Source organism: Cellulosimicrobium sp. GQ32 (genome assembly GCF_059758455.1).
In genome coordinates, this window is the sequence record NZ_JCAXEP010000013.1 from 1 (window position 1) to 115343 (window position 115343).

Genomic DNA, 115343 nt, shown 5'->3' on the forward strand with positions numbered 1-115343 from the left:
CAGGGTGTAGACGGGCATCCGGAGTACCTCCTGGTACGGACCACGGGAGAGCGTCCCGCGGCCGCTGTGCGGTGAACTGGCGGTGTCTCAGGCCCTCAGGCGGGCGCGGTTACCCGCACCCGGGTGCCGAGACGACGATGACCCGCGACCTGTCCGCCTCGATGAGGGGACTGGTCGCGGGTCATCGTCCTACTGTGCAGGAACCTCAGGGTCGACGCTCGTCGGCGCCCTTCTCCGGCTCGACGAGATCGCGCCCACCACCGACGGTGGCGGCACCGGCCTCGATCTGCTCGTGGCTCTCGCCCTCGAGTGCGTCGTGCTCGCCGTGCGAGTGCGCGGCCGCGAGCTCGGCGGGCGTCACGGGCTCGATCCGGTCCTCGTAGAAGAACCGCGACAGGCGCTGCAGGCGCTTGTCCTTCTTGTAGCCCTTGCGGCGCACGCCGCGCGAGTCCGTCGCCGGCTCGATCTCGAGCGGCTCGTGGGCCTGGTAGTTCACCCGGAGCCAGCGCTCCTGCTCGTCGAGCGGGCGGTGGACCTCGATGTACTCGCCGTGCGCGAACCGCACGATCCGGCCCGTCTCGTGACCATGGAGCACGAGCTCGCGGTCCTTGCGCTGGAGGCCGAGGCAGATGCGCTTGGTGATCCAGAACGCGAACCACGGACCGACGAAGAACAGGACCCGGAACGCCCACGTGATCGTGTTGATCGACATGTGGAAGTGCGTCGCGATGAGGTCGTTCGACCCGGCGAGCGCCAGGATGATGAACGCCGTGAGGAAGGCGACGCCCAGACCGGTGCGGACCGGGACGTTGCGCGGGCGGTCGAGCACGTGGTGCTCACGCTTGTCCTTCGTCACCGCAGCCTCGAGGAACGGGTAGACGAACAGGAACGTGAAGAGCAGGCCGGGTACCACCACGGCGGGGATCAGGACGTTGAGGGGCACGGTGTAGTCGCCCCACGTCACGAACTCCGCCTGGCCCGGCATGAGTCGTAGCGAGCCTTCGAGGAACAGCATGTACCAGTCGGGCTGCGCTCCCGCGGACACCGGTGACGGGTCGAACGGACCATAGTTCCACACGTTGTTGATCGCCATCGTGCCGCCCATGAGGGCGAGGATGCCGAACACGACGAAGAAGAAGCCGCCGGCCTTGGCCACGTACACGGGGAACAGCGGGTAGCCGACCACGTTCGTGTCCGTGCGGCCGCCACCGGGGTACTGCGTGTGCTTGTGCAGCACGACGAAGAACAGGTGGAGCGCGACGAGCGCGAGGATCAGGCCCGGCACGAGCAGGATGTGCACCGTGAAGAGCCTGGGGATGATGTGCTCGCCCGGGAACTCGCCGCCGAAGATGAAGTAGGAGAGGTACGACCCGATGAGCGGGATCGACTTCACGACACCGTCGGTGATGCGCAGGCCGTTGCCGGACAGGACGTCGTCCGGCAGGGAGTAGCCGGAGAAGCCGGCGGCGAGGCCCATGATCATGAGCAGCATGCCCACGAGCCAGTTGATCTCGCGCGGCTTGCGGAAGGCGCCGGTGAAGAACACGCGCATCATGTGCGTGACGATCGCCGCGAGGAAGATCAGCGCCGCCCAGTGGTGGATCTGCCGCATGAGCAGACCACCGCGCACCTCGAACGACATGTGCAGCGTCGACGCGAACGCGTCGGACATGAGCACGCCGTTCATCGACGCGGGCTCGCCGTGGTAGGTGACCAGCGACATGCTCGGCACGAAGAACATCGTCAGGAAGATCCCCGTGAGGATCAGGACGACGAACGAGTACAGGGCGATCTCGCCCAGGAGGAACGACCAGTGGTCGGGGAAGACCTTGCGCGCGAACTCCTTGACGGCGACGCCGATGCCGGTGCGCTGGTCCAGGTAGTCCGCGGCCTTGCCGGCGGGGGTCGTCGGCGCGGCTGACTTCGGTGCGGCCGCCTTCGGTGCGGCGGTTCCGGTGCTGGTGGTCACTTCAGACGCTCCCAGAAGCTCGGGCCGATGGGCTCGTGGAAGTCGCTCTGGGCGACCAGGTAGCCCTCGTCATCAACGGTGATCGGCAGCTGCGGCAGGGGCCGCTTCGCGGGCCCGAAGACCACCTTCGCGCTGTCGGCCACGTCGAAGGTCGACTGGTGGCACGGGCACAGCAGGTGGTGCGTCTGCTGCTCGTAGAGCGCCACGGGGCAGCCGACGTGCGTGCAGATCTTGGAGAACGCGACGATGCCGTCGTACGACCAGGTCTCGCCCTGCGGGGACTGGTCGGACACGATGTCGCGCGGGTCGAGACGGACCAGCAGGACGACGGCCTTGGCCTTCTCCGTGATCCACTCGTGGGACTGCATCTCCTCCTGGGAGGCCTCGGGGATGACGTGCACGACCGAGCCGATCGTGACGTCCGCGGCCTTGATGGGCCGTCCGGACGGGTCGATCGCGAGGCGCGTGCCGGTCTTCCAGAGGGTGTGCTTGAACTTCGAGACGTTCCAGTCGCCACCGACGCTGCCGACGAGCGGGACGGCGATGGTGAGGGGGAACAGCGCGAGCGCGGAGATGACCGCGCCCTTGAGGACGCCGCGGCGGGCGATGCCCGAGTCCTTGGCGCCGGCCTCGAGCTCGGCGATCGCATCGACGCGCGTCTCGGCGTCGCTCGCGATGGGGTGCCGCTCGTCGACCTTCTCGTGGTCGGACATGAGGACCTTCGCCCAGTGCACGGCGCCGAGGCCGATGCCGAGCAGCGCGAAGGCGATGGCCACGCCGAGCGAGAGCGTCGACAGGCGCACGCCTGCCGTGGTCCCGTCCGGCGGGATGACGAAGTAGACGACGAGCGCGGCGATCGTGCCGATCACCGAGATGCCGAAGAGGGTCGCGACCTGGCGCTCGGCGCGCTTCGACGCCTTCGGGTCGCGGTCCGCCATGCGGCTCTTGTGCTCGGGCAGCCCCGGGTCCGGGAAGGTGTCGAGGGTTCCGTGCTCCTCGCGGTGCCCGACCTCGCGGTGCGAGGACTCGGGCGACCGGGGGTTCTGGTAGTCGCTCACGAGGACTTCGCTCCGATCCACACTGCGGCCCCGATGAGGAGGCCCATTCCGACGATCCAGGCCCACAGGCCCTCGCTGACCGGGCCGAGCGAGCCGAGCGACAGGCCACCTGCCGAGCCCTCGCGCTGGAACTCGAGGAACGCGATGACGTCGCGCTTCTCCTCGGGCGTGATGGTCGCGTCGTTGAAGACCGGCATCGACTGCGGGCCGGTGAGCATCGCCTGGTAGATGTTGCGCTCCGACGTCTCCCACAGCGGGGGCGCGAACTTGCCCTCGGAGAGCGCGCCGCCCGCCCCGACGGCGTTGTGGCACATCGCGCAGTTGGTGCGGAAGATCGCGGCACCGTTGGCGACGTCGCCGAGCGAGGCGTCGACCTGCTCGTCCGTCGGGATCGCCGGGCCGGCACCGAGCGAGGCGACGTAGGCGGCGAGCTGCGCCGTCTGCTCCTCGTCGAACTGGCGAGGCTTCTGGATGGCCTGCGGACCGTCCATCTGCATGGGCATGCGGCCGGTGGACACCTGGAAGTCGACCGACGCGGCGCCGACACCGACGAGCGACGGAGCCGTGTCCGTGCCCTCGGCGTTCGGGCCGTGGCACGTGGCGCAGTTGGCCTGGAACAGCTTCTGGCCGGTCTCGATGTCCTCGGTGCTGGCGGTCTCGGCGTTGGCCGGAGTCGGTGCAAAGGCGGCGTAGACGCCACCGGTGACCAGCAGCGCCAGCAGCAGCAGCACGACCGGCGCGAGGCGGTGGTGTCTGCGGGCGGCGAGTGCCTTCACGAAATGATCCTCGTCTCGCAGGTGGGGGAGCAGGGGGCGGGTGGGCGTGCCGGGGCGGGCCCCGGGAGCGTCGTCAGCGCAGGATGTAGATCACGAAGAACAGCGCGATCCACACGACGTCGACGAAGTGCCAGTAGTAGGACGTCACGATGGCCGTCGTGGCCTCGTGGTGCCCGAAGTTCTTGGCCGAGAACGAGCGGCCGAGAAGGAACAGGAAGGCGATCAGCCCGCCGACGACGTGGAGGCCGTGGAAGCCGGTCGTGATGTAGAAGACGGAGCCGTAGGGCGTCGAGGAGATCGAGACGCCGTGCTCGACGAGCTCGGCGTACTCGAAGATCTGACCGCCGATGAAGAACGCGCCCATGAGGAACGTGAGGGTCATCCACTCGTTCATCCCCCAGCGGTTCACCTGGAAGATCGATCCGGTGCGCACGGGCTGGAAGCGCTCGGCGGCCCACACGCCCATCTGGCACGTCACCGACGACAGCACCAGGACGGTCGTGTTGATCGCCGCGAAGGTCAGGTTGAGCTTGTCCGCTTGCAGGGCCCACTCGTCGGCGGGCATCACGGCGCGGACCGTGAAGTACATGGCGAAGAGGCCGGCGAAGAACATGAGCTCGCTGGCCAGCCACACGATCGTCCCGACCGAGACGGGGTTCGGTCGGTTGACGCTCACGTGCTGATGGGCGTGGGGGGCAGCCGTTGCGGTCGACACAGGAGCCATTATGGCCGACGAACGGCCCCTTCGCGGCACGCAGACGGCCGCCCTGAGGCGGTGAATCTCACAATGTCTCCAGATCTTCCCACGGAGACCTGCACTTGGTGACGGATCGCTGCTAACTGCCATGAAACTGGCGCGCTCGCAGGCCCGGCCAGGGCCCTTGGTCCCGGGTCCCTCGCCGGTCGGCGCCGACACCGTGCGAGGGGGTGCTGCGAGCCGCTCCGACGTGCCAAGATGCCAGTCGGGACGCGCGCGCCTCAGGTGCTGGAGCGCACCGTCCCGGACCACCCGAGGAACCACGAAGGCGACGGTGACGACGATGACGACGACCGTGACGACGACGCACGGGGACACGAGCGTGACCCCGCGCGCGCCGCGCATCCTCCTCTACAGCGACGACGTGACGGTGCGCGAGCAGGTGCGCCTCGCCGTCGGGCGTCGGCTGGGTGCGGGTCAGCCAGACATCGAGTGGCTCGAGGTCGCGACCCCGGCCGCGGTCGTGACGTCCGCCGACGCGGGCGGGTGGGACCTGCTCGTCCTCGACGGGGAGGCGGACAAGGCCGGCGGCATGGGTCTGTGCCGGCAGCTCAAGAACGAGGTCTACCGCTGCCCGCCCGTCCTGGTCCTCACCGGCAGGCCGCAGGACGGTTGGCTAGCATCGTGGTCGCTCGCCGACGACGCGGTGCCCCGACCGTTCGACGCGGTCGCCCTCCAGCGCGCCGTCGCCGACCTGCTGCGTGCCGCCGGCACGCGGTAGCCGACAGGAGACCGACCAGCCGAAGGGCCACCCGTGACCGCCACCCCGCACCCCGCCGCCTCGACCACGAGCGACTCGACGGGCACGGGGCTCACGTGGCCCGGCCTGTTGACCGAGCTCGTCGCGGGGCACAACCTCGACGCCGACTCCACCGCCTGGGCGATGGACCAGGTGATGTCCGGTGAGGTGTCGCCCGTGCGGCTCGCGAGCTTCCTCGTGGCGCTGCGCGCCAAGGGTGAGACCGTCGCCGAGCTGACGGGCCTCGCGGACGCGATGCTGGCCCACGCCAGCCGGTTCACCGTGGACGGGCCGGCGGTCGACATCGTCGGCACGGGCGGGGACCGCGCGCACACGGTCAACATCTCGACGATGGCCTCGCTCGTCATCGCGGGCGCGGGCGTGCGGGTCGTCAAGCACGGCAACCGCGCCGCGACCTCGTCGTCGGGCGCGGCGGACGTGCTCGAGGAGCTGGGCATCCGGCTCGACCACGGGCCCGAGCGCGTGGCACGCATCGTGCAGGAGGCGGGCATCACGTTCTGCTTCGCCATGGTCTTCCACCCGTCCATGCGCCACGCGGGCGTCGCGCGCAAGGAGCTCGGCATCCCGACGGCGTTCAACGTCCTCGGCCCGCTGACGAACCCCGCCCAGCCGCGTGCGGCCGCCATCGGTGTCGCGGACGCGCGCATGGCGCCGCTCATCGCCGGGGTGCTCGCCGGGCGCGGGACCTCGGCGCTCGTGTTCCGCGGCGACGACGGGCTCGACGAGCTCGCCGCGACGGGCGGCGCGACGGTCTGGGAGGTGCGCGACGGCGTCGTGGCCGAGCAGCGGCTCGACCCGGTCGCCGACCTGGGCCTCGCGCCGGTGACGATCGCCGACCTGCGGGGCGGCGAGGCGGCGCACAACGCCGACGTGGCGCGCCGGTTCCTCGCGGGCGAGACCGGCCCGGTGCGCGAGACGGTGCTGCTCAACGCGGCGGCCGGGCTCGTCGCGGACGGCACGCTGCCCGGGACCTCGGAGGGTGCGCTCGCCGCGCGCCTCCGCGCCGCCTACGAGATCGCGGCGCGCAGCGTGGACACGGGCGCGGCCCGCGACGTCCTCGCGCGCTGGGCCGAGGCCGCGGCGCGGGACTGACCCTGCAGGGCGAGGCGGTCGGCGCTCGCCGGCCGCCTCGTCAGTCGTCGAGGCCGAGCGCGAACGCCTGCTCGAGGTCGACGTTGGAGTAGGCGCGGAACGCGATGAACGTCTCGGTGCGCACGACTCCCGGGACCTTGCTGATGCGGTCCGCGATGACGTCGGCGAGCTGGTCGTGCTCCTGCACCCGGACCATGGCGACCAGGTCCGCCTTGCCCGTGACCGAGTAGACCTCGCTGACGCCCTTGAGGTCCGCGACCTCGGACGCGACCTCGGGGATGCGGGCGGGGTCGGTGTCGATCAGGACGATGGCGGTCAGCATGGTTCCTCCGGGGTCGGGTCGTCGACTGGCGACCACTCTACGGTCACGCCGGGCGCCGCGTGCGTCAGGTCGGGTCGGCCACCCGGGCCGGCGTGGCGCGCGACGTCCCGGGCCGTGGCGGCGAGGTCCACGTGCGACCCCGCGGACCGGACCGGGCACGCCCACGGACCGCTGGCCTCGACGATCCGCACGCCCGGCTCCTGGAGCCACGACAGCAGGATCTCGGCCTCGTGGGGATGGCTCGCCGGGGCGGGCGGTACGGGCGGGGCCACGGTCTCCGCCGTCGCGACGAGCGCGTGCACGAGGGGCCACGGGTCCGCGCCGGGGTCGCTCACTCCGGTCGCGGCCAGGCGCGCGTGGCGCACCACGACGACCTCCCACCCACCGGCGTCCGTCGGGCGGGCGGCGACGAGCTCGGCGCACGCGGCGAGCGGCGCGAGCCGCTGGGCTCGCGCCGCGCCCGTGAGGAACGCCCGCAGGCGGTGCGTGAGCTCGCCCGCCTGCTCGAACCGCTCGTCGCGCGAGAGCGCGACGATCCGGCGGCCGAGCTCCGCGACGACGTGCGACGGGTCGCCCTCGAACGCCTCCCGCACGCCCGTGGCGACGGCCGCGTACCCGGTGTCGCGTGCGACGGTCGTGCACGGCGCCGAGCACCGCCCCATCTCGGCGAGGACGCACGCCGTCGCCCCGGGCGAGGCGACGACCGGGAGCCGGCGCGTGCACTGGCGCAGCGGGAACGCGTCGTGGAGCGCGTCGACCGCGGCCTGGGCCTGGTGCTTGGACGCGAACGGCCCGATGTGCGCCGCCGGGGCACGGACGTCCCGCACGACGGACAGGCGAGGGTAGGCCTCGTCCGTGAGCCGGACCCAGGTCATGCGCTCGGGGTGGCGCGACCGCCGGTTGTAGCGCGGCGCGTGCTCCGCGATGAGGCGCAGCTCGCGCACCTGCGCCTCGAGCGGCGTCGCGCAGACGACCGGGGTGACGGCGTGCGCGATGCGCACCATCTCGGTGATCCGGCTGCGCTTCTCGGAGCGCGTGAAGTAGGACCGGACGCGGCGCCGGATGGACGTCGACGTGCCGACGTAGAGGACCTCCTCCCCGGGCCCGCGGAAGAGGTAGACGCCGGGCGCGTCGGGCAGCCCGTCGGCGAGGTGCCGCTTGCGCCGCACGTCCTGGGGCACGGGGTCCGTCGCACCGGCGAGGTCCTCGAGATGGGTGACGCCCAGCGGCCCGAGCCGCGCCAGGAGCGCGTGCAGCACGTCCACCGTGGCGCGCGCGTCGGCGAGCGCGCGGTGCTCGGGCGTCACCGTGGCCCGGAACAGCGCGGCGAGGGTCGCGAGCTTGTGGTTGGGAGCCTCGTCGCGGGTGACGACGCGGCGTGCGAGCGGGACGGTGTCGAGCACCTGGTTCCCGGGCCACTCGTAGTCGGCGGCCCGGCACGCGGCCTTGAGGAACGAGATGTCGAACGGTGCGTTGTGCGCGACGAGCACGGCGCCGCGCGCGAACTCCAGGAAGCTCGGCAGCACGGCCTCGATCCGCGGGGCCGTCGCGACCATAGACGAGGTGATCCCCGTCAGCCGGGCCACGAAGGCCGGGACCGGGACTCCGGGGTCCACGAGCGTCTGGAACTCCCCGAGCACCTCGCCGCCGCGCACCTTGACGGCGCCGATCTCCGTGATCCCGGCACCCGCGGGCGACCCGCCCGTGGTCTCCAGGTCGACGACGACGAACGTCACGTCGCGCAGCGGTGTCCCGAGGTCGTCGAGCGTGGCCTGGACGGGCACGCCCCGTGGCGCGGACCCCTCGCGCGACGAGGCGAGGAGGGGTCCGGACGACATGGCGGCGAGGCTAGCGACGGCCACCGACACGGCCGAGGCGGGACACGGCGGGGTCCTCGTCCGGGCACGGGCACGACATAGGGTGGTGCCCTGGGGAATCGGGACGATCAGGGACGAAATGTCCGGTGGCACTCCCGATGGCGGACACGCAGGAGGCGCAGCGGATGGTGGCCGAGAGCTCGGACGAGGAGGGGCCCGCGGGCGGCGTCCCGCCCGCGGTGCGCACCCTGCTCGTCGAGGCGGCGGCGGACGTGCTCGGCACGCTCGACCCGGTCCTCGTCCCCGTCGCCCTGCAACGGGTCAAGGCCTTTGCACCCCGCCGGCGCGCGTCGGCCGGTGCGGCGCCGTTGTGGCGCGCCCTGGTGGACGACGCCGGGTTCCGTCATGCCGTCGCCGCCGTCTGGTCACGCGAGCACGGGACCGCGACGGGTGCGCCGTCGGACCGCTCGGTCCCGGACGACGCGGGACTGCCCGACGACCCCACGCCGACACCGCAGGCCGACACGACGGTGGAACCGGGCGGCGAGGGCCCCACCGCGCCCGCCCTCGTCCGCGAGCGAGCCGCCGGTGCCTTCCTCCTGCGCCCGGACGGCTGGGAGTCGGCCGTGGAGCGTGCCCGCGCTCTCGACACGACGCTGCGCACCGAACGCTCGGAGCGCAGCGAGGTCGCCCGGTTGCGCCGCGACCGCGACCGGCTGGCCGCGCAGGTCGAGGAGCTGAGGGCGCAGGCGCGCGACGCCGCCGCGCGCGCGGACGCCGCGACGGCGGAGCTCGCCGGCGCTCGACGCGCGGAGCGGCGGCTGCGGGCGGACGCCGACCGGGCACGGGCGCAGGCCCGTGCCGCCCTCGAGGCGGCGGCGGCCCAGCGGGCGGAGGCGGACGGGGCGCTGCGCGACGCGCGCGAGGAGCGCCGCGCCGCGGGCGTCGAGCTCGCCCGGGCGCGCGCGGAGCGGGACGAGGCGCGGCGCGCGCGGACGTCGGCGGCCGACGTCGCGACCGCACGCGCGCGGCTCCTGCTCGACACGGTGGTCGACGCGGCCACCGGCCTGCGGCGCGAGCTCGCGCTCGGGCCCGCCACGACGACCCCGGCCGAGGACGTCGCCGCGGCGCTGCCGGACGCCGTCGCGCGACCGCGGCCCGGGTCGCGCGGACGCGCGGCGGACGATCCCGCGCTGCTCGGCGACCTCCTCTCCGTCCCGCGCACCCACCTCGTCGTCGACGGCTACAACGTGACCAAGACCGGCTTCGGCGACCTCACGCTCGCCGAGCAGCGTGACCGGCTCCTCAACGGACTCCTGCGCGTCGCGGCGGGAGGCACCGAGGTCACGGTGTGCTTCGACGGCGCCGACGGAGCCGCCCGGCCGGTGCACGCCCCGCGCGGCGTGCGCGTGCTCTTCTCGTCGGGGGAGATCGCCGACGACCTCATCCGTCGCCTGGTCGCCGCCGAGCCCGCGGGCCGGCCGGTCGTCGTGGTGACGAGCGACCGCGCGGTGTCGGACGACGTGCAGGCGATGGGCGCGGTGTGCGTCCCGGCGCAGGCGCTGCTCGCGCGGCTCGCGCGCCGCTGAACGCCGACGGCCCTCCCCGGCGGGGTGCCGGGGAGGGCCGTGCGGGCGTCGTCGAACGACCGTCGAGCGTCAGCGGACCGGGGCGGGTCCGTCGACGTAGATCGCCTCCACGTCGGCCGCGAAGTCCTTGAGCACCTCGCTGCGCTTCACCTTGAGCGACGGCGTGAGGTAGCCGTTCTCGACCGTGAAGTCGGTGGTGAGCACGGTGAACTTGCGGATGGACTCGGCCCGCGACACGGCCTGGTTGGCGCGCGTCACGGCGGCGTCGAGGGCGGCGAGGACGTCGGGGTCCTTGGCCGCGTCCTCGATCGACATCGGCTCCTTGCCGTGCATGCTCGCCCAGCCCGGCAGCCCCTCGGGGTCGAGCGTGACGAGCGCGCCGATGAACGGCTTCTGGTCGCCGACGACGACGCACTGGGAGACCAGAGCGTGGGCGCGGATGCGGTCCTCGAGGACGGCGGGGGCGACGTTCTTGCCGCCCGCGGTCACGATGATCTCCTTCTTGCGGCCGGTGATGCGCAGGAACCCGTCCTCGTCGAGCGAGCCGAGGTCGCCCGTGCGGAACCAGCCGTCGACGAACGCGTCGGCCGTGGCCTGCTCGTTGTTGTGGTAGCCGCGGAAGATGTGGTCGCCCTGGAGCAGGATCTCGCCGTCCTCGGCGATGCGCGCGGCGCAGCCCGGGAGCTGCTCGCCGACGGTCCCGATCTTCGTGGTCGCGGGGCGGTTGACGCTCGTCGGTGCCGTCGACTCGGTGAGCCCGTAGCCCTCGAGGATGCGCACGCCGATGCCACGGTAGAAGTGCCCCAGCCGCTCGCCGAGCGGCGCGCCACCGGAGACCGCGTACTTGGCGCGGCCGCCGAGGGCGTGGCGGAGCTTCTTGAACACGAGCGCGTCGGCGACCTTGTGCTGGAGGCGCAGCCCGAGGCCGGGGCCGGACGGCTCGTCGAGCGCGCGCGAGTACGCGATCGCCGTCGCGGCGGCCCAGTGGAAGATCTTCAGCTTGCCGCCCGCCGCAGCCTTCTGCTCGGACGAGTTGTAGACCTTCTCGAACACGCGCGGCACCGAGAGGATGTACGTCGGCTTGAAGGTGCCGAGGTCGTCGAGCAGCGTCTTCGTGTCGGGCGTGTGCCCCAGCACCGTCCCGCCGGCGACGACGAGCACGCCGATGAACCGCGCGAACACGTGCGCGAGCGGCATGAACAGCAGCGTGCGCCCGCCCGGCTCGCCGAACACCTCGGGCACCGCCTTCACGGCGTTGACCGTGAGCGAGTAGAAGTTCTGGTGCGTGAGCTCCGCGCCCTTGGGGCGCCCGGTCGTGCCTGACGTGTAGATGATCGTGGCGACGTCGGCGAGGTTCGCCAGGCCGCGCCGCCGCTCGATCTCGGCGTCCTCCACCGCGGCACCGTCGGCCGTCAGGGTCGCGATCGCGCCGGAGTCGATGGCGAGGACGTCGCCGAGCGCGGGCACCTGGTCGCGCACCTCACCGACGGTGGCCGCGTGCGCCTCGGTCTCGACGACGAGCAGCCGGACGTCGGCGTCCGAGAGGATCCACTGCACCTGCTCGGCGCTCGACGTCTCGTAGAGCGGCACCGGCACGGCGCCGGCCGCCCACGTGGCCCAGTCGAGGAGCGTCCACTCGTAGCGTGTGCGCGACATGATGCCGACGTGGTCGCCCGGCTGGATCCCGCGCGCGACGAGCCCCTTCGCCACGGCGACGACCTCGGCGTCGAACCCGCGGGCGCTGAGGGCCTGCCACGCACCGTCGGTGCCGGCGCGGCGCTCGACCATCGGCGCCGCCGGGTCGGCCGCGACGCGGCTCGCGAGCAGGTCGTTGAGGTTCTTCGAGGGATCGACTTCGACGATCCGTGGGGCGCTGATCTCGTCCATTCTGGCTCCAGTGGCAGTAGTCGACGGTGGGAGAACCCTACCCAGTGGCGGTGTGTGCCCGGGACCTGTCGATGTCGGTAGGCTTCAGGTGCTGTGCGCTGCTTGCGCAACGTTTCGCGCGGGCGCGGAGTTCCGGCAGGACGACCCGGGCGCGGGGTCGCGAGCCGTCGTCGTGCGTGGCCCGTGCGTGGGCAGCACCCGCAGCGTGAGGCTTCCAGCCAGCGGTTAGTCAGCGGTTACCGAGCGAGTGAGGACGGGACATGCACGCCATCGGTGTGGACATCGGCGGGACGAAGATCGCGGCCGGGGTCGTCGACGAGAAGGGCGAGATCCTCGTCCAGACGCGCCGCGACACCGAGCCCGACGACGTCGCCAGCATCGACCGCGCCATCGCCGACGTGTATGCCGAGCTGACCGCCGAGCAGGAGGTGGGCGCGATGGGCCTGGCAGCGGCCGGCTTCGTCAGCCCCGACCGCACCTCGGTGCTCTTCGCGCCGAACATCGCCTGGCGCGAGTACCCGCTCGCGAGGAACGTGCGCGAGCTCATCGGGGACACCGAGGTGTCGATCGTCGTCGAGAACGACGCGAACGCGGCGGGGTGGGCGGAGTTCCAGTTCGGCGTCGGCCGCGACGCGACCGACATGCTGATGCTGACGGTCGGGACGGGACTGGGTGGCGCGATCGTCGTCGACCGCGAGCTCGTGCGCGGCAAGTGGGGCGTCGCGGCCGAGGTGGGCCACATGCGCGTCGTGCCGGGCGGGCACTACTGCGGGTGCGGCCACGAGGGCTGCTGGGAGCAGTACGCGTCCGGGCGCGCCCTGGTGCGCGACGGGCAGAACGCGCTCATCGCCCAGCCGGACCGCGCGACGCGTCTCCTGGAGATCTGCGGCGGCGACCCGGACAAGCTCAACGGCCCGCAGATCACGCAGGCGGCGCAGGAGGGCGACGACCTCGCGGTCGAGCTGCTCGCGACCCTCGGCCGCTGGATCGGCGAGGGCGCGGCCTCGGTGACCGCGCTGCTCGACCCCGAGCTCATCGTCATCGGCGGCGGCGTCGGCGCGGCCGGCGACCTGCTGCTCCAGCCGGTGCGCCGCGCCTTCGCGGACCAGCTCTCCGCGCGCGGGCACCGTCCCGAGGCGCGCATCGAGCTCGCCGAGCACGGCAACGAGGCCGGGATCGTCGGCGCGGCGGACCTCGCGCGCCGCTGACCGCCGACGACCGGCCGACGGGAGGGCGCGACCAGGTGCAGGTGAGGCCCGGGCGTCAGACGACGGCGCCCGGGCCCTCGTCGTCGTCGTCCCGGCGGTGGGGCATGCGCCACAGCAGGATCGCGAGCCCGGCGAGGAATGCCCCGCCGCCCACCTGCGCGACGATCACCGGGTACGGGCGCACGACGACGAGCACGACCAGCAGGAGGATCGGCACGCCGACGACCAGGGCCCACGCCATGGTGAGGAGCGGGTCGCGGCCGAGCACGAGCGGCGGGTCCGGCGGCACGAAGTGGCTCTCGGCCTCCTCGAGGTCCTCGACCTCCGGCGTCGTCGGCCAGTCGCGGGGGCCGCTGGTGCGGACCCACGGCGCGACCGGCACGGACCCGAGCACGTCGCGGCCTTCGCGTGGCGTGGGGGAGGGCCCCTCGGTGCCGCCCGGAGCAGCCTCCGGGTCGCGCGCAGCGTCCCGGTCGAGGTCGGACAGGTCGGAGAGCTCGGCCACGATGCCGGCCCACTGCGCGTCGAGGTCGAGCGCCGGCTGGCCCGGCGCGTCGTCCGGCCGGGCGTCCTCGTCGTCGGGGTCGGCGGGGTGCTCGGGGCCCCGCGACGCGTCGTCGGGCGTGGGGTCGGGTGCGTCGTCGGGCTGCGGGGAGTCCGGCTGGGCGTTCGGTGCGGCCATAGGAATCACTCTAGAGTCGGATGCACGTCCCGCGCCGGGACCCCGCGAGGAGGAACGTTGTTCTACTGGTTCATGAAGCAGGTGATGGTCGGCCCGATCCTGCGGGTCCTGTACCGTCCCTGGACGCGGGGCGTCGAGCACGTGCCGGACGAGGGGGGTGCGATCCTCGCGAGCAACCACCTCGCGGTCATCGACTCCTTCATCCTTCCGCTCGTCCTCGACCGCAAGGTCCAGTTCCTCGGCAAGTCCGACTACTTCACGGGCACGGGGGTCAAAGGACGCCTGACGGCCGGGTTCATGCGCGGCGTCGGCACGATCCCCGTCGACCGGGCCGGCGGCAAGGCGAGCGAGGCCGCGCTCGAGACCGGCCTGCGCGTCCTGCGCGAGGGTGACCTGTTCGGCATCTATCCCGAGGGCACGCGCAGCCCGGACGGTCGGCTGTACCGCGGCAAGACGGGAGTCGCGCGCCTCGCGCTCGAGTCGGGCGCGCCGGTGGTGCCGGTCGCGATGGTGGGCACGAACATCGCCCAGCCGATCGGCAAGGTCATCCCGAAGCCCATGCGCATCGGGGTCGTCGTCGGCGAGCCGCTCGACTTCTCGCGCTACCGCGGCATGGAGAACGACCGCTTCATCCTGCGCGCCGTCGCGGACGAGATCCAGTACGCGATCATGCGGCTGTCCGGCCAGGAGTACGTCGACATCTACGCCGCGACGGCCAAGGCGCGCCTCGCCGCGGGGCACACCGGGTCGGAGGAGGCGGGCGGGGCGCCCGGCGGACGTCCGGCCCCCGACGTCCAGGTCCCGGAACCGCCGCCGGAGCCCCGCGCGACGTCAGTAGACTGAGCGACGGCCGGTCGCGCAGTGCTCATGGTGCCCTTCGCGGGGCACGTGCCCGCCGCCGTCGCCGCCACCCCCGCCGGACCGCGTCCGTCCGGCCAGGATCCGTCCTACGAGAGGTTCTGAGTTCACATGTCGGTTCGTCGCGTCGCCCTCCTCACCGCGGGCGGTTTCGCCCCGTGCCTGTCCTCCGCCGTCGGGGGTCTCATCGAGCGGTACACGGAGCTCGACCCGGAGATCGAGATCATCGCCTACCAGTACGGCTACCACGGCCTGCTGACCGGCACGAAGATCGTGGTGGACGAGGAGGGCCGCAAGCAGGCCGGCATCCTGCACCGGTTCGGCGGATCGCCGATCGGCAACTCCCGCGTCAAGCTGACGAACGCGGCCGACTGCGTCAAGCGCGGACTCGTCCAGGAGGGCCAGGACCCGCTCCAGGTCGCCGCGGAGCAGCTCAAGGCGGACGGCGTCGACGTGCTGCACACGATCGGCGGCGACGACACGAACACGACCGCGGCCGACCTCGCCGCGTACCTCCACGAGAACGGCTACGAGCTCACGGTCGTGGGCCTGCCGAAGACGATCGACAACGACGTGATCCCGATCCGTCAGTCGCTCGGTGCGTGGACCGCCGCCGAGGAGGCCGCGGGCTTCGCCGCCAACGTCATCGGCGAGCACCGCTCGGGCCCGCGCATGCTCATCGTGCACGAGGTCATGGGGCGGCACTGTGGCTGGCTCACCGCCGCGTCCGCGGCCGAGTACCGCAAGTGGCTCGACGCGCAGGAGTGGGCCCCGGCCCTCGGTCTGACGCGCGAGCGCTGGGACGTCCACGCGGTCTTCCTGCCGGAGCTCGCGCTCGACATCGACGCCGAGGCCGAGCGCCTCAAGGCGATCATGGACGAGCAGGGCAACGTCAACATCTTCCTGTCCGAGGGCGCCGGCATGCACGAGATCGTCGCGCAGCTCGAGGCGGCCGGCGAGGAGGTCCAGCGCGACCCGTTCGGCCACGTGAAGCTCGACACCGTCAACCCGGGCCAGTGGTTCGCCAAGCAGTTCGCCGACAAGCTGGGCGCCGAGAAGGTCATGGTGCAGAAGTCCGGCTACTTCTCGCGTGCCGCGGCCGCGAACGCCGAGGACCTGCGCCTCATCAAGTCGATGACCGACCTCGCGGTCGAGTGCGCGCTGCGCGGCGAGTCCGGCGTCATCGGGCACGACGAGGAGAACGGCGACCGCCTGCGCGCGATCGAGTTCCCGCGCATCGCCGGCGGCAAGGCGTTCGACGTCACGCAGCAGTGGTTCGGCGAGCTCCTCGAGGGCATCGGTCAGCCGCTCGTCGCCGCGGCACCCGCCGCGCACTGATCCGGGCAGCGGGATGACCACCACGAGCGAGCCGGGGACCGACGCCGGGCTCGACCACTTCCGCACGCTCGTCGCGCTCCAGCAGCCGACGTGGCCGGACGAGGCGGCGCTCGACGCCGTCCGGGACCGGCTCGCGGCCTCCGCGCCGCTCGTGGTGCCCGCCGCGGCCGACACGCTGCGCTCCCGCCTGGCCGCGGCCGGGCGGGGCGAGGCGTTCCTCCTCCAAGGGGGAGACTGCGCCGAGACGTTCGCCGAGGCGAACGCCGACCGCATCCGCAACAAGATCCGCACGATCCTCCAGATGGCGGTCATCCTCACGCACGGGGCGAGCATGCCCGTCGTGAAGATGGGCCGCATGGCCGGGCAGTACGCGAAACCGCGCAGCTCCGACTCGGAGACGCGCGACGGCGTGACGCTGCCCGCGTACCGCGGCGACATGATCAACGGCCACGCGTTCACCCCCGAGGCGCGTGTGCCCGACCCGGAGCGCCTCGTGCAGGCGTACCAGATCTCGTCGGCCACGTGGAACGTCGTGCGGGCCTTCACGACCGGCGGGTTCGCCGACCTGCGCCAGGTCCACGAGTGGAACCGCGGGTTCATGCGCAACCCCGCCTACGCGCGCTACGAGCAGACGGCGTCGGAAATCGACCGCGCGATCCGCTTCATGGACGCGTGCGGCGCCGACTTCGACGCCCTGCGCACGGTCGAGTTCTTCGTGAGCCACGAGGCCCTCGTCCTGGACTACGAGCGCGCGCTCACGCGCCGCGACACGCGCACGGGTGACGCCTACGACACGTCGGCGCACTTCCTCTGGATCGGGGAGCGCACGCGCCAGCTCGACGGCGCGCACGTCGACTTCCTGTCGCGCGTCGCGAACCCGATCGGCGTCAAGCTCGGGCCGACCACGACGCCCGACGTCGCGCTCGAGCTCGCGCACCGGCTCAACCCGGACGACGTCGAGGGTCGCCTGACGTTCGTCACGCGCATGGGCGCGGGCAACGTGCGCGACGCGCTGCCGCCGCTCGTCGAGGCGGTGTCCCGGGCCGGCGTGCCCGTCACGTGGGTCACCGACCCGATGCACGGCAACACGATCACGTCCGCGAGCGGCTACAAGACGCGCCGCTTCGACGACGTGCTGGACGAGGTCCGCGGGTTCTTCGAGGTGCACCGCGCCGCGGGCACCGTCCCCGGCGGGCTGCACGTCGAGCTCACGGGCGACGACGTCACCGAGGTGCTCGGCGGCAGCGAGGAGATCGACGACGCGGGCCTGGCCCTGCGTTACGAGACGCTCGTCGACCCGCGGCTCAACCACCAGCAGTCGCTGGAGATGGCCTTCCAGGTCGCGGAGATGCTGCGCCGCTGAGGACTGCCGCTGAGGACCGCAGCTGAGGACGCCGCTGCCGGTCGCCGTCGCGTCAGAAGACGTTGATGACGATCGTCGAGCCCTTCGGGGCCGTGCGGCCGTCCCCGCCCGGAGGGTCCTGGGCGTAGACGATGTTGAGCGGGCTGATGCCCTGCGGGTGGCGGACCTCGACCTCGAAGCCCGCGTCACGCAGGGCCTTCTCGGCCGCCTTGACGTTGGTGCCGTAGGTGTCGGGCACCTCGACGAGCGGGGGGCCGAGCGACACGACGACGTTCACCGTGTCCGTCCGGTGCGCGTCGCTGCCCTGCTCGGGGTCCTGGCGGATCACGAGGCCCGCGGCGACGGACTCGGAGTACTCCTCGGTGACCGCGGGCACGAGGCCCTGGTCCTTCAGGGCCTTGACCGCGGCGTCCTTCTGGGAGCCGGTGACCTGCGGGACGACGACCGGTGCCGGTCCGGACGAGACGGTGAGCACGACGGGGACGTCGTGCCGGATCGTGGCGCCCTCCTCGATCGCGTTGCCGTCGGCGTCGGTCACGGCCATGACCTGGCCCGCCGGGACCTCGTCGTGCGCCTTCGCGACGGGTTCGCCGACCGTCAGGTCCGCGCCCTCGAGCGCGGACGTGGCGTCCACCTGCGTGGCGCCCACGAGGCCGGTCGGCACCGTGAGCATCCGCACGCCCTTCGAGACGACGAGCTGGACGCTCCCGTCCTTGCGCACCGGCTCGCCTGACGGAGGGTCGGTCTCGACGACGGCGCCCTCGGGCACGGTGTCGTCGTAGCGTTCCTCGACGGTGTGGTCGAGGTTCGCGCCGTCGAGGATCGTGGCGGCCTCGGTCCGGGACACCTCGACGAGTCCGTCGGGGACCTGCGTGAACGCGCCCGGCCCGGACGAGAACCACCAGGCCGCGCCGCCACCGACGCCCGCCAGGACGAGCAGCACGACCAGCGACCACACGACGGCACGGCCCCGGCCGCGACGTCGGGCCGTCGCCGGGGGAGCCGGAGGCGGCGGGGGGCCCGGCCGCGTGGTCGGGGCGACGACGTGCCCCACGGCGAGCGGCTCCGTGAGGCCGGCGGCCTCACGGTCCTGGAGGCTGAGCGCGGCGAGGGGCGTGGTCGCCGCCGCACGGTGCTCCGCCGTCGGGCCGGGCTCCGCGCCCTGGGCGGAGCCGACGACGCTCGCGGCCGCGGGTGGGTCGACGCGCCGCTCGAGGTCGGCCGGGTCGAGCTCCGCGCGGACCGCGCGGACGAGCGCGAGGGCGGCGCCGGCGTCGGCCGGGCGGTCGGCCGGATCGCGCGCGGCGAGCGCGCACAGCAGGTCGTCGACCTCCGGCGGGATCCACGGGGCGACGTCCGAGGGCGGCGGCACGTCGTTGTTGACGTGCTGGAACGCGACCTGGATCGGGGTCGTGCCGGTGTGCGGGACCGTGCCCAGCAGCATCTCGTAGGCGAGGATCCCCACGGCGTAGACGTCGGTACGCGCGTCGCACGCGCCCGTCGCGATGAGCTCGGGGGAGAGGTAGGCGACGGTCCCGAGGATGGTGCCGGTCGTCGTCGCCGTGACCTCGTTGACCGCGCGCGCGAGCCCGAAGTCGGTGACCTTGAGCCGGCCCTCGGTGTCGACGAGCACGTTCTCCGGCTTGATGTCGCGGTGCACGAGCCCGGCGCGGTGGGCGGCGGCGAGCGCGTCGAGGACGTCCTCGAGCACGTCGAGCGTGCGGCCGAGCGGGAGCGTGCGCTCCGTGAGCATGGCGCGGCGCAGGTTCGAGCCCGCCACGTACTCCATCGTGAGGTAGCTCGTGTCGCCGTCGAGCCCCTGGTCGTACACGGCGACGAGGCCGGGGTGCGTGAGCCGGGCCGCCGCGCGCGCCTCACGGCGGAAGCGCGAGACGAAGTCGGCGCCCGACGCGCCCTCGGCGAGGTGGGCGTGCATGACCTTGAGCGCGACCTCGCGCTCGAGCCGCCGGTCGACGGCCAGGTAGACCGTCGCCATGCCGCCTCGCGCGATGCGCGAGACGACCTCGTACCGCCCGTCGACCAGGCGGCCGACGAGGGGATCGGTCGTCACGGTGGCCACGGGGAGAGTCTAGGTGGCCGGGCGTCGCGATCCGGTGAGCGCGGGCGCGCACGGCGTGGGTGTCGTGTGGAGGCACGCCGTAGGCTTGCCCGGTGACCGACCGTGACCCCAGCCCCCGCCCGACCCTCGACGACCTGGTCGGCGAGTGGCTGACCCTCCCCGACGTCGCCGAGGCGCTCGGTACCGACGTCGGCAAGGTGCGCCGGATCGTCCAGGAGCGCCGCGTCGTCGGCGTCAAGCGCGGCGAGCGGACGACGTTCCAGATCCCGGCGCGGTTCCTCGTGCCGCTGCACCTGGTCGACCCGGCGAACGCCGGGCGCCCGGACGAGAGCGGGCGCGTGGGCGTCCTGTCGAGCCTCCAGGGCACGATCGTCGTGCTCACCGACGCCGGCTTCGACGACGCCGAGATCCTCGAGTGGCTGTTCAGCCCGAACGACGAGCTGGGGGAGCCGCCGTTCGACACGCTCCTGAGCGGCCACAAGGCGCGCGTGCGGCGCGTCGCGCAGTCCGAGCTCTGACCTGCTCGACCGACGCGCTCGTCCGACCTGACCGACCCCGCGTCAGGCGGTGCGCTCGACGGCGGCCCGCGCGAGCAGCCCGAGCATCGCGGCCCCCGGCTCGTCGAGCCCCGCACCGGAGAGGGCCGACGACGCCCGGTCGGTGAGCTCGGCGATGAGCGACTCCACGGCGTCGCGCGCGCCGGTCTCGACGAGCACGGCGCGCAGCTCCTCGACCGTGCGCGCGTCGAGGTCCGGGTCGCCCAGGTGCGTGAGCAGGAGGTCGCGCTGCGCGGGCGTCGCCGCGGCGAGCGCACGCACGACGAGCACCGTGCGCTTGCCCTCGCGCAGGTCGTCGCCCGCGGGCTTGCCCGTGACGCGCGCGTCCCCGAACACGCCGAGCACGTCGTCGCGGAGCTGGAACGCCTCGCCCACGGGCAGCCCGAACGCGCTCGTCGCGGCGACGGCGGCGTCGTCGGCCCCGGCGAGCGCCGCTCCGAGCGCGATGGGGTGCTCGACGCTGTAGCGCGCCGACTTCGACCGGATCACGGCCCGCGCGCGCTCCTCGTCGGCCGCGGGGTCGTCGCCCCACGGCAGCACCTGCGCCTGCACGTCGAGGTACTGCCCCACGATCACCTCGGTCTGCATGCGCCCGAACACGACGCGCGACCGCGTCGCGACGTCGGTGGGGAGGGCGTCGAGCGCGTCGCCCAGCTCGCGGTGGCTCGCGATGAGCGCGAGGTCGCCGAGCAGGATCGCCGTGTTCTCGCCGTACCGGTCGGCGTCGCCCGACCAGCCGAGCGCGCGGTGCCGCGCCCCGAAGGCGCGGTGCGCGGTCGGGTGCCCGCGCCGCGTGTCGGAGGCGTCCATGACGTCGTCGTGGAAGAGCGCCGCGGCCTGGAACAGCTCGAGCGCCGCCCCCGCGCGGAGCACGACGTCGCGGTGCGGGCCGTCCGGGTCGCCGCCGTGCGCGCGCCAGGACCAGTAGCAGAAGGCGGCGCGCAGGCGCTTGCCCCCGGCGACCAGCAAGTCCGTCGCGTCGGCGAGCGGGTCCGCGTCGGGGTGCGCGGAGACGAGCTCGTCGCGCAGCGCGGCGGTCGCGACGTGCAGGGCTTCGTCGACCCCGGCGCGCACGCCCTCCCGGTCGACGAGCGCGCTCGGGCTCGGGTCGGTGGAGCTCGGGGCGACCTCCGGGTCGAGGGGCGCGGGCGAGGGCGAGGTCGGCAGCGACGGGTTCGGCACGGGGGCAGCCTATGCGGTGCGGTCGCCTCGGGGCGTCGTACCACGGTCGGAGCTCTCAGCCGGCCGCGACCTGCCCGCTGATCGTCACCAGGCGCTCGGTCTCGTCGTCGAACACGCCGACGGCGAGCGACTCGGTGGGGGACTCGGGGGCCGGTGTCCGGACGAACGTGGTGAGGGACGTGAGCGCGCTCGGGACGCTCGAGGGCGACACCTCGAAACCGGCGGCGCCGAGCGCGTCGGTGTAGTAGGCGGTGAGGGCGTCGACGGGCTCGTCCGAGCGCAGGTTGAGGGTGACGTCGACGAGCGTGCCGTCCTCCGTGGTCCGGGCCGAGCTCGCGAGCACCTGGGCGCCCGGAGGGACCGTGACGAGCTGCGCCGGGAAGCCCTCCACGAGGTCGCCGACCGCCGACGCGGCGTCGTAGTCGGGCAGCGGCGTGCCCGGGACGCCGGCCGCCTCCGCCGCGGGGGACTCTTGCGTGCCGCGGGGCCCGGCGGCCCCCTGGATGTCGTCCGGGTCGGCCCGGCAGCCCGCGAGCGTCGTGCCGAGCAGCGCCACGACGAGGACGACGGCGGCGGCACGAGCGGTCGGCTCCGCTCGCCGTGCGCGGGCTCGGGTTCGTGGTGGCACGCGCACACCGTAGTCACCCGGGCGGCCGCGAGCCACCACCGGCCCTGGGGCTGGACCACAGGACGCGTCCCGGACCCTCGCGGGACGACGGGCGTCCACAGCCGTCCGCGCGCTCTCCCCGCGCGGCCCCGGGACGGGCTGGGATGGGCTCATGACCACCCTGATCCGGGCCCAGGGCCCGCGCGAGCTTCTCGCCTACGTCCCCTACCGGCTCGGCTACCGGCCGCAGGACAGCGTCGTCCTCGTCGGCCTGCGTCCGCCGCGCGGTCGGATCGGCCTCGTCGTCCGGGTCGACGTGGCCGACGTCGCCGACCTCGAGCACGGCCCCCAGCTCGCGCGGTCCGTCGTCGGGCACCTCGCCGCGGACGGCGCGGAACGGGTCGTCCTCGTCGTCTACACGGACGCCCCGCTGCGGTCCGCCGGCGTCGAGGCCGCCGTCGCGAGGGCCGCCGTCGAGCACTGCCGAGAGGCCGTCGAGCCGCACCACGGCCCGGTGGACGTCTGGGTCGTGGCACCGAGCGGCTGGTACGCGCTCGACTGCACCGAGGACGAGTGCTGCCCGCCGGGCGGGCGCCCGCTGCGCGAGCTCGAGTCGAGCGAGGTGGGCGCGCACATGGTCCTCGCCGGGGCGGCGCTCGCGGACTCGCGGGAGGAGGCGCTGCGGATCCCGCGCGCGGGCGCCGACGAGCGGCGGCGTGCTGCGCGTGCCGCGCGACGGGTACGAGACCGCGCCCGTGGGGGCGGCCCGAGCGACGCCTGGGCCGACCCGCACGCCGACGCCGTCGCCCGCCGGGTCGCGAGCCTGGCGGAGTGGCGGGCGGCGGTCGCCCGCGCGGCGCAGCACGAGCGGGACCGCGCGGGGGGCCAGGCACCCGACGTACGGGCCGGGGCGGGACTGCCTCCGGCCACGGTCCTGGGCCGGCTCGCGGCCGGGCTCGGGGCCGTCCCGGTGCGCGACGCCGTGCTCGTCTCGCTCGTGCCCTCGACGGGCGACCTCGCGGACCGCACGGTGCGCGGCGGCGACGTCGACGCCGGGACGGCACGCGCGATCGCGTCGATCGTCGACCCGGCAGCGGGTCTGGCGCCCGACCCGGCCGTCACGGGACCGGCCCGCGCCGTGCTGGAGGCAGTCGTGGCGCACGCCCCGCGCGGGAGCACCGCGCCGGCGCTCACGCTCCTCGCGCTGATCGCCTGGTGGCACGGGGACGGCGGCCGGGCGGGACGCCGGCTCGATGAGGCGCTCACGGAGGACCCGACGTACCGGCTCGCCCTCCTGCTGTCGAGCGCGCTCGACGCCGGTGTGCCGCCGGGCTGGATCCGCGCCGACGTGTGAGCCGCGGCGCGCGGGTTCGGGTAGGTTCGACCGCAACACGACCTGCGGTCGCCGCCCGCGGCCGACCGCGCCCACGAGCCGTTCCGGAGGACACATGAGCGTCGTCGTCGCGCACCTGAGCACGCCCGAGGGTCGCGAGGCTCTCGACAGCGCGGCCACCGAGGCGGTCCGGCGCGGCACCGAGCTCGTGGTCGTGGTCACGGAGGGCTCGACGTCGACGCCCGAGCTCGCCGCCGCGCACGAGGACGACCTGCGCCGGGTCGAGGAGCGGCTCGAGGGGACCGGGACGACGCTGCGGCGCGAGCAGGGGACGTCCGACCTCGCGGACGACCTCGTGAGCGCGGCCGAGCGCGCCTCCGCGGACCTCATCGTCATCGGCCTGCGCCGCCGCAGCCCGGTCGGCAAGCTCATCCTCGGGTCGAACGCGCAGCGCATCCTGCTCGACGCGCCCTGCCCGGTGCTGGCCGTCAAGCCCGAGCGCGCCGCGGGGGCCTGAGCAGGGAATCTTCGCGGGTGCCCGGCCGTTGTACAGGCCAGGACCCGGGTGACGGACGTCGCCGAGACGTGGTGTGCGGGACCGCCGAGCGGCGGTCAGGTCCGAACTCACCCCGTGTCGCGGCGTCCGGTGCACGGATCGCCGGTACAATATAGGTATCCGCTAGAGCCCGACGACTCACCGTGAGAGTCCACGAGAAGCCCGCACTTCACGGTTCACGTCCCCGCTCCGGCGGCCCTACCGCCCCCCATGATTGCCGAAAGGTCGGTTTGTGGCGCCCTCAACCCCGATTTCCGCACTCCCGCGAGAGTTCGAGCACCCCGCCCTGCAGGAGCTCCTGCGGCGCGGCAGCGCGAACGGTCGCGTCGACGCCGAGAGCTTCCGCACCGCGTGCGAGCAGGCCGCCGTCAACGACGCCAAGCGGCTGAAGGCGGTCTTCCGCGCGCTCGCGGGCGCCGGCGTCGAGGTCGACATCCCGACCACGACGAAGGTCGCCGCGGCGGCGTCGCCGCGCAGCACGACGACGGCGCGCACCAAGCCCGCCGCCGCGAAGTCGACGTCGTCGACGACGCGCCGCGCGACGACCGCAGCCAAGGCCGCCCCGGCGGCCGAGGGCGACGCCGCCGAGGCCGCGCCGTCCACCGGACCCGCGAAGCCCGCCGCCCGCAAGACCGCGGCGAAGGCCCCGGCCAAGGCGAAGGCGACGCCCGCGCGCGCCAAGAAGAAGGACGACGACGAGGACGACGCCGAGGTCGAGATCGAGGACCTCGAGATCGACGTGACCGAGGACGAGGAGGACGCGGCCGCGGACTCGGGCGCGAAGAAGCCCGCCGCCGGTGCCGCGGCCGAGGAGCCCGAGGAGACGGGCTTCGTCGTGTCGGACGCCGACGAGGACGACGCGCCGGTCCAGCAGGTCGTCACCGCCGGTGCCACGGCCGACCCGGTCAAGGACTACCTCAAGCAGATCGGCAAGGTCGCGCTGCTGAACGCGGAGCAGGAGGTCGAGCTCGCGAAGCGGATCGAGGCCGGCCTGTTCGCGGAAGAGAAGCTCGCGGCCGAGGGCGACGACCTGGACCGCAAGCTCAAGCGCGAGCTGCAGTGGATCGCGCACGACGGCAAGCGCGCGAAGAACCACCTGCTCGAGGCGAACCTGCGTCTGGTGGTGTCGCTGGCCAAGCGGTACACGGGTCGCGGCATGCTGTTCCTGGACCTGATCCAGGAGGGCAACCTCGGTCTGATCCGTGCGGTCGAGAAGTTCGACTACACCAAGGGCTACAAGTTCTCGACGTACGCGACCTGGTGGATCCGCCAGGCGATCACGCGCGCGATGGCGGACCAGGCGCGCACGATCCGTATCCCGGTGCACATGGTCGAGGTCATCAACAAGCTCGCGCGCGTCCAGCGGCAGATGCTCCAGGACCTGGGTCGTGAGCCCACGCCCGAGGAGCTCGCCAAGGAGCTCGACATGACCCCGGAGAAGGTCGTCGAGGTCCAGAAGTACGGTCGCGAGCCCATCTCGCTGCACACGCCCCTCGGCGAGGATGGTGACAGCGAGTTCGGCGACCTCATCGAGGACTCCGAGGCGATCGTCCCGGCCGACGCGGTGAGCTTCACGCTCCTCCAGGAGCAGCTCCACCAGGTGCTCGACACCCTCAGCGAGCGCGAGGCGGGCGTCGTCTCGATGCGGTTCGGTCTGTCCGACGGGCAGCCCAAGACGCTCGACGAGATCGGCAAGGTCTACGGCGTGACGCGCGAGCGCATCCGACAGATCGAGTCGAAGACCATGTCGAAGCTGCGCCACCCGAGCCGCTCGCAGGTCCTGCGCGACTACCTCGACTGACGTCCCGCCCTCGGGCGGCCCGCCCCAGCGGCCCGGCCGTCCCTGGCGGGAGACGTCGAGACGCACGAAGGCCCCGAGGAGATCTCCTCGGGGCCTTCGTCGTGTCGTCGGGCTGTCGGCCGCCGGACCGGGCGGTGGAGCCGGTCCTCGTGGCCCCGTGATCGCCCCCGCTCGCGGCGAGGGGGCGGGGCCCGGCGGTGCGAGCGGTGCGTCAGCGCGCGCCGTGCTCCGCGAGCAGCTTGTCGGTCTCGTCCTGGATGGACGTCGCGAGGTCGGTGTAGGCGTCGGCGTGCGCCCGCGCGTGGTGGCCGCAGAACAGCAGCTCACCGCTCGGCAGGACCACGCGGACGTACGCCTGGGCCCCGCAGCGGTCGCAGCGGTCGGCCGCGGTCAGCGGTTCGGTGGTGGTCGTCGTAGCAGTCACGTGAACATCAAACCATCCGCCCCTGAGGATTCGTCCCCTACGAGCACCCGGTTCGCTACCCGCGAAGCGCCTCGGCTCCGTGCACGGCCCGTGCCGGGTCCGTGCCGCATCCCGAGGCGAGCCGAGCCGGAGCCAGAGCCGCGGCCCCGCGGCGGGGGAGCGCAAGGGTGTGGGCGCGCTCGTCTAGGCTTGCGGCCGTGACGACCACCTCCGCTGAGTCCAGCTACACCGCTCGGCACCTGTCCGTGCTCGAGGGCCTCGAGGCCGTGCGCAAGCGCCCCGGCATGTACATCGGGACCACCGACTCGCGCGGCCTCATGCACTGCCTGTGGGAGATCATCGACAACTCGGTCGACGAGGCGCTCGCGGGCAACTGCTCGAAGATCCGGGTGGTGCTCCATGCCGACACCTCGGTGACGGTCGAGGACGACGGCCGCGGCATCCCCGTGGACATCGAGCCCAAGACCGGCCTGTCCGGCGTCGAGGTCGTCTTCACCAAGCTGCACGCAGGCGGCAAGTTCGGCGGAGGTTCGTACACCGCGTCGGGCGGCCTCCACGGTGTCGGCGCGTCCGTCGTCAATGCGCTCTCCTCGCGTCTCGACGTCGAGGTGGACCGCGGCGGCAAGACGCACCGCATGACGTTCCACCGCGGCGAACCGGGCATCTTCACGGACCCGAAGGCGGGCCCGACGCCGGACGCCCCGTTCGAGCCGTTCGTGTCGGGTTCCGAGCTCGCGGTCGTGGGCAAGACGAAGCGCGGCGTCACCGGCACGCGCGTGCGCTACTGGGCGGACCGCCAGATCTTCCTCAAGACCGCCGTCTTCTCCTACGACGAGCTCGTCACGCGCGTGCGCCAGACGACGTTCCTCGTCCCCGGCCTCGAGATCACCGTGCGCGACGAGCGCGGCGTGCCCGGCACGCCGGGGGAGTCCGGGCCGCACGAGGAGACGTTCGTGCACACGGGCGGGTCGGTCGACTTCGTCGACTTCCTCGCGCCGGACACGCCCGTCACCGCGACGTGGCACCTCACGGGTTCGGGGTCGTTCACGGAGACCGTGCCGGTGCTCGACGACCGCGGCCACATGACGCCGCAGGCCGTGCAGCGCGACTGCGAGGTCGACGTCGCGCTGCGCTGGGGCACGGGCTACGAGACCGAGGTCCGCAGCTTCGTCAACATCATCGCCACGCCCAAGGGAGGCTCCCACCTCGGCGGGTTCGAGCAGGGCCTGCTCAAGGTGCTGCGCAAGTCCGTCGAGACGAACGCGCGCCGCCTCAAGGTCTCGACCAAGGACGCCTCCGAGCGCATCGAGAAGGACGACGTCCTGGCGGGCCTGACCGCCGTCGTGACCGTCCGCCTCGCGGAGCCGCAGTTCGAGGGCCAGACCAAGGAGGTTCTCGGCACTGCGCCCGTGCGCGGCATCGTGTCGCGTGTGGTGGAGAAGGAGCTGAACGCGCTCCTCACGTCGACCAAGCGCGACGAGAAGACGCAGGCCGCGCTGCTGCTCGACAAGGTCGTGGCGGAGATGCGGGCGCGCATCACCGCGCGCAAGCAGAAGGAGATCTCGCGCCGCAAGAACGCGCTCGAGACGTCGTCCCTGCCGGCCAAGCTCGTCGACTGCCGCAGCGACGACGTCGAGCGCAGCGAGCTGTTCATCGTCGAGGGCGACAGCGCGCTCGGCACCGCGCGCCTCGCGCGCAGCTCGGACTTCCAGGCGCTCCTGCCCATCCGCGGCAAGATCCTCAACGTGCAGAAGGCGTCCGTGAGCGACATGCTCCGCAACGCCGAGTGCACCGCGATCATCCAGGTGCTCGGCGCCGGTTCCGGGCGGTCGTTCGACCTGGAGGCCGCGCGCTACGGCAAGATCGTGCTCATGACGGACGCCGACGTCGACGGCGCCCACATCCGTACGCTGCTGCTCACGCTCTTCTACCGGTACATGAAGCCGCTCGTCGAGGCGGGTCGCGTGTTCGCGGCGGTGCCGCCGCTGCACCGCATCGAGGTCATCGGCGCCGGGCGCCGCAAGAACGAGTACATCTACACGTACTCCGAGGCCGAGCTCGCCGCGACCCTCAAGAAGCTCGACAAGGCCGGGCGCCGCTACAAGGACGACATCCAGCGGTACAAGGGCCTGGGGGAGATGGATGCGGACCAGCTCGCCGAGACGACGATGGACCCGCGCCACCGCACGCTGCGCCGCGTGACCGCAGAGCACGCCGAGGCGGCGGAGCGCGTGTTCGAGCTGCTCATGGGCAGCGACGTCGCGCCGCGCAAGGAGTTCATCGTCGCGGGGGCAGCCGAGCTGGACCACGCTCGCATCGACGTCTGACGGTGGCCACCGGCCAGGACGCGCGCCGGCCCGACGCGGCCGACGTCGCGCGCCGTCTGCGTCGTGTCGTCCTGGTCGTCGCCGCGCTCAACCTGGCGTACTTCGTCGTCGAGCTGTCCGTAGCGCTCGCGGCGGGGTCGGTGTCGCTGCTCGCCGACAGCGTGGACTTCCTCGAGGACACGGCGATCAACCTGCTCATCGCCGTCGCGCTGGGCTTCCCCCTCGCGCGGCGCGCCGTGCTGGGCAAGGTCATGGCGCTGTTCATCCTCGGACCCGCCCTCTTCGCGGCCTGGGAGGCCGTGCAGCGCTTCGGCGACCCGTCGGCGCCCCAGGTCGGGCCGCTCGTCCTCGCCTCGCTCGGGGCGATCGTCGTCAACGGCGTGTGCGCGTGGCTCCTGGTGCGTGTGCGGCACCACGGCGGGTCGCTCAGCCGGGCCGCGTTCCTCTCGGCGCGCAACGACGTCCTCGTGAACGTCGCCGTCATCGCCATGGGCCTCGTGACCGCCTGGACGGGGTCGGGCTGGCCGGACCTCGTGCTCGGGTGCGGGATCATCCTCCTCGCCTTCCACTCCGCCTACGAGGTCTGGGAGGTCAGCGAGGAGGAGCGTCTCGCCGCCAAGGCCGTCGCGGGGGAGGAGATCGGGTGACGGCGCGTCGTCCGACAGGCGGGCGCCCGGGCGCGCCCCGCCGGGCGCTCCGTACGCTGGCGTCGTGACCCTCCGAACCTTCCGCGACACCCCTGCACGCCCGCTCACCGCACTGACCGCCGTCCTGCTCACCGCGGGCCTGCTGGCCGGGTGCTCGTCGACCGACGAGCCCGCGACCGACGCCACGACGTCGACCGCGAGCGAGGAGACGAGCGCGCCCGCCGACGACGCGACGGACGACGCGACGGACGAGGCGTCCGACGACGAGTCCGGCGACACCGACGACGCTCCGGAGCTCTCCTACGAGGGCCGCGCCGGCGCGACCGCGCTCGACCTGCTGCTCGAGGCGGACCCGTCCGCCCAGGTGACCGGCGAGGGCGAGAACGCGTTCGTCACGGCGATCGACGGCGTCGCGGCCGATCCGGACAGCGAGTTCTGGGCGCTGTACGTCAACGGCGAGATGGCTACCGTGGGAGCAGGATCCCTCGAGACGACGGACGGGGACGAGATCACGTGGAAGCTCGAGACGTTCACCTCGTGACGCGCTCGTCGAGCGTGGCACTGCGCTGGTGGCGCCCGGCGCTGGTCGTGGCGCTGGCGGCACTTGCTGTCGTGTGGCGGCTCGTGCGCGCCGACCTCGGCGCGCCGCCGAACCTCGAGCTCGTCACTGCGGCGACCTTCGCGGCCACGATCCTGCTGCGCTCGCGGTGGGCGTTCGTCGTGCCGCTCGCGGTGACCGTCGTGTCCGACGTCGTGCTCGGCAACACCGCGATCGCGCTGTTCACGTGGAGCGCGTGGCTCGTCGTCGGGCTGGGCTCGCTGCTCGCGCGGAACACGACCGGCTGGCGGCGCGTGGGCGCGGGCGCGGCGTTCGGCATCGCGGGCTCGCTGTGGTTCTTCGCCTGGACCAACTTCGGCGTCTGGCTCCAGGGTCGCGGCGTCTGGTACCCGGCCGGCGTCGACGGGCTCGTCGCGAGCTACGTCGCGGGCCTGCCGTTCCTGCGCACCATGCTGCTGGGCAACCTCGTGCTCGTGCCGCTGGTCGCGGCGGGCACGCTGCTCGTGGACCGGCTCGAGGCGTCGCACGGGATGGTCGCAGCCCGACCCGCCTGACCCCGCGGTAGCGTGGTCCGTGCCGGACGGCCGTTCGGGCTGTGCCGGCGACGGGCTCGGGCGGGCAGGAGGAGGACACCCATGGCGGGACACCGGATCTTCGGGATGAGCTTCGCGAGCATCTACCCGCTCTACGTGACCAAGGTGGAGCGCAAGGGGCGCACGACGGACGAGCTCGACCAGGTCATCGGCTGGCTCACCGGCTACGACGACGCCGGCCTGGCGCAGGCGGTCGCGGACGAGATCACGCTCGAGGAGTTCTTCGACCGGGCGCCCGCGTGGAACCCGAACGCCGCGCTCATCACCGGGGTGATCTGCGGCGTCCGCGTGGAGGACATCGAGGACCCGCTCATGCAGAAGATCCGCTACCTCGACAAACTCGTCGACGAGGTCGCGCGCGGAAAGAAGATGACGTCGATCCTGCGCGGGGAGACCGCCCCCGCCTCGTAGTTGCCGGGTAGTCAGCCGAGCTGCTGCGCTATCCCGACGATGACGCCACCCGGCCCGCGCAGGTAGCAGAGCCGGTAGACGTCCTCGTACTGGACGATCTCTCCCATCACCTCCCCGCCGTGCGGCCCGAGGCGCCGCACCGTGTCGTCGATGTCGTCGACGGCGAACATCACCCGGTGCAGGCCCAGCACGTTGGGCGGTGCCGTGCCCAGGCCGAGGTCGAGCGGCGCGGGCGCGTGGTATCGCGTGAGCTCGAGGCGCCCATGGCCGTCGGGGACGCGCATCATCGCGATCTCCGAGCGCAGGCCGTCGAGCCCCACGACGCGCTCGGCCCACCTCCCCTCGATCGTCATCCGGTCCTCGAGCTCCATGCCGAGCTCGGCGAAGAACGCGATGGCCGCGTCGAGGTCGTCGACGACGACGGCCACGTTGTCGAGCCGCTGGATCGTCATGCGGTTGCCTCCTCGTCTCGTGCGGCGGTGCGGTCCGGTCCCAGGGTCACGCGTCGCGGTCGACGCCGCGCCCCGGCTCGCTCATGTCGCCCGTCCCGGGCGTCCCGTCGGCGAAACCGTAGCGCAGCAGGACGGTGCCCGTCGGGCTCGGCGCGGGCGGTTCGAGGAGGGTGAGGTTGGTGGGGACGGCGCCGCCGTCGAACACGGTCTTGCCTGTCCCGAGCACGATGGGGTGCACCCACAGGTCGAGGCGGTCGAACAGCTTCTCGTGCAGCAGTGTCTGCACCAGGTCGAGGCTGCCGACGACCTTGACGTGCTCGTGTCGGTCGCGCACCTCGCGCACCGCCGCAGGCAGGTCCGGGCCGAGCAGCGTCGACCCGGCCCACGACAGGTCCGGCGTGCCGCGCGACGCCACGTACTTGGGGATGCGGTTGAACAGCGCCGCGAAGTCGTCGTCCTGCCCGCCCTCCTGGAACGGCCAGTACGACGCGAAGATGTCGTACGTGCGCCGCCCGAGCAGCAGCGCGTCCGTGCCCTCGTACGCCGCGGCGATCTGCTCGCCCGCGACGTCGTCGAGCAACGGTGCCTGCCACCCGCCGAACGCGAACCCGCCCTCCGGGTCCTCCTCCGGCCCGCCGGGCGCCTGCCCGACGAGGTCGAGGGTCGTGAACAGCTCGATCTCGATGGATCCCATGGTCGTCTCCAGGTCGCTCGCCGTCTCGGTCCAGGGGTAGACCGCGGGGTTCCGGGGAACTCATCGAGCAACGGGAGGGAACCGACCACCTCGGCCACGACGACGAATGAGGTGCGCTCGACGACCCGACGTGCCGCCGCGCGCGGCCCGACCGTGTCGACGTGGCGCACCCCACAGCGCACGGTTGGAACGGCGGGCACCCGCCGAGCGTCCTACGCTCAAGGACGCGGGAGCGGGCGGCACCGGCCGTCGCCTCTGCCCGGCGCGGTCGCACCGGCGGTCACGTCCCCCGGTCGTCTCGTCGCTGAGCCGGGCGCTCGCGCGTCCGGCCGTCTGGAGCTCGTGTGTCAGGTAACGCCACCGTCAGGTTCACCAACGTCGCGCTGCTCTCCGTCACCAGTCGGCTTCCCGTCGGCGTGCGGACGTCTGCCGAGGTGCAGGAGCGTCTCGCTCCGGCCCTGCGACGGCTGCGCCTGCCGTCCACGCTGCTGCAACGCGTGGCGGGCGTGCACGAGCGGCGCGCCTGGACCGCGCAGGAGGACGTCGACGCCGCGACGGTCGCCGCGGGGCAGGAGGCGCTGCACGCCGCAGGGGTCGATCCGAGCGACGTCGGGCTCCTGATCAACACGTCGGTCACGCGCAAGCACCTCGAGCCGTCGGTCGCTGTGCGGCTGCACCACGGGCTCGACCTGCCGTCGTCCGCCACGAACTTCGACGTCGCCAACGCGTGCCTCGGCTTCATCAACGGCATGAGCCTCGCCGCGGGCATGATCGAGTCCGGCCAGGTCCGCTACGCGGTCGTCGTGGACGGCGAGGACGCCGACGTCATCCACGACCGCACGATCGCGCGGCTGCTGGACGAGGGCCGCGACCGCGACGACTTCATGCAGGAGTTCGCCTCGCTCACGCTCGGCTCCGGCTCGGCCGCCGCCGTGCTGGGCCGCGCGGACGAGCACCCGAGCGCCCACCGCGTGCTCGGCGGCGTCACTCGTGCTGCCACGCGGTTCCACGACCTGTGCGTCGGCAGCACGGAGGGCATGTTCACCGACGCCAAGGCGCTGCTTGAGGGCGGCCTCGAGCTCGTCGTGGACGCCTGGAAGGACGCCGTGGCCGACTGGGACTGGTCGTCCATGGACCGGTACATCACGCACCAGGTCTCGCGCGTGCACACCGACGCGATCGTCGAGGCGGTGGGCCTGCACCCCTCCCGCGTGCCCGTCACCTACGACCGGCTCGGCAACGTGGGGCCGGCGTCCGTGCCGATCACGCTCGTCGAGGAGCAGGACACGCTCAGGGCCGGCGACCGCGTGCTGCTCATGGGCGTGGGCTCGGGCATCAACACGGCGATGCTGGAGCTGGCCTGGTGAGCGGGCCCGCCCTCACCCCCGCGACCGATCCCCTCCTGCGCCCCGCATGCACCGCCCCGCACGGGCTGCCGGGCCTGGACCCGCGGCACAGCCACGTGCTGCGTGACGCTCGGGGCGCGACCTGGCACTACCTCGACACCGGTCCTGAGCTCGAGCGGCACGGCATCGTGCCCGTCGGCACGGTGCTGGCCGTGCACGGCAACCCCACGTGGTCCTACCTGTGGCGCGGTCTCGTCACCGACTCCGTCGCCGCCGCCCGGGGTGGCGGTGCGGCGTGGCGCGTCGTCGCCGTCGACCAGCTCGAGATGGGGTTCTCCGCCCGCACGGGAGAGCACCGCCCGCTCGCCCGCCGCGTCGCCGACCTGGGCGCCTTCACCGACGCCCTCGGTCTCGCCGGGCCTGTCGTCACCCTCGGCCACGACTGGGGCGGCGTCGTCTCCCTCGGCTGGGCCGTCGACCACCCCGACCTCCTCGCCGGCGTCGCGCTGCTCAACACCGCCGTGCACCAGCCCGACGGCGCCCCGGTGCCCGCGCCGCTGCGGCTCGCGCTCGCCGGGCCCGTGCACCGGCTCGGCACCCGCACGACGCCCGCCTTCCTCGACACGACGCTCGCCCTGGCGCGCCCGCGCCTGCCTGCTGACGTCGCCAGCGCCTACCGGCTGCCCTACCGCACCGCGCACGACCGCGACGGGATCGAGGGCTTCGTCGCCGACATCCCCGTGGACGCCGCGCACCCCAGCGCTCCCGAGCTCGACCGCATCGCCGCCGGCGTCACGCGGCTCCGCGTGCCCGCCGTGCTGCTCTGGGGACCGCACGACCCGGTGTTCTCCGACCGCTACCTCGACGACCTCGCACGGCGACTGCCGCACGCGCACGTGCATCGCTTCGCGGACGCCGGCCATCTCGTCGCCGAGGACGCCGATTGGACGCCTGCCGTTCTCGGGTGGCTCGGGGACGACGTGCTGTCCGGTGTCGTTACCGACGGTGCTGAGCGGGGTGCCGCCGCGCCGTTCGTGCCGCTGTGGGCGGGGCTCGACGCGCGCGCGGGGGACGACGCGCCCGCGGTGCTGGACATGGCGGCGACCGATGCCGACGGGTCTGTCCGCGTCGTGAGCTGGCAGGCGCTGGACCGGCAGGTGCGACGGGTGGCGGCGGGGCTGCACGCGATCGGGGTGCGCCGGGGCGACCGGGTGTCGCTGCTGGTGGAACCCGGTCCCACGCTGACCGCGCTCGTCTACGCGTGCCTGCGGATCGGGGCCGTCGTGGTGGTCGCCGACGCCGGGCTGGGGGTGCGCGGGCTCACCCGCGCCCAGCGCGGGGCCTGGCCGCGGTTCGTCGTCGCGCAGACCAAGGGACTGGCCGCAGCGCGCGCGCTCGGCTGGCCCGGGGTGCGGATCTCGGCCGACCCGCTCGCGCCCGCGGTCCGTCGTGTGCTGGGCGTGGCGCACGAGCTCGTCGACGTCGCGCGCGCCGGGGAGGGCGCGACGCTGCCGCCCGAGCCCGGCCCCGACGACGAGGCCGCCGTGCTGTTCACGTCCGGGTCCACGGGCCCGGCGAAGGGCGTCGTGTACTCCCACGCCCGCCTCTCCGCGCTGCGGGACACGCTCGCCGAGCACTTCGACGTCGGCCCCGACACCGGGCTCGTCACGGGCTTCGCCCCGTTCGCGCTGCTCGGGCCCGCGCTCGGCACCCGGTCGGTGACGCCGCGCATGGACGTCTCCTCCCCGCGTACGCTCACCGCCCGGGCCGTCGCCGACGCCGTGCGCGCGTCGGACGCGCGAATCGTCTTCCTCTCTCCCGCCGCGATCCTCAACGTGGTCGCGACCGCCGACGCGCTCGATGCCGCCGACCGCACCGCCCTCGCGAGCGTGCGCACGTTCCTCTCCACGGGCGCGCCGATCTCGGCCGAGCTGCTCGGCTCGGCCGCCGGGCTCATGCCCGCCGCCACCGCGCACACCCCGTACGGGATGACGGAGTGCCTGCTCGTCACGGACGTCACGCTCGACGGCATCCGCGACGCCGCCGCGGCCCCCGACGCGGGCGTGTGCGTGGGCCGCCCCGTGCCCGGGGCGGAGGTGCTCGTCAGCGCGCTCGACGACGACGGCGCCGCGACCGGCATGCCGTCGGCCGCGCCCGGCGTGCTCGGGGAGGTCCTCGTGCAGGCCGGGCACCTCAAGGAGCGCTACGACCGGCTGTGGCTCACCGACCTGGCCGCCGAGCACGACACCCCGCCCGGACGGTGGCACCGCACCGGCGACATCGGGCACCTCGACGCGCAGGGCCGCCTGTGGATCGAGGGGCGGCTCGGGCACGTGCTCCGCACCGCCGACGGCCCGCTGGCACCCGTGGGTCCGGAGCAGCACGTGGAGCGGGTCGCGCAGGTGCGGCGGGCCGCCGTCGTCGGCGTCGGACCCGCGGGCTTGCAGCAGGCGGCTGCGGTGGTCGAGACCGAGCCGGGCGTGCGGCGCCCCGGGCTGGCGCCCGAGGCGCTGACCGCCGCCGTCCGCGCCGCGTCGCCCGTGGCGCTCGCGGCCGTGCTCGTCGTGCCGCGCATGCCCACCGACGTGCGGCACAACTCCAAGATCGACCGGACGCGCCTCGCCGCCTGGGCGGACGGCGTCCTCGCCGGCGGGCGGGTGGGACAGCCGTGACCGTGCTCGTGACCGGGGCGTCCGGGCTGCTCGGAGGCGCCGTCGCCCGTGCGCTCGTGGCACGCGGCAACGAGGTCCGCACGCTCCAGCGTCGCGCCTCTGGCGTGCCGGGCGCGAAGGACGTCCAAGGGTCCGTGACCGACCCGGCCGCCGTCGCGCGCGCCGTCGAGGGCGTCGACGCGGTCGTGCACCTCGCGGCGAAGGTGTCGCTCGCGGGCGAGCCCGCGGAGTTCCGCGCCGTGAACGTCGAGGGTACGGGCGCGCTCCTCGACGCGGCCGAGCGCGCGGGAGTCGAGCGGTTCGTGCAGGTGTCCTCGCCGTCGGTGGCCCACCTGGGCTCGTCCCTGGTGGGGGCGGGCACGACGCCGGCCGACCCCGAGCACGCGCGCGGCGAGTACGCGCGCACCAAGGCGGCGGGCGAGCTGCTCGCGCTGGGCCGGGACCGCCGTCGGCGGCCGGACGGGTCGGTCGGGACCGGACCGAGCGTCGTCGCCGTGCGCCCGCACCTCGTGTGGGGGCCGGGCGACACCCAGCTCGTCGAGCGGGTGCTCGAGCGGGCGGCGGGCGGGCGTCTGCCCCTGCTGGGGCACGGCGCGGCGCTCATCGACACGCTCTACGTGGACAACGCCGCGGACGGCATCCTCGCCGCGCTCGACCGCGCCCATGACGTGCACGGCCGCGCGTACGTGCTGACCAACGGCGAGCCGCGCACCGTCGCCGACCTGCTCACGGGCATCTGCCGGGCGGGCGGCGTCGAGCCACCGCGGTGGCGCGTCCCTGCCGGGGTCGCGCGAGCCGCGGGCAGCCTCGTCGAGGCCGTCTGGCGTGTGCGCCCGGGCGCCGACGAGCCGCCGATGACGCGCTTCCTGGCCGAGCAGCTGTCGACCGCGCACTGGTTCGACCAGCGAGCCACGCGCCGCGACCTGCGCTGGCGCCCCGCCGTGAGCGTCGACGAGGGGCTGCGGCGCCTGGCCGCGCACTACGGCGGCACCGCCGCCTGACGCCGTTCCGCGGTGCCCGTCCGTTCCCCCGACCACGCTCAGAGCGCGAAACGTCAGACGGAGAAGTACTTCGCTTCGGGGTGATGAAACACGAAGCAATCGGTCGACTGCTCCGGGTGGAGCTGGAGCTCCGCGGAGAGCTCGACGCCCACGCGCTCGGGGCGCAGGAGCTCGACGACCTTGGTGCGGTCCTCCATGTCCGGGCACGCCGGGTAGCCCAGCGAGAAGCGGGCGCCGCGGTACTCGAGCTTGAACATGCCCTCGACCTCGGTCGGGTCCTCGTCGGCGAACCCGAGCTCGGCGCGCACGCGCGAGTGCCACATCTCGGCGAGCGCCTCGGTGAGCTGCACCGACAGGCCGTGGAGCTCCATGTACTCGCGGTAGTGGTTCCCGGCGAACAGCTTCGCGGTGTGCTGATCAACCGAGGCACCCATGGTGACGAGCTGGACGGGCAGCACGTCGTACCGGCCCGTCTCCTCGACCCACGACCGCGGCTTGACGAAGTCGGCGAGGCACAGGTGCCGGTCGCGGCGCTGGCGCGGGAACGTAAAGCGCAGCCGCTCCGTCCCGGGCTCGCCGCCCGACCCGCCGTCCGGCGCGCCGATCCCCGCGAGCCCGGCGCCGTGGTGCGCGACGACGACGTCGTCGCCCTCCGACCACACCGGGAAGTACCCGTACACGACCGACGGGTCGACCATGCCTTCGGTCCGGATCCGGTCGAGCCACGCGTTGAGCCGCGGGCGGCCCTCGGTCTCGACGAGCTCCGCGTACGACGCGCCGTCGTCACCTCGGCCGGGCTTGAGCCCCCACTGGCCCATGAACGTCGCGCGTTCGTCGAGGAACGCCGCGTACTCGGCGAGCTGGACGCCCTTGACGAGGCGCGTGCCCCAGAACGGGGGAGCGGGTACCGGGTTGTCGGTCGCGACGTCGGACCGCGCGGGCAGGTCCTCGACGGGCGTCTCGGTCACGGTGACGACGGCGTGGCGGCGCTTCTTCAGCGCGGGCAGCCCGACGGCGTCGGGCGACTCGCCGCGCGCGACGCGCACGAGCGGCTCCATGAGGCGCAGCCCCTCGAACGCGTCGCGCGCGTACCGGACGACGCCGGGGAACTGGCCCGCGAGGTCGTCCTCGACGTACGTGCGCGTGAGCGCCGCGCCGCCGAGCAGCACGGGCCAGCGGCCGGCGAGGCCGCGCGACGCGAGCTCCGCGAGGTTCTCCTTCATCACGACGGTGGACTTCACGAGCAGCCCCGACATGCCGATGACGTCGGCGTCGTGCTCCTCGGCGGCCTCGATCATCGCGGAGATCGGCTGCTTGATGCCGATGTTCACGACCGTGTAGCCGTTGTTGGTGAGGATGATGTCGACGAGGTTCTTGCCGATGTCGTGCACGTCGCCGCGCACGGTGGCGAGCACGATCGTGCCCTTGGACCCGCTCGAGCCCTCGATCTTCTCCATGTGCGGCTCGAGGTAGGCGACCGCCGTCTTCATGACCTCGGCGGACTGGAGCACGAACGGGAGCTGCATCTCGCCGCGCCCGAACAGGTCGCCCACGACCTTCATGCCCTCGAGCAGGTGGTCGTTGACGATGTCGAGAGCCTTGAGCCCGGACGCCATCGCGGTGTCGAGGTCCTCCTCGAGACCCTTGCGCGCGCCGTCGACGATCCGCCGCTCGAGCCGTTCGCCGACCGGCAGCGCCGCGAGCTCGGCCGCGCGCTGGTCCTTGAGCGCCGCCGAGTCCACGCCCTCGAACAGCTCGAGCAGGCGGGCGAGCGGGTCGTGCACGAGGTTCCCCTCGTCGTCGTACCGCCGCCGGTCCCACACGAGGTCGAGCGCGGCCTCGCGCTGCTCGTCGGGGATCTGCGCGAGGGGGAGGATCTTCGCGGCGTGCACGATCGCGGAGTCCAGCCCGGCCTCGACGGCCTCGTGGAGGAACACCGAGTTGAGCACGGTGCGCGCCGCGGGGCTGAGGCCGAACGACACGTTCGAGACGCCGAGCGTCGTGTGGATGCCGGGGTAGCGGCGCGTGATCTCGCGGATCGCCTCGATCGTCTCGATCGCGTCGCGCCGGGTCTCCTCCTGGCCCGTGGCGATGGGGAACGTCAGGGCGTCGACGATGATGTCGTCGACCCGCATGCCCCAGTCGCGCGTCAGCGTCTCGACGAGCCGCGTCGCGATCGCCACCTTGCCTGACGCGGTGCGCGCCTGTCCCTCCTCGTCGATCGTCAGCGCGACGACGGCCGCCCCGTGCTCGACGACGTGCGGCATGATCCGCGCGAACCGCGACGTCGGCCCGTCGCCGTCCTCGAAGTTCACCGAGTTCACGACGGCGCGCCCGCCCACGAGCTCAAGTCCCGCCGCGATGACCTCGGGCTCGGTCGAGTCGATGACGAGCGGGAGCGTCGACGCGCTCGCGAGGCGCGAGACGACCTGCTGCACGTCCGCGACGCCGTCGCGCCCCACGTAGTCGATGCACACGTCGAGCAGGTGCGCGCCGTCGCGCGTCTGCGCCCGCGCGATCTCGACGCACTCGTCCCAGTTCTCCGCGAGCATCGCCTCGCGGAACGCCTTGGACCCGTTCGCGTTCGTGCGCTCGCCGATCGCGAGGAACGACGCGTCCTGGTGCAGGTCGGTGTGCGAGTACAGGCTCGCGACGCCGTTCTCGCGCTCCGGGTGGCGCTCGACGACCGGCCGCGCACGCACCGCCTCGACGACGCGGCGCAGGTGCTCGGGCGTGGTGCCGCAGCAGCCCCCGACGAGCCCCAGGCCGAACTCGGTGACGAACTGCGTGTGCGCGGCGGCGAGCTCGTCGGGCGTGAGCGGGTACGTCGCGCCGTTCGGTCCGAGCACGGGCAGCCCCGCGTTCGGCATGCACGTGACGGGAATCTCCGCGTGCCGCGACAGGTGCCGCAGGTGCTCGCTCATCTCGGCCGGGCCGGTCGCGCAGTTGAGGCCGATCGCGTCGACGTCGAGCGCCTGGAGGGTCGTGAGCGCAGCCCCGATCTCGGAGCCCATGAGCATCGTGCCCGTCGTCTCGACCGTCACCTGGACGATCACGGGCACCTCGCGCCCGACGTCGCGCATCGCCTTCCGCGACCCCGTCACCGCGGCCTTCGCCTGGAGCAGGTCCTGGCTCGTCTCGACGAGGATCGCGTCGACCCCGCCCTCCAGCAGGCCCGCGGCCTGCTCGGCGAACGTGTCGCGCAGGTGCGCGTACGTCGTGTGCCCGAGGCTCGGCAGCTTGGTCCCCGGGCCCATCGAGCCGAGCACCCAGCGCGGGTGGTCGGCGGTCGCGAACGCGTCGGCGCGCTCGCGCGCGATCCGCGCCCCGGCCGCGGCGAGCTCGCGGATGCGGTCGTCGATGTCGTAGTCCGACAGGTTGGACCAGTTGGCCCCGAACGTGTTCGTCTCGATCGCGTCGACCCCGACCTCGAGGTACGCGTCGTGCACCGCGGCGATGATGTCGGGCCGCGAGACGTTGAGGATCTCGTTGCAGCCCTCGAGCCCCTGGTAGTCCTCGAGCGTCGGGTCCTGCTCCTGGATCATCGTGCCCATCGCGCCGTCCGCGACGACGACGCGCGTGCGCAGCGCGTCGGCAAGGGCCCGGGAACGGGCGTCGGCGAGATCCTGGGGTACGACGATCGGCATGCTCGCAGCGTAGAGCGCGCGCGCCCGGTCGTGGGATCACGTCTCAGCGGCACCTGGCGTCCGGGGTGGGCGGGAAAAGCGCGTGCCCGACGGCGTGGGCGCACCTACCGTGGTCGGCATGTCCTCTCCCGCGACCGACCAGGTCGAGAATCCGGCCCCCACGACGCTCGCCCCGATCGCCGAGCGCGCCGCCGCGCCGTCGACCCTCCCGGCCGTGACCGCGGGCGAGCTGACGTGGCGCCCCGCCGAACCGGCCGACGCGCCCGCGCTGCTGGCCCTGCGCAACGGCATCGCCGAGGCGGACCAGGAGCCGTACCGCGAGACGATCGGCGAGATCGAGGAGCTGTTCACCGCGCCGTGGCGCGACCTCGCGGCCGACTCGCTCGTCGGCGTCGACACCGACGGGACGCTGCGCGCGTACGCCCTGGTCGACACCAACCCGGGGGACGCGAACACCGTGCGCGCGTTCCTCTGGGGCGGCGTCCACCCCACCCACCGAGGGCGCGGCGTCGGGCGTGAGCTGTTCGCGTGGGAGATCGCGCGCGGACGCCAGCTCCTCGCGGCGAGCGGCAAGGAGCTGCCCGCGCGTCTGCTCACCTACGGCGAGGACACGGACCCGCCGGAGAAGGCGCGGCTCTACGCGCGGTTCGGGCTCGAGACCCGCCGCTTCTACGCCGACCTGCGTCGCGACCTCTCCACGCCCATCCCCGAGGTGCCGCTCGACGGGTCGCTGCGGCTCGTCCCGTGGTCGGCAGAGCTCGACGAGGCGACCCGCCTCGCGCACAACGACGCGTTCCGCGACCACTGGGGGAGCGAGCCCCGCACCTCCGAGGCGTGGGCGCACGGGCGCAGCGAGTTCGCGCCGCGGTGGTCGTTCCTCGTGGTCGACGACGCGCCCGACGTCGACGCGCTGCTCGCCGACCCGACGACGGACCCCGAGACCGCCGCGGCGCTCCGCGCGGGCCAGCCGCTCGTCGTCGGCTACGAGATGGCCGGCCGCTACGACGAGGACTTCCCCGTGCGCGGCTACACGTTCGGCTACACCGAGCTCCTCGGCGTGCGCAGCGCGTACCGGGGACGTCGCATCGCCGTCGCGGCGCTCGCGGCCGGGATGCGCGCCTTCGCCGCGGACGGCATGCAGTACGCAGCGCTCGACGTCGACACCGAGAACCCGTCCGGCGCGCACGGCCTGTACGCGAGCCTGGGCTACGAGAAGGTCACCGGTTCGCGGATGTACTCGATCGAGCTCTGACGACGACCCGCGAGATCGACTCGGCGGGAGCGGTCAGAGCGTCGAGGCGGACAGGGCGTTGCAGTCCTGGATCGTGCCGCCGTTGTAGCCGATGGTGAACCAGCGCTGGCGCTGCTCGCTCGAGCCGTGGGTCCAGCCCTCGGGGTTCACCTGGCCGGTCGCGGCCTCCTGGATGCGGTCGTCGCCGACGGCGGACGCGGCGGACAGCGCGTCGTTCAGCTCCTGGTCGGTGATCGGTGCGAGGAACGTCACGCCGGTGTCCGGGTCGACGGTGCTCGCGGCGTGGCCCGCCCACATGCCGGCGAGGCAGTCGGCCATGAGCTCGATGCGGACGGAGTCGGACTCGGGGCCCGTGCCCTGGCGGTCCGCCGCGTCCATCGCACCGACGAGCTGCTCGATGTGGTGCCCGAACTCGTGCGCCACGACGTACATCTCCGCGAGGCCGCCGTCGTTCGCGCCGAACCGGCTCGTGAGGTCGTCGTAGAAGCCGAGGTCGATGTAGACGGTCTGGTCGGGCGGGCAGTAGAACGGCCCGACGGCGCTGGTCGCCGCGCCGCAGCCCGTCGAGACCTGCCCGGTGAAGCTCACGACCTGGGGGAGGTCGTACGTGACGCCCGCCTGCTCGGGGAGCGCGTCGGTCCAGTAGGCGTCGAGCGACTGGACCGTGCCGTTGAGGCGGCACTCGCGCGTCGAGTTCGCCTCCTCGGCCGTGCACGTGTCGATGTACTCCTGCTGGCCCTCGCCGTAAGCGCCGGAGTCCGACCCGTCGCCGCCCGTGAGCGCGCTGAGGTCGACACCGGTCTGGTTGCCCACGAACGCGATGAGCAGAGCGACGAGCACGGCCCCGATCCCGCCCCCGGCGATCATCGTGCCGCGTCGGCCGCCGCCCTTGCGGACCCGTCCGCCCTCGAACGAGCCACCCTCCTGGAAAGTCACAGGTCAACGCTACCGCCGGGCCGCGCACCAGGCGTCCTGGTGGGGGTGCCCGACCGCCGCGCGTGCGCGAACCCGTGTCGGGGAGCCGCCTCACACGTGCGCCCGGCGGAATGGGGTGGGACGCGACGCCGGGCGCCCGTAGAATCGACGAGGCCCGGACGCCGGGGCGCACGCACCCGGCCCCACGACGAGCCGCCGGCCGACCGGCCGGGCGAGGGCCGTCGTCGGGCACCCGCACCACCCGAGAGGACCCTCCCGTGATCACCGCTCACGGCGTCGAGCTGCGCGTCGGCGCCCGCGTCCTGCTGCACGAGGCGACCTTCCAGATCGCCTCGGGCGACCGGATCGGTCTCGTCGGGCGCAACGGCGCCGGCAAGACGACCCTGACCAAGACGCTCGCGGGGGAGACCCAGCCGACGGCCGGGAAGATCACGCGCGGGAACGACATCGGCTACCTGCCGCAGGACCCGCGCACGGGCGACCTCGACGTCATCGCGATGGACCGGGTGCTCTCGGCCCGCAGCCTCGACAAGATCGTGCGCCAGATGCGGGAGACGGAGGGCGCGATGGCGAGCGCCGACGTCGAGACGCACGAGGCCGCCATGGAGCGGTACCCGAAGCTCGAGGCGCGCTTCCTCGCCGCCGGCGGGTACGCCGCCGAGAGCGAGGCGCACCGCATCACGAGCAACCTCGGCCTCGACGACCGCGTGCTCGGCCAGCCGCTGAGCACGTTGTCCGGCGGTCAGCGTCGCCGCATCGAGCTCGCGCGCATCCTGTTCTCCGGGGTCGAGACGCTGCTCCTCGACGAGCCGACGAACCACCTCGACGCGGACTCGATCATCTGGCTGCGCGACTACCTCAAGTCGTACAGCGGCGGGTTCGTGGTGATCTCCCATGACGTCGAGCTGCTGCGGGCGACCGTGAACAAGGTGTTCCACCTGGACGCGAACCGCGGCGAGCTCGACCAGTACAACCTCGGTTGGGACGCCTACCTCGCGCAGCGCGAGTCGGACGAGCGCCGCCGCCGTCGCGAGCGGCAGAACGCCGAGAAGAAGGCGGGCGCGCTGCTCGCCCAGGGCGAGAAGATGCGCGCCAAGGCGACCAAGGCAGTCGCCGCGCAGCAGATGATGCGCCGCGCGGAGAAGATGCTCGCAGGGCTCGAGGGCGAGCGCCAGAGCGACAAGGTCGCCAAGCTGCGCTTCCCGAAGCCCGCGCCGTGCGGCCGCACGCCGCTCACCGCGAGCGGCCTGTCCAAGGCGTACGGGTCGCAGGAGGTCTTCGCGGGCGTCGACCTCGCGATCGACCGGGGGAGCCGCGTCGTCGTCCTGGGCCTCAACGGCGCGGGCAAGACGACGCTCCTGCGCATCCTCGGCGGTGTCGAGAAGCCCGACACGGGCGAGGTCCACCCCGGCCACGGGCTGAAGATCGGCTACTACGCCCAGGAGCACGACACGCTCGACATGGACGCGACGGTCGTCGAGAACCTGCGCCACGCCGCGCCCGACCTCACGGACACCCAGGTGCGCTCGGTGCTCGGGTCGTTCCTGTTCTCGGGCGACGACGCGGAGAAGCCGACGAACGTGCTCTCCGGCGGGGAGAAGACGCGCCTCGCGCTCGCGACGCTCGTCGTCTCGGCTGCGAACGTGCTGCTCCTCGACGAGCCGACGAACAACCTCGACCCCGCGTCGCGCGCCGAGATCCTCGGGGCGCTCAAGACGTACGAGGGCGCCGTCGTCATGGTCACGCACGACGACGGCGCGGTCGAGGCGCTCGAGCCCGAGCGCGTCCTGCTGCTGCCCGACGGCGACGAGGACCTGTGGAGCGACGACTACGCGGAGCTCGTCTCGCTCGCCTGACCGGGCCGCCGGCCATGGGCGGCCCCGACGTGCCCGTCGAGCTGGGCGTCGATGAGGGCGTCCTCCTCGTCCTCGGCGCTGGGCCGGCGGGACCGCGGCTCACGGCGCGCCCGGGCGGCATCCGGGTCCTGGGCGGCGAGCAGGTCGCCCGCGGTGAGCGTGGTCTCCTCGCCGCGCGCGTCGCGCCGGTCGCGACGGACCAGGAGCCAGAAGCCGGCGACCGCGCCGATCGCGAACACCGCCCACTGGAACGCGTACGACAGGTGCGACCCGGGGTCGGTGTCGGGCTTGGGCAGGGCCTCGAGCGTCTCGTCGGCCGGTGGCACCTCCGTGCGGAGCTGCCCGTACGCGCCGACCGTGCGCCCGTCCGCCCACGCCGCGCCGTCGGGGCCGGCGGCGAGCACCTGGTCGGTGGAGATCGCCTGGACCTGCCCGTCGGGTGCGTCGCGGCCCGACGGCGGCTCGTCGCCCCGGAGCGTCACGGTCGCCTCGACCTCGCCCTCCGGGGGTGCTGGGACGTCGCCCGGCGTGACGGCGTCGCTGCCGAGCGGGACGAACCCGCGATCGACGACCACGACGAGACCGTCGGGCGCGGAGGACGTGGGGTTCGTCACGAACGGGACGAGCACGTGGAATCCGGGGCTGCCGCCCACGGGGCGGTTGCGCAGCAGGACGGTCGCATCGGTCTCGTAGCGGCCGACGAGCGTCACGGGGCGCCAGAGGTCGGCCTCGCCCAGCGTGGCACCAGGACCGTCCAGGACGGCGTCGACCGGCACCGGCTCGGACGCGTAGTTCGTCTCGATGCGCTCGATCTCCGCCTCGCGCGCGACGTAGCGGTTCCACTGCCAGCGTCCCGCCACGAGGCACAGCGCGACGAGGACGAGGACCCCGACCGCGAGGGTGACCCACTGCCGCGGCGTGCGCGGCTGGTGCGCGTCCGCGGTGGCGCGCTGCGGCGTCGGGCCTGCTGGGGCACCGGGCGCCGGGCTCGACGGCGCGGTCTGCGTCACGGGGCCGCCCGGCGCTCGAGCTCGTCGACGGGCACGGTCGAGCGCCAGAACGAGCGGGCGCCGAGGAACGTCTCCAGGTGCTCGCGGTGCGCGTCGCACGCGAGCCAGACCTTGCGCCGCTCGGGCGTGTGGATCTTGGGGTTGTTCCACAGCAGGCCCCAGACGGCCGCCTCGCGGCAGCCCTTGGCGCTGCACACCAGATCCTCCTCGCCGACGGGGTCGGCGAGGCCCAGGACGTCGGTCACCGGTGGTCCTCCTCGTGGTCCTGCAGGTCGGGCGACTCTCCGCCGGCGATCCCGTGGGATCCCGGCACTCCGGCGGCAGGCAGCGCGCGGTGCTCCATCGGCGAGGTGTCGTAGTGGGCCTGGTCGCGGCCGGTGTTGGCGATGAGCACCGCGCTGTACGGCAGGACGATCGCCGCAGCGGCGAACACCCAGGTCAGCCAGCTCGGCGCGACGAGGATCGCGGCCACGAAGCACACGATGCGGATGCCCATCTGGATGAGGTACTTGCGCTCGCGGCGTGACTGGTCGGCGGCCAGCGGCTCCGGGGCTGACGTGATGCTCGGGACCGCCTCGGCCGACCTCCGGGCCGTGCGTCGTGTGCTCACCCGTCCAGTCTACGTTTGTCGGGACCCCACAAAGTGTGGGGGAGCGGTGTGACCTCGGCGCACCGCGCACGGCGGGGCCCGCGCGCGGTACGGTCGGTGCGGCGCGTTCGCGCGGGCCTGTCACGAGCCCGCGCCAGGCCCACCCGGCACGGGCCGTGCGTGAACCGTCCCCGGCCGCCGACCCACCCGACCGTCCCGAGGAGCCGCACCGTGTCCGAAGCCACCGCACCCGCCCCGCGTACCGTCGTCGTCACCGGCGCGAACCGGGGGATCGGCCGCGCGATCGCCGAGCGGTTCGTCGCGAACGGCGACCGCGTCGCGACCGTCTACCGCGGCGGCGACCTGCCCGAGGGCGTGTTCGGTGCCGTGGCGGACATCACGGACACCGCGGCTGTCGACGCCGCGTTCACCGAGATCGAGAAGGAGCTCGGGCCGGTCGAGGTGCTCGTCGCGAACGCGGGCGTGACGCACGACCAGCTCCTGCTGCGCATGACCGACGAGGACTTCGAGTCCGTGATCGACGTCAACCTCACCGGCACGTTCCGCTGCGTGCGCCGCGTGAGCAAGGGCATGATCCGCCTGCGCCGCGGTCGCATCGTGCTCGTGTCGTCCGTGATCGGCCTCTACGGCGGCGCGGGGCAGGTCAACTACGCGTCCTCCAAGGCCGCGCTCGTCGGCATGGCGCGCTCGATCACGCGCGAGCTCGGGTCGCGCAACATCACGGCGAACGTCGTGGCGCCCGGGTTCATCGACACCGCGATGACCGCCGAGCTGCCCGAGGAGCGCCAGGCCGCGTACAAGGCCGCGATCCCCGCCGGGCGCTTCGCGCAGGCCGAGGAGGTCGCCGGGGTCGTGCAGTTCCTCGCGTCCGACGACGCCGCGTACGTCTCCGGGGCCGTCATCCCCGTCGACGGCGGCCTCGGCATGGGTCACTGACCCCACGCGCGTCCGCGCCCGGCGACGGGCCGTTCGCGGAGCGGCCACGGTCACCCGTGCGCCCGCGCCCCCTCTCTTTCAGTACGCTCAGCCTCAGCGCGCCCGCACGGCGGGTGCACGACGGAAGGAAACCGATGGGTCTGCTCGACGGCAAGAAGCTCCTGATCACCGGAGTGCTCACCGACTCCTCGATCGCGTTCCACGCGGCGCGTCTCGCGCAGGAGGAGGGGGCCGAGGTCGTGCTCTCCTCGTTCGGCCGCCAGATGAAGCTCACGCAGGCCTTCGCCAAGCGCCTGCCCGTCGAGGCGCCCGTCGTGCAGCTCGACGTGACGAACGACGACGACCTCGCCGGCCTGGCCGATGCCCTCCGCGAGCACACGGACCGCCTCGACGGCGTCGTGCACTCGATCGGCTTCGCCCCGCAGAGCGTCATGGGTGGCAACTTCCTCTCCGGCACCTGGGAGGACGTCGCCACTGCGCTCCAGGTCTCGACGTTCTCCTACAAGTCGCTCGCGGTCGCCGCGAAGCCGCTCATGACCGACGGCGGGGCCGTGGTGGGTCTCACGTTCGACGCCCAGTTCGCGTGGCCGGTCTACGACTGGATGGGCGTGGCGAAGGCCGGCCTCGAGTCCGCGAACCGCTACCTCGCGCGCGACCTGGGCCCGGACGGCATCCGTGCCAACCTCGTCTCCGCGGGCCCGATCCGCACGACGGCCGCCAAGTCCATCCCTGGCTTCGAGCAGATGGAGGACGGCTGGCCCAAGCGCGCGCCCCTCGGCTGGGACCAGACGACGGCGGAGCCCGCCGCCCGCGCGGTCGTGGCGCTCCTGTCCGACTGGTTCCCGGCGACGACCGGTGAGATCGTGCACGTCGACGGCGGCGTGCACGCCATGGGGCAGTGACCCAGGAGGAGCGCATGGGCGCGGAGACCACCGACGGCGGCGTGCGCCGCCTCGTCCTCCTGCGCCACGCGAAGGCGGAGCCGGGCGGCGGCAGCGTCGACGACGTGCTGCGTCCCCTCGCCCTCAACGGGCGCAGGCAGGCGGTCCGCGTCGGCGGCGCGCTGCGCGAGACGGGGCTCGTCCCCGAGCGCGTGCTGTGCTCGTCGGCGCTCCGCACGCGCCAGACCTGGGAACTCCTGTCCGCGCACCTGGGCGACGTCGACCCCGACGTCGTCGTGAGCGACGACCTCTACGCGGCCGACGTGACCGACGTGCTGGACCTCGTCCGGTCGACGGACTCGCGCGTCCGCACGCTGCTCGTCGTGGGGCACGAGCCCACGATGGCGGCGACAGCGTCGCACCTGGCCGACCCCGCCTCCGACGGCGGGGCGCTCGCCCAGGTGCGCGTCGGCGTGCCGACCGCGACGTACTCCGTCCTGGAGTCGGCGACGGCCTGGGACTCCTGGGTGCCTCGCGGCGCCCTGCTCACCTACGTGGGTCGCCCGTCCTGACGGTCCCGTCCTGCTCGTGACACGAGAGAGCCCTGGTCCGTGCGGACCAGGGCTCTCTCGCGTGCGGGGCGCGCCTCAGCGGGTCGCGTCCACCCGGTCGACGACGTCGAGGACGGCGTCGATGCGCGGCCCGTCGACGCCGTAGGGCGCCTGGGCCCGGACGACCGGCTTCGCGGCGAACGCGACGCCGATGCCCGCGGCGCCGATCATGTCGAGGTCGTTCGCGCCGTCGCCCACGGCGATCGTCGCGCTCATCGGCAGGCCGAGCTCGGCCGCGAACTCGCGCAGCGCGAGCTCCTTCGCGGCGCGGTCCACCACCGGTCCGGTCGTGCGACCGGTGAGCCGGCCGCCCGCGACCTCGAGCCGGTTCGCGCGGAAGCGGGTGATCCCCAGCTCGGCCGCGAGGTCGGCGACGATCTCCTCGAAGCCGCCCGACACGAGCCCGACCTCCCACCCGCGACGGTGCGCCTCGGCGACGAGCTCGCGCACGCCCGGCGTGAACGTCGCGCGGGCTCGGACGTCGGCGAACGCCTCGACGGGCACGCCGGCGAGGGTCGCGACGCGCTCGCGCAGCGAGGCGCCGAAGTCGATCTCGCCGCGCATCGCGCGCTCGGTCACCTCGGCGACCTCCGCGCGCGTGCCCGCGTGGTCGGCGAGGAGCTCGATGACCTCCTGCTCGATGAGCGTCGAGTCCACGTCCATGACGAGGAGCCGGACGGGGCCGCTCGTGGGGTCGGGGGTCACGCGGGGGCTCCTCGCGGTGTCGGTCTCGTCGATGCCCGGGCCGGGCACCTCGGCGGGCGCGTCGACGGGCAGCGCGACGCGGACGGCGTCGTGCACGACGCCGGCAGGGGTGGGCGTCACTCGACGACCGTCCCCTTGGGCACGACCGTGATGCCGGACTCGGTGACCGTGAACCCGCGGGCACGGTCCTGCTCGGGGTCGAGCCCGATGCGTGCCTGCTCGCCCACGACGACGTTCTTGTCGATGATCGCGCGGTGCACCTGTGCGTGGCGGTGCACCTGCACGCCGTCCATGAGCACGGAGTCGGACACGGACGACCACGAGTGCAGGTAGGTGCCGGGCGAGAGGACCGAGCCGACCGCCGTCGCGCCCGAGATGATCACGCCGGGGGAGACGATCGAGTCCGCGGCGTGCCCGAGGCGACCGCGGCCCGCGTGCACGAACTTCGCGGGCGGCAGGCCCGTGTAGCCCGTGTGCAGCGGCCACTCCTCGTTGTAGAGGTTGAAGACCGGGGTGACCGCGATCAGGTCCTTGTTCGCGTCGTAGTACGAGTCGATCGTCCCCACGTCGCGCCAGTAGTCGCGGTCGCGGTCGGTCGAGCCGGGGACGTCGTTGCGGATGAAGTCGTAGACCGCGGCCGTGCCCTTCTCGACGAACGCAGGCACGATGTCACCGCCCATGTCGTGGCGCGAGTCCGCGTTCGCGGCGTCCGACGTCACGGCGTCGATGAGCGCGTCCGTGTCGATGACGTAGTTGCCCATCGACGCGAGCACCTCGTCGGGCGAGTCGGCGAGGCCCACCGGGTCCTTGGGCTTCTCGCGGAACGCCGCGATCTTCGTCGGGTCCTTCGGGTCGGTCTCGATGACGCCGAACTGGTCCGCCATGGAGATCGGCTGGCGGATGCCCGCGACGGTGAGCTGCGCGCCGGACTCGACGTGCGCGTCGACCATCTGGGAGAAGTCCATGCGGTACACGTGGTCGGCGCCGACCACGACGACGATGTCCGGCCGCTCGTCGTCGATGATGTTGAGGCACTGGTAGATCGCGTCGGCGCTGCCGAGGTACCAGTGCTTGCCGACGCGCTGCTGCGCGGGCACCGGCGCGACGTAGTTGCCCAGGAGCGACGACATGCGCCACGTCTTCGTGATGTGCCGGTCGAGGCTGTGGGACTTGTACTGCGTGAGCACGATGATGTGCAGGTAGTGCGAGTTCACGAGGTTGGACAGCGCGAAGTCCACCAGGCGGTAGATGCCCCCGAACGGCACCGCGGGCTTGGCCCGCGAGGCGGTCAGCGGCATGAGGCGCTTGCCCTCGCCCCCGGCGAGGACGATGGCGAGGACTCGTGGTGCGGCGGCCATGCCCAGACCGTAGCCCCTCGGGGCGGTGCCACGCAGCAGGGAGCCGCATCCTGGGCGCGGCGCGTCCGCGCGCTCGCGCGTGGCGTCGGCGCGCGCCCTCGCGCCTGCCGCGAGACGGGGCCGCCGACGGTCATCGCGGGACCGCGGCGGGGGACTCGGCTACGGTGTGGCGCGTGAGAGTGGACCTGCTGACCCGTGAGTACCCGCCGCACGTCTACGGCGGCGCCGGCGTGCACGTCGCCGAGCTGTCCGCGGTCCTGCGCCGCCACGTCGACGTGCGGGTGCGCTGCTTCGACGGCCCGCGCGGCGAGGACGGCGTGACCGGCTACTCGGTCCCGGGCGTCCTCTCGGGGGCCAACGCCGCGCTCGGCACGTTCGGCGTCGACCTCCAGATGGCCGACGACGTCGCGGGCGCCGACCTCGTCCATTCCCACACCTGGTACGCCAACCTCGGCGGCCACCTGGCCGGGCTGCTGCACGGCGTCCCGCACGTGCTGTCCGCGCACTCGCTCGAGCCGCTGCGCCCGTGGAAGGCCGAGCAGCTCGGCGGCGGGTACGCGCTGTCCTCCTGGGCCGAGCGCACCGCGTACGAGGGAGCGGCCGGGATCATCGCCGTGTCCGGCGGGATGCGCGACGACATCCTGCGGGTCTACCCGCAGGTCGATCCCGCGAAGGTCCACGTGGTGCACAACGGCATCGACCTCGACGGCTGGCGGCGTCCGGAGTCGGAGACGCAGCGCGGTGGCGCCGACGGGGTCGTCCGCGGTCTGGGCATCGACCCCGACCGCCCGGCCGTCGTGTTCGTCGGCCGGATCACGCGCCAGAAGGGCCTGCCGTACCTGCTGCGCGCCGCGCGCTCGCTGCCCGACGAGGTCCAGCTCGTGCTGTGCGCCGGTGCTCCCGACACCCCGGAGATCGCCGCCGAGGTGAGCGGCGCCGTCGCCGAGCTCCAGAAGGAGCGCAGCGGCGTCGTCTGGATCGAGCAGATGCTCCCGCGCGCCGAGCTCGTCGCCGTGCTCGCCGCGTCCACCGTGTTCGTGTGCCCGTCCGTGTACGAGCCGCTCGGCATCGTCAACCTCGAGGCCATGGCCGTCGGGCTGCCCGTCGTCGGGACCGCCACGGGCGGCATCCCCGAGGTCGTGGACGACGGCGTCACGGGCCTCCTCGTCCCGATCGACCAGGCGGACGACGGCACGGGCACCCCGCTCGACCCCGACCGGTTCGTCGCGGACCTCGCGGCTGCGCTGACCCAGGTCGTGAGCGACCCCGAGCGCGCCGCCGTGATGGGCCGCGCCGCACGGCAGCGGGTCGAGGACCACTTCGCCTGGGACGCGATCGGGGAGCGCACGCTCGAGGTCTACCGGACGGTGCTGAGGCAGTCGTGATTGGCGCGGGGAGCGACCGGGTCGACGAGGCGTCGCGCCTCGTCGCCGCCGCACCCCGCGACGTCTACCGGGCCCTCGTCGACCAGGACGCTCTCGTCGCGTGGCTCCCTCCCGAGGGCATGACCGGTCGCTTCGAGCGGTTCGACCCGCACCCCGGCGGTGGCTACCGCATGGTCCTCGCCTACGACGACCCGCACGCCGATCGTGGCAAGACCGGCGAGGGGACGGACATCGTAGACGTCGCGATCATCGACCTCGTGCCCGGCCGGAGCGTCGTGCAGCAGGTCGACTTCCCGTCCGACGACCCGGCCTTCGCCGGCACCATGACGATGACCTGGACCGTCGAGCCCGCCGCGGACGGGGCGCGCGTCACCGTACGCGCCACGGGCGTGCCGTCAGGCATCTCGCCGGAGGACCACGTCGCCGGAATGGCGTCGTCGCTCGCGCACCTCGACGCGTACGTGACCTCGCGCTCCTGAGTCGCCTCGGGCGGGCGACGGGTTGTCCACAAGGCGGGGCGTGCGGGTTTCGCCCGGCGCGTGGTTTCGCTAGGTTGCTGGGCAGCCCGCGCGCCTCGTGGACGTGGCGTGCGGTGGTTCGCATCGATCTGCAGGGGGTCTCGTGCGTCGTTCTCGTGTGCTGTGCCGTGCCCGACGGCGGTCGCTCGTCGTGGGCGCCGTCGTCGCGGTGGGGTGGGTGGTCGCCGGGTGCACCGGGGGCGGCGACCCCGGCCCGTCACCGTCGGTGGAGGAACCGGTGGTGCCGACGCCGTCGGAGACGCCGGAGCCCACGCCGACCGAGACCGGCCCGGCGAAGCCGGAACGTCCCGCGGCGATGGACCGTGACGACGCGGAGGGTGCAGCGGCGGCGGCGGAGTACTTCCTCGAGCTCTACCCGTACGTCATGGCGACCGGCGACACCACCGAGTGGGAAGCCATGTCCCATGCCGAGTGCGGCTACTGCTCCGGCAGCCTCGAGAACGCTAACTGGCTCGTCGAGACCCATTCGGTCTTCACCGGTGGAGCCACGACGACGGAGGTGCTGCACAACTACTCACGAGACGAGGCGACCGGCATCTACCCGGTCGACCTGCGATCGACTCAAGAGTCGATCTTGGTGGTCGACGAGGCTGGCGAAACCGTCGAACAAGTAGACGAAGATGTTCTCGATGTCCGAGTGGAGGTCGGACGAAACGCGGGGCTCTGGGTGATCGTCGAGGTCGTACCTCTCTCCGAGGTGGGCTCCTGATGGATCGTTTCGGCACGCTTCTCGCGCTCGCAGTCCTTCTGACTGGTGGTTCTGGAGTAGCCACGAGCACTGGCCACTTGCATCGGTCGTCGGTGGGGCTCGCGATCTCGGCGCGCCCAGCAGCCTTGTCGAACGCTGCTCCGGGTGGCCCTCCGGGTGGCCCTCCGGGCGGATTCGGTCATAGGGAACAGGCGTCTGGCCAAGAGATTAACGTCGAGGCCTGGCGGGACACAGCCGCCGGAGGGGCCCACGAAGTCGCCCCTTCAGCAGGAGGCCCCGCGACGGAAAGGTACTTCCGCTCCACGCAGAAGTTGTGCGACCTCTTCGACGGGCTGGACGACCCGACGTCGGACTTGTCACAGGGATGCGCAGACTTCCAGAGGCTCGTCGAGGGAGAGCAACTCGAGTGCGAGGCAGACTCGTTCTACCTCGGCGCTCTGTACCGTCAGACCCGCGAGATCAGCGCCGACGGCACGCCGGGTGCGTGGTCTGCGTCCGGCGAGCCCGTCGCGGACCAGTCGTGCGTCACGCCAGCCGATCTCGCCGGAGAGGCCGAGCGCGCATTTGCGACGCTCGCGCTCGCGCCGTCGCCGATCGTCGTGCAGCCCCCCGACGGGTGGACCCTGGTCAACGTCCCCACCATCACGTACACCCAGCCCACCGAGCAGACCCTGGACACGACGCTGCTCGGCATCTCGGTGCAGGTCCGCGCTGCTCCGCGCTCGTTCACCTGGGACTACGGCGACGGCACCACCCCGCTCACCACGACCGACCCGGGAGCGGCCTATCCCCACCACACCGTCGCGCACACGTACGACCAGCCCGCCGACCAGGTCCAGATCGCTCTCACCACGACCTGGTCAGGGCAGTTCCGCATCACCGGCACTCCCACCTGGACCGACGTCACCGGCACCGCCACCACCACCAGCACCGCGGCACCCCTGCGCGTCTACGAGGCTCGATCCCGCCTCGTCACCGACAACCTGCCCGACTGACGCGGCCATCCACCGGGGGGCCGGACCCACCGCAAGAGTCCCGGACGGCCGATCGACTTCGGCGCCCAGCAGCAGATCCGCTACCGCGCCCTCAGAGCAGGTCGTTCTCCGCCTCTTCGATGAGGGTGCTCCACCACGAGTCCGGCCCGGTCGCGGTGCGGTCGATCGCGTGGAGCCGCTTCCGGAGCTTCCTCAGCCGTGCGCGGTGAGAGAGCCCGTTGCCTGCTGGGAGGACGCGAGGACGAACCCGCCCCTCCCGGAAAGCACGAAGACGCTCCGCGGCCTGCTCGGCCGTCATCGTCACCGGTGTCGGCGCGGGCGGCCCGGAGCCCAGATACTCCGCGAAGGCTTCCAGGAAGCCCTCGGTGGCCCTCCGGTCGCGGTTGAGCGGCGAGCATTCGCCTGTTGCGACGTCGCACACCGATGTCGTCCCGTCACTGCCCTCCATGACCAGAAACTCTCCATCGTGCACACTGCCGATCTCGCGAGTGCCGGAATCGACGTCCGCTCTCGCGGTCGCCGGGTACAGGCGGATACCGAACACAGATGCTCCTCGCGTACGCACTCGACTCTCTCGGGACGGACCGCAACACCTTCAGCCCCGCCGCACGACCTTGATCAACGCACCCTAGGCCGACGCGGCGTCGTCCTCATCTCCTGCCCTCGCCGCCCACCTCCCGCACCCGGACGTCGACCTCGGCGCGAGGCGCCTCGGCGACCGGCAGGCGGGACGTCGTCGTGCCCGAGCGCGGCACCCTCGCGAGATCGACCCCAGCGTTCGAGTTCGACCCTCAGCAGGCCGATCTCACGACCTGCGGGTCTCGCGGAACGTCAGGAGGCGATCCAGAGCGTGGCGGCGCCGACGGCGTGGCGGGAGGCGCGGTCGACCTCGCGCAGGGCGGTGGAGCGCTGGTCGGCCTGCCAGAGGTTGACCGAGCCGCCGTCGTCGGCGGTGGCGAGGTCGACGATGGCGCGCAGACGCACGGCCTGGGTGAGGACCTGGACGGCCCGGGGCGGGACCGACGACGGGAGCTGCCAGGTCGGGGCGCCGCCCGCGCGCAGGTCGGCGATGGCACCGGCGGCGTCGTCTCGCCAGCGCGCGACGTCGAGCTCGTCGAGGGCGCGGGTCGCGAGCAGCAGGGCGGTGCGCAGGTCGCGCTCGGCCTCCGCGAGCGTGCCGAGCGCCCCGAGCACGCGGGTGCTCCAGGGCCCGACCGAGGTCACGTGCCAGGTGACGAGGTGACCGGGCTCGAGGTCGCTGCCGAACTCCGTGACCTCGGGCACGAGCGCCCACGACCCGGACGACGTGGTGACGACGACGCACTCGCCGGCGTCGGTCGCGCGCGCCGCGGCCTCCGGCGGGACGCCGGTGACGTCGCCGGGGACCGGGGCGAGCGCTACGACTTCGCGCGCGTCGCCGGCCCAGGCGCCGGCCAGGTCCTCCAGGCGGAGATCGCCCAGCGCCCCGGACACGACGTGCGGCTCGTCGTCGCGCTGTACCGCGCGGAGCAGGCGGGCCAGGCCGTCGTCGTCGCCGAGGCGCACCGCGCGCAGCCAGAGCGCGAGGAGCGCGCTGCGGGGGAGGGCGCCTGCGCTCGAGGCAGAGCCGGGTCCGGGACCGGGACCGGAGGCGTCGTGCGGACCCTCGGACGAGTGTGAGACCACGACGGCCAACCTATAGGGTCGGTGACCATGAGCGCGGTTCTCGACCTGAAGGGCGTCACCGTCCGACGTCACCCCAAGACCATCCTCGACGCGGTGGACTGGCAGGTGAACGAGGGCGAGCGGTGGGTCGTGCTGGGCCGCAACGGCGCCGGCAAGACGACGCTCCTCCAGGTCGCGTCCGCGCGGATGCACCCCACGGCAGGCACCGCTGACATCCTGGGCGAGCGGCTGGGCCGCGTCGACGTCTTCGAGCTCCGGCCACGCATCGGGCTCGCGTCCGCGGCCCTCGCGGAGCAGATCCCCGGAGACGAGACGGTGCGCGACGTCGTGCTCACGGCTGCCTACGGCGTCACCGGGCGCTGGCGCGAGGAGTACGAGGAGTTCGACGCGGAGCGCGCGAGCGACCTGCTCGCCGCGTTCGGCGTGGACCACCTCGCGGACCGCCTGTTCGGCACCCTCTCCGAGGGCGAGCGCAAGCGCACCCAGATCGCGCGGTCGCTCATGACAGACCCCGAGCTCCTGCTCCTCGACGAGCCGGCCGCGGGCCTGGACCTCGGCGGGCGCGAGGAGCTGGTCGGCGCGCTGTCCGAGCTCGCGGGCGACCCGGCGTCCCCGGTGCTCGTCCTCGTCACGCACCACGTCGAGGAGATCCCGCCGGGGTTCACCCACCTGCTCCTGCTCAAGGACGGAGTCGTGCACACGGCCGGCCCGGTCGAGGAGGTCCTCACGGCCGAGAACCTCAGCGACGCGTTCGGCATGCCCCTCCTCGTCGCGCACGGTGGTGGGCGCTGGATGGCGCGCGCCGCGCGGGTGTGACGCACCCGTCCTCGGCCAGGTGCGTCGAGGGGCGTGCTTTCCGGGCGGAAATTCGGTAAAGTACACGTAAAGCGCGCACGTGGGAACGGGGGTCGAGATGGACTGGCTGTGGTGGGTCGGAGCGGCGCTTCTCCTCGCTCTCGTGGAGATCATCTCGCTCGACCTCGTGCTCATCATGCTGGCCGGCGGCTCGCTCGCCGCAGCCGGCGTCAACGCCGCCGGTGGGCCGCTGTGGCTCCAGATCGTGGCGTTCGCGGTCGTGAGCGCCGTCCTGCTGCTCACCCTGCGGCCGTGGCTCCTGCGCCATCTGCGTTCGCGCGTCCCGCTCACGGAGACGAACGTCGCCGCCCACGTCGGCCGCACGGCGCTCGCCGTCGACCGCGTGAGCGAGCTCGGCGGCCGCGTGAAGCTCGTCGGCGAGGTCTGGACCGCGCGGACCGAGCCCGACGCTCCCCAGATCCCCGTGGGGACGGAGGTGCGCGTCGTGCGGATCGACGGCGCGACGGCCGTCGTCGCGCCGCTGCCCGCGCAGCACCCGACCGGGACGTGACCGACCGGCACGACCCGCACCGCGCCGCCGGGCGACCGGTCGCGCCGACGACCAGGAGGTAGTCGATGAACGACCCCAGTCCCGGAACGATCCTCGCGTACGTCGTCCTCGCGCTGATCCTGATCTTCGTGGTCGTCGCGCTCGTCAAGGCGGTGCGCATCGTGCCGCAGGCGGTCGCGATCATCGTCGAGCGCCTGGGCCGGTACTCACGCACCCTCGAGCCGGGCCTGCACCTCCTGGTGCCGTTCATCGACCGCGTGCGCGCCTCGGTCGACCTGCGCGAGCAGGTCGTCTCGTTCCCGCCGCAGCCCGTGATCACGTCGGACAACCTCGTGGTCAGCATCGACACGGTGATCTACTTCCAGGTCACGGAGCCCAAGTCGGCGGTCTACGAGATCGCGAACTACATCACCGCGATCGAGCAGCTCACCGTCACGACGCTGCGCAACGTCATCGGCTCGATGGACCTCGAGCAGACGCTCACGAGCCGTGACCAGATCAACGGCCAGCTCCGCGGTGTCCTCGACGAGGCGACGGGTCGCTGGGGCATCCGCGTCAACCGCGTCGAGCTCAAGTCGATCGACCCGCCCCCCAGCGTGCAGGGCTCCATGGAGCAGCAGATGCGCGCCGAGCGTGACCGCCGCGCCGCCATCCTCACCGCGGAGGGCGTCAAGCAGTCGCAGATCCTCACGGCCGAGGGCGAGAAGCAGGCGGCGATCCTCCGGGCCGAGGGTGACGCGCAGTCCAAGATCCTCACCGCCGAGGGCGAGGCCCGCGCGATCCTCCAGGTGTTCGACGCCATCCACGAGGGCGACGCCGACCCCAAGCTGCTCGCGTACCAGTACCTCCAGATGCTCCCGCAGATCGCGAACGGCAGCGCCAGCAAGCTGTGGGTCGTGCCGACGGAGTTCACGGCGGCGCTCGGGTCCATCGCCAAGGGGTTCGGCGGCGTGCCGGGGATCGACGGCGGGGGAGTGCCGAGTGGGACGCCCGCCCAGGACGCGGAGGCGGCCGAGGCGAGCGCCGAGGCGCGTCGCGAGCGCGAGCGCGACCGCGTGAAGTTCGGCGTGCCGTCGCTCACCGACCCGTCGGAGGCGCTGGCCGAGGCGCGCCGCCAGGCCGAGGCGGCCACCGCGGACGCCACGAGCGCAGGCACGCGGTCCGGTCTCCCGTTCGACCCGCAGACGGAGCGTGGCCAGCACCCGGGTGGCTCCGGTGAGCACCGCGCGGGCCCGCCGGAGCCGGGTGCCGCGACGCCGCGCCCGCTGGGCGGCCCCTCCCAGTACGCGCCGCCCCCGCCGCCCGTCGAGGACGCGCCCGAGACGGACGAGCCGCCGGCCGACGGGCCGCCGCCGTCGTTCCCGCCGCACCGCTGACCTCCGTGGTCGACTCCGCGCGGTCGACTTCGACAGCACGGCCACGCTGACGCGCGCGTCGCACGCGCGGTCCTCGTGACGTGCGGCCGACGACGGTCCGCGCTGCAGAGCCCCGCACCCTCCCGGGTGCGGGGCTCTCGCGCGTCGGGGGTGCGCCGTCGGTGGCGCTCGCGGCGTTCCGCCATGAGCGGACCTTCTTGCGAGTGAGTGCTCACTCAGTTAGCGTCAGCCTCGTGACACAGCTCCCCGTAGCGGCGAACACACCGCCTGAGAGGTCGCCCGACGCGATGCCCGACGCGCCGGACACGCCCGCTCCTGAGCGCACGCGCGCGCGGCCGCTCTCGCGCGAGGAACGGCGCGACGCGATCGCCGCCGCGACGATCCCGCTCCTCGTCGAGCACGGCGCCGCCGTGACGACGCGCCAGATCGCCGACGCCGCAGGCGTCGCGGAGGGCACGCTGTTCCGCGCGTTCGCGGACAAGGACGAGATCCTGCACGCCGCCGTCGTGCGTTCGCTCGACCCCGCGCCCGCGGTCGCGGCGATCGGCCTGCTCCCGGACGACGACGGGCTGCGCCCGCTCGTGGTGAGCATCGTCGAGTTCCTGCTCGAGGCGCAGCGGGTCGGCATGCGGATCTTCGCCGCCGCGCACCAGGTGCTCGACCCGCACCGCCACTCCGCCGACCGGGGAACCGCCCCGCACGGGGGCGCGGTGCCCGACCGCCTGACCGCGGACCGCGTCGAGACCGTGCGCCGGATGCGGGCCGGGGACGGCCCGGACGCCCGCCGGGCGGGCTTCGACGCGCGGGAGCGGTCCGCGCGCGAGATCGTCGGCGCGATCGAGCGCAAGCTCGCGGCCCACGGCGCGGCGCTGCGCGTGGAGCCGGGGCTCGCGGCGCGCGCCGTCTTCTCCCTCGTCTTCGGAAACGCCTTGCCGCACCTCTCGGGCGGTGACAGGCTCGACGCCGTGCAGCTCGCCGACCTGATCCTGGGCGGCATCGGAGCGGACGTCACCACCGACCCCTCGCCCTGACGGGCCCCACCGCGCCCCGACAGCCCTCGCCCGGCTCCGTCCCCGGTTCGAGGCCCCGACGCACCTGGAGCGTCCACGGCCCGACCGCCCGTCCCGTAGCCCCCACCCGGACAGGAAACCCATGCTCGTCAGCCTCTTGCGGACGCGGTTGCGTCCCTACCTGACACCGATCCTCATCCTCCTCGGCCTCCAGCTCGTCGCGACGCTCGCGTCGCTGTACCTGCCGAGCCTCAACGCCGACATCATCGACCAGGGCGTCACGCAGGGCGACACCGCCTACATCATGCGCACCGGCGGACTCATGCTCCTCGTGAGCCTCGGCCAGGTCGTGTGCGCGGTCGCCGCGGTCTACTTCGGCGCGCGGGTCGCGATGTCGTTCGGCCGCGACGTGCGCGCCGGGCTGTTCACCAACGTGCAGCGCTTCTCCGCCCAGGAGATGGGCCAGTTCGGTGCGCCGTCCCTCATCACGCGCACCACGAACGACGTGCAGCAGGTGCAGATGCTCGTGCTGCTGTCGCTGACCATCATGGTCATGGCGCCGATCATGCTGGTCGGCGGCGTGGTCATGGCGCTCCAGGAGAACGTCGAGCTCTCTGCCCTGCTGCTCGTCATCGTGCCCGTGCTCGGCGTGAGCGTGGGGCTGATCATCTGGCGGATGGTCCCGTACTTCCGGCAGATGCAGAAGAAGATCGACGGGATCAACGCCGTCCTGCGCGAGCAGATCACGGGCATCCGCGTGATCCGGGCGTTCGTGCGCGAGCGGCGCGAGGCCGAGCGGTTCGACGTCGCGAACGACGCGCTGTTCGACGTCTCGCTCAAGGCGGGCAAGCTTATGGCGCTCATGTTCCCGACCGTCATGCTCGTCATGAACGCGTCGAGCATCGCGGTGCTGTGGTTCGGCGGTCGCCAGATCGACGCGGGCGACATGGAGGTCGGGGCGCTCACCGCGTTCCTGTCCTACCTCATGTACATCCTCATGGCCGTGATGATGTCGACGATGATGTTCATGATGGTGCCGCGCGCGGCGGTCTCCGCCGAGCGCATCACGGACGTCCTGCGCACGACCGCCACGGTCGTCGAGCCGGAACAGCCCGTGGTCCTCACCTCGCGCATCGGGCGCGTCGAGCTCGACGGCGTCGAGTTCCGCTACCCGGGCGCCGAGGAACCCGTGCTGCACGACGTCTCGTTCGTCGCCGAGCCCGGGCAGACGACCGCGATCATCGGCTCGACCGGCTCCGGCAAGACGACGCTGCTCAACCTCGTGCCGCGGCTGTTCGACGTCACGGGCGGGTCCGTGCGGATCGACGGGACCGACGTGCGCGACCTCACGGGCGCCGACCTCGGGTCGCTCCTCGGCCTCGTGCCGCAGAAGGCGTACCTGTTCTCCGGCACGGTCGCGGACAACCTCCGGTACGGCCGACCCGACGCGACCGAGGAGCAGATGTGGGAGGCGCTCGACGTCGCCCAGGCCCGCGAGTTCGTCGAGGCGCTCGACGGCGGTCTCGACGCACCCGTCGCGCAAGGTGGGACGAACTTCTCGGGCGGCCAGCGTCAGCGTCTCGCCATCGCCCGTGCGATCGTGCGCGACCCCGCGGTCTACCTGTTCGACGACTCGTTCTCCGCGCTCGACTACGCGACGGACGCCCGCCTGCGCGCGGCGCTCGCGCCCCGCACGCGGCGCTCGACCGTGATCGTCGTGGCGCAGCGCGTCGCGACGATCCGCGGCGCCGACCAGATCCTCGTGCTCGACCACGGCCGCATCGTCGGCCGCGGCACGCACGCCGAGCTCCTCGAGTCCAACGAGACGTACCAGGAGATCGTCTACTCCCAGCTCTCGATCGAGGAGGCAGCATGAGCGGCGAGCACGACGCCTCGCGCACGCCCGCGTCGTCGGGCCCCGGCGCGCCCGGAACGGACGCGCCTGCCGCGAAGGGCCGCGACGTCGCATCCACGCGCATGGTCGGACGGCCCCGTGGCGGCGGCCCCGGCCCCATGGGCGGCATGGGGGTGCCCGGGGAGAAAGCGCTCGACTTCAAGGGCTCCCTGCGCCGGTTCGCGGCGTCGCTGCGACCCGAGCGCGTGCCGATCGTCGCCGTCGTGATCCTCGGCGTCGTGTCGGTGGCGCTCGCCGTCGCCGGCCCCAAGCTCCTCGGCAACGCGACGAACATCATCTTCGCGGGCGTCGTCGGCTCTCAGCTCCCCGCAGGCGTGACGCAGGCCCAGGCCGTCGACGCGCTGCGCGCCCAGGGGCAGGACCAGATCGCGGACCTCGTCTCCGGCGTGCCCGGCCTCGTCCCCGGCGAGGGCATCGACTTCACGGCGCTCGCGACCGTGCTCGCGTGGGTGCTCGCGGTCTACGTCGGATCGTTCCTGTTCGGGTGGCTCCAGGGGCGCATCACGGCGATCGTCGTGCAGCGCACCGTCTACCGGCTGCGCGGCGAGGTGCAGGCCAAGCTCGGGCGCCTCCCGCTGTCCTACTTCGACCGCAACCCGCGTGGCGAGATCCTCTCGCGCGTGACGAACGACATCGACAACATCTCCCAGACGCTCACCCAGACGCTCTCGCAGCTCGTGACGTCGGTGCTCACCGTGGTCGGCGTGCTCGGCGTGATGTTCTGGATCTCGCCGCTGCTCGCGGTGGTCGCGCTCGTGACGGTGCCGCTGTCCGTGCTCATCACGGCGCAGATCGCGAAGCGCTCGCAGCCGCAGTTCATCCAGCAGTGGGCCGCCACGGGGCGCCTCAACGCCCACATCGAGGAGATGTACACCGGGCACACGCTCGTCAAGGTCTACGGCCACCAGCAGGCCGCGATCGACGACTTCGAGCGCGAGAACGGCGCCCTGTACGACGCGAGCTTCAAGGCGCAGTTCATCTCCGGCACCATCCAGCCGGCGATGGGCTTCATCGCGAACCTCAACTACGTGATCGTCGCGGTCGTCGGCGGGCTGCGCGTCGCGTCGGGCACCATGACGCTCGGCGACGTGCAGGCGTTCATCCAGTACTCGCGCCAGTTCACGCAGCCCATCACGCAGATCGCGTCGATGATGAACCTGCTCCAGTCGGGCGTCGCGTCGGCCGAGCGCGTCTACGACCTGCTCGACGCCGAGGAGCAGACGCCGGACCCGTCGCCTGCGGAGACGGTCGACCCGGTGCGCGGCCGCGTCGCGTTCGACGACGTGTCGTTCTCCTACAGCCCCGACACGCCGCTCATCGAGCACCTCGACCTCGTCGTCGAGCCCGGCCAGACGATCGCGATCGTCGGGCCGACGGGGGCGGGCAAGACCACGCTCGTCAACCTGCTCATGCGGTTCTACGACGTCGACTCCGGCCGGATCACGCTCGACGGCGTGGACACGCGCGCCATGACGCGCGACGACCTGCGCTCCGACATCGGGATGGTGCTCCAGGACACGTGGCTGTTCAAGGGCACGATCGAGGAGAACCTGCGCTACGGCGTGCGCGACGGGCGCGACGTGGGCGAGGAGGAGTTCCTCGCGGCGACGCGCGCGACGCACGTCGACCCGTTCGTGCGCACGCTGCCCGACGGGTACGCGACGGTGATCGACGACGAGGGCTCGAGCGTGAGCGCGGGGGAGAAGCAGCTCCTCACGATCGCGCGCGCGTTCCTCGCCGACCCGGCGATCCTCGTGCTCGACGAGGCGACGAGCTCGGTCGACACGCGCACCGAGGTGCTGGTCCAGCAGGCGATGAACGCGCTGCGCGAGGGGCGCACGTCGTTCGTCATCGCGCACCGCCTGTCGACGATCCGCGACGCGGACACGATCCTCGTCATGGAGCACGGCTCGATCGTCGAGCAGGGCTCGCACGACGAGCTGCTCGCGGCCGGCGGCGCGTACGCGCGGCTGTACGAGAGCCAGTTCGCGGCTCCGGTCGGCGCCGAGGCGGAGGACGACGCGGTGGACGCCGCCGCGGCCCCCGCGGGGCGGTCGGCGGGCGCCTGACGGACGGCTGGCACGGCTCGGCCCGCGTGCGTCCGCCTGAGGGCGGAAAGACGCGGGCCGAGCCGTGTGACGACCGGGGAACCGCGCTCAGGCGAGCGAGAGGAAGAGCTTCTCGAGCTTCGCCACGTCGAGCGTCGGGTCCTCGCCGTCCTCGGCCGGCTCGGTGAAGCACTGGCGCATGCCGGACGCGATGATCGCGAAGCCCGCGCGGTCGAGCGCGCGCGACACGGCCGAGAGCTGCGTGACGACGTCCTCGCAGTCCCGGCCCTCGTCGATCATGCGCACGACGGCCGCGAGCTGGCCCTGGGCGCGCTTGAGCCGGTTGACGACCTTGTCCATGTCGGTGCGGTCGAGCTCCACGGGTGTTCTCCTGCATTCGTCTGGGAGGGGTGGCAGCGAGCGGGCTGCCGGCAGGTCTGCGTCCGCCGGGCTCGCCTCGGGGTCGGGTCGGCGGGGTCGGTGTCAGGCGCAGGTGCAGCGCTGCTCGGGCGGCACCTCGGCCATGACCTCGTCGGCGTGCATGCCGCAGCCGGTCCAGGTGGTCTTGCCGCACGTGCGGCACAGGGCGGGACTGCACACGGTGTGTCTCCTCGGTTCGGGGTTCGGGGTTCGGGGTTCGGGGTCGGCCGGACCGCTGTCCGGGCGGGCCTGGGCGGTCGGTGCAGGATCAGCGTCGCACGGCTCCGCCCGCGGCCTGCCACGCGCCGAGCCCGCCGGACAGGCTCGTCGCGGTGTAGCCGAGCGACCGGAGCTGGCGGGCCGCGGTGCGCGAGCGCATCCCGGACGCGCACACGACGACGACGGTCGCGCCGTCCTTCAGGCGCCGGGGCGCGGCCGACGGGACGTCGGCGAGCGGCACGTGCACGGCCTGGGGCGCGTGCCCGGCGCGCCACTCGTCGCGCTCGCGCACGTCCAGGAGCGTCGCGCCGTCGCGGACGAGCTGCACCGCGGTGGCGGCGTCGACGGTCGGGCGCACGCCGCCGTCGTCGGACGAGCGGGAGAGCAGACGGCGGAGGCGGTCGATCATGCGGGGACTCCTTCGAGGATGCGCGCGGCGCGCGGGGTGGTGGTCAGGGTGAGCCAGCCGCCGGAGAGGTTGCGCGCGTCGAGCCCGGCGGCGAGCAAGATGCGAGTGGCGAGGTAGGAGCGCACGCCGCTCGCGCAGTGCACGGCGACGGGGCGCCCCGCCGCGGCGGCGCGCACCTCGTCGAGCCGCTCGCGCAGCTCGGTGTGCGGCACGTTGAGGGCGCCGTCGAGGTGGCCGCCGGCGTGCTCGGCGCGCGACCGGACGTCGAGCACGAGGGAGGTCGCGACGACCTCGTCGAGGTCGGCCGCGTGCCACTGCGGCATGGTGCCGTCGAGCACGTTCTGGGCGACGAAGCCCAGCATGTTGACGACGTCCTTGGCGGCGCCGTAGGGCGGGGCGTACGCGAGCTCGAGCTCGGCGAGGTCGTCGGCGGTGAGCCCGGCGCGCAGCGCGGTCGCGAGCACGTCGATGCGCTTGTCCACCCCGGCGCGGCCCACGGCCTGCGCGCCGAGCAGGCGGCCGTCGGGCGCGAAGCTCGCCGTCACGTGCACCGGCTCCGCCCCGGGGAACCACCCCGCGTGGTGGGCGGCGTGGACCCGGACCTGTTCGTGCGCCATGCCGGCGGCCGTCAGCGTCGCGTGGCTCGGCCCGGTGACGGCGGCCGCGAGGCCGAACACGCGCACGACGGCGGTGCCGAGCACGGGCGCCTGCGGCGTCGTCGGGTGGCCCAGCATCGAGTCAGCGGCGCGCCGGCCCTGGCGGTTGGCCGGGCCCGCGAGCGGGACGGGCCCCCTCGCGCCGGTCACCGCGTGCACGACCTCGACGGCGTCGCCGACGGCCCACACGTGCGGGTCGGACGTGCGCTGGTCGGCGTCGACGCGGATCGCGCCGCGCTCGCCGAGCGCGAGCCCCGCGGCCGCGGCGAGGTCGCTCGCGGGCCGTACACCCACGCTGACGAGCACCACGTCGGCCTCGAGGGCTGTGCCGTCCGTGAGCTCGAGCGCGACGGCGTGGTGCGCGCCCGCCGGCAGCGGCACGACGGCGCTCGCGGAGGTTCCGAGGTGGAGCCCGACGCCGTGGTCGCGCAGCTCCTCCGCGAGCAGCGGCGCGAGGTCCGGCTCGAGCGGCGGGAGCACCTGGTCGGCACGCTCGACGACGTCGACGGACAGGCCACGGGTGACGAGCGCCTCCACGGCCTCGAGCCCGATGAACCCCGCACCGACGACGACGGCCCGCACGGGGGCGGTGCGCCCCGCTGTGACCTCGGCCTCGAGGGCCGCGAGCCGCTCGGCGATCGCGTCGAGGTCCGCGATCGTCCGCAGCGTATGGACCGCCGGGTGGTCGAGACCCTCGACCGGCGGGAGCACGGTCGTCGCGCCCGGCGCGAGGAGGAGCGCGTCGTAGGCGAGCTCGTAGGTCTCGCCCTCGGCCGTGACGGTGACCGTCCGCGCGGTCCGGTCGATCGCCGTGACGCGGTGCCGGGTCCGGACGTCCAGGTCGAGGCTCGCGCGCAGCGACGCGGGGGAGTGGAGCAGGAGGGTGTCGCGGTCCGCGATCTCGCCCGACACCTGGTACGGCAGGCCGCAGCCCGCGAACGAGACGTGGTCGGACTGCTCGAGCACGACGATCGACGCGTGCTCGTCGAGGCGGCGGGCGCGCGCGGCGGCGCTCATGCCGCCCGCGACGCCCCCGACGACGACGATGCGGCGCAGCCCGTCGGAGTCGGACGGGTGGGCGGTCAGGCCGGTGGTCGAGGGGATCATGACTCGACGATACCCTGGGGGGTATCCCTGGAGGCAAACCGACAGCGGTGAGAGGTCCGTCACGGGACGTCTCCGAGTCGGTGGGCGGACCCCCTCACAGCCGACGAACAGCCACGCCACCCGGGCGGCACACGCCCGCTCCGTAGACACGGACCATGAGCACCCCGACCCCACCCCCGCACGACCCGCCCGCCGTCCTGCGCCCGCGCCGACGACGATGGCGCGTCGCGCTCGTCGTGGCCCTCGCCGTGCTGCTCCCGCTGGGAGGCGCGACGGCGTGGGCGCTGGACCGGTTCGTCGTCGAGCACGTCGAGATCGCCGACGTGACGGCGTACGAGGCGTCCCGGAGCTCCGACGCGGACGGGACGTCGGACCACGGCACCACGGCGGACGACGGCGCGGGCACCTCGGCCGGCACCGCCGCGGGCGCCGCGACCGTCGACGGCGACACCTACACGTCGGACGGCACGCGCATCACGGTCTCCCAGGTGACCACCGGCTCGGGCGACGACACCGTGACGTACTACGTGGCCGACGTCGTGCTCTCCGACATGACGGACCTGCGCTCCGCTTTCGCCCAGGACGCGTTCGGCACGAACATCACGGAGACGACGTCGGACATCGCCGCAGACCACGACGCCGTCCTCGCGATCAACGGCGACTACTACGGCTTCCGCGACACCGGCATCGTCGTCCGCAACGGCGTCGTGTACCGGGACGAGGGCGCGCGCGAGGGCCTCGCGCTCTACCGCGACGGCCACGTCGAGGTCTACGACGAGACGTCGACCGACGCGCAGGGCCTCGTCGACGCCGGGGTTTGGAACACGCTCTCGTTCGGGCCGGCACTCGTCGAGGACGGCGAGGTCGTAGCCGGGATCGACGACGTCGAGGTCGACACGAACGTCGGGAACCACTCGATCCAGGGCGAGCAGCCGCGCACGGCCCTCGGGGTCGTGGGCGAGAACCACCTCGTCCTCGTCGTCGTGGACGGCCGCCAGGAGGGCTACTCCCGCGGCGTGACCATGACGGAGCTGGCCGGGATCCTCCAGGACCTCGGCGCGACGACCGCGTACAACATCGACGGCGGCGGGTCCTCGACCCTCTACTTCGACGGCGAGGTCGTCAACAGCCCGTCGCAGGGTCGCGAGCGCGGCACGTCCGACGTGCTCTACGTCGCGGACGGTGTGTGATGGCCGCAGCGACCACGCGCGCTGCTGCCGCGGTGCCCGTTGCGCACGCCGCCCGGACCGCCGTCGTCGTCCCCGCGTACCAGCCCGACGCGCGGCTCGTCGCGCTCGTCGACGCGCTGCGGGCCGCGGTCCCGGGGCTGCCGGTCGTGGTGGTCGACGACGGCAGCGACCGGCGGTGCGGGGGAGTGTTCCGCGCGGTGCGTGCGCTGGGCGCCGTCGTGCTCGCGGTGCCGGTGAACCGCGGGAAGGGCCACGCGCTGCGCACCGGCGTCCGGTGGGTGCGCGACCGGTTGCCCGGCCACGGCGTCGTGTGTGCCGACGCGGACGGGCAGCACACGGTCCTCGACGTGCTCCGCGTGGCGGCGCGGTCGCAGAGCGAGCCCGACGCCGTCGTGCTCGGCGCACGACGCTTCGCAGGCGACGTCCCGCTGCGCAGCCGCGTGGGCAACGCCGCGACGCGCTGGGCGTTCACGGCCGCGACGGGGACCCGCGTGCGCGACACCCAGACCGGGCTGCGCGCCTACGGGCCGGGCCTGCTCGACGACCTGCTCGCCGTGCGCGGCGACCGGTACGAGTACGAGCTGCGCGCGCTCCTCGACGCGACCCGCGCAGGCCGCCGGATCGTCGAGGTGGACGTGGCGACGGTCTACCTCGACGACAACGCGTCCTCCCACTTCCGGCCCGTCGCCGACTCGCTGCGCGTGTGGGCTCCGCTGCTGCGGTTCGCCGCGTCGTCGCTCGGGTCGGCCGCGGTCGACGTCGTCGCGCTGCTCGCGCTGCACGCGCTCACCGGGTCGCTCCTCGCGGCCGTGGTGGGCGCGCGCCTGCTCAGCGCGGGCGTGAACTTCGCCGTCAACCGTCGCCTCGTGTTCGCGGACGGGCGCGACGTCCCGCTGCGCGCCGCCGTCGTGCGGTACGCGGCGCTCGCGGTCGTGCTGCTCGCGGCGAGCTACGGGCTGCTCGCGCTGCTGACCGGGCTCGGCGTGCCGCTCCTCGCGGCGAAGGTCGGCACCGACGCGGCCCTCTTCGCGACGAGCTACGAGGTGCAGCGGCGGGTCGTGTTCGCTCGCCTCACCCCTGGACGGCGCGCTGACCGGCGTCGTGCCGTTCGACGAGCGCGGGAACGTGGTCGCGCGCGGTCCAGCGTCGGCCGACCCACTTGATCACCTCGACGAGCAGGAAGACGACGAGCGCGAGCCCGAGCGTCTTGCCCCACTCGACGACGTCGATGGGTGCCGAGTCGAACCAGGAGTGCATGAACGGCGCGTAGACGAACACGGCCTGGAGGGCGAGGAGCGTCACGGCCGAGATCCAGACCACCCGGTTGCCGCGCAGCACGTCGAGCGTGAGGCTCGACCGGTCGAGGAACCGGCAGTTGAACAGGTACGCGAGCTGGCCGAGCGCGAGCATCGTCACGGCCGTCGTCTGGGCCTCGGCGATCGGGACGCCCTGGGCCCGCTCGACGTAGAACAGCAGGATCGTCGCGCCGCCGATGAGGAGCGAGACGAGCAGGATGCGCCGCACGTACGCGCCGTCGAGGATCGACGCCTTGGGGTCGCGCGGTGCGCGGCGCATGACGTCGGGCTCCGCCTTCTCGTACGCGAGCGCGAGCGACAGCGTGACGGCGGTGATCATGTTGATCCACAGGACCTGGACCGGCTGGAGCGGCAGCGTGAGGCCGAACAGGACCGCGACGAGGATGACGAGCGACTGCGCGCCGTTGGTCGGCAGGAGGAAGAGCACGGACTTGCGGATGTTGTCGTAGATCCGCCGCCCCTCCTTCACCGCGCGCTCGATGGTCGCGAAGTTGTCGTCCGCGAGCACGACCTCTGCGGCCTCCTTGGTCGCCTCCGTGCCCTTGATGCCCATCGCGACGCCGACGTCCGCCTGGGTGAGGGCCGGCGCGTCGTTCACCCCGTCGCCCGTCATGGCGACGACCTCGCCGTGCGACTGGAGGGCGGAGACGATCCGGATCTTGTGCTCGGGGCTCGTGCGCGCGTACACGTCGACGTCGCGCACCACCTGGCGCAGCCTCTCCGTGCTCATCTCCTCGAGCTCGGGACCGGTCAGCACGGCGGGCGCGACGTTCTCGCCGGTCCCGTCGTGGGGGTCAACGATGCCCATCTCGCGGCCGATCGCGAGGGCCGTGCCCGCGTGGTCGCCCGTGATCATCTTCACGCGGATGCCCGCGTCGCGGCATTCCGCGATGGCCTCGATCGCCTCCGGTCGCGGCGGGTCGACGATCCCGACGAGCCCGCACAGCTCGAGGCCGTCCGCGACGTCGTCGACGTCGAGGTCGTCCGTGCCTGCGACCGCGGTCCGCCGGGCCGCGGCGAGCACGCGCAGGCCGCGGCCGCCGAGCGCGTCGATCTGCGCGTCCCAGAACGCACGGTCGAGCGGCTCGGTGCCGCCGTCCGCGCCGACCTGGGTCGTGCACCGGTCGAGCACGCGGTCCGGCGCGCCCTTGACGTGCACGTGCAGGCCGCCGTCGGGGTCCGCGTCGAGCGTCGCCATGAACTTGTTCTCGGACTCGAACGGCACGACGGCGACGCGCCGCCACCCCGTGGGGTCGACGCCGGCCTTCATGCCGAGCGTGCGCAGCGCGCCCTCGGTCGGCTCGCCCACGAGCCGCCAGCCGTCGGCGTCCGACTCGTCGGGGACGATCCGCGCGTCGTTGCAGAGCATCATGACGGTCGCCAGGGCGGCGAGGTCGCGGTCGTCGGAGAGGTCGGCGTGCCTCGTGCCCGACGCCGGTCCCTCGCCCGCGCCGTCCGCCTCGCCCGGTGCGCCGGTCGCCTCGGGGCGGGGTGCGTCGTCGGGCACGGTCACGTCCCCCACGGGCGCGTACCCCGCGCCCGCGACCGCGAACGTGCGCCCGCTCGTGCGGACCGTGCGCGCCGTCATCTCGTTCTTGGTGAGCGTGCCCGTCTTGTCCGAGCAGATCGTCGTCACCGACCCGAGCGTCTCGACCGCGGGCAGCTTGCGCGTGATCGCGCGGCGGCGGGCCATCTGCTGCACGCCGAGCGCGAGCGTGATCGTCACGAGCGCGGGCAGGCCCTCCGGCACCGCGGCGACCGCGAACCCGATCGACGCCGAGATCAGATCGGGGACGGTGAAGTCGTGGAAGACGCGGCCGATGATCACCATGACCACGGCCATCGCGAGGATGAGCACCGCGAGCAGCTTGCCGAACCGGTCGAGCTGGCGCGTCAGCGGGGTCGCGAGGCTGCGGACCTCGGAGATCATGGTCTGGATCCGGCCGATCTCCGTCGCGGTGCCCGTCGCGGTGACGACCCCGACGCCCTGGCCGGCGGCCACGAGCGTGCTCGAGAAGAGCATGCTCGACCGGTCGCCCACGCCCGCGTCCGCCCCGACGGCGTCGACCGTCTTGGCCGCCGCGACCGACTCGCCCGTGAGCGCCGACTCCTCGACGCGCAGGTTCGTCGCCTGGATCAGCCGGACGTCCGCCGGGACCCGGTCGCCCGACCGCACCCGTACGACGTCGCCGGGCACGACGTCGTCGGCGTCCACGCGCGCCCACGCGCCGTCGCGCCGCACCTCGGCGTTGACCGACAGCATGTTGCGGATTCCCTCCAGCGCGCTCTCCGCGCGACCCTCCTGGATGAACCCGATCGCCGCGTTGATCACCGCGACCGCGAGGATGACCGTGAAGTCGACCCAGTCGCCGAGGATCGCCTTGAGCACCGCGGAGACGAGCAGGATGTAGATGAGGACGTCGTCGAAGTGGACGAGGATCCGCTTCCACAGCGGGTCCCGCTGCGGCGGGGGCAGCCGGTTGGGCCCCACCTCCGCGAGCCGGGCCGCGGCGTCGGCGTTCGAGAGCCCGCCCGCGTCCGTGCCCAGCTCGGCCAGGACCTCGTCGGGCGGGCGCGACCACGGCGCGTCGAGCGAGCGCTCGGCCGTGCCTGCGGAGGTCGTCGAGGTCGGCGTGGCGGGGGTCGGTGCAGCGTCCGGCGCGGATCCCATGACCCTATTCGACCCCCGATGCCCGGATCGCGCGAGAGACGAAAGACCGTGAGCCGCGCCACGTCACCGGTCAGGCCACGTCACGGGTCAGCGCGAGGAGAACGGGTTCACGACGGGAACGCCGCTGTCGACGAAGTCCTTGGTGTTCCGGGTCGCCACGGTGAGCCCGTGGGCGAGCGCGGTCGCGGCGAGCAACGAGTCGACGACGGGCAGCGGACGCGTCGCGGGCACGGCGGGCCAGCGCTGCGCGATCTCGAGCGTCACGGGGAGGATCCGGTCCCCGTACGTCTCCTCGAGACCATGGACCCACGTCTCGAGGGCGGCTGCCCGTGCGGCATCGCGGGGCACGAGGCGCTGGACACCTGTGCGGATCTCGCCGACGGTCAGCACCGAGAGGTAGATCTGATGGGTTCGGAGCCCGCCGAGCCAGGCGACGACCTGCTGGTCCGCGCGGGGCCGTACGAGCTCGGAGACGACGTTCGTGTCGAGCAGGTACCTCACGCGTCGATCCCGAGATCGAGCTCACGCATCGGAGTCCGGTCGCGGACGATCTCGAGGTCGTCCGTCGTGGGCGCCTGGAGGAGGTAGTCGGCGAGCTCCACGCGGACCCCGGCGAGCTCGTGGTAGAGGTCGATCCCGACGACGACGGCGATCTCCTTTCCGTGCCGTGTGATGACCTGCGGGCCGTTCTCGGCTTCTCGCAGGACCTCGCTGAGGCGTTGCTTAGCGTCCTGGACCTGCCAGCTCATGTGAACCTCCACCACCCTTTCCGTCTGGACAGTCTAGACAGAGTGTCTGGCTGGAGCCAAGGCCCGTGGCCGTGCTGGGAGAATCGACGCGTGAGCGACACCAGCACCCGGGCCGGCCTGCGGGTCGTCCACGTCCCCGACCCCGCCGACGACCGCCTCGCGGACTACAACCGGCTGACCGACGTCGCGCTGCGGTCCAAGCACGAGCCGGAGAAAGGGCTCTACATCGCGGAGAGCTCGACGGTCATCCGGCGCGCGCTCGCCGCGGGCCACCGGCCGCGGTCGTTCCTCATGGCCGAGCGCTGGCTCGACGACCTCGCCGACGACATCGCCGTCCTGCCGGTCGACGACGCCCCCGGCGGGACTGGTGAACAGGTCCCGGTCTACGTCGGCGCGCCCGACGTGCTCGAGGCGATCACCGGGTTCCACCTGCACCGCGGGGCGCTCGCGGCGATGCACAGGCCGCCGCTGGAGTCCGTCCACGACCTGCTCTCGGCGGCCCGCGGCGGGACGGGGGCGCGGCGCGTCGCCGTGCTGGAGGACATCGTCGACCACACGAACGTCGGCGCGATCTTCCGCTCGGCCGCCGCCCTGGGCGTGGACGCCGTGCTCGTCTCGCCGCGGTGCGCGGACCCGCTCTACCGCCGCTCGGTGAGGGTGAGCATGGGCACGGTGTTCCAGGTGCCGTGGACGCGGTTCGAGACGTGGCCGGGCGGGCTGGACGTGCTGCGTGCCGAGGGCTTCGTCGTCGCCGCGCTCGCGCTCGCCGACGACGCGGTGAGCCTCGACGACGTCGTGGCCGACCCGCCGGAGCGGCTCGCGCTCGTGCTCGGCACGGAGGGCGACGGCCTCTCGCGCGGCGCGATCGAGGCGGCCGACCGGGTCGTGACGATCCCCATGGCCGGGGGAGTGGACTCGCTCAACGTCGCCGCGGCGTCGGCTGTCGCGTTCTGGGCGACGCGCGTGCCCTGACCTGGACCGACCGGCTCGGAGGGCAGTTCCCGGCGTCCGGGAACAATCGAACGCGGCGGCGCGTTGGGCTCGTGTCCGTACGTCGTACGAGAAGAGGTTTCGTGCCGGTCCAGCCCTCCCCGTCCCTGCCTGTCACCGATCACCACGACCACCACGATCATGCGACGCGCGCCGTCGCCGAGGAGCAGCAGCACCTCGACGCCGCGCTCGCGCGGCGGTCCCAGCTCCTCGCGGAGCTCGACGCACAGCTCACCGTGCCGACCGACCCGGACCTGCCCGGCGCCGAGGGCGTCGTCGAGCGCTCACGGCGCGCCGGCCTGCGCCGTCGGCGCACCGAGCTCGAGCGCGCGGAGAGCGGCCTCGTCTTCGGCCGCGTCGACACCGTCGACGGCGTCACGCGCCACGTCGGGCGCGTCGGCATCGCCGCCTCCGACGACGACGCCGACCCGCTCGTCCTGGACTGGCGCGCCGACGGCGCCCGCGCCTTCTACACCGCGACCGCGCGCGAGCCGCGGGGCCTCGCGCGGCGCCGGCACGTGCGGACCGCGGGGGAGCGGGTCACCGGCGTGGACGACGAGCCGCTCGACGGCTCGGCGACCGGGCCGGACGACGAGGACGGTCTCGTCGGCGAGGGCGCGCTGCTCGCCGCGCTCTCCGAGCGCCGGACCGGCCGCATGGGCACCGCGGTCGCGACCCTCCAGGTCGAGCAGGACGCGATCGTGCGGGCCCGGGCCGAGCAGACGCTCGTCGTGCAGGGCGGTCCGGGGACGGGCAAGACGGTCGTCGCGCTGCACCGGGTCGCGTACCTGCTGTTCACGCACCCGCACCTCGCGGAGCGGGGCGTGCTCCTGCTCGGCCCGTCCCCGCGGTTCCTCGAGTACGTGGCGCAGGTGCTGCCCGCGCTCGGCGAGACGGCGGTCGTCTCGGCCACGTGCGACACGCTCGTCCCCGGCGTCGCGCCCGAGCGCGGCGAGGACCGGGACCTGGCCGAGCTCAAGGGCCGCGCGCTGTGGCAGGACGTCGTCGCGCGGCACGCCGACTCCCTCGTCCCGGACGCCCGGGCGCTCACGGTGCGCCTCGACGGCGAGCCGCTCACGCTCGACGCCGCCCGGGTCGGGCAGGTCCTGCGCGCGGCCCGGGCGGGCGGCCGGAGCGTGCTCGCCGCGCGGCGCCGGGCCGTGGACCTCGTGCTCGACGCGCTCGTCGACGAGGCCGCGGCGCGGCACGTGGAGCTGCTCGAACGCGTCGAGGAGGGTTTCGAGGACGTGCTCGGGAAGCTCGATGCCGGGCTCGCCGCGCGCGACGACCGCGCCCCCACGACGGGCGCGCGCGGCGGCGACGTCGACGGCGAGCTCACGGACGGCGACCTCGACCGGCTCCGCGGCGAGCTCGCGCGCGACGCCGGGTTCACGGCGGTCGTCGACGCGTGGTGGCCCGTCGTCGACGCCCGCACGGCGCTCGCGGACCTGCTGGGGGACGCCGCACTGCTCTCGCGGCACGCGCCTGAGCTCACGTCCGCGGAGGTCCGCCGGGTGGTGGGCGAGCCTGCCGCGCTCGCGCCGAGCGACGTCCCGCTCCTCGACGCGCTCGCCGACGCGCTGGGCACCCCCGACGCGCCCGGCGAGCAGGGCGAGTTCCTCGCGCAGCGCGCGGCGAGGCGCCGCGACTGGGTCTACGGGCACGTCGTGGTAGACGAGGCGCAGGAGCTCTCGCCCATGCAGTGGCACATGGTGCTGCGCCGTTGCCCGACCCGGTCGGTGACCGCCGTCGGGGACGTCGACCAGACCGAGGCGCCGCACCGCCACACGGACTGGGCGGACGTCGTCGGCCCGGTCTTCGGCGACCGCTGGCACCGCGCGGACCTGACGATCTGCTACCGCACGCCGCGCGAGGTCATGGAGCTCGTCGGGCCGGTGCTGCGCGCGGCGGGCAGCCGCAACGCACCCCCACGCGCGGTGCGCGACGCGGGGGTCGCGCCGCGCGACGTCGTCGTGCCCGCCGGCACCGCGGGCGCGGCACTGGGTACGGTCGTCGCCGCGGAGGTCGCGCGCCTCGCGGAGCGGTACGACGGCGGTTCGGTCGGCGTCGTGGCGCCGCGCCACCGTCTGGCGCACCTGGGCGCCGCCGTGAGCGGGTTCCCCGTGCTCAGCACCTCGGAGGCGAAGGGGCTCGAGTGGGACGCGGTGGTCGTCGTCGATCCCGACGGCATCGCCGCAGAGCCCCGCGGCTGGAACGGCCTGTACGTCGCGATGACGCGCTGCACGCAGGAGCTCGCGCGCGTCACCGTCGGCGCCCCCTCCGGCCGGGTCTGAGGTCCCCGCTCAGTCGCGGGAGGTCGACCGGGCGAACCGGTCGACCTCCCGCACCACGACCTCCACGAGCGACGGGTCGCCGAGCGGGAGGAAGTGGCCCGCGAGGGGCAGCTCGACGTTCCGCCCGCCCTCGAGCCGGCCCGTCTCGGGGATGTGCGGGTCGAAGCGCGGGTAGACGGCGGTGATCCGGGCGTCGACCTCGTGCTCCGCGGCGAGCGCGAGCAGCGCCGCGTCCCGCGGGGAGAACGCGCGCAGCGTGCGGCCCAGGAGGTAGCGCGCGTAGCTGGAGCCGTTGAACGGCGTCGCGACGGCCACCATGCCGGCCACGCGCGACCCGGCGGGCGAGAGCATGACGCGCTTGCCCACGAGACCGCCCTTGCTGTGCGCGACGAGGACGACGTCGTGCAGGTCCGTCTCCACGAGGAAGGCGGCGGTGCGGTCGGCCGCCTCGGCGAACGGGCGCCGGTTGTACCCGAGGCCGGGTACGGCGTGCACCGGGTGCCCGGCCCGCGCCAGCGCCGTCGCCACGGGCGCCAGGAGCTGCCACGTCTCGTAGACGCCCGGCAGCAGCACGACGGGGTCGCGGCCGCCCGGGCCGCGCGGGACGGGACGTCGCGACCGGACGAGGCCCGCGACCTGGCGTGCCGCCACGTACGCGTAGTCCGCCGCGCGGTCGCGCAGCCGCAGCGTCCCCGCCCACCGGGGCGCCCTCACGCGAGCCCTCCCGCGGCGAGGACGGCCGCGACGACGCCGTCCGGGTCGGCGTCCATCGCGTGGTGCCGGCCGCGGACCTCGCGGCACGTGCCGCGTGGCACGGCGAGCGCGAGCTCGCGGCACCACCGGCGCGGCGCGACGGGGTCGTGCGCGCCGCGCAGCACGACGACGCGGCCCGGCACGCGCGGCAGCACCTCCTCGAGCCGGTGGCCCAGCATGGTCCGCACCTGGCGCGCGTAGTACGGCAGCGAGCACCGCAGCACGTAGTCGACGGCCAGCGTCGCGAGCGCGCGCGGCCGCTCGCCGACGGTGTCGCGCGCGAGCCGCAGCGCCTGGCGAGGCGCGGAGCGGGCCCGCCGGTCCGCCGTCGGGCCGATCAGCACCCCGGCGGGCGCCTCGCGCGGGTGGTCCGCCATGGCCTGACCCACGACCTGGGCGCCCATCGAGTGGCCGACGAGCACGACCGCGGGAGGAGGGCCGCCCGGGGCGTCGAGGACGTGGCGGCGCACGTAGCCCGCGACGACGGCCGCGTGCTCCTCGATCGGCACGTTCCGCTGCGCGCGCGGGGCCGCGCCGAAGCCGGGGAGGTCGATCGCGTGCACCGCGACGGTCGGCCCCGCGCCCGGGCGCAGGAGCGCCCTCCGCACCGGGTCGAACGCGCGCGACGAGGACCCGACGCCGTGCACCAGGACCACGACGAGCTTCGGCGCGTCCGCGCCCGACACGTGCGCGACGGCGGTGAGGTCGGCGACCGGGAAGCGCACGTCCACGGTGTCCGGTCCCGGCCGGGTCGGGGCGTGCGCGGTCATCGCACCAGGATGGCGGGTCGGGTCGGCCTCGCGCGCGGCGGGCGACGCCGTCGTGTCACGCCGTCCCCGATGGACCGACGCCGGACGCGACGGAGCGGGCCCGGGGACCGGACCCGCTCGGTCATGTCGCCGGTGGCCGGCGGGGCTGCGCGTCGGGGCGTCAGCCGACGTCTCCGCGCCAGGCGCCCGTCTCGGTCCCGCGCGACTCGATGAACTCCTTGAACCGCGCGAGGTCGCCCTTCACGCGGCGCTCGTCGAGCTGGAGGACGTCGCCGACCTTCTCCACGACGCCCTCGGGCGACCAGTCGAGCTGGACGGTCACGCGGGTCTGCGTGTCGTTCAGCCGGTGGAACGTGACGACGCCCGCGTGGTCCGGTCCGGACGTGCTGTTCCACGCGACGCGCTCGTCGGGGTGCTGCTCCGTGATCTCCGCGTCGAACTCGCGCTCGACGCCGCCGATCTTCGTCCTCCAGTGCGTGTGCGTCGGGTCGAGCTGCCGGATCTCCTCCACGCCCTCCATGAAGCGCGGGAACTCCTCGAACTGCGTCCACTGGTCGTAGGCCGTGCGGACCGGGACGTCGACGTCGATCGACTGGGTGACCGTGCTCATCGGTGTGACCTCCAGGGGTAGCGGGCGGTACCTCTCCACCCTGTCCGGGGTCACGTTCGCTCGCGCGTCGAACGAGCCGCGCTCACTCGAGGGCGTTCGACGGGTCCCCGGACGCCGGTTCCGCCGACGTGCGGCGCCCGCCGAGCGAGGCGTCCTCCATCTGCTCCGCGTCCACCACGCCGAGCTCGTCGAGCAGGAAGAGGAACGCGCGCGCGTACGGGTTGTCCTCGACCCGCGCGCGGACCTCGGGCCAGTCGATCTGCTCGCGCATCGCGCGCGCGACCGGCAGCAGCCGCGAGAAGTCGCAGTAGTGCTCGCCGACGACGCGCAGCTTCGACGTCATGATCTCGGTCGCCGAGAGGACGGGCATGCGGACCGCGAGCACCTCGAGCTCGTCGGTCCGGGCGAGGAGGTCGTCGTCGATCGGCTCGCCGACCATCCGGTAGAGGACGTCGATGAGCTCCCCGCCGTGGTACGCCTTGAAGAGCCAGTTCTCCGTCGGCTCCGTGATCTCGAGCCCGGCGGCGCGCAGCACCTCGCGCGCGCGGTCCACGTCGACCTCGCGGATCGCGAAGTCGGCGTCGTGGCTCGGCTCCGGCGCTCCGCGCGCCCACGCGGCGTACCCGCCGACGAGGGCGTGCGGGATGTCGGCCTCGGCGAGCGCCGCGGCGGTCATGCGGAGGCCGTCGTGCAGCGCGTCCCTGTCGTCCACCATGCCCAGGGTCTACACCACTCGCGGTGCGCTGGCACGCCACCGTGCACTCCCGGTCGCGCGAGGCCGCCCGTGGTCGAGCGCGTGCGACCCGGAGCCGACGTACCCAGAATCGGGAGGGTGCGCCTCGCGACGTTCAACATCCTGCACGGGCGGTCGCTCGTCGACGACCGGGTCGACGTCGACCGCTTCGCCGGCGCCGTCCGCGACCTCGACGCGGACGTGCTCGCGCTCCAGGAGGTGGACCGGGACCAGCCGCGCTCGCACCGTGCTGACCTCACGGCGGTGGCGGCGCAGGCGGCGGGCGCCGTCGAGCACCGGTTCGTCGCGACGCTCGTCGGCGAGCCGGGCGTGTGGACGGCGCCGACGGGGGAGCATCAGCCGGGGCGGGCGGCCTACGGGATCGCGGTCGTGAGCCGGTTCCCCGTCACGGCATGGCGCACGGTCCTGCTGCCCGCGCCCCGCACGCGCGTCCCGGTCCGGTTCCCCGGCAGCCGCCTGCCGACGCTCGTGCGCGACGAGCCGCGCGCGGCGCTCGTGGCGCGCGTCGAGGCGCCGGGCGGTCCGCTGACCGTCGCGTGCACGCACCTGACGTTCGTGCCCGGGCGCAACCTCACCCAGCTCGTGCGGCTCACCCGGTCGCTCGCCGCGGAGACCCCGGACGGCGAGCCCGTCGTGCTGCTCGGCGACCTCAACATCGACGCCCCGCAGGCGGCCCGCACGAGCGGGTGGCGACCGTTGGCCTCGGCCGCGACGTTCCCGGTCGGCGAGCCCGCACGCCAGCTCGACCACGTGCTCGCCCACGGCGCCGTGCGCGCGACGGAGCCTGGGGTCGCGGTCGACACCGGCCTGTCCGACCACCGCGCGCTCGTGGTCCCCGTGGCCCTGGGCGGGGAGCACCACGCCTCCCCGACGCGCGCCCACGCAGCCGACGAGGACCATGCGCCCCCGACGGCCGCCGTGGGCGAGCCGCGTCGGGGCGCCGCGCGGACGGTCGAGGACTGACGCGGCGCGTCGCCCGTGAACCGCGTCACACGCGTCGGAGGGGCTGTTCCGACAGGGCGGCATAGATTAGCCTCACCTATGTGAGTGCACCCTCAGTTGTTCCGAGCCCGGTCGCCGCGTCCGGCGCCCCGGCGCTCGCCGGGCACGACCTGCGGCTGTCCTACGACGCGCGCACCGTCGTCCACGGCGCCGCGCTCGAGCTCGCCCCCGGGGCCGTGACGGCCCTGATCGGCCCGAACGGCTCGGGCAAGTCGACGCTCCTGCGCTCGCTCGCGCGCCTGCACCGCCCCGACGCCGGGACGGTCGCGCTCGACGACGCACCCGACGCGCTCGCCCTGCACCCCAAGGACTTCGCCCGGCGGGTGACGCTGCTGTCGCAGAGCCGGCCCACGCCGTCGGGCGTGAGCGTGCGCGACGTCGTCGCCTACGGGCGCCACCCCTACCGCGGCCGCTTCCGCGCCAACGACCCCGACGGCCCGCGCGCGATCGCGCACGCCATGGACGTCACGGGCATCACGACCATGGCCGACCGCGGCGTCGACGAGCTCTCCGGCGGCGAGCTGCAGCGCGTGTGGCTCGCGACGTGCCTCGCGCAGGACACGCAGGTGCTCCTGCTCGACGAGCCGACGACGTACCTCGACCTGCGCTACCAGGTCGAGCTGCTGGACCTCGTGCGCGACCTCGCGACGGAGCACGGCGTGGCCGTCGGCGTCGTGCTGCACGACCTCAACCAGGCGGCTGCCGTCGCCGACCGCGTCGTCCTGCTCCACTCGGGCGTCGTCCGCGCCACGGGGCCCGCCGACGAGGTCCTGACGTCCGAGCTCCTCACCGAGGTCTACGGCATCCACGTCGACGTCTACACCCACCCCCTCACGGGACGCACGTGCTGCGAGCCGCTCGGCCGGCACGCCGCGCGCCTCGACGCCGCCGTCCTCGTCTGACCTCGTACCACCCCGACGTACCACCCACCGACCCACCGCCCGGCCCCGACGCGCGCCCCACCGGCCCGCCCGACGGAGCACGGCCGGGCACCGACCGAACCCGAAGGACACCCATGCGCTCGACCACCCGTTCCCTCGCCGCGGGCGCCCTCGCGCTCGCCACGGCGCTCGCGCTCACCGCGTGCGGCACGACCGAGGACCCTGCGGCCGCCGACGACGCCGAGGCGACGACCGACGCCGCGTCCGGCCCGGTCACCGTCACCGACGAGCGCGGCGAGGTCACGCTCGACGCCCCGGCGACCGACATCGTGTCGCTCGAGTGGGGCCTCACGGAGAACCTCGTCGCGCTCGGCGTCGAGCCCGTCGGGCAGGCGGACGTCGAGGGCTACAACACCTGGGACACCGTCGCGCCGATCGACGCCAGCACTCCCGACGTCGGCACGCGCGGCGAGCCCAGCCTCGACGCGATCTCCGCGCTCGAGCCGGACCTCGTCGTCACGACGACGGACCTGCCGGAGAACGTCATCGCCCAGATCGAGGAGGTCGCGCCGGTGCTCGCGCTGCGCGGCTCCGACGCCGAGGACCCCATCGGCTACATGCGCTCCACGGTCGAGACGCTCGGCACCGTCACGGGCCGTGAGGACGAGGCGGCCGCCGCGCTCGAGACCTACGACACGAAGATCGCCCAGGCCACCGCGGCGCTCGACGAGGCAGGCCTCGCCGGGGCCGACTTCACGATGGCGGACGGCTGGATCGCCAACGGGGCCGTCTCGATCCGCATGTACACGCCGGGCTCGTTCTTCGGCGCCATCGGCGAGGAGATCGGCCTCGTCAACGCGTGGACCGAGGGCGGCGACCCCGACTACGGGCTCGCGCAGACCGACGTCGAGGGCCTGACCCAGCTCGGCGACGTCCAGTTCCTCTACGTCGCGAGCGAGTCCGAGGCCAACCCGTTCGAGGAGGGCCTCGCCGGCAACGCCGTGTGGGAGCAGCTGCCGTTCGTCACGGCCGGGAACGTGCACCGCCTGCCCGACGGCATCTGGATGTTCGGCGGCCCGCTGTCCGCGGCGGCCTACGCCGACGCGGTCGTGGACGCGCTGACGGCCGCCTGAGACCGGTCCGCACCACCACCGAGCGCGGCCGCGCCCGGACGACGAGAAGGCTGACGAGAACCACAGTGCTGACGAGGACACCGTGACGCGGCGCGAGCAGCGCACGACGGCGGAGCCGGACACCCTCCTCCTGGAGGACCCGGCTCCGGCCGTCGTCCCGAGCACCGACGGGACGGCCGACGACGGTCGCGCGAGCGACGGCCCCGCGACGACCGTGCCCCGACCGAGGACGTCGCGCCTCGGGATCGCGGGGGCGTTCGTCGTCGCGCTCGTCGTCGCGGCGGTGCTGGCCGCCGTGCACCTCACGCAGGGCACGGCCGACGTCGGCCCGCTCGACATGCTGCGCCTGGCGACCGGGGGCGACGGCGTCGACCAGACGGTCGCCGTCCTCGTCGCCTCGCGCGTGCCGCGGCTCCTCGCGGGCCTGCTGCTGGGCGTCGCGCTCGGCGTCGCCGGTGCGGTGCTCCAGTCGGTCGCGCGCAACCCGCTCGCGTCGCCCGACACGCTCGCCGTCAACGCGGGCGCCTACCTCACGGTCGTCGTCGTCGCGGCGTTCGGCATCTCGATCCCGTTCTACCTCCAGGGCGGGCTGGCCTTCCTCGGCGGGCTGGCCGCGGCCGGGCTCGTGCTCGTCCTCGCGCGCGGCGGCGCCGACGGACCGACCCGGCTCGTGCTCGCAGGGTCGGCGATCATGCTCGCGCTGCACTCGCTGACGATGGTCCTCCTCGTGCTCTTCGAGCAGGAGACGATGGGCCTGTTCGCGTGGGGGAGCGGGTCCATCGTCCAGTCGGGCACGCGCACGGTCTCGATGGCGACGCCCGTCGTCGTGGTCGGCGTCCTCGCGGCCCTCCTCCTCTCCCGCCGCCTCGACCTCCTGGGCCTGGGGGACGACGCCGCGACCGTCCTCGGCGTCGACGTGCGCCGCACGCGCGTCCTGTCCGTCCTCGTCGCGGTGCTCCTCGCGTCCATCGCGGTGACGGTCGCGGGACCGGTCGGGTTCGTCGGTCTCGCCGCACCGGTCGTGGCGCGGCTCGTCGCGCGCCGGGTGCCCGGGCTCGGCCGGCACGTGCTGCTCCTGCCGTTCGCGGCCATCGTCGGCGTGGTCGTGGTCCTCGGCGCCGACGTGCTGCTCCGCCTGCTGCTGCCGGGCATGCTGTCCATCGCCGTGCCGACAGGCATCGTGACGACGATCCTCGGCGCGGTCCTGCTCATCTGGCTCGCGCGGCGCCTGCGCGACTCCGGTCCGGCGTCGTCGCGCGGCGCGCACGGGTCGTTGTCCCGCCCGCGCTCGCGCCGGGCCGTGCTCGTCGTCGTGGTCGTCCTGTCGCTCGCCGTCGCCGCGGCCGCAGTCGCGGGCCTGCTGCTCGGGGACCGGGTCGTGCTGCTGGGCGACGTCGCGAACTGGTGGAACGGCCTCTCCGGGCGCCATGTGACGTTCGTCCTCGACCAGCGCTTCCCGCGCGTCCTCGCCGCGCTCCTGGCCGGCGCGGCGCTCGCGCTCGCCGGGACGATCGTGCAGGCCGTGTGCCGCAACCCGCTCGCCGAACCGAGTCTGCTCGGCGTCACGTCGGGCGCCGGGCTCGGGGCCGTGACGATGATCCTCCTCGTCCCCGGCGTCGGGATCTGGCCCATGTCCGCCGCGGCAGCCGTCGGGGCGTTCGCGGTGTTCGGGCTCGTCTACGGGCTCTCCTACCGCGGCGGGCTCAGCTCGGACCGGCTCGTGCTCATCGGCATCGGCGCCCAAGCCGGGGTCATGGCGCTCATCACGCTGCTCGTGGTCGTCGTCGCGCCGTGGGACGTGAACCTCGCGCTCACGTGGCTCTCCGGCTCCACGTACGGGCGGACGCTCGAGCAGCTCATCCCGGTCGCGCTCGCGCTGCTCGTGCTCACGCCGCTCACCGCCGTCTACCGCCGCGACCTCGACGTCCTGGCGCTCGACGACGACACCCCGCGCGTCCTCGGCGTCGCGCTCGACCGCACGCGTCTGCTGCTGCTCGCGGCCGCGGCGCTCCTCACGGCCGCCGCCGTGTGCGCGATCGGGGCGCTCGCGTTCGTCGGCCTCGTCGCGCCGCACGCCGCGCGGGCGCTGGTCGGCGCGCGGCACGGTCGTGTCGTCCCCGTCGCGATGCTGCTCGGCGCGCTTCTGGTGTCCGTCGCGGACACGCTCGGCCGCGTCGTCATCGCTCCGGAGCAGATCCCCGCGGGACTCGGGACGGCCCTCCTGGGCGCGCCGTACTTCGTCTACCTGCTGTGGCGCAGCCGCGGCCGCGGAGCGTGACGCGTCTCACGGTGCCGGAGCCGGGTCCGCGTCCCGGACGGGTTGACCCCGGTGAGGGTGCGTAGGTTAGCCTCACCTGTGTGAGCCAGACCGTCGTCGCACCCCGCACCCGAGCCCGTCGCCCCGTCGCTCGGGCGACCGCGCCGTGGCGCTTCTTCGACGTCGAGGTGGCGCGCGTCGAGCAGCTCACGCCCAGCTTCCGCCGGTTCACGTTCACCGGCCCCGAGCTCGACCTCTTCGGGGACCCGGGCCTCGACGTGCGGATCAAGTTCGTGCTCCCCGCAGCCGACGGCGGCTACGAGCACCTCGTGCGCGACGCCGACTCCTGGTACGCCGCGTGGCGCGACCAGCCCGAGGAGCGCCGCAACCCGCTGCGCACCTACACGACCGTCGCGGTGCGCCCCGAGGCGCGCGAGGTCGACGTGGACGTCGTGCTGCACGGCGACGCCGGGCCCGCATCGCGCTGGGCGCTGGCCGCCGAGGTCGGCACCCCGCTCGTCCTGCTCGGCCCGGACGCGACGTTCGACGGCCCCGCCGGCGGCATCGAGTTCCGCCCGCCCACCCGCCCGCACGCGCTCCTGCTCGCCGGCGACGAGACCGCGCTGCCTGCGATCGCCGCGATCTGCGAGGACCTGCCCGCCGACGCGTGGGGCGAGGTCTACGTCGAGGTGCCGCACGTGGGCGACGCGCGCGACCTCGTCACGCCGCCCGGGGTGCGCGTGACGTTCCTGGCCCGCGACGACGCCCCCGGCGGGGAGCGCGACGCCCATGGCGCGCGCCTCGTGCCCGCCGTCAAGGAGGCCGCCGAGCGCATCCTCGGCGCGGGCGTCCTCGGGACCGACCCGCCCGCCCAGTGCCGCACGGCCGAGGACCTCGAGGACGTCGACGTCGACGCGTCGATCCTCTGGGAGGTCCCCGGGCTGCTCGAGGAGGACACCGTCCTCTACGCGTGGCTCGCGGGCGAGGCGAGCGCGATCAAGACCCTGCGCCGCCACCTCGTCACCGACCTCGGCGTCGACCGCCGCGCCGTCGCGTTCATGGGCTACTGGCGAGAGGGCCGCGCCGAGAGCTGACATGCTCCACGAGACGAGAGAAGTGGCCCCTCACCGAGCTCGGTGAGGGGCCACTTCTCGCATCTCGGCTCATCGTCGTGGATGTGGCCGCGGCCGCGCGGTCCGACCCTGGTCGGCGACGGGAACAGGAAAGGGAGGCCGACCGGCCTCCCTTTCCAAGGTATAGCGCACGGGGGGTCTTGCGGCAAGGCCCCCCTGGGGGCGCAGAATCTCCGCTCGTGCGTGGGTCGTCGTGGTCCGCGCCGTCCCCGCTGGACCTCGGACCGGAGCTGATGACGTTGCCCGACGCCCCCGTGACCGCCGACCGCTCGACCGACCGTCCCACCCCCAGGCCCGCACGGGTCTTCGACCTCCCCGACCACCTGGCCGCGAAGGCCGACCCCGCGCTCGTCGACGCCGACGAGCGGCACTTCGCCGCCATCGCGGCGAGCCTCGAGCACTCCGTCGCGGACCTCTCGCAGCGCCTCGACGCGGCGCGCCGCGCGCCCGGCGGGAGCGGGACCGAGGCGCTCGAGCGAGACCAGGAGATCCACCGGCTCAGCAGCCGGCTGCGGCTGCTCCAGCGCTACGGCGTCGACCTGTGCCTGGGCCGCATGACCTTCGGCGACGGGTCGGAGCCCGTGTACGTCGGTCGCGTGGGCCTCACGGACCCCGCGGGGGAGCGGCTGCTCGTCGACTGGCGCTCGCCCGCCGCCGAGCCGTACTTCGCCGCGACGCCCGCGCACCCGCTCGGCCTCGCGGCGCGGCGCCGCTACCGGTGGACGCGCGGCCGCGTCACGGACTACTGGGACGAGGAGCTCGTGCCCGACGGCGCGGGGTCGGGCGCGGCGCTCGACGACCAGTCCGCGTTCGTCGCCAGCCTGGGCGCGAGCCGGTCGCCGCGCATGCGCGACGTGCTCGGCACGATCCAGGCCGACCAGGACGCGATCGTGCGCGCGGGCTCGCGCGGCGCGCTCGTCGTCGACGGCGGCCCCGGCACCGGCAAGACCGTCGTCGCGCTGCACCGCGCCGCCTACCTGCTCTACGCCGACCCCCAGGTGGGCGGCGGGCACGGGGGCGTGCTCGTCGTCGGGCCGAGCCGCCCCTACCTCGCGTACGTCGCCGACGTGCTGCCCGGGCTCGGTGAGGAGGGCGTGCAGGCCTGCACGCTGCGCGACCTCGTCCCGGAGGGCATCGCGGCGCGCGAGGAGACCGACCCCGAGGTCGCCCGGCTCAAGGCGTCCGCCGCGCTCGTCGCCGCGATCGAGCCGGCCGTGCGCTTCTCCGAGCGCCCGCCCGCGGAGGGGATGGAGGTCGAGACGCCGTGGGCCGACGTCTGGCTCTCCACCGCCGACTGGGCGGAGGCGTTCGAGTCCGTGGACCCCGGCACCCCGCACAACGAGGCGCGCGACGAGGTCTGGGCCGCGCTCGTCGAGATCCTCGTGGACAAGGCGGTGGGCGAGGTCCCCGACCTCGACACCGACGACGTGCGCCGCGCGCTGCGGAGCCATCGCGGACTCGGTGCCGCGTTCGACCGCGCGTGGCCGCTCGTCGAGGCCACGGACCTCGTGGCCGACCTGTGGTCGGTGCCCGCCTACCTGCGCCTGTGCGCGCCGTCGCTCACGCCCGAGGACGTGCGCGCGCTCCAGCGCGCGGATGCGCAGGCATGGACGACGGCGGACCTGCCGCTGCTCGACGCCGCCCGGCAGCGTCTGGGCGACCCGGAGGCGTCGCGCCGCCGTCGTCGCAACGAGGCCGCGGCGGCGGCCGAGCGGGCCCGCATGGACGACGTCGTCGACCACCTCGTGGCGTCCGACGACAGCGAGCTCATGGTCATGACGATGCTCAAGGGGCAGGACCTGCGCGACGCGCTCGTCGACGAGGGGGCGATGGTCACGGCCACGCCCGACCGGCTCGCCGGCCCGTTCGCGCACGTCGTCGTCGACGAGGCGCAGGAGCTCACCGACGCGGAGTGGCAGATGATCCTGAGCCGCTGCCCGTCACGCAGCGTCACGGTCGTCGGGGACCGGGCGCAGGCCCGCCACGGGTTCGCGGAGGGCTGGCGCGAGCGGCTCGGGCGCGTCGGGTTCGACCGGGTCGCGGAGGCGTCGCTGAGCGTCAACTACCGCACGCCGCAGGAGGTCATGGCGGCGGCGGAGCCCGTCATCCGCGCGGCGCTCCCGGACGCCAACGTCCCGGCGTCGGTCCGCAGCACGGGCGTGCCGGTCGCCTACGGCGCGGTCGCGGACCTCGACGGGGTGCTCGACGGCTGGCTCGCCGAGCACGCCGAGGGCACGGCCTGCGTGATCGGTGGCGCGGGGTCCGTCGCGGCGTCGACCGAGTCGGTCTCGGCGCGGCTCGGCGAGGACGGGGCGTCGCGTGTGCAGGTGCTCACGCCCGAGACGGCGAAGGGCCTCGAGTTCGACCTCGTCGTCCTCGTGGACCCGCAGGGATTCGGCGACGGCGTCGAGGGCGCCGTGGACCGCTACGTCGCGATGACGCGCGCGACGCAGCGGCTCGTCGTCCTCGAACGCTGAGGACCCGGCGCCGAGCACGACATGGAGGTCGCCAAGAAGCCTGTGGCGACCGTCATGTCGTGCTCGGCAGGGTGGGACGGGTCAGGCGACCGGGACAGCCAGGTCCTCGACGACCTCGACGCCGGGCAGGCGGGCCAGCAGGTCACCGGGGAGCAGCAGCTTCGAGCGCCGCACGCCGCTGCCGATCAGCGCGAGCGCGCCGTCGGTCACCACGCGGGAGTCGACGAGCACGCGCCACCCCTCGGGCAGTCCGACGGGCGTGATGCCGCCGTACTCCATGCCGGACTCGGCCGTCGCGCGGTCGGTCGGCAGGAACGACGCCTTGCGCACGTCGAGCAGCTTGCGGATGCGCGTGTTGACGTCGGCGCGCGTGTGCGCGCGCACGACGGCGGCGGCGATCCGCTCGTCGCCCGCGCGTGCGCCGCCCACGACGACGCAGTTCGCCGACGCCTCGACGGGCAGGTCGAACGCGGCGTTGAGCGTCGCGGTGTCCGCGAGGTCGGGGTCGATCTCCGTCACGGCGACGAGCGCCGCGACGTCCGGGTCGGCCTCGGCCCAGCGGCGCAGCGCGTCGGCGGTCACGGGGGCGACGAGGTCGAGGTGGTCGAGCGCCGGCTCCCAGGTGAGCGAGCCGAGCGTGGGCAGGGTCGTGCGGGCGTCCATGGCGTCAGCCTGCCATCCGGTGGGCCGTCGTGCGGTGAGGACCGGATGTCGAGCATGCGCCTGCGTCCGCCGAGCATGCGGTCGTGGCTCGTGCCGTCCGCCGTACGGGCTGCGACCCCATGTTCGGCCGGGGGATGAGGTTCAGGTAGAGGTCGAGAGTTCGGGTCAACCCTCGAGCGCGGGTCGAGAGTTGCGGCGGGCATCTCGGACGAAGCCGACGGCTCTCACCTGCGGAGTTGACACCCCGTCGCGGCGGTCGTTCACTGGAAGTGTTCGAACGTCTGTTCGAACGATGGCGGGTGCAGAACGACGCCCCCAGCAGTCGACGCGCGGTGCGCGTCCCGTCCGAGCAGCATCCCGGGAGGCGAGATGACCCTTCTCGCCGACCCCGCGGAACGGGCGGGGGCACCAGGCCCGACGGCCGCGCCCGTCGACAAGGCCGAGCGTGCCCGGGCCGTCCTGCGCCGTGCGGAGGAGCGTACGGGCGTCCGCCGACACCGCCCGGTCGCCGCCCCCTCGGGAGCGTCGGTCGCCGTCGCGCGCGCCGACACCGCCCCCCTCGCCGAGGCTGTCCCGCTCACCGGCGTCTCCTCGCCGAAGACCGCCCGGCCGGCTCCTGTCGCGCCGGCCGAGCGCCCGGCGCGCGCCCCCCACGTCACGATGCGGGACACGAGCCGCGACGCGATCCCGGACGAGCGGGTGTGGCCGGTGCACGACGCGCTCGCCCCGCTCCTGCCGCTCGGCGGGCTCCAGCGCGGCACCGTGCTGGCGGTGCGCGGGTCGACGAGCCTCCTGCTCGCGCTCGTCGCACGACCGTCGCGGGCCGGGGCGTGGACCGCCGCCGTCGGGTTCCCCGCGGTCGGGCTGCTCGCGGCCGCCGACGTCGGCGCGGACCTCGACCGCGTCGTCCTCGTCCCGCGGCCGGGACCGGACGCGGCGCTCGCGATCGCGGCGCTCGTCGACGGCCTGGACGTCGTCGTCGTCGGACCCGACGCCGCCCTCACCGACACCGACCGGCGCCGCCTCACGGGCCGCGCACGCGAGCGCGGGGCGCTGCTCGTCGCGGCCACGGCGTGGCCGGGCGCGCACGTCGCGCTCACGGTGACGGGTGGCGGCTGGTCCGGCGCGGACCGCGGGGCGGGCTGGCTGCGCCGCCGCACGCTCGTCGTCGAGCGCGCGGGCCGCGGGGGTGCCGCACGCCCCACGCGGGTCGAGGTCGAGCTCCCGCTCGCCCACGAGGACTGGCCCGCGTTCCTCGCCGAGGACGCCCGGGGCACCCGGCCCGCAGCCGAGGTCGGAGCCGCCGACGCCGGCCCCGTCCCCGCCCACGTCGACGACCCCGACCGGCCCTCCCGGCTCCGGCTCGTCGGATGAGCACGAGCCCGACCCGCACGGCGGCCCTGTGGGTGCCGGACTGGCCGGTGCTCGCGGCGATGGCGGTGCGCGACGTCCCTGCGCACGTCCCCGCCGCGACGCACGACGGACGCCGCGTCGTCGCCGTCTCCGCGACCGCGCGCGCCCAGGGCGTGCGCCGGGGCATGCGCCGTCGCCGGGCCCGCGAGTGCTGCCCCGAGCTCGAGCTGCTCGACGTCGACGACGCGCGCGACGCCCGCGAGTTCGAGCCCGTCGCGCTCGCGGCCGAGACCGTCGTCGCGGGGCTGGAGATCACCCGGCCCGGCCTGCTGCTCCTGCCCGCCGCCGGGGCGAGCCGGTACCACGGGTCGGACGCCGCGCTCGCGGAGGCGCTCGTCGCGCGCGTCGCCGAGCGCACCGGGCACGAGAGCCAGGCGGGCGTCGCCGACGGCATCCTCGCCGCCGTGCTCGCCGCGCGGGACGCCGCCGTCGTCCCGCCCGGCGGCTCTGCCGCGTTCCTCGCGCCGCGGCCCGCGCGCGACCTCGCGCACGTCGCCACGCGCCCCGACGTCGCCGTCGCGATCGACGAGCTCGTCGACCTCCTGGGCCGGCTCGGCGTGCGCACCCTGGGGGCGCTCGCGGCCCTGCCGCCCGCGACCGTCGAGGGGCGCTTCGGCGACCTCGGCGCGTGGGCGCACCGGCTCGCGCGCGGCGAGGACCTGCGCCCGCCCGCGCGGCGCCGCGTCGAGCCCGACGTCGCGGTGAGCGCCGAGCTCGACCCGCCCGCCGAGCGCGTCGACGTCGCGACCTTCGCCGCGCGCCGGCTCTCCGAGGACCTGCACGACCAGCTCGTCGCACGCTCTCTCGTCGCCGGGCGGCTGCGCATCACCGCGCGCACCACGGAGGGCGACGACCTCGAGCGCACCTGGCGGCTCGACGGGCCGGGTGCGATGAGCCCCGCACGCCTCACGGACAAGGTCCGGTGGCAGCTCGAGGGCTGGCTCACCACCACGTCCGTCCGTGCCGGGCGTGCGGCCCGGGCCGCGCGCCGTGGCAGGCGTGGCGGCGAGCACGGCTCGCCCGGCGGGGCCGACGTCGTCCCAGGCGTCGCGCCGCTGGCCCGCCTGTCCCTCACGGCCGAGGAGGTCGTCACCGCGGGTGCGGAGCAGCCGCGCCTGTGGGGCGCGTCGAGCGGGGAGGACGCACGCGCCCACCGCGCGCTCGGGCGCGTGCAGGGCATCCTCGGCGGCGACGCGGTCCTGCGCGTCGAGGTCCAGGGCGGTCGCGACGCGACCGACCGCGTGCACCTCGTGCCGTTCGGGGAGGACGTCGCGCGCCCGCGCGACCCGGCCCTGCCCTGGCCCGGCGCGCTGCCGAGCCCCGCGCCGGCGGTCGTGCCCGTCGAGCCGCAGGACGTCGTCGTGCTCGACGTCGCGGGGCGGCCCGTCGTCGTGGACGCGCGCCTCGCGATGAGCGGCGAGCCCGCGACCGTGCAGTGGCCCGCCCCCGCGCCGGAGGACGGTCCGCGCCGCGCGGCGCCCCGGGGCGAGACGGCGCTGCCCGGGCCGGGGTCCGCGCGCGCCGTCGTGGACTGGGCCGGGCCGTGGCCGCTCGCCGAGCGCTGGTGGACGCCCGCGCCCCGGCGCCGGGTGCACGTGCAGGTCCTGCTCGACGACGGCCGCGGCCTGCTCCTCGCGAGCGCGCGCGGGCGGTGGACCGTGGAGGGCCTGTATGACTGACCGGACCACCGGCCCGCGCTACGCCGAGCTCCACGCGCACTCCGCGTTCAGCTTCCTCGACGGCGCGTCGCACCCCGAGGAGCTCGCCGCCGAGGGCGCGCGGCTCGGGCTGTCGGCGCTCGCGGTCACCGACCACGACGGCCTGTACGGCGTCGTGCGGTTCGCGGAGGCCGCGCGCAAGGTCGGGCTGCCCACGATCTTCGGTGCCGAGCTGCACCTGCCCGTCGTCGAGGACGGGCGTGCGCCCGCGGGACCGCCCGTCCTGGACCCGCCCACCGGCGTGCCCGACCCGCGTTCGACCCACCTGCTCGTCCTCGCGCGGGGGGCGCAGGGCTACCGCAACCTGTCGAGCGCGATCGCCACCGCACACCTCGCGACCGGGACCAAGGGCGCCGCCCGCTACGACCTCGACGCGCTCGGCGCGCAGGGCGCGGGCGAGTGGCTCGTGCTCACCGGGTGCCGCAAGGGCTCCGTCCGGCGGGCGCTCGTCACCGCCGGGCGCGCCGCGGCGCGCCGCGAGCTCGACCGGCTCGTCGCCGTGTTCGGCGCGGACAACGTGGCCGTCGAGATCACCACGACCGACGACCCGCGCGACGCCGACCTGCACGCGGCGCTCGCCGACCTCGCCGCGGACGCCCGGCTGCCGCTCGTCGCGACGACCGCTGCGCACTACGCCCACCCGCGCGACGCCGACCTCGCCGGGGCGCTCGCCGCGGTGCGCGCCCGCTCGTCGCTCGACGACCTCGACGGGTGGCTCCCCGGCGCCCCGACGACCCACCTGCGCTCGGCGGCGGAGATGCTCGCGCGACACCCCCGGCACCCGCAGGCCGTCGCGACCGCGGCCGCGCTCGGGGACGAGTGCGCGTTCGACCTGCACCTCGTCGCGCCCGACCTCCCGCCGTACCCGGTGCCGGACGGGCACACCGAGGCGACCTGGCTGCGCGAGCTCGTGCGACGCGGCGGCGAGAACCGGTACGGGCCGCGCGACCAGGAGAAGATCCCGGGCGCGTGGGCGCAGATCGACCACGAGCTGCGCGTCATCGAGGACCTGCACTTCCCGGGGTACTTCCTCGTCGTCTACGACCTCGTGGAGTTCTGCCGCGTCAACGGGATCCTGGCGCAGGGCCGCGGCTCGGCCGCGAACTCCGCGGTCTGCTACGCGCTCGGCATCACGGCCGTCGACGCGGTGAAGCACGGCCTGCTGTTCGAGCGCTTCCTCGCGCCCGAGCGCGACGGCCCGCCGGACATCGACGTCGACATCGAGTCGGGGCGGCGCGAGGAGGTCATCCAGCACGTCTACGCGACGTTCGGGCGCACGCACGCCGCGCAGGTCGCGAACGTCATCTCCTACCGGCCCAAGTCGGCCGTGCGCGACGCGGCCCGTGCGCTCGGGTACGACGTCGGGCAGGCCGACGCGTGGAGCAAGTCCATCGAGCGGTGGGGCTCGCTGCGCGGCCCCGACCCGTCGTCGCCCGCGGCCGACCGGGCGGCGAAGGAGCGGGCGATCGCGGCAAAGACCCCGGGGCCCACGAGCCCGGCCGCGCCGAGGGTGACGACGCGGACCGCCCGGAAGGACGCCGCGACGGCGCGCCTGTGGGGGAGCCGCGACTGGTCGCCCGACCTGAGCGGCCGGGGCGCGCGCGTCGTCGACCCGCTCGCCGTGGACGAGGGCGAGGTCCTGCGCGCGGACGACACGCACGACGTCGTGCCCGCGCACCGGCCGCCGTCGGCCGCGCAGGAGGGCGAGATCCCGGACGCGGTGCTCGACCTCGCCGACCGGATGCTGCGCCTCCCGCGGCACCTGGGCATCCACTCGGGCGGCATGGTCATGTGCGACCGCCCCGTCATCGAGGTGTGCCCCGTGGAGTGGGCGCGCATGGAGGGCCGCACCGTCCTGCAGTGGGACAAGGAGGACTGCGCGGACGCGGGGCTCGTGAAGTTCGACCTCCTCGGCCTCGGGATGCTCACGGCGCTGCGCATCGGGTTCGACCTCGTGGAACGGCACGAGGGCGGGGCGCGCCTCGCGCTGCACACGCTGCCCGAGGACGACCCGGCGGTGTACGACCTGCTGTGCGCGGCCGACACCGTCGGCGTGTTCCAGGTCGAGTCGCGCGCACAGATGGCGACGCTCCCGCGCCTGCGTCCGAGGACGTTCTACGACATCGTCATCGAGGTCGCGCTCATCCGCCCCGGGCCCATCCAGGGCGGCTCCGTGCACCCGTACATCAACCGCGCGCGGGGGCGGGAGAAGGTGGCGTTCCTGCACCCGCTGCTGGAGAAGTCGCTCGGCAAGACGCTCGGCGTGCCGCTGTTCCAGGAGCAGCTCATGCAGATGGCGATCGACGTCGCGGGCTTCTCCCCGAAGGAGTCCGACCAGCTCCGGCGCGCGATGGGGTCCAAGCGGTCCGTCGAGCGCATGGAGGAGCTGCGCGGGCGGCTCATGGACGGCATGCGGAAGAAGGGCGTCGCGGACCCGGCCGTGCGCGAGGAGATCTACGACAAGCTCAAGGCGTTCGCCGACTTCGGGTTCCCCGAGTCGCACGCGTACTCGTTCGCGTTCCTCGTCTACGCGAGCTCGTGGCTCAAGGTGCACCACCCCGCCGCGTTCTACGCGGGCTTGCTCGCGGCGCAACCCATGGGGTTCTACTCGCCCCAGTCGCTCGTCGCCGACGCACGCCGCCACGGCGTCACGGTGCTGCGCCCCGACGTCAACGCGTCCGGCGTCGAGGCGACGGTCGAGCGGCTGCCCGCCGACCGTGCGGTTGCGCCCGCCGACCATGCGGATACCGATCGTCCTGGCGCCCGGACGGGCGACAGCCGCATGCTCGGTGGGCAGGTACGGGTCGACACCGCGTTCGGTCCGGAGCCCGATCTGGGGCTCGCGGTGCGGCTCGGGCTCGCGAGCGTGCGCGGGCTCGGGAAGGACGCGGCCGAGCGCGTCGTCGCGGCGCGCGGGGCACCGGGGGAGGGGCGGCCGTTCCGGGACCTGCGCGACCTCGTGCGGCGCGTCGACCTCACGACCGCCCAGCTCGAGGGGCTCGCGACCGCCGGCGCGACGGACTGCCTCGGCGTGACCCGGCGCGAGGCGCTGTGGGCGGCGGGCGCGCTCGCGCAGGAGGGCCCGGGGACGCTGCCGGGCGTGAGCGTCGGGGTCGAGGCCCCGGCGCTGCCCGGCATGACCGAGGTCGAGACCGCCGTCGCCGACGTCTGGGCCACGGGCGTGTCGACCGACTCCTACCCGACGCAGTACGTCCGCGACGGACTCACCGCGGCCGGGGTGCTCACCGTCGTCGGCGCCGTGGCGGTGTCGCGCGAGATCGAGGAGGTCGACGAGGCGGAGCGCGCGGCGGGCGAGGTGCCGGGCACGCGCCCGCACCCGCCGTCGCGCGTCGCCGTGGGCGGCGTCGTCACGCACCGGCAACGGCCCGGGACCGCCGGAGGCGTGACGTTCCTGTCGCTCGAGGACGAGACGGGCATCCTCAACGTCGTCTGCTCGCCCGGGCTGTGGCAGCGGTTCCGGAAGGTCGCGCGCGGGTCCGCGGCGCTCGTCGTACGCGGGCGGCTCGAACGGGCCGACGGCGCCACGAACCTCGTCGCGGAGCACCTCGCCCCGCTCTCGCTCCAGGTCGCGACGACGTCGCGCGACTTCCACTGACGCCGAGCCCGGGGTCAGCGGTCACGTCGGCGGCCCGGTGCCCCCAGGCCCCGGGTTCGTCGCCGTCCGGCCGCCCTGATCGTGACCGCCGGCGCGCGAGCGGGCCAGGGAGCCGTGAGGTGCAGGCAGGTCATCGGGCGTGGGGCTACCGGGCGATCGGGGCGGCGACGCAGACCTCGAACGTGTCGCGTGCGCGGCGCAGCAGGTACCGGACCTCCTGCGCCTCCTGCTCGTTCGCGTACTCGTCGCGGTAGCTCCAGCGCACGCGCGCCCACACGAGCGCGTCGCCGACCTCCTCGACGTCCTCGAGGTGCGCGACGACGCCGACCAGGCCGCGCTCGCGGAACCCGCGCGCGGTCTCGGTGGTCGACTCGCGCACGTCCTCCGGGTCCGCGAGGAGCAACGACCCGGTCGACCCGACCACGAGCGCCGGGAACGCGTAGCTCTCGCCGATCGTGTCGAGGTCGCCCGTGGAGAGTGCGACCCCGTAGGTCGTGAGGAACGTCTGGACGTCGTCGGCGTCGAAGGACTCGGTGGAGGGATCCATGGTCCCGTTCTACCCCGTCGGTCCGGCGTCGGCGCGGTCGGGCGCCTCGGCCGTGCGCGTCAGGTGGTCAGCCCCGCGGTCACCTGCTCGAGGAGCGCGAGGTCGGCGAGGACCGTCGCGTGCTCGGCGTCGAGCCGGGCGGCCTGCCCGTCGGGGGCCGCCGTGCGTGCCGTCGTGCCGACGGCCGTGCCGGACGCCGGCGCGAGGATCGCGAGCGCGTGGTCGAGCACCGGGGCGAGGTAGTCGGCGTCGAGCACGATCTCGGAGCGCCCGACGCCGCGCGGCGTGCGCACCGCGACCGTGAACCCCGCGGTCGGGTGCGCGCCCGGGTCGAGGAACCGCAGCCGGACCGCGACGTCGCCGAGGCGCGTGGTCGCGACGATCCCGTCCGCCGAGGTCGTCACGACGGGCGGCGCCCACCCCGCGCCGGGAGGACCGCCGACCACGGCGCGAGCCGCCTCCACGACGTGGATGCCGAGGAAGAACAGCCCGTCCCGCTCGTCGTCCGGGTCGGCGGGCCCGGACACCTCCACGACCGGCCCGGGCGACGTCGTCGCCGCCTCGGCCGTCGATGCCGTCTCGGTCGTGCGGTCCGCGAGCACGGCGCGCGCGGCCACGACCTCCGGCGCGAACCGCAGCGCGGACGCCGTGGTCACGGCGGTGCCGTGGGCCCGGGCCACGTCGAGCGTGGTGCGCGCGTCGGCGACCGAGGCCGCGAACGGCTTGTCGACGAGCACCGGGACGCCCGCGCGCAGGAGCGTGCGGGCCGCGACGCCGTGGAGCCGGCCCGCGCGGTGGGCGACGATCGCCGCGTCGATCCGCCCGACGACGTCGGGGACGGTGAGCTCACCCGCGCCGACGGCCAGCCCGCCCGCGGCGGCGAGCTCCGCGCGCCGGGCCGGCTCGCCGTCGACGAGCGCGACGACGCGCACGCCCGGCCAGCGCCGCTCGACCTCGACGAGCCGGACGTAGTGGTCGGCGTGGGAGGAGTCGAGGCCGACGAGGGCGAGGCGCAGCACGCGGTGATCGTCCCACGCCGCGTGCTGCGTCCTCCGGTCGTCGTACCGTCACCACGCCTCGGCGAGCAGCAGCGCGAAGAGCTCGTCGGCGTCGGTGTCGAGCCCGCGCGCGGCGAACCACGCGGACATCGTGCGGCAGTCGCGCAGCAGGAGCTCGGTGCCGAACGGGTTCGCCACGAGGTCGACGACCTGCGGCAGGTCGATGATGACGAGCCGGTCCCCGTCCGCGAGGACGTTGTACGGCGACAGGTCGCCGTGCGCGTAGCCGAGGCGGGCCAGCACGGCCATGCCGTCGCGGAGCTGGTCCCACCACGACGCGAGCAGGTCCGGGTCGGGGCGGGTGCGCGCGAGCCGGGGCGCGGCCTCGTGCGCGACGCCGTCCGACGTGCCGACGAACTCCATGAGGATCTCGTTGCCGTCGATCTGCACCGGGTAGGGCACGGGGGCGCCGGCGGACCACAGCTCGCCGAGCGCGGCGAACTCCGCCGCGGCCCACTGCCCGGCCGCGACCTGGCGGCCGTAGCGGGACTTGCGGTCGAGCGCGCGCCGGTCGCGCGTGCGGCGCACGCGGCGGTCCTCGGTGTAGACCGTGTCCCGCCGGAACGCGCGGTGGTCGAGGTCCCGGTAGCGCTTGGCGGCGAGCAGCGTGCGTTGCGAGGCGTCGTCGGGGACGGCGCGCTCGACGAGGAACACGTCCGCCTCCTTGCCGGTCTTGAGCATGCCCAGCTCGGTGTCGACGGCCGCGTCGGCGGTCACGACCCAGTCGGGGCGCGGCTCGGGTCCGCGCTGCCCCTTCTCGACGGCGGACCACGTGGACCAGCGCTGGTCGTCGCCGAGCGCGGCGTCGAGGACGCCTGCGACGGGACCGGCGTCGTCGGCAGCGTCGTCACGGCGCCGCAGACGGCGGGGCGGGGGAGTGCGAGGGTCTCCCGCGAACGTCGGCGGGAGGTACGGGTCGGGGTACAGCAGGTCGTGCTCGGGCACGGGTGGGCTCCTTCGGGCGGGGAGCGCACGGCGCTGCCGCTGCCGCCTCGCGGGCGGCGGCGGGCGCGGACCGTCTCGGACGGTCGCCGACCGGACTAGCGGCGGTCGGTGCTCCCGGGGGTGGTGGACACGCGAGCGTGGGTCGTCCAGCTCATGGCGTTCCTCCTTCCTCCGGTGCCCGACGGCGCGGGCGACGTCCTGCGACCGTCCCACCCGGGGGCGGGACGGGGCAAGGGAATTACCGCGACCGCGATCGTGCTCGCGCGCGGTGGCCGTGACCGTGGCCGCTCAGGCGACGCCCGACGCCAGGGCCTGGATCGCCGACGCGACGCGCTCGTACGTGCCGTATGTGTCGTAGCCCATCTGGTCGAGCGCCGACCACACGAAACCGACCGTCGCGTAGAGGCCGACGGCCGTCGCGAGGATCCACTCGCGCACGGAGCCGGTGTCGCCGAGCAGGGGGAGGGCGAAGCTGCCGCTGGGGCGCCACACGTCGTCGACGACGAGGGATCGGCGCACCCAGCGCGGGGAGCGGATCTTCACCGGCCACAGCAGCGGCGCGCCGTTGGTCGTGAGCACGTCGCCCAGGATGTGCACGGTCACGCCGATCCCGACGGCGACCGGGAGCCAGTTCCACTCCTCGGGCGAGAAGAGCGCGACGAGGGCGGCGATCGTGAGCGACGTGACCCACGGCATGAGCTTGCCGCGCCGTGTGAGCTTGAGCGCCTTGAGCGCGAGCGCGACGAGCAGGACTGCGAGGACGCCACCGCCCACGTAGACCGTGCCGAAGCTCTCCGTCTCGACCGTGACCAGCCCCACGAGCCAGGCGAGCGCCGTGAACACGGCGATGCCGAGGAACGAGTGCGTGCCCTGGCGGTGGCCGCCGGAGATCGTCTCGACCGCGTCGGACACCCACTCGCTCACGGGCGGCAGGGAGTGCGCGAACGTCCCGTTGTGGTGGTCGGCGTCGGGGAGGAGCGCGGCCCCGGCGCACACGACCGCGCCCGTCATGACCCCGACGGACGACACGGGATGCCACCCGAGCGCGAACGGGGCGGTCGACGTCACCGCCACCCAGGCGGCGGCTCCGGTCGCGGCGTGGTGGGCGCCCATCATGGCGGCGGGTCTCCTGTCGTCAGCCCGGCCGCGCGGTTCGTCGGCGTCGGGAGGTGTGTCCGGAACGTCCGGAACCCTACCGGGTGCCGCCGACAGCCCCGGTCGTTCGCCCGGAACTCCGACGGGCGGCGCGCCGGCGCAAAAAGTGTGCCAAGCGCCGCCGACCTTCGGCCGAGACCCGCGAGGCGTGCCCCAGCGGGGGAGGCGTTGGCCTGTATCCCGTGCACAGGCAGCGCGCGGGAGCCGGAGATCCACCGGCGCGGAGAGCGCACGAGTTCGACTCCGGGCAGAAAAGGACGCCGGCCGGCGGCACTCCGGCCGCCGTGCCGGACCTCGGTCGGAGAACTCGTGACGAATTCGGGAAATGGGGTTGTGCTGATCGAGAAAGGCGCGTACGGTCTTCCTCGGTCGACGACATTCCGGTGCGTGGGCCACCCGACATGACCGAGAGGAGCGGTGCCGTGCGCGAACCCGTCCAGCAGGACCGGCGACGTCCCGTGCTGCCCTGCGAGCAGTCGCGCGTCGTGCTGCCCGTGGCGTATCTCAGCGTGTCCTCGTTCCTCGCCGGCGACTCCGGCGGTCCTGTCGTCTGACCACAGCGTCGTTCGACAGGCCGTCCCGGGACATCGCCGGGGCGGCCTTTTTCTTGTGCATGAATGCGCCCGACCAGGGTGCATTTGTCGTGCTGCCATTCTGCTCGATCGCCGTCGGCGCGCATTTGTCGTGCGTCTGCGGTGAAATGCACTGCCTTCGTGGTCCAACGGACACGACGCCGCTCTACGGAAGCGGAGACGGGGGTTCGACTCCCTCCGAGGGCACCTGGACGCCTCGCGTCCCGTCTGCTCGACGTTAAGGAGCACCAGCGCGCGTAGCTCAGCGGACAGAGCGCCGGCTTCCGGAGCCGGGCGTCGGGGGTTCGAGTCCTCCCGTGCGCACCTCGCCGCCCCGTCCGGGGCGGCGTCATGATCGTCAGGACGACCCGAGGAGGTCAGCACCGTGAGCACCGAGGCCCACGCGTTCCCCGTCCCGCTGTCGGGTGCGAAGGCACCCACCCTCATGTGGGCGCACGAGCACGCCGTCGAGCCCGCCGCGCTCCAGCAGCTGCGCAACATCGCCGCGCTGCCGTGGGTCGAGGGCGTGCGCGTCATGCCGGACGTCCACCTCGGCAAGGGCGCGACCGTCGGCTCGGTCATCGCGATGCGCGACGCCGTGTCGCCCAACGCGGTCGGCGTCGACATCGGCTGCGGCATGATCGGCGTCCGGACCTCGCTCACGGCCGAGGACCTGCCCGACGACCTCGGGCCGGTCCGCGCGCGGATCGAGGCCGCGATCCCCGTCGGTTTCCACGCGCACGACGAGGCGGTCGACCCGCACCGGCTGCGCTCGATCTCCGGGCGCGGCCCGGCCGAGGTCGCGCGCGGCGCGGACGCGTTCTGGTCGCGGTTCTCCGGCCTGCACGGGCGTGTCTCGGACATCGAGGGCCGCGCGCGCCGTCAGCTCGGGACGCTGGGCGGGGGGAACCACTTCGTCGAGCTCTGCACCGACACGGACGGGCAGGTCTGGCTCCAGCTGCACTCGGGGTCGCGCAACATCGGCAAGACGCTCGCCGAGCAGCACGTCGCCGTCGCCAAGCGCCTCGAGCACAACCAGGGGCTCGTGGACCGCGAGCTCGCGGTGTTCCTCGGCGGCACGCCGGAGATGGACGCCTACCTCGCCGACCTGTGGTGGGCGCAGGAGTACGCGGCGCGGTCGCGCGCGGTCATGATGACGCTCGTCGTCGACGCCGTGCGTGCCTCGTTCCCCGGGCGGGAGATCGTGTTCGACGAGGCCGTGAACGTCCACCACAACTACGTCGCGGTCGAGCACGTCGACGGCCAGGAGCTCGTCGTGACCCGCAAGGGCGCGATCCGGGCCGGGAAGGGCGACCTCGGGCTCATCCCCGGGTCCATGGGCACCGGCTCGTACATCGTGCGCGGGCTCGGGAACCCGGAGTCCTACTGGTCGGCGTCGCACGGCGCGGGGCGTCGCATGTCCCGCACCAAGGCGAAGAAGACCTTCACTCTCGACGACCTCGCCGCCCAGACGGCGGGCGTCGAGTGCCGCAAGGACGCCGGCGTGCTGGACGAGATCCCGGGTGCGTACAAGGACCTCGACGAGGTCATCCGCGCCCAGTCCGACCTCGTCGAGGTCGTCGCTCGGCTCACGACGCTTCTCTGCGTCAAGGGCTGACCACGGGGTCGCGACTCGGCATCGGCCGGAGGGCGGGCGTCAGGTGTGGTCGCGGGGGAGGCGGACGGTGAACGTCGTGCCCGTGGGGCCGGGTTCCTCCGCGGTGGACGACGACACGGCGACGGTCCCGCCGTGGGCGGTGACGATCGCGTCGGCGATGGCGAGGCCCAGTCCGGTGGAGCCGCCGGTGCGGTTGCGCGCGTCGTCGCCGCGCGTGAAGCGGCGGAAGAGCGTGGGGCGCAGGGTCGCCTGGATGCCTGGGCCGTCGTCGGCGACGGAGAGCACGACGTCGTCGCCGTCGCTCGCGAGCCGCACCTCGACGTGGGTGCCGGGCGGGGTGTGCGTGCGGGCGTTCGCGAGGAGGTTCGCGAGCACCTGCCGCAGGCTCGCCTCGTCGCCCGTGATCTCGAGGTCGACGTCCTCGTCCGGGTCCTGCCCGTCGGGGTCGTGCGCCGCTCGGGTGCGATCTCGGTCGTCCGTCGCGTCGTCGACGCCGGCGACCCCGTCGAGCGGGTCGGTCGGGAGGTCGACGTCGAGGTCGTCGCCGGGCAGGTCGAGGGCCCAGTCGTGGTCGGGGCCGGCGGCGTGGGCGTCCATGACGGCGTCGACGGCGAGCGCCGCGAGGTCGACGGGCGCGCGGTCGAGCGGGCGGCCCGCGTCGAGCCGGGCGAGGAGCAGCAGGTCCTCGACGAGGCCGGTCATGCGCACGGCCTCCGACTCGATGCGGTCGAGCGAGCGCGCGGTGGCGGGCGGGACGTCGTCGGGCGAACGTCGCACGAGCTCGGCGTAGCCGCGGATCGAGGCGAGCGGCGTGCGCAGCTCGTGGCTCGCGTCGGCGACGAACCGCCGCACCTGGGTCTCGGAGTCGTGCCGCGCCTGGAGCGAGGTCTCGACGTTCTCGAGCATGCGGTTGAGCGCGGCGCCCACCTGCCCGACCTCGGTGCGCTCGTCGGTGAGGTCGTCGGGGACGCGGGGGATCGCGTCGATCTCGCCCTGCGCGAGCTCGAGCTCGGAGACGCGGCTCGCGGCGGCTGCGACGTCGTCGAGCGGCCGCAGCGAGCGCCGCACGAGCCACGTGCCGAGGAGCACGGCGGCGAGCAGGCCCGCGACGCCGAGCGCGACCTCGACGAGCACGTACTCCTCGACCGTCGTGTCGACGGTGGTGGTGCTCGACGCGACGACGACGGGTTGGCCGTCGTCCGTGGTCCGGTGCACGGCGCGGAACGACCCGAGGTCGGGCAGGTCGGCGTCGTGCGGGACGCCGTCGGCGGGCACGTCCTCGAGCGCGGCGATCTGCGCGTCGTCGAGCGCGACGCGCTCGAGCGTGGGTGTCACGTACTCGGCGAGCACGATCTCCCCGCCGTCGTAGCGCAGGACGGCGCTGCCGGGCCCGGTGCCGGCGGGGAAGCGGGACGGGTCGTCGGGCAGGTCGCTGGGGCTGGGGCTGGGGGTGGCGCCGGTGTCGTCCGGCGGCTGCCCGGGGCCGTCGCCCGGACGCTCCCCGAACCCCTGCGCGAGGCGCGAGCTCGCCTGCTCGAGCTCGTGGTCGAGCTGTTCGACGAGCTGGTTGCGCAGCGCGAGCGCGGAGGCGGTGGCGAGGCCCACGGTGACGAGGAGCACGACCCCGGCGAGCACGAGGACGAGGCGGCGGCGCAGCGCGGTCGGCCGACGCACTAGGGCTCCGTCGGCCGTCGCGGGGTGAGCGGGGGCGGGCGCCCGGCGCGCGTCAGCCACGGGCGTCGTCCGCGCCGTTCGCGGGCTTGAGCACGTACCCGACACCTCGCAGCGTGTGGATCATGGGCTCACGCCCCTTGTCGATCTTGCGGCGCAGGTAGGAGATGTAGAGCTCGACGATGTTGGCCTGCCCGCCGAAGTCGTAGTTCCAGACGCGGTCGAGGATCTGCGCCTTGGACAGCACGCGGCGCGGGTTGCGCATGAGATAGCGCAGCAGCTCGAACTCGGTGGCCGTGAGGCGCACCTCCTCGCCCGCGCGCCGGACCTCGTGCGCGTCCTCGTCGAGCTCGAGGTCGCCGACGACGAGCACGGAGTCCTCGCGCTGCGCGGTCGCGCCGCCGCGGCGCAGCAGGCCCCGCAGCCGCGCGACGACCTCCTCGAGGCTGAACGGCTTGGTCACGTAGTCGTCGCCGCCCGCGGTGAGCCCGGCGACGCGGTCCTCGACGGCGTCGCGCGCGGTGAGGAAGAGCACCGGGACGTCGGTGACGCGCTCGCGCAGCCGGCGCAGCACGGTGAGGCCGTCCATGTCGGGGAGCATGACGTCGAGCACGACGACGTCCGGCCCGGTCTCCCGCGCGGTGCGGATCGCGCTGTGCCCGTCGAGCGTGGTGGAGACGTCCCAGCCCTCGTACCGCAGCGCCGAGGTGAGCAGCTCGGCGAGGTTCGGCTCGTCGTCGACCACGAGCACGCGGACGGGGGAGCCGTCCGGGCGCGTGAGGCGCGGCTGGTCGGGGCGGCCGACGGGGGCGGTGGCTGCGGTCATGGATCCAGCGTCCCGCGGCACGCGTGGTCGTGCCTGTGGTGACCCTGTGCGCTCGCTGTGCCTGGAGGGGCGCTGTGTCGCGAGGGTGTGCGGGTGAGATCGCCGCCCGGATGTCGTTGAATCCTTGACTTTTGATCGGGTGCCGTCAAAACTCGCTGCATCGGCAGCAGCCGACGTCCACGCACGCAGGAGTGCGCGCGCCGCCGGATGCCGAGGGGCCCGGCGATCGCCGGGGACCTCACGCCCGGCTCGCGCTCTCGACGACGAGGGAGAAGCACGCATGGATTTGTTCAGCGGAACGACGATCAGGCGGGCGGTGGCGGCGACGGTCGCGCTGCCGCTCGCGGGCGGGGCGACGCTCGTGGCCGCCGGCCCGGCCGCGGCCGACGAGGAGGACTACAAGATCCTCGTGGTCGGCGAGACGCTCGGGTTCCGGCACTCGCACATCGACGACACCACGCGCGCGCTCGTCGCGCTCGGCGCCGACCACGGCTTCACGGTCGACGTGTGGGACCCGCCGAACAGCTCCGCGGGCTGGTGGGGGAGCGGCTCGCCGGGCCAGCCCGACCTCACGATGGACTCGACGCCCTTCACGAGCGCCGAGGACCTGTCGCAGTACGCGACCATCGTCTTCGCGTCGCCGGTCGACAACACCAATTCGCTCAACCCGGCGACGCCGCGCCTGCTCGACGACGCCGAGCTCGCGGCGTTCCAGGGCTACATCCGCGGCGGCGGAGGGTTCGTCGGACTGCACGCGGCGACGGACACGATGCACACCGTCCCCTGGTACAGCGAGCTGACCGGCGGCGGCGCGCGCTTCGTCTCCCACCCCGCGCAGCAGACCGCGACCATGCGAGTCGAGAGCCCCGCCCACCCCTCGACCGCGCACCTGCCGGCCGTCTGGGAGCGGTTCGACGAGTGGTACAACTACTCGACCAACCCGCGCGAGGACGTGCACGTGCTCCTCACGCTCGACGAGTCGACCTACTCCCCGGGCAACGGCGCGATGGGCGAGGACCACCCGATCTCCTGGTGCCAGAACTTCGAGGGCGGGCGCTCCTGGTACGAGGGTGCCGGGCACACCGACGCGTCGTGGACCGACCCGCTCTTCCTCGAGCACGTGCTCAAGGGCGTCGAGTGGACCGCGGGCGTCGTCGAGGGCGGCGGCAACTGCGTCACCTTCGGCGAGGTCGACGAGCTCGTGGCCGGACTGAACACCTCCGCGGTGGGCGACGGCGTGATCGCGGGCGCGATCACGTCGCTGCTCGGCAGCGCGCGCAGCGCGGCCGACGCGGACGACCCGGCGACGGCGGTCCAGGTCCTCGGCGGCGCGCGGTCGCTCGTCGACCACCTGTCCGCGGCCGCGGGCGACCGCGCGCTGCTCGCGTCGAAGTTCGACGACCTCGTCGTCTGGCAGAGCGCGCTCGTCGACGACGGCCCGGCGATCGACCTCGCGGCGGAGGCCGAGCTGCGGACCATGGGCGGCAAGCAGTACGTCGCCGTGCGCGTGCTCAACGAGGACGACACCCCCGTCGACATCACCCTGGCGACGCCGTACGGGAGCAAGGAGTACGCCGACGTCGCGCCCGGGAAGAACGCCTACCAGGCGTTCGCGACCCGGCTGGTCGAGGCCCCGGCCGGCGAGGTGACCGTCACGGCCACGACCGAGCGCGACGGCGAGACCGTCACCGAGGAGATCGTGCTCGCGTACGCCGGCACGGCCTGACGCGTCCCTGACGCATCCCGTCGCACCCCGACGGCGCCCGTCGCACCCGTGTGCGGCGGGCGCCGTCGTGCGTGCGGGTACGGTCGCGGCATCCCGCGAGACCGCCCGAACGAGCGACCGCGTGGCGAGCGACCGCGTGGCGAGCGACCCCGCGTCAGGCGAGCTGGAGCGTCGTGAGGCAGGTGGGGTCGTCGGCGCCCGTCGAGACGGTCGTCGTGCCGACCCGCCCCTCGTGCTCCACGCGCAGCTCGGCGTCCACGTCGCGCGGGAGCCAGAGGCCGACGAACCCGTTCGCGCCGAGCGTCGTGTCCTCCTCGACCAGGACCTCGCCGGTGGCCGCGTCGACGACCGTGACGGACACGGGCTCGTCCGCGAGCTCGCCCTGGCACGTCGTCAGCGAGTGGTAGAAGCACTCGTGCGTCTCGTCCACGAAGGGCGCGACCGAGAGGTAGAACGTGTCCTCGGGCAGCGGGACCGTGGTCTCGTACGACTCGTCCGCGAGCACGAGCTCCGCCGCGCGGACCGAGGCCACGAGGTTGGTCGGCCGGTCGGCCGTCTCGAGCCCCTCGAGCCGGTCCACCACCTCCTGGCCGCCGAGCCCTGCGAGGTCGTGACGGTCGAGCAGCGCGTCGAGCGCGGACGGTTCGGGGGAGTCGCCAGAGCCGCCGGAGCAGCCGGCGAGCACGAGGGCGGTGGCGGCCACGGCGGCCACGAGGGTCGGGAGGGCACGTCGTCGGCTCATGCGCCGATCCTCTCAGAGCGCAGGCTCGTGACCAGGGCCGGAGGTCCCGGGGACGCGATGGCCGGGCCCCGACGCGAGCGTCGGGACCCGGCCTGGGTTGCGGTGGTGTGCGGGCCGACGGCGGAGCCGCCGTCACGCGGTGAGCATCGCCACCGGGTTGTCGTGCGTGAGGCGGGCGAGCGCGTCGCGCGGCACGCCGCGGGCGGCGAGCATCTCCGTGAACACGGTCGGGACGTAGGCGAAACCGTTGCCCCCGTGCTGCACCCACATCTGCTTGAGGAACACGTCGTGGCTGAGCAGCACCTGGCCCGCGTGACCGCCCTCGACGAGGCGCTGCACCGCGGTCGCGGTCGTGTGCGGGTCGGGGGACACGCCCTCCTTCGGGAAGGTGATGTCCATGCCGACCATGTCGAACTCGAGCCAGACGCCGCGCTCGGCCACGGACCGCTGGTAGTCCGGGTCGTCCGCGGACGGGTCCATGTGGCACAGCACGACCTTCTCGGGGCGCACTCCCACCTCGTCCAGCACGAGGTCGAGCACCTCGTGCGCGCGGCGCTGCCAGCCCGGCAGGTGCACCTGGAGCGCGACGTGCGGGTGCTCGCGCTGCGCGACGGCCGCCGCGCGCAGCGACGCGGCCTCGCCCGGCGTGAACGACGGCGAGACGCCGATCTCGCCGATGATGCCGGGCCGCACGCCGGTCCCGCCGATCCCGTCGGTGAGCTCCGCGACGATCGCGGACGCCTGGGCGTCCACGGCGGCGGCGGCGATGCGGTCGCCCTCGAACTTCTCGAGGTACGCGCCGCAGCCCGCGACCACGTGCAGGCCCGTCCGGCGGGCCACCTCCGCGAGGCGCTCGGGGTTGCGCCCGATCGCCGCGCTCGACGTCGCGTCGACGATCGTGCGCCCGCCCAGCGCCGCGAAGCTCTCGAGCTCCGCGGCGACCGCGGCGACGGGCTTGTCGGCGATGTTGTCCGCGCAGCAGTACGGGTCCTGGCGCAGCGCCCACGCGACCGACGCGGAGACCGGGGCCTCGACGACCGCCTCGGAGAAGCGGTAGCTCGGCGGGTCGAGCACCCCGGACAGGTCGTTGAACAGGTGCTCGTGCGGGAGCGTGAGGCCGAGGTCGGCGGCCGCGGCGCGGCCGGTGACCGTCTGGACGTGGCCGGCGGGCGTGACGCTCATCGCCCGCTCGCCTCGCCCGCCTCGCCGCCCGCGACCGCCGCGGCCACGGCGTCCTCGTGCTCGCCGGAGCCGTCCGGGTCGTCGGGGTGGGCCGCCTTGCCGGACGGGATCATGCCGATCCCGGCGGCGACGAGCGCGATGACCGTGCCGATGACGGTCGCGACGTGGACGGTGTGGCCCAGCGCCGGGATCGCGGCGTCGAGGACGAGCGAGCCGACGAGCTGGCCCGCGACCGAGGCAAGGCCGAGCAGCAGCAGCCCGAGGCCGCGCACGAGGAGCGCCATGAGCGCGATGGACAGCAGGCCGAGCGGGCCGCCCAGGTACATCCACCACTCGCTCGGGAGCTGGAAGTCGACGCCGCCCGCGGCCGCGCGCACGAGGTAGGCGACCAGCAGGGCGGTGAACCCGACGAGGAAGTTCCAGCCGATCGAGACGAGCATCGACCCGGTGACGTCGGCGACGGCCGCGTTCCCGGCCGGCTGCCAGCCCGCGAGCAGACCGCCCACGAACGGCATGATCGCGAGGACGATCGTGTGCGGCACGGAGAAGCTCGGCGAGATGACGACGACGGTCGCCGCGATCGCGAGCGCGGCGCCCAGGAGGCGGGTGGCGGTGAGCGGCTGCTTGACCGATGCCGTGACGCCGAGGCGGTCGCAGATGACCCCCGAGATGACGAGACCGGAGATGAGCGAGATCTGGAACGTCGCGACGCCGAGGACGCCGACGGTCACGCCCTCCGAGAGGACGATGACGGCCCCGCACAGGCCCGCGAGGTAGTTCCACCACGGGATGGTGCGCGAGCGGATCAGCCCGGGGATGGCCAGCGCCTCGCGCCGGGTCGCAGGGCGCGCGAACACGACGACGAACATGAGGACCAGGCCGGTCCCGAACGAGATGAGGGCGGCGGCGTGCCCGTCGCCGATCGTCTTGCCGAGCTGGCCGTTGACGGCCGCCTGCATGGGGCCGAGGGCCCCCGCGAGGACGGTCGCGACGACGAGCAGGGCGGTCGCGGTGTCCTTGACCCTGCTGCGGCGGGCTGACGAGTTCAGAGCACCTCCCTGAGTGCCGGACGGGGAACCGGTGGTCGCCGGCGTGGTGTGCTTCATTGCGTGACCGTGCCTTCCTCCGACGGTACGTCGGACTTAGCTGTGGAGCGGAATCCTGGTGCCCTCGGGGGCCAGGTCGGTGGCGCGCGGCAGGGAGTCGACGGCGCCGTGGCGGGTGGTGGTGGAGGCGGCGACGCGCGCCGCCCAGCGGGCGGACTCGACGAGGTCGCCGCCGTGGAGGAGGCCGTCCGTGAGCGCCGCGCAGAACGAGTCGCCGGCGGCGGTCGTGTCGACGGCGTCGACGCGCTCCGCCGGGACGGTGACGGGTGCGCCCCCTGCGGGGACGACGAGCGCGCCGTCGGCCCCGAGGGTGACGACGACGTCCCCGGGGTGGTCGAGCGCGCGCACCATGGCGCGCACCTCGTGCTCGCCGGCGGGCTCGGTGCTCGCCCCGACGAGGGTCGCGAGCTCGAACCGGTTGGGCACGAGCACGCGGAACGCGGCGCGCACCTCGGCGGGCAGCGGGACGGCGGGCGCCGGGTTGAGCACCGTGATTCCCGTCGCGGTCGCGGCGACGGCGCGCAGGGCGCCGAGCGGCGTCTCGCACTGGCACAGGACCGCCGCCGCGTCGCGGACGAGGTCGGCGCGCTCGGCGACGAACGCCTCGTCGACGACGGCGTTCGCGCCGGGCTCGATGACGATCGTCGACTCGGGCTGCTCCCACAGCACGACGGCGACGCCGGTGGGGCGGTCCGCCGTCGCGAGGCCGTCGAGGACGAGGCCCTCGACGGCGAGGCGGCGGCGGATGGCGCGGCCGTCGTCGTCGTCGCCGACGGCGCCGACCATGGCGACGCGCCGGCCGAGCCGGGCGGCGGCGACGGCCTGGTTGGCGCCCTTGCCGCCGGGGGAGCGGACGAGGCCCGTCGCGGAGACGGTCTCGCCCGAGCGGGGCAGGCGGTCGACGGTCAGCCTGAGGTCCATGTTCAGGCTGCCGACGACCACCACCTCGGGCGTCATCAGCCCGCGAGCCAGGTGACGGCCTGGCCGAACAGCGGGCCGTAGCCGGCCCAGTCCATGAACTCGAGCGGCGCCCAGTGGGGGGAGATGTCGGAGGCGAAGGCGAGCGTGCGTCCCTGGCCCTCGGTGCGGACGGCGACGAGCGGGCGGTCCTCGATGGTGGCGAGGACGGTCGCGTCGGCCTTGGCGGTGAGGCGCTGGTAGCCGAGGAGGATCGGCCACTCGCGGTCGAGGCCCGCGGTGACGGGGTGCTCGACGTCGGTCAGGGTGCCGCCGATGCCCTCGGGGGTCTCCTCGCGGTCGTCGTAGGGGAGGATCTCGACGGGCAGGACGGCCTCGACGGCGGTGCCGTGGTAGTTCGCCTTGGCCTGGAAGCCCTGGAAGCTGAGGTAGCCGCCGGCCATCATGAGGCCGCCGCCGCGGCGGACCCACTCGGCGAGGAGCTTGAGCCGGTTCGGGAACGGGCGCCCCTGGGAGAACACGACCGGGGGGAGCAGGAGCGAGTTGGCGCCGATGTCGGAGAGGATCACGACGTCGTAGGCGTCGAGCTCGTCGAGCGTGGAGGGGAAGTCCTCGGCGACGAGGTGCGAGGGCAGGTGCGTGACCTCGTGGCCCTCGGCGGCCAGCGCCTCGAGCAGGCGCGCGCACCCGATCTCGAGCTGGGCGTGGGGGAACGCGTCGTACCCCTTGTAGTCGGTGGTCGCGTTGATCCACGACTCCCCGGCGAGCAGAACCCGGCTCATCCCGGCCTCCTTGCGATCAGGTCGCGCGGCGACGTCGGCGACGACGTTGCGCAACGTTGTGTGACGTTGCGCAAGACCGTAGGGTGGAGATGCTCGGCCTGTCAACACCGTCTGTGCGACGCGGTGCCGGTAGGGTGCAAGGGTTCTGGGACGCGAGCCGTTGGAGGGGAGCCATGACGCTCACGCGTGTTGCGCAACGTGCCGGCGTGTCGGCCTCGACGGCGTCGCGCTACCTGCGCGGTCAGCTCAACGTCCAGCCGGAGACGGCGGCGCGCATCGACGCCGCGGTCCGCGAGGTGGGGTACGTCGTGCCCGCGCCCGGCCCGGCCGCGCGCGAGGACGAGCGCCGCACGGGGGTCGTCGCGCTCGTCGTGCCCGACTTCGTCAACCCGTTCTTCACCGCGCTCGCCGAGGAGGTCGCGCGCCTGGCGGGCGACCGGCGCGTCCCGCTCGTCGTCGCTCTGTCGACGCGGCACGGCGACGCCGAGTCGGGCCTGGGCCAGCTCCTCGCGAGCGACGGGTCGCTCGGCGGCGTCGTCTACGTGGGCATGTCGCGCACCGACGACCGGCTCGCGCGCGCGGTCGCGGACGGCCTGCCCGTCGTCGTCATCGACGAGGAGGTCGACCTCGACCTGCCGGTCGAGACGATCACCGTGGACAACTACGGCGGCGCCTACCAGGCCACGAGCTACCTCGTGCAGCAGGGGCACCGGCGCATCGCCCACGTCGCCGGGCCCGCCGAGCTCTCGACGACCCAGGACCGCCTGCGGGGCTACGTCGACGCGATGCACGACGCCGGCCTCGACGTCGACCCGGACCTCGTGCGCCACGGCCCGTACACCGAGCAGTTCGGGGCCTCGACGTTCCCCTACCTCACGCGGCCCGGGAACGCCCCGACGGCCGTGTTCGTCGGCAGCGACATCGTCGCCGTCGGGATGCTGGGTGCGGCCGAGCTGCACGGCATCTCCATCCCCGACGACCTCTCGGTCGTCGGGTGCGACGGCATCCGCGTCGGCCAGTGGCTGCGTCCCAAGCTCACGACGCTCGAGCAGCCCGTCGCGGCGCTCGCGCTCGCTGCCATGGACGCGATCGAGCGCTCGATGACCGGCACCCGGCCCGCGAGCCCGCCCGCGCGCACCGTCCTGCCGCTGCACCTCGTCGTGCGGGGCTCGGTCGCGCGGGTCGCGAGGCCATGACCGGGACCGAACGCCGCCAGCGCTGCCGCGGTCACGCCTCCCGGTCGGAGCGTGCGCTGCGCCGGCCCGTCCAGCGCATGACTGCGTAGAGGGCCGCGCCGACGACGAGGAGGATCCCCGCGCGCAGCCACGTGACCGCGTCCTGCTGGGTGAGCAGCAGCACGCACGACGCCACGCCGAGCACCGGCACGACCGTCGCGACGCGGAAGTGCGGCCCGTCGACCGGGTCGCGCCGCAGCACGAGGACCGCGACGTTCGTCGAGGCGAAGACGAGCAGCAGGAGCAGCACGACCGTCTCGGCGAGCCCCGCCACGTCGCCCGTGAAGACGAGCCCCATGGCGACCACCGTCGTCACGACGACCGCGACCCACGGGGTGCGCCGGTGCGGGAGCACCCGGCCGAGGACGGACGGGAGCAGACCCTGCTCCGCCATGCCGTAGGCGAGCCGGCTCGACATGATCATCGTCAGCAGCGCGCCGTTCGCCACGGCGATGAGGGCCACGAGCGAGAACACCCACGCGGGCACGGACCCCTCGGCGTCGACGACCTCGAGCAGCGGGCCCGTGGACCCGGCGAGCGTGCCGGGGTCCACGACCGCCACCGCGGCCACGCCCACGGCCACGTAGACCACGCCCGCGGTCACGAGCGCGCCGAAGAGCGCGCGAGGGTACGTGCGCCGGACGTCGAGGACCTCCTCCGCGAGGTTCGCCGACGTCTCGAACCCCACGAACGAGTAGTACGCGAGGATCGCGGCCGAGAGGACCGCGAGCGCCGGCGTCGTGCCCTCGGCGAACTGCGTGACGCGGCCCGGCGACCCCTCGCCGCGCCCCAGCACGACGGCGGCGAGCACGACGACGAGCACGAGCCCGGACAGCTCGATCGCGGTCATCGCGACGTTGGCGCGCAGCGACTCCTTGATGCCGCGCGCGTTGAGCGCGGCGACGAGCGCGAGGAACAGCACCGCCACGAGCCGGTCGGGCGCGTCGACGAAGGTCGCGAGGTAGTCGCCCGCGAACGCGAGCGAGAGCCCGGCCGCGCTCGTCACCCCGGCCGCGAGCATGGAGAACCCGACGAGGAAGGACACGAGCGGGCTGCGGAACGCGCGGTCGGCGAACACCGCGGCGCCCCCGGCCCGCGGGTACTTGGTCACGAGTTCGGCGTACGAGCCCGCGGTGAGCAGCGCGAGGCCCAGCGCGACGAGCAGCGGCAGCCACACGGCGCCGCCGACCTCGCTGGCCATCTCGCCCACGAGCGCGTAGACGCCCGCGCCGAGCACGTCCCCGAGGATGAAGAGGTACAGCAGCCGTCCCCCGACCGAGCGGGACAGCCGGGTGTCCGGGTCGGCGGCCTGCTGCTGGGGTGCGGTCGGTGCGGTCATCGGGTCACCGTGCCACGGGCCCGTCCCGCTCGCGGCCCGGGTGGTCGCACCCTGGGGCGGGAGCCGGAGCGTGTGCGAGCCGGGTCGCCGCGTGTGAGCGTGGAGGTCCCGGGTCCAGCAGCGAGCCCGTCCGCACGAGCGTGACCGGCCGGGACCAGGCGTCCTCGGCACGTCGCGCGCCGTCGCGAGGAGACGAGCATGGACGACACGTCGGGGGTCCGAGGCACGAGCGGGGCGGGACGTCGCGCGCGCCGGGCCGTGGTCATGGGCGGTGCCGGGTTCGTGGGCAGCCACGTGTGCGAGGCCCTCGTGGCCGAGGGCACGGAGGTCGTGTGCGTGGACGACCTGTCGACGGGCGAGGTGCGCAACCTCGACTCCTTGCGCGACGAGCCCCGGTTCCGGTTCGTGGAGGCCGACGTGAGCGCGGGGATCGACGTCCCGGACGCCGACCGGGTCGACCTCGTGCTGCACCTCGCGTCGCCCGCCTCACCCGTGGACTACCTGCGGCTCCCGCTCGAGACCCTGCTCGTGGGGTCTGCGGGGACGCGTCACGGGCTCGAGCTCGCCGAGCGGGCCGGAGCGCGGTTCGTCCTCGCCTCGACGTCGGAGGTCTACGGGGACCCGGACGTGCACCCGCAGCGCGAGGACTACTGGGGGCACGTCAACCCGGTCGGCCCGCGCAGCGTGTACGACGAGTCCAAGCGGTTCGCCGAGGCCACGACGGCCGCGTACCGGCGCGCGCGCGGCGTGGACGCGGGCATCGTGCGGATCTTCAACACCTACGGGCCGCGCATGCGGGGCCACGACGGGCGCATGGTGCCCACGTTCGTGCGCCAGGCGCTCGCGGGTGAGCCGCTCACCGTGGCCGGTGACGGGTCCCAGACGCGCTCGGTCTGCTACGTGGACGACCTCGTGGAGGGCATCCTCGCGTTCGCCCGCTCCGGGCACCCGGGGCCCGTGAACCTGGGCGACCCGACCGAGCTCACGGTGGCCCGCGTGGCCGAGGACGTGCTCGCCGCGACGGGGAGCGACGCGGGGGTCGTCCACGTCGACCTGCCCGAGGACGACCCGCGTCGCCGCCGGCCCGACACGGCGCTCGCGGAGCGCGTCCTGGACTGGCGCGCTCGGACGCCGTGGCCGGAGGGCCTGGCGCGCACGGTCGCGTGGTTCCGCGAGGAGGCCGGGCTCGGCGTGGCGGTCCCCGCGGGCGCGGTCGGGACCGGCGTGAGCATCGGCGGGGGAGGGACGGGCGCATGAGGATCTCGGTGCACGGGTGCGGCTACCTCGGGGCCGTGCACGCGGCGGCCATGGCCCGGCTCGGTCACGACGTCGTCGGGATCGACGTCGACCGCGCCCGGGTCGACGCGCTGGCCGAGGGCCGGGCCCCGTTCTTCGAGCCGGGGCTCACGGCGCTCCTGGCCGACCCCGACGGCTCGGGCTCCCTCACGTTCTCGACCGACGTCGCGCGCGCCGCCGACGCGGACGTCCACTTCCTGTGCGTCGGGACGCCCCAGTCGGCCGGGAGCGGGGTGGCCGACCTGCAGCAGCTCGACGCTGCGCTCGCCGCGCTGCGCCCGCACCTGCGGCCGGGCGGGGTCGTGGTCGGCAAGTCGACCGTGCCCGTCGGGACGGCGGAGCGGCTCGCGCGCGACCTGCCCGCCGGCGTCGGGCTCGCGTGGAACCCGGAGTTCCTGCGCGAGGGTCACGCGGTCGCCGACACGCTGCACCCCGACCGGCTGGTCTACGGCGTGCCCGACGCCGGCGACGCCCTCGTGGAGCGCCTCGACGCGGTCTACGCGCCGCTCCTGGCCGACGGCGTGCCGCGCCTCGTGACCGACCTCGCCACGGCGGAGCTGGCCAAGGTCGCGGCGAACGCGTTCCTCGCGACGAAGATCTCGTTCGCGAACGCGGTCGCGGAGGTGTGCGAGGCCGCGGGCGGCGACGCCGTCGCGCTCGTCGGCACGATGGCGCTCGACCGCCGGATCGGCGGCGAGTACCTGGGCGTGGGGCTGGGGTTCGGGGGCGGGTGCCTGCCCAAGGACATCCGCGCGTTCGCGGCCCGGGCGCGCGAGCTCGGCGTGGGCCGGGCCGTGTCCTTCCTCGACGAGGTCGACGCGATCAACGACCGCTGCCGGGACCGGGCGGTCGAGCTCGCCCGTGCCGCGTGCGGCGGCTCGCTCACGGCCCGGCGGGTCGCCGTGCTCGGCGCCGCCTTCAAGCCCGACAGCGACGACGTGCGCAGCTCGCCGGCGCTCGCGCTCGCGCGGGCGATCGCTGCCGAGGGCGCGCAGGTCGTCGTCACCGACCCCCAGGCCCTCGCGCTCGCGCAGGCCGCCGCTCCCGAGCTCGGGTACGCGGCCGACGCGCGCGAGGCGGCGACCGGGGCCGACGTCGTGGTCCTCGCGACCGAGTGGGACGAGTATCGCGATCTCGACCCGGACCACCTCGCCGCCGTGGTGGCCGTGCCCCGGCTCGTCGACGCGCGCAACGCCGTCGACCGGGGCCGGTGGCGCGCGGCGGGATGGGACGTGCGCGCGCTCGGCGTGTCCGCGGCCGGCGCGGACCGGCCTCAGTCGAGCAGGCCCACGGCGTAGCCGACGAAGAACAGGGCGACGAGGACGGCGACGGCGCCGACGACGCCGATCCACACCCAGGGCACCGCCCGGTGCGGACCGTGCTCCTCGTGGCCCTGCGGTGCGCTCACCTGGTCCTCGGCCGGCGGCGTCTCGCCGGGCTGCACGTCGCCGCTCGCCGAGAAGTCGGCGGCGGACGAGCGGTGCGAGGCGTCCAGGGGGTCGGGATCGGGGGAGGTGGGGCCGGTCATGGTGCGGTCCTTCCGTGCGTGCGGGGATCCAGATCGGGAGAGGTCATGGCTCGACCCTCCGGACCTGGCCGCCTCCACGCATCTGGGCGACGTCCTCCGGTCCCGCGAGGAGCGAGCGCGCGGCCGCGACGACCTCGTCGACGGTCACCCGGTCGAGCGCCGGGTCGAGGGCGGCGGCGTGCGGGTCGCCCCGGTGCCGGCCGTGCTGCGCGGGCGCCGCGTCGTCGCCGTGCCAGAGCACGACGTGCCGCTCCGGGTCGATCGCCGGGCCCCACGCCGACGGCGGGGTCGGCCCGAACAGGACGACCGACGGGGTGCCGAAGGCCGTCGCCAGGTGCGCGACGCCCGTGTCGCCGCACACCACGAGG

Annotated in this window: 102 protein-coding genes and 2 tRNA genes (1 of these 104 running past the window's edge); 55 read left to right on the top strand and 49 right to left on the bottom strand. The window is 74.1% G+C overall.

What is annotated here, in order from left to right; genetic code table 11:
• Positions 1–205: 205 nt before the first annotated feature.
• The 4 genes from qcrB to ctaE all read right to left on the bottom strand — a co-directional run bounded on the left by qcrB (position 206) and on the right by ctaE (position 4527).
• Complete coding sequence (gene qcrB / locus AC6CH9_RS17810) at positions 206–1969, bottom strand: cytochrome bc1 complex cytochrome b subunit (RefSeq protein ID WP_336726850.1); 1764 nt, start codon at positions 1967–1969, stop codon at positions 206–208.
• On the bottom strand, positions 1966–3027 hold the full coding sequence (gene qcrA, locus AC6CH9_RS17815) for a cytochrome bc1 complex Rieske iron-sulfur subunit (RefSeq protein ID WP_498156101.1): 1062 nt from the start codon (positions 3025–3027) through the stop codon (positions 1966–1968). Before qcrA ends, qcrB begins: the two co-directional genes overlap by 4 nt.
• Positions 3024–3803, bottom strand: coding sequence for a cytochrome bc1 complex diheme cytochrome c subunit (qcrC, locus tag AC6CH9_RS17820; RefSeq protein ID WP_498156102.1), 780 nt, complete (start codon positions 3801–3803; stop codon positions 3024–3026). The genes qcrA and qcrC overlap by 4 nt, the downstream gene beginning before the upstream one ends.
• Before the next feature lie 73 nt (positions 3804–3876).
• Entirely contained in the window at positions 3877–4527 is a 651-nt protein-coding gene (gene ctaE / locus AC6CH9_RS17825) for an aa3-type cytochrome oxidase subunit III (RefSeq protein ID WP_087472315.1), read from the bottom strand.
• A gap of 316 nt (positions 4528–4843) precedes the next feature.
• Here ctaE and AC6CH9_RS17830 point away from each other — a divergent pair, with 316 nt between their 5' ends.
• Together AC6CH9_RS17830 and trpD are read left to right on the top strand one after the other, a co-directional pair.
• Positions 4844–5281 (top strand): response regulator, encoded by a 438-nt coding sequence (locus AC6CH9_RS17830; protein WP_047234754.1) that lies wholly within the window; start codon positions 4844–4846, stop codon positions 5279–5281.
• 33 nt (positions 5282–5314) lie between these two features.
• Complete coding sequence (trpD, locus tag AC6CH9_RS17835) at positions 5315–6412, top strand: anthranilate phosphoribosyltransferase (RefSeq protein ID WP_498156103.1); 1098 nt, start codon at positions 5315–5317, stop codon at positions 6410–6412.
• A gap of 40 nt (positions 6413–6452) precedes the next feature.
• Here the strand turns inward: trpD and AC6CH9_RS17840 are convergent, their stop codons facing one another.
• A complete protein-coding gene (locus AC6CH9_RS17840; RefSeq protein ID WP_024840033.1) occupies positions 6453–6734 on the bottom strand; it encodes an Lrp/AsnC family transcriptional regulator in 282 nt (93 codons plus the stop codon).
• Positions 6728–8572 (bottom strand): DEDD exonuclease domain-containing protein, encoded by a 1845-nt coding sequence (locus AC6CH9_RS17845; protein WP_498156104.1) that lies wholly within the window; start codon positions 8570–8572, stop codon positions 6728–6730. Before AC6CH9_RS17845 ends, AC6CH9_RS17840 begins: the two co-directional genes overlap by 7 nt.
• Positions 8573–8697: 125 nt before the next feature.
• On the opposite strand from AC6CH9_RS17845, the gene AC6CH9_RS17850 reads away from it, so the two are divergent.
• Entirely contained in the window at positions 8698–10140 is a 1443-nt protein-coding gene (locus AC6CH9_RS17850) for an NYN domain-containing protein (RefSeq protein ID WP_498156105.1), read from the top strand.
• A gap of 69 nt (positions 10141–10209) precedes the next feature.
• Here AC6CH9_RS17850 and AC6CH9_RS17855 read toward each other — a convergent pair whose 3' ends face one another.
• Positions 10210–12027, bottom strand: a complete 1818-nt coding sequence (locus AC6CH9_RS17855; RefSeq protein WP_498156106.1) for an AMP-dependent synthetase/ligase — start codon at positions 12025–12027, stop codon at positions 10210–10212.
• 260 nt (positions 12028–12287) lie between these two features.
• On the opposite strand from AC6CH9_RS17855, the gene AC6CH9_RS17860 reads away from it, so the two are divergent.
• A complete protein-coding gene (locus tag AC6CH9_RS17860; protein WP_498156107.1) occupies positions 12288–13235 on the top strand; it encodes an ROK family glucokinase in 948 nt (315 codons plus the stop codon).
• Positions 13236–13290: 55 nt separating this feature from the next.
• On the opposite strand, the gene AC6CH9_RS17865 is transcribed toward AC6CH9_RS17860, so the two are convergent.
• Positions 13291–13917, bottom strand: coding sequence for a hypothetical protein (locus tag AC6CH9_RS17865; protein ID WP_498156108.1), 627 nt, complete (start codon positions 13915–13917; stop codon positions 13291–13293).
• Between the two features lie 57 nt (positions 13918–13974).
• Here AC6CH9_RS17865 and AC6CH9_RS17870 point away from each other — a divergent pair, with 57 nt between their 5' ends.
• From AC6CH9_RS17870 to AC6CH9_RS17880, 3 genes are all read left to right on the top strand, one after another.
• Positions 13975–14760, top strand: a complete 786-nt coding sequence (locus AC6CH9_RS17870) for a lysophospholipid acyltransferase family protein (protein ID WP_498156109.1) — start codon at positions 13975–13977, stop codon at positions 14758–14760.
• 126 nt (positions 14761–14886) lie between these two features.
• Positions 14887–16113 (top strand): pyrophosphate--fructose-6-phosphate 1-phosphotransferase, encoded by a 1227-nt coding sequence (locus tag AC6CH9_RS17875; protein WP_498156110.1) that lies wholly within the window; start codon positions 14887–14889, stop codon positions 16111–16113.
• A gap of 13 nt (positions 16114–16126) precedes the next feature.
• On the top strand, positions 16127–17476 hold the full coding sequence (locus AC6CH9_RS17880; protein WP_047233160.1) for a class II 3-deoxy-7-phosphoheptulonate synthase: 1350 nt from the start codon (positions 16127–16129) through the stop codon (positions 17474–17476).
• A gap of 52 nt (positions 17477–17528) precedes the next feature.
• Here the strand turns inward: AC6CH9_RS17880 and pknB are convergent, their stop codons facing one another.
• A complete protein-coding gene (pknB, locus tag AC6CH9_RS17885; protein WP_498156111.1) occupies positions 17529–19556 on the bottom strand; it encodes a Stk1 family PASTA domain-containing Ser/Thr kinase in 2028 nt (675 codons plus the stop codon).
• Between the two features lie 92 nt (positions 19557–19648).
• Between pknB and AC6CH9_RS17890 the strand changes: the two genes are divergently transcribed.
• Positions 19649–20074 carry an Rv2175c family DNA-binding protein gene (locus AC6CH9_RS17890; RefSeq protein ID WP_353709082.1) on the top strand — a complete coding sequence of 142 codons (426 nt, stop codon included), beginning with the start codon at positions 19649–19651 and terminating at the stop codon, positions 20072–20074.
• Between the two features lie 42 nt (positions 20075–20116).
• On the opposite strand, the gene AC6CH9_RS17895 is transcribed toward AC6CH9_RS17890, so the two are convergent.
• Both AC6CH9_RS17895 and AC6CH9_RS17900 read right to left on the bottom strand, forming a co-directional pair.
• Positions 20117–21295 carry a polyprenyl synthetase family protein gene (locus AC6CH9_RS17895; protein WP_498156112.1) on the bottom strand — a complete coding sequence of 393 codons (1179 nt, stop codon included), beginning with the start codon at positions 21293–21295 and terminating at the stop codon, positions 20117–20119.
• Between the two features lie 55 nt (positions 21296–21350).
• Positions 21351–21923, bottom strand: a complete 573-nt coding sequence (locus tag AC6CH9_RS17900; RefSeq protein WP_498156113.1) for a hypothetical protein — start codon at positions 21921–21923, stop codon at positions 21351–21353.
• 151 nt (positions 21924–22074) lie between these two features.
• On the opposite strand from AC6CH9_RS17900, the gene AC6CH9_RS17905 reads away from it, so the two are divergent.
• The 3 genes from AC6CH9_RS17905 (at position 22075) to AC6CH9_RS17915 (ending at position 25592) form a co-directional block, all read left to right on the top strand.
• A complete protein-coding gene (locus tag AC6CH9_RS17905; protein WP_498156114.1) occupies positions 22075–23256 on the top strand; it encodes a DUF4192 domain-containing protein in 1182 nt (393 codons plus the stop codon).
• Positions 23257–23350: 94 nt separating this feature from the next.
• Entirely contained in the window at positions 23351–23752 is a 402-nt protein-coding gene (locus tag AC6CH9_RS17910) for a universal stress protein (RefSeq protein WP_047233156.1), read from the top strand.
• A 271-nt stretch (positions 23753–24023) separates the two neighbouring features.
• Positions 24024–25592, top strand: a complete 1569-nt coding sequence (locus AC6CH9_RS17915) for an RNA polymerase sigma factor (protein WP_498156115.1) — start codon at positions 24024–24026, stop codon at positions 25590–25592.
• 211 nt (positions 25593–25803) lie between these two features.
• Here AC6CH9_RS17915 and AC6CH9_RS17920 read toward each other — a convergent pair whose 3' ends face one another.
• Positions 25804–26016: a DUF7455 domain-containing protein gene (locus AC6CH9_RS17920; RefSeq protein WP_021479923.1), complete on the bottom strand. Its 213-nt coding sequence runs from the start codon at positions 26014–26016 to the stop codon at positions 25804–25806.
• 197 nt (positions 26017–26213) lie between these two features.
• On the opposite strand from AC6CH9_RS17920, the gene AC6CH9_RS17925 reads away from it, so the two are divergent.
• The 5 genes from AC6CH9_RS17925 (at position 26214) to AC6CH9_RS17945 (ending at position 30553) form a co-directional block, all read left to right on the top strand.
• Positions 26214–28343 (top strand): DNA gyrase/topoisomerase IV subunit B, encoded by a 2130-nt coding sequence (locus AC6CH9_RS17925; protein ID WP_389351096.1) that lies wholly within the window; start codon positions 26214–26216, stop codon positions 28341–28343.
• Between the two features lie 2 nt (positions 28344–28345).
• Positions 28346–28990, top strand: a complete 645-nt coding sequence (locus tag AC6CH9_RS17930; RefSeq protein WP_498156116.1) for a cation efflux transmembrane domain-containing protein — start codon at positions 28346–28348, stop codon at positions 28988–28990.
• 64 nt (positions 28991–29054) lie between these two features.
• Positions 29055–29531 (top strand): DUF4430 domain-containing protein, encoded by a 477-nt coding sequence (locus AC6CH9_RS17935; RefSeq protein WP_498156117.1) that lies wholly within the window; start codon positions 29055–29057, stop codon positions 29529–29531.
• Positions 29528–30103: a DUF6580 family putative transport protein gene (locus AC6CH9_RS17940; RefSeq protein ID WP_498156118.1), complete on the top strand. Its 576-nt coding sequence runs from the start codon at positions 29528–29530 to the stop codon at positions 30101–30103. The genes AC6CH9_RS17935 and AC6CH9_RS17940 overlap by 4 nt, the downstream gene beginning before the upstream one ends.
• Positions 30104–30184: 81 nt before the next feature.
• Entirely contained in the window at positions 30185–30553 is a 369-nt protein-coding gene (locus AC6CH9_RS17945; RefSeq protein ID WP_498156119.1) for a DUF2200 domain-containing protein, read from the top strand.
• A gap of 11 nt (positions 30554–30564) precedes the next feature.
• Here the strand turns inward: AC6CH9_RS17945 and AC6CH9_RS17950 are convergent, their stop codons facing one another.
• Positions 30565–31005: a VOC family protein gene (locus AC6CH9_RS17950; RefSeq protein WP_498156120.1), complete on the bottom strand. Its 441-nt coding sequence runs from the start codon at positions 31003–31005 to the stop codon at positions 30565–30567.
• 46 nt (positions 31006–31051) lie between these two features.
• Positions 31052–31699: a dihydrofolate reductase family protein gene (locus AC6CH9_RS17955; protein WP_498156121.1), complete on the bottom strand. Its 648-nt coding sequence runs from the start codon at positions 31697–31699 to the stop codon at positions 31052–31054.
• 344 nt (positions 31700–32043) lie between these two features.
• Here AC6CH9_RS17955 and AC6CH9_RS17960 point away from each other — a divergent pair, with 344 nt between their 5' ends.
• From AC6CH9_RS17960 to AC6CH9_RS17970, 3 genes are read left to right on the top strand one after another with little or no spacing between them, the layout of a single operon-like run.
• Complete coding sequence (locus tag AC6CH9_RS17960) at positions 32044–33066, top strand: 3-oxoacyl-ACP synthase III (RefSeq protein ID WP_498156122.1); 1023 nt, start codon at positions 32044–32046, stop codon at positions 33064–33066.
• Positions 33063–35717, top strand: coding sequence for an alpha/beta fold hydrolase (locus AC6CH9_RS17965; protein ID WP_498156123.1), 2655 nt, complete (start codon positions 33063–33065; stop codon positions 35715–35717). Before AC6CH9_RS17960 ends, AC6CH9_RS17965 begins: the two co-directional genes overlap by 4 nt.
• Positions 35714–36718 carry an NAD-dependent epimerase/dehydratase family protein gene (locus AC6CH9_RS17970; protein ID WP_498156124.1) on the top strand — a complete coding sequence of 335 codons (1005 nt, stop codon included), beginning with the start codon at positions 35714–35716 and terminating at the stop codon, positions 36716–36718. The genes AC6CH9_RS17965 and AC6CH9_RS17970 overlap by 4 nt, the downstream gene beginning before the upstream one ends.
• 53 nt (positions 36719–36771) lie before the next feature.
• On the opposite strand, the gene metH is transcribed toward AC6CH9_RS17970, so the two are convergent.
• Complete coding sequence (metH, locus tag AC6CH9_RS17975; protein ID WP_498156125.1) at positions 36772–40365, bottom strand: methionine synthase; 3594 nt, start codon at positions 40363–40365, stop codon at positions 36772–36774.
• 118 nt (positions 40366–40483) lie between these two features.
• Here metH and AC6CH9_RS17980 point away from each other — a divergent pair, with 118 nt between their 5' ends.
• Positions 40484–41617, top strand: a complete 1134-nt coding sequence (locus AC6CH9_RS17980) for a GNAT family N-acetyltransferase (RefSeq protein WP_498156126.1) — start codon at positions 40484–40486, stop codon at positions 41615–41617.
• A 33-nt stretch (positions 41618–41650) separates the two neighbouring features.
• On the opposite strand, the gene ypfJ is transcribed toward AC6CH9_RS17980, so the two are convergent.
• Positions 41651–42553 (bottom strand): KPN_02809 family neutral zinc metallopeptidase, encoded by a 903-nt coding sequence (ypfJ, locus tag AC6CH9_RS17985; protein ID WP_498156127.1) that lies wholly within the window; start codon positions 42551–42553, stop codon positions 41651–41653.
• Between the two features lie 257 nt (positions 42554–42810).
• On the opposite strand from ypfJ, the gene AC6CH9_RS17990 reads away from it, so the two are divergent.
• Positions 42811–44409 (top strand): ABC-F family ATP-binding cassette domain-containing protein, encoded by a 1599-nt coding sequence (locus AC6CH9_RS17990; protein WP_168731736.1) that lies wholly within the window; start codon positions 42811–42813, stop codon positions 44407–44409.
• Here the strand turns inward: AC6CH9_RS17990 and AC6CH9_RS17995 are convergent.
• The 3 genes from AC6CH9_RS17995 to AC6CH9_RS18005 are packed head-to-tail and all read right to left on the bottom strand — an operon-like array spanning position 44382 to position 46029.
• Positions 44382–45419 carry an SURF1 family cytochrome oxidase biogenesis protein gene (locus AC6CH9_RS17995; protein WP_498156128.1) on the bottom strand — a complete coding sequence of 346 codons (1038 nt, stop codon included), beginning with the start codon at positions 45417–45419 and terminating at the stop codon, positions 44382–44384. The genes AC6CH9_RS17990 and AC6CH9_RS17995 overlap by 28 nt on opposite strands.
• On the bottom strand, positions 45416–45664 hold the full coding sequence (locus tag AC6CH9_RS18000; protein WP_237842974.1) for a hypothetical protein: 249 nt from the start codon (positions 45662–45664) through the stop codon (positions 45416–45418). The genes AC6CH9_RS17995 and AC6CH9_RS18000 overlap by 4 nt, the downstream gene beginning before the upstream one ends.
• Positions 45661–46029 carry a DUF3099 domain-containing protein gene (locus tag AC6CH9_RS18005; protein WP_498156129.1) on the bottom strand — a complete coding sequence of 123 codons (369 nt, stop codon included), beginning with the start codon at positions 46027–46029 and terminating at the stop codon, positions 45661–45663. Before AC6CH9_RS18005 ends, AC6CH9_RS18000 begins: the two co-directional genes overlap by 4 nt.
• Before the next feature lie 210 nt (positions 46030–46239).
• On the opposite strand from AC6CH9_RS18005, the gene fabG reads away from it, so the two are divergent.
• From fabG to AC6CH9_RS18020, 3 genes are all read left to right on the top strand, one after another.
• Positions 46240–46965 carry a 3-oxoacyl-ACP reductase FabG gene (fabG, locus tag AC6CH9_RS18010; protein ID WP_400555467.1) on the top strand — a complete coding sequence of 242 codons (726 nt, stop codon included), beginning with the start codon at positions 46240–46242 and terminating at the stop codon, positions 46963–46965.
• Between the two features lie 134 nt (positions 46966–47099).
• On the top strand, positions 47100–47867 hold the full coding sequence (gene fabI / locus AC6CH9_RS18015) for an enoyl-ACP reductase FabI (protein WP_047233141.1): 768 nt from the start codon (positions 47100–47102) through the stop codon (positions 47865–47867).
• Positions 47868–47881: 14 nt separating this feature from the next.
• Positions 47882–48418, top strand: a complete 537-nt coding sequence (locus tag AC6CH9_RS18020; RefSeq protein ID WP_498156130.1) for a SixA phosphatase family protein — start codon at positions 47882–47884, stop codon at positions 48416–48418.
• A 75-nt stretch (positions 48419–48493) separates the two neighbouring features.
• Here AC6CH9_RS18020 and serB read toward each other — a convergent pair whose 3' ends face one another.
• Together serB and glgC are read right to left on the bottom strand one after the other, a co-directional pair.
• On the bottom strand, positions 48494–49162 hold the full coding sequence (gene serB / locus AC6CH9_RS18025; RefSeq protein ID WP_498156188.1) for a phosphoserine phosphatase SerB: 669 nt from the start codon (positions 49160–49162) through the stop codon (positions 48494–48496).
• A 116-nt stretch (positions 49163–49278) separates the two neighbouring features.
• Complete coding sequence (gene glgC / locus AC6CH9_RS18030) at positions 49279–50520, bottom strand: glucose-1-phosphate adenylyltransferase (protein WP_047233139.1); 1242 nt, start codon at positions 50518–50520, stop codon at positions 49279–49281.
• A 173-nt stretch (positions 50521–50693) separates the two neighbouring features.
• Here glgC and glgA point away from each other — a divergent pair, with 173 nt between their 5' ends.
• The 4 genes from glgA (at position 50694) to AC6CH9_RS18050 (ending at position 54148) form a co-directional block, all read left to right on the top strand.
• The gene (gene glgA, locus AC6CH9_RS18035; RefSeq protein WP_498156131.1) at positions 50694–51905 is read left to right on the top strand and encodes a glycogen synthase; all 1212 of its coding nucleotides are present in this window, start codon (positions 50694–50696) and stop codon (positions 51903–51905) included.
• Positions 51902–52384 (top strand): SRPBCC domain-containing protein, encoded by a 483-nt coding sequence (locus AC6CH9_RS18040; protein WP_498156132.1) that lies wholly within the window; start codon positions 51902–51904, stop codon positions 52382–52384. Before glgA ends, AC6CH9_RS18040 begins: the two co-directional genes overlap by 4 nt.
• Before the next feature lie 190 nt (positions 52385–52574).
• Complete coding sequence (locus AC6CH9_RS18045; protein WP_498156133.1) at positions 52575–53153, top strand: DUF6318 family protein; 579 nt, start codon at positions 52575–52577, stop codon at positions 53151–53153.
• Positions 53153–54148, top strand: coding sequence for a hypothetical protein (locus tag AC6CH9_RS18050; RefSeq protein WP_498156134.1), 996 nt, complete (start codon positions 53153–53155; stop codon positions 54146–54148). The genes AC6CH9_RS18045 and AC6CH9_RS18050 overlap by 1 nt, the downstream gene beginning before the upstream one ends.
• A gap of 91 nt (positions 54149–54239) precedes the next feature.
• Here the strand turns inward: AC6CH9_RS18050 and AC6CH9_RS18055 are convergent, their stop codons facing one another.
• Together AC6CH9_RS18055 and AC6CH9_RS18060 are read right to left on the bottom strand one after the other, a co-directional pair.
• Positions 54240–54692: a hypothetical protein gene (locus AC6CH9_RS18055; protein WP_498156135.1), complete on the bottom strand. Its 453-nt coding sequence runs from the start codon at positions 54690–54692 to the stop codon at positions 54240–54242.
• 287 nt (positions 54693–54979) lie between these two features.
• Entirely contained in the window at positions 54980–55813 is an 834-nt protein-coding gene (locus AC6CH9_RS18060) for an Rv1486c family protein (protein ID WP_498156136.1), read from the bottom strand.
• 27 nt (positions 55814–55840) lie between these two features.
• Between AC6CH9_RS18060 and AC6CH9_RS18065 the strand changes: the two genes are divergently transcribed.
• The 6 genes from AC6CH9_RS18065 to AC6CH9_RS18090 all read left to right on the top strand — a co-directional run bounded on the left by AC6CH9_RS18065 (position 55841) and on the right by AC6CH9_RS18090 (position 63549).
• Entirely contained in the window at positions 55841–56629 is a 789-nt protein-coding gene (locus AC6CH9_RS18065) for an ATP-binding cassette domain-containing protein (RefSeq protein WP_494179935.1), read from the top strand.
• A gap of 79 nt (positions 56630–56708) precedes the next feature.
• On the top strand, positions 56709–57179 hold the full coding sequence (locus AC6CH9_RS18070; protein WP_498156137.1) for an NfeD family protein: 471 nt from the start codon (positions 56709–56711) through the stop codon (positions 57177–57179).
• A gap of 65 nt (positions 57180–57244) precedes the next feature.
• A complete protein-coding gene (locus AC6CH9_RS18075) occupies positions 57245–58555 on the top strand; it encodes an SPFH domain-containing protein (protein ID WP_498156138.1) in 1311 nt (436 codons plus the stop codon).
• A gap of 233 nt (positions 58556–58788) precedes the next feature.
• Positions 58789–59586, top strand: coding sequence for a TetR/AcrR family transcriptional regulator (locus tag AC6CH9_RS18080; RefSeq protein ID WP_498156139.1), 798 nt, complete (start codon positions 58789–58791; stop codon positions 59584–59586).
• A gap of 121 nt (positions 59587–59707) precedes the next feature.
• A complete protein-coding gene (locus AC6CH9_RS18085) occupies positions 59708–61441 on the top strand; it encodes an ABC transporter ATP-binding protein (protein ID WP_498156140.1) in 1734 nt (577 codons plus the stop codon).
• A complete protein-coding gene (locus AC6CH9_RS18090; RefSeq protein ID WP_498156141.1) occupies positions 61438–63549 on the top strand; it encodes an ABC transporter ATP-binding protein in 2112 nt (703 codons plus the stop codon). Before AC6CH9_RS18085 ends, AC6CH9_RS18090 begins: the two co-directional genes overlap by 4 nt.
• Positions 63550–63636: 87 nt before the next feature.
• Here AC6CH9_RS18090 and AC6CH9_RS18095 read toward each other — a convergent pair whose 3' ends face one another.
• From AC6CH9_RS18095 to AC6CH9_RS18110, 4 genes are all read right to left on the bottom strand, one after another.
• Positions 63637–63909, bottom strand: a complete 273-nt coding sequence (locus tag AC6CH9_RS18095) for a metal-sensitive transcriptional regulator (protein ID WP_498156142.1) — start codon at positions 63907–63909, stop codon at positions 63637–63639.
• 102 nt (positions 63910–64011) lie between these two features.
• Positions 64012–64128, bottom strand: a complete 117-nt coding sequence (locus AC6CH9_RS18100; protein WP_488179681.1) for a DUF8730 family Cys-rich protein — start codon at positions 64126–64128, stop codon at positions 64012–64014.
• Between the two features lie 88 nt (positions 64129–64216).
• A complete protein-coding gene (locus AC6CH9_RS18105) occupies positions 64217–64576 on the bottom strand; it encodes a rhodanese-like domain-containing protein (RefSeq protein WP_498156143.1) in 360 nt (119 codons plus the stop codon).
• Positions 64573–66339: an FAD-dependent oxidoreductase gene (locus tag AC6CH9_RS18110; protein ID WP_498156144.1), complete on the bottom strand. Its 1767-nt coding sequence runs from the start codon at positions 66337–66339 to the stop codon at positions 64573–64575. The genes AC6CH9_RS18105 and AC6CH9_RS18110 overlap by 4 nt, the downstream gene beginning before the upstream one ends.
• A gap of 155 nt (positions 66340–66494) precedes the next feature.
• Between AC6CH9_RS18110 and AC6CH9_RS18115 the strand changes: the two genes are divergently transcribed.
• Complete coding sequence (locus AC6CH9_RS18115; RefSeq protein WP_498156145.1) at positions 66495–67529, top strand: phosphodiester glycosidase family protein; 1035 nt, start codon at positions 66495–66497, stop codon at positions 67527–67529.
• Complete coding sequence (locus tag AC6CH9_RS18120) at positions 67529–68692, top strand: glycosyltransferase (RefSeq protein WP_498156146.1); 1164 nt, start codon at positions 67529–67531, stop codon at positions 68690–68692. Before AC6CH9_RS18115 ends, AC6CH9_RS18120 begins: the two co-directional genes overlap by 1 nt.
• Here AC6CH9_RS18120 and AC6CH9_RS18125 read toward each other — a convergent pair.
• The 3 genes from AC6CH9_RS18125 to AC6CH9_RS18135 form a co-directional block, all read right to left on the bottom strand.
• A complete protein-coding gene (locus AC6CH9_RS18125) occupies positions 68601–71516 on the bottom strand; it encodes a cation-translocating P-type ATPase (protein ID WP_498156147.1) in 2916 nt (971 codons plus the stop codon). The two genes, AC6CH9_RS18120 and AC6CH9_RS18125, sit on opposite strands and share 92 nt — an antisense overlap.
• Before the next feature lie 87 nt (positions 71517–71603).
• The gene (locus AC6CH9_RS18130; protein ID WP_498156148.1) at positions 71604–72017 is read right to left on the bottom strand and encodes a type II toxin-antitoxin system VapC family toxin; all 414 of its coding nucleotides are present in this window, start codon (positions 72015–72017) and stop codon (positions 71604–71606) included.
• Positions 72014–72265 carry a type II toxin-antitoxin system Phd/YefM family antitoxin gene (locus AC6CH9_RS18135; RefSeq protein WP_087472263.1) on the bottom strand — a complete coding sequence of 84 codons (252 nt, stop codon included), beginning with the start codon at positions 72263–72265 and terminating at the stop codon, positions 72014–72016. Before AC6CH9_RS18135 ends, AC6CH9_RS18130 begins: the two co-directional genes overlap by 4 nt.
• Before the next feature lie 90 nt (positions 72266–72355).
• On the opposite strand from AC6CH9_RS18135, the gene AC6CH9_RS18140 reads away from it, so the two are divergent.
• Positions 72356–73237, top strand: coding sequence for a TrmH family RNA methyltransferase (locus tag AC6CH9_RS18140; RefSeq protein WP_498156149.1), 882 nt, complete (start codon positions 72356–72358; stop codon positions 73235–73237).
• Between the two features lie 101 nt (positions 73238–73338).
• Positions 73339–75549 carry a HelD family protein gene (locus AC6CH9_RS18145; protein WP_498156150.1) on the top strand — a complete coding sequence of 737 codons (2211 nt, stop codon included), beginning with the start codon at positions 73339–73341 and terminating at the stop codon, positions 75547–75549.
• A 9-nt stretch (positions 75550–75558) separates the two neighbouring features.
• Here the strand turns inward: AC6CH9_RS18145 and AC6CH9_RS18150 are convergent, their stop codons facing one another.
• From AC6CH9_RS18150 to AC6CH9_RS18165, 4 genes are all read right to left on the bottom strand, one after another.
• Positions 75559–76263 (bottom strand): esterase/lipase family protein, encoded by a 705-nt coding sequence (locus tag AC6CH9_RS18150; RefSeq protein ID WP_498156151.1) that lies wholly within the window; start codon positions 76261–76263, stop codon positions 75559–75561.
• Complete coding sequence (locus AC6CH9_RS18155) at positions 76260–77072, bottom strand: alpha/beta fold hydrolase (protein WP_498156152.1); 813 nt, start codon at positions 77070–77072, stop codon at positions 76260–76262. Before AC6CH9_RS18155 ends, AC6CH9_RS18150 begins: the two co-directional genes overlap by 4 nt.
• A gap of 160 nt (positions 77073–77232) precedes the next feature.
• On the bottom strand, positions 77233–77682 hold the full coding sequence (locus AC6CH9_RS18160; protein ID WP_064316627.1) for an SRPBCC family protein: 450 nt from the start codon (positions 77680–77682) through the stop codon (positions 77233–77235).
• A gap of 82 nt (positions 77683–77764) precedes the next feature.
• Complete coding sequence (locus AC6CH9_RS18165) at positions 77765–78397, bottom strand: nucleotidyltransferase family protein (RefSeq protein ID WP_498156153.1); 633 nt, start codon at positions 78395–78397, stop codon at positions 77765–77767.
• Positions 78398–78514: 117 nt separating this feature from the next.
• On the opposite strand from AC6CH9_RS18165, the gene AC6CH9_RS18170 reads away from it, so the two are divergent.
• From AC6CH9_RS18170 to helR, 6 genes are all read left to right on the top strand, one after another.
• Positions 78515–79399 carry an endonuclease/exonuclease/phosphatase family protein gene (locus AC6CH9_RS18170; RefSeq protein ID WP_498156154.1) on the top strand — a complete coding sequence of 295 codons (885 nt, stop codon included), beginning with the start codon at positions 78515–78517 and terminating at the stop codon, positions 79397–79399.
• Positions 79400–79479: 80 nt separating this feature from the next.
• On the top strand, positions 79480–80340 hold the full coding sequence (locus AC6CH9_RS18175) for an ABC transporter ATP-binding protein (protein ID WP_498156155.1): 861 nt from the start codon (positions 79480–79482) through the stop codon (positions 80338–80340).
• A gap of 113 nt (positions 80341–80453) precedes the next feature.
• Complete coding sequence (locus AC6CH9_RS18180) at positions 80454–81452, top strand: ABC transporter substrate-binding protein (RefSeq protein WP_498156156.1); 999 nt, start codon at positions 80454–80456, stop codon at positions 81450–81452.
• A gap of 130 nt (positions 81453–81582) precedes the next feature.
• A complete protein-coding gene (locus tag AC6CH9_RS18185; protein ID WP_498156189.1) occupies positions 81583–83730 on the top strand; it encodes an iron ABC transporter permease in 2148 nt (715 codons plus the stop codon).
• Between the two features lie 80 nt (positions 83731–83810).
• Positions 83811–84803 carry a siderophore-interacting protein gene (locus AC6CH9_RS18190; protein WP_498156157.1) on the top strand — a complete coding sequence of 331 codons (993 nt, stop codon included), beginning with the start codon at positions 83811–83813 and terminating at the stop codon, positions 84801–84803.
• Between the two features lie 272 nt (positions 84804–85075).
• The gene (helR, locus tag AC6CH9_RS18195) at positions 85076–87319 is read left to right on the top strand and encodes an RNA polymerase recycling motor ATPase HelR (RefSeq protein ID WP_498156158.1); all 2244 of its coding nucleotides are present in this window, start codon (positions 85076–85078) and stop codon (positions 87317–87319) included.
• An 81-nt stretch (positions 87320–87400) separates the two neighbouring features.
• Here the strand turns inward: helR and AC6CH9_RS18200 are convergent, their stop codons facing one another.
• The gene (locus AC6CH9_RS18200) at positions 87401–87982 is read right to left on the bottom strand and encodes a YbaK/EbsC family protein (protein ID WP_498156159.1); all 582 of its coding nucleotides are present in this window, start codon (positions 87980–87982) and stop codon (positions 87401–87403) included.
• Between the two features lie 369 nt (positions 87983–88351).
• On the opposite strand from AC6CH9_RS18200, the gene imuA' reads away from it, so the two are divergent.
• Genes imuA' through AC6CH9_RS18215 form a run of 3 tightly spaced genes read left to right on the top strand, consistent with a single transcriptional unit; the run spans position 88352 to position 94729 of the window.
• On the top strand, positions 88352–89356 hold the full coding sequence (gene imuA', locus AC6CH9_RS18205; RefSeq protein ID WP_498156160.1) for a DnaE2-dependent mutagenesis accessory factor ImuA': 1005 nt from the start codon (positions 88352–88354) through the stop codon (positions 89354–89356).
• On the top strand, positions 89353–91074 hold the full coding sequence (locus AC6CH9_RS18210; protein WP_498156161.1) for a DNA polymerase Y family protein: 1722 nt from the start codon (positions 89353–89355) through the stop codon (positions 91072–91074). Before imuA' ends, AC6CH9_RS18210 begins: the two co-directional genes overlap by 4 nt.
• Complete coding sequence (locus AC6CH9_RS18215) at positions 91067–94729, top strand: error-prone DNA polymerase (protein WP_498156162.1); 3663 nt, start codon at positions 91067–91069, stop codon at positions 94727–94729. The genes AC6CH9_RS18210 and AC6CH9_RS18215 overlap by 8 nt, the downstream gene beginning before the upstream one ends.
• A gap of 145 nt (positions 94730–94874) precedes the next feature.
• Here the strand turns inward: AC6CH9_RS18215 and AC6CH9_RS18220 are convergent, their stop codons facing one another.
• From AC6CH9_RS18220 to AC6CH9_RS18235, 4 genes are all read right to left on the bottom strand, one after another.
• Complete coding sequence (locus AC6CH9_RS18220; RefSeq protein WP_498156163.1) at positions 94875–95276, bottom strand: DUF6841 family protein; 402 nt, start codon at positions 95274–95276, stop codon at positions 94875–94877.
• Positions 95277–95335: 59 nt separating this feature from the next.
• The gene (locus AC6CH9_RS18225) at positions 95336–96295 is read right to left on the bottom strand and encodes a Gfo/Idh/MocA family oxidoreductase (protein WP_498156164.1); all 960 of its coding nucleotides are present in this window, start codon (positions 96293–96295) and stop codon (positions 95336–95338) included.
• A 48-nt stretch (positions 96296–96343) separates the two neighbouring features.
• Positions 96344–97279 (bottom strand): serine protein kinase RIO, encoded by a 936-nt coding sequence (locus AC6CH9_RS18230; RefSeq protein ID WP_498156165.1) that lies wholly within the window; start codon positions 97277–97279, stop codon positions 96344–96346.
• A 288-nt stretch (positions 97280–97567) separates the two neighbouring features.
• Positions 97568–98395: a metal-dependent hydrolase gene (locus AC6CH9_RS18235; RefSeq protein ID WP_237842937.1), complete on the bottom strand. Its 828-nt coding sequence runs from the start codon at positions 98393–98395 to the stop codon at positions 97568–97570.
• A gap of 461 nt (positions 98396–98856) precedes the next feature.
• Here AC6CH9_RS18235 and AC6CH9_RS18240 point away from each other — a divergent pair, with 461 nt between their 5' ends.
• From AC6CH9_RS18240 to AC6CH9_RS18255, 4 genes are all read left to right on the top strand, one after another.
• Entirely contained in the window at positions 98857–98988 is a 132-nt protein-coding gene (locus AC6CH9_RS18240) for a hypothetical protein (protein WP_269137270.1), read from the top strand.
• 153 nt (positions 98989–99141) lie between these two features.
• A tRNA-Arg gene (locus AC6CH9_RS18245) sits at positions 99142–99213 on the top strand.
• 44 nt (positions 99214–99257) lie between these two features.
• Positions 99258–99330 (top strand) — tRNA-Arg (locus AC6CH9_RS18250).
• A 121-nt stretch (positions 99331–99451) separates the two neighbouring features.
• A complete protein-coding gene (locus tag AC6CH9_RS18255; RefSeq protein ID WP_498156190.1) occupies positions 99452–100624 on the top strand; it encodes an RtcB family protein in 1173 nt (390 codons plus the stop codon).
• 39 nt (positions 100625–100663) lie between these two features.
• Here AC6CH9_RS18255 and AC6CH9_RS18260 read toward each other — a convergent pair whose 3' ends face one another.
• Entirely contained in the window at positions 100664–102298 is a 1635-nt protein-coding gene (locus AC6CH9_RS18260; protein WP_498156166.1) for a sensor histidine kinase, read from the bottom strand.
• A 52-nt stretch (positions 102299–102350) separates the two neighbouring features.
• On the bottom strand, positions 102351–103121 hold the full coding sequence (locus AC6CH9_RS18265) for a response regulator transcription factor (protein WP_498156167.1): 771 nt from the start codon (positions 103119–103121) through the stop codon (positions 102351–102353).
• Positions 103122–103401: 280 nt separating this feature from the next.
• Between AC6CH9_RS18265 and AC6CH9_RS18270 the strand changes: the two genes are divergently transcribed.
• Positions 103402–104847, top strand: coding sequence for a ThuA domain-containing protein (locus AC6CH9_RS18270; protein ID WP_498156168.1), 1446 nt, complete (start codon positions 103402–103404; stop codon positions 104845–104847).
• Between the two features lie 154 nt (positions 104848–105001).
• Here the strand turns inward: AC6CH9_RS18270 and AC6CH9_RS18275 are convergent, their stop codons facing one another.
• From AC6CH9_RS18275 to AC6CH9_RS18295, 5 genes are all read right to left on the bottom strand, one after another.
• Complete coding sequence (locus tag AC6CH9_RS18275; protein ID WP_498156169.1) at positions 105002–105589, bottom strand: CueP family metal-binding protein; 588 nt, start codon at positions 105587–105589, stop codon at positions 105002–105004.
• A gap of 132 nt (positions 105590–105721) precedes the next feature.
• Positions 105722–106771 (bottom strand): phosphotriesterase family protein, encoded by a 1050-nt coding sequence (locus AC6CH9_RS18280; RefSeq protein ID WP_498156170.1) that lies wholly within the window; start codon positions 106769–106771, stop codon positions 105722–105724.
• On the bottom strand, positions 106768–107877 hold the full coding sequence (locus AC6CH9_RS18285; protein WP_498156171.1) for a DMT family transporter: 1110 nt from the start codon (positions 107875–107877) through the stop codon (positions 106768–106770). Before AC6CH9_RS18285 ends, AC6CH9_RS18280 begins: the two co-directional genes overlap by 4 nt.
• A gap of 36 nt (positions 107878–107913) precedes the next feature.
• Positions 107914–108834 carry a ribokinase gene (locus AC6CH9_RS18290; RefSeq protein ID WP_498156172.1) on the bottom strand — a complete coding sequence of 307 codons (921 nt, stop codon included), beginning with the start codon at positions 108832–108834 and terminating at the stop codon, positions 107914–107916.
• A complete protein-coding gene (locus tag AC6CH9_RS18295; RefSeq protein WP_498156173.1) occupies positions 108834–109577 on the bottom strand; it encodes a glutamine amidotransferase in 744 nt (247 codons plus the stop codon). The genes AC6CH9_RS18290 and AC6CH9_RS18295 overlap by 1 nt, the downstream gene beginning before the upstream one ends.
• A 173-nt stretch (positions 109578–109750) precedes the next feature.
• On the opposite strand from AC6CH9_RS18295, the gene AC6CH9_RS18300 reads away from it, so the two are divergent.
• Positions 109751–110773 (top strand): LacI family DNA-binding transcriptional regulator, encoded by a 1023-nt coding sequence (locus AC6CH9_RS18300; RefSeq protein ID WP_498156174.1) that lies wholly within the window; start codon positions 109751–109753, stop codon positions 110771–110773.
• A gap of 31 nt (positions 110774–110804) precedes the next feature.
• Here the strand turns inward: AC6CH9_RS18300 and AC6CH9_RS18305 are convergent, their stop codons facing one another.
• Entirely contained in the window at positions 110805–112151 is a 1347-nt protein-coding gene (locus tag AC6CH9_RS18305; protein WP_498156175.1) for an APC family permease, read from the bottom strand.
• Between the two features lie 198 nt (positions 112152–112349).
• Here AC6CH9_RS18305 and AC6CH9_RS18310 point away from each other — a divergent pair, with 198 nt between their 5' ends.
• The gene (locus tag AC6CH9_RS18310; RefSeq protein WP_498156176.1) at positions 112350–113408 is read left to right on the top strand and encodes an NAD-dependent epimerase/dehydratase family protein; all 1059 of its coding nucleotides are present in this window, start codon (positions 112350–112352) and stop codon (positions 113406–113408) included.
• Positions 113405–114745: a UDP-glucose dehydrogenase family protein gene (locus AC6CH9_RS18315; protein ID WP_498156177.1), complete on the top strand. Its 1341-nt coding sequence runs from the start codon at positions 113405–113407 to the stop codon at positions 114743–114745. Before AC6CH9_RS18310 ends, AC6CH9_RS18315 begins: the two co-directional genes overlap by 4 nt.
• Here the strand turns inward: AC6CH9_RS18315 and AC6CH9_RS18320 are convergent.
• Together AC6CH9_RS18320 and AC6CH9_RS18325 are read right to left on the bottom strand one after the other, a co-directional pair.
• The gene (locus AC6CH9_RS18320) at positions 114721–114975 is read right to left on the bottom strand and encodes a DUF6480 family protein (protein WP_221928239.1); all 255 of its coding nucleotides are present in this window, start codon (positions 114973–114975) and stop codon (positions 114721–114723) included. The two genes, AC6CH9_RS18315 and AC6CH9_RS18320, sit on opposite strands and share 25 nt — an antisense overlap.
• 43 nt (positions 114976–115018) lie before the next feature.
• Positions 115019–115343, bottom strand: partial view of a glycosyltransferase family 9 protein gene (locus tag AC6CH9_RS18325; RefSeq protein WP_498156178.1) — the 3' portion only. The gene runs 800 nt beyond the window's last position; the window shows 325 of its 1125 coding nt (coding positions 801–1125); the start codon falls outside the window, past its right edge; it ends in the stop codon at positions 115019–115021.

Coding starts and splice junctions, on each gene's coding strand:
- ctaE (WP_087472315.1), bottom strand. CDS start 4,527: ATGGCTCCTGTGTCGACCGCAACGGCTGCCCCCCACGCCCATCAGCAC.
- AC6CH9_RS17830 (WP_047234754.1), top strand. CDS start 4,844: ATGACGACGACCGTGACGACGACGCACGGGGACACGAGCGTGACCCCG.
- AC6CH9_RS17840 (WP_024840033.1), bottom strand. CDS start 6,734: ATGCTGACCGCCATCGTCCTGATCGACACCGACCCCGCCCGCATCCCC.
- AC6CH9_RS17845 (WP_498156104.1), bottom strand. CDS start 8,572: ATGTCGTCCGGACCCCTCCTCGCCTCGTCGCGCGAGGGGTCCGCGCCA.
- AC6CH9_RS17855 (WP_498156106.1), bottom strand. CDS start 12,027: ATGGACGAGATCAGCGCCCCACGGATCGTCGAAGTCGATCCCTCGAAG.
- AC6CH9_RS17860 (WP_498156107.1), top strand. CDS start 12,288: ATGCACGCCATCGGTGTGGACATCGGCGGGACGAAGATCGCGGCCGGG.
- AC6CH9_RS17865 (WP_498156108.1), bottom strand. CDS start 13,917: ATGGCCGCACCGAACGCCCAGCCGGACTCCCCGCAGCCCGACGACGCA.
- AC6CH9_RS17875 (WP_498156110.1), top strand. CDS start 14,887: ATGTCGGTTCGTCGCGTCGCCCTCCTCACCGCGGGCGGTTTCGCCCCG.
- AC6CH9_RS17880 (WP_047233160.1), top strand. CDS start 16,127: ATGACCACCACGAGCGAGCCGGGGACCGACGCCGGGCTCGACCACTTC.
- AC6CH9_RS17905 (WP_498156114.1), top strand. CDS start 22,075: ATGACCACCCTGATCCGGGCCCAGGGCCCGCGCGAGCTTCTCGCCTAC.
- AC6CH9_RS17910 (WP_047233156.1), top strand. CDS start 23,351: ATGAGCGTCGTCGTCGCGCACCTGAGCACGCCCGAGGGTCGCGAGGCT.
- AC6CH9_RS17945 (WP_498156119.1), top strand. CDS start 30,185: ATGGCGGGACACCGGATCTTCGGGATGAGCTTCGCGAGCATCTACCCG.
- AC6CH9_RS17950 (WP_498156120.1), bottom strand. CDS start 31,005: ATGACGATCCAGCGGCTCGACAACGTGGCCGTCGTCGTCGACGACCTC.
- AC6CH9_RS17955 (WP_498156121.1), bottom strand. CDS start 31,699: ATGGGATCCATCGAGATCGAGCTGTTCACGACCCTCGACCTCGTCGGG.
- metH (WP_498156125.1), bottom strand. CDS start 40,365: ATGCCGATCGTCGTACCCCAGGATCTCGCCGACGCCCGTTCCCGGGCC.
- AC6CH9_RS17980 (WP_498156126.1), top strand. CDS start 40,484: ATGTCCTCTCCCGCGACCGACCAGGTCGAGAATCCGGCCCCCACGACG.
- fabI (WP_047233141.1), top strand. CDS start 47,100: ATGGGTCTGCTCGACGGCAAGAAGCTCCTGATCACCGGAGTGCTCACC.
- AC6CH9_RS18020 (WP_498156130.1), top strand. CDS start 47,882: ATGGGCGCGGAGACCACCGACGGCGGCGTGCGCCGCCTCGTCCTCCTG.
- glgC (WP_047233139.1), bottom strand. CDS start 50,520: ATGGCCGCCGCACCACGAGTCCTCGCCATCGTCCTCGCCGGGGGCGAG.
- AC6CH9_RS18050 (WP_498156134.1), top strand. CDS start 53,153: ATGGATCGTTTCGGCACGCTTCTCGCGCTCGCAGTCCTTCTGACTGGT.
- AC6CH9_RS18065 (WP_494179935.1), top strand. CDS start 55,841: ATGAGCGCGGTTCTCGACCTGAAGGGCGTCACCGTCCGACGTCACCCC.
- AC6CH9_RS18075 (WP_498156138.1), top strand. CDS start 57,245: ATGAACGACCCCAGTCCCGGAACGATCCTCGCGTACGTCGTCCTCGCG.
- AC6CH9_RS18085 (WP_498156140.1), top strand. CDS start 59,708: ATGCTCGTCAGCCTCTTGCGGACGCGGTTGCGTCCCTACCTGACACCG.
- AC6CH9_RS18090 (WP_498156141.1), top strand. CDS start 61,438: ATGAGCGGCGAGCACGACGCCTCGCGCACGCCCGCGTCGTCGGGCCCC.
- AC6CH9_RS18105 (WP_498156143.1), bottom strand. CDS start 64,576: ATGATCGACCGCCTCCGCCGTCTGCTCTCCCGCTCGTCCGACGACGGC.
- AC6CH9_RS18110 (WP_498156144.1), bottom strand. CDS start 66,339: ATGATCCCCTCGACCACCGGCCTGACCGCCCACCCGTCCGACTCCGAC.
- AC6CH9_RS18115 (WP_498156145.1), top strand. CDS start 66,495: ATGAGCACCCCGACCCCACCCCCGCACGACCCGCCCGCCGTCCTGCGC.
- AC6CH9_RS18120 (WP_498156146.1), top strand. CDS start 67,529: ATGGCCGCAGCGACCACGCGCGCTGCTGCCGCGGTGCCCGTTGCGCAC.
- AC6CH9_RS18125 (WP_498156147.1), bottom strand. CDS start 71,516: ATGGGATCCGCGCCGGACGCTGCACCGACCCCCGCCACGCCGACCTCG.
- AC6CH9_RS18135 (WP_087472263.1), bottom strand. CDS start 72,265: ATGAGCTGGCAGGTCCAGGACGCTAAGCAACGCCTCAGCGAGGTCCTG.
- AC6CH9_RS18155 (WP_498156152.1), bottom strand. CDS start 77,072: ATGACCGCGCACGCCCCGACCCGGCCGGGACCGGACACCGTGGACGTG.
- AC6CH9_RS18160 (WP_064316627.1), bottom strand. CDS start 77,682: ATGAGCACGGTCACCCAGTCGATCGACGTCGACGTCCCGGTCCGCACG.
- AC6CH9_RS18165 (WP_498156153.1), bottom strand. CDS start 78,397: ATGGTGGACGACAGGGACGCGCTGCACGACGGCCTCCGCATGACCGCC.
- AC6CH9_RS18180 (WP_498156156.1), top strand. CDS start 80,454: ATGCGCTCGACCACCCGTTCCCTCGCCGCGGGCGCCCTCGCGCTCGCC.
- helR (WP_498156158.1), top strand. CDS start 85,076: ATGACGTTGCCCGACGCCCCCGTGACCGCCGACCGCTCGACCGACCGT.
- AC6CH9_RS18200 (WP_498156159.1), bottom strand. CDS start 87,982: ATGGACGCCCGCACGACCCTGCCCACGCTCGGCTCGCTCACCTGGGAG.
- imuA' (WP_498156160.1), top strand. CDS start 88,352: ATGACCCTTCTCGCCGACCCCGCGGAACGGGCGGGGGCACCAGGCCCG.
- AC6CH9_RS18210 (WP_498156161.1), top strand. CDS start 89,353: ATGAGCACGAGCCCGACCCGCACGGCGGCCCTGTGGGTGCCGGACTGG.
- AC6CH9_RS18215 (WP_498156162.1), top strand. CDS start 91,067: ATGACTGACCGGACCACCGGCCCGCGCTACGCCGAGCTCCACGCGCAC.
- AC6CH9_RS18220 (WP_498156163.1), bottom strand. CDS start 95,276: ATGGATCCCTCCACCGAGTCCTTCGACGCCGACGACGTCCAGACGTTC.
- AC6CH9_RS18235 (WP_237842937.1), bottom strand. CDS start 98,395: ATGATGGGCGCCCACCACGCCGCGACCGGAGCCGCCGCCTGGGTGGCG.
- AC6CH9_RS18255 (WP_498156190.1), top strand. CDS start 99,452: ATGTGGGCGCACGAGCACGCCGTCGAGCCCGCCGCGCTCCAGCAGCTG.
- AC6CH9_RS18265 (WP_498156167.1), bottom strand. CDS start 103,121: ATGACCGCAGCCACCGCCCCCGTCGGCCGCCCCGACCAGCCGCGCCTC.
- AC6CH9_RS18270 (WP_498156168.1), top strand. CDS start 103,402: ATGGATTTGTTCAGCGGAACGACGATCAGGCGGGCGGTGGCGGCGACG.
- AC6CH9_RS18275 (WP_498156169.1), bottom strand. CDS start 105,589: ATGAGCCGACGACGTGCCCTCCCGACCCTCGTGGCCGCCGTGGCCGCC.
- AC6CH9_RS18280 (WP_498156170.1), bottom strand. CDS start 106,771: ATGAGCGTCACGCCCGCCGGCCACGTCCAGACGGTCACCGGCCGCGCC.
- AC6CH9_RS18285 (WP_498156171.1), bottom strand. CDS start 107,877: ATGAAGCACACCACGCCGGCGACCACCGGTTCCCCGTCCGGCACTCAG.
- AC6CH9_RS18290 (WP_498156172.1), bottom strand. CDS start 108,834: ATGACGCCCGAGGTGGTGGTCGTCGGCAGCCTGAACATGGACCTCAGG.
- AC6CH9_RS18295 (WP_498156173.1), bottom strand. CDS start 109,577: ATGAGCCGGGTTCTGCTCGCCGGGGAGTCGTGGATCAACGCGACCACC.
- AC6CH9_RS18300 (WP_498156174.1), top strand. CDS start 109,751: ATGACGCTCACGCGTGTTGCGCAACGTGCCGGCGTGTCGGCCTCGACG.
- AC6CH9_RS18305 (WP_498156175.1), bottom strand. CDS start 112,151: ATGACCGCACCGACCGCACCCCAGCAGCAGGCCGCCGACCCGGACACC.
- AC6CH9_RS18310 (WP_498156176.1), top strand. CDS start 112,350: ATGGACGACACGTCGGGGGTCCGAGGCACGAGCGGGGCGGGACGTCGC.
- AC6CH9_RS18315 (WP_498156177.1), top strand. CDS start 113,405: ATGAGGATCTCGGTGCACGGGTGCGGCTACCTCGGGGCCGTGCACGCG.
- AC6CH9_RS18320 (WP_221928239.1), bottom strand. CDS start 114,975: ATGACCGGCCCCACCTCCCCCGATCCCGACCCCCTGGACGCCTCGCAC.